Origin of the sequence: Acidovorax sp. ACV02 (assembly GCF_014851475.1) — a bacterium.
GTDB classification, from domain to species: domain Bacteria; phylum Pseudomonadota; class Gammaproteobacteria; order Burkholderiales; family Burkholderiaceae_C; genus Acidovorax; species Acidovorax delafieldii.
Genome location: NZ_JACUZU010000009.1, coordinates 56,190 through 166,531 on the forward strand (window position 1 = coordinate 56,190; position 110,342 = coordinate 166,531).

The 110,342-nt window shown below is 66.7% G+C and carries 112 protein-coding genes, 1 tRNA gene, 3 pseudogenes and 1 riboswitch (2 of these 117 cut by a window edge); of the genes and pseudogenes, 55 read left to right on the top strand and 61 right to left on the bottom strand.

What is annotated here, in order from left to right; translation table 11 throughout:
- The 6 genes from rpsM to IB236_RS20455 all read left to right on the top strand — a co-directional run.
- Positions 1-39: the 3' end of a 30S ribosomal protein S13 gene (gene rpsM, locus IB236_RS20430; RefSeq protein WP_008906516.1), read on the top strand. Its footprint begins 327 nt before the window's first position; 39 of the gene's 366 nt are visible here — the last part of the coding sequence; its start codon lies beyond the left edge, outside the window; its stop codon occupies positions 37-39.
- 16 nt (positions 40-55) lie between these two features.
- Positions 56-460, top strand: coding sequence for a 30S ribosomal protein S11 (gene rpsK / locus IB236_RS20435; RefSeq protein WP_005793662.1), 405 nt, complete (start codon positions 56-58; stop codon positions 458-460).
- Positions 461-550: 90 nt separating this feature from the next.
- Positions 551-1,174, top strand: a complete 624-nt coding sequence (gene rpsD / locus IB236_RS20440; protein WP_008906515.1) for a 30S ribosomal protein S4 — start codon at positions 551-553, stop codon at positions 1,172-1,174.
- Positions 1,175-1,287: 113 nt separating this feature from the next.
- The gene (gene rpoA, locus IB236_RS20445; RefSeq protein WP_005793666.1) at positions 1,288-2,280 is read left to right on the top strand and encodes a DNA-directed RNA polymerase subunit alpha; all 993 of its coding nucleotides are present in this window, start codon (positions 1,288-1,290) and stop codon (positions 2,278-2,280) included.
- Positions 2,281-2,434: 154 nt separating this feature from the next.
- Entirely contained in the window at positions 2,435-2,827 is a 393-nt protein-coding gene (gene rplQ, locus IB236_RS20450) for a 50S ribosomal protein L17 (RefSeq protein ID WP_008906513.1), read from the top strand.
- Positions 2,828-2,849: 22 nt separating this feature from the next.
- Positions 2,850-2,926 (top strand) — tRNA-Met (locus IB236_RS20455).
- Positions 2,927-3,083: 157 nt separating this feature from the next.
- On the opposite strand, the gene nhaR is transcribed toward IB236_RS20455, so the two are convergent.
- Positions 3,084-3,980 (bottom strand): transcriptional activator NhaR, encoded by an 897-nt coding sequence (gene nhaR, locus IB236_RS20460; RefSeq protein ID WP_192421978.1) that lies wholly within the window; start codon positions 3,978-3,980, stop codon positions 3,084-3,086.
- A 148-nt stretch (positions 3,981-4,128) separates the two neighbouring features.
- Between nhaR and IB236_RS20465 the strand changes: the two genes are divergently transcribed.
- A complete protein-coding gene (locus tag IB236_RS20465; protein WP_056065396.1) occupies positions 4,129-4,677 on the top strand; it encodes an Rrf2 family transcriptional regulator in 549 nt (182 codons plus the stop codon).
- Between the two features lie 83 nt (positions 4,678-4,760).
- On the opposite strand, the gene IB236_RS20470 is transcribed toward IB236_RS20465, so the two are convergent.
- The 5 genes from IB236_RS20470 to IB236_RS20490 all read right to left on the bottom strand — a co-directional run bounded on the left by IB236_RS20470 (position 4,761) and on the right by IB236_RS20490 (position 7,397).
- Positions 4,761-5,354, bottom strand: a complete 594-nt coding sequence (locus IB236_RS20470; protein WP_015016008.1) for a MarC family protein — start codon at positions 5,352-5,354, stop codon at positions 4,761-4,763.
- The gene (locus tag IB236_RS20475; protein ID WP_056065399.1) at positions 5,351-5,764 is read right to left on the bottom strand and encodes a VOC family protein; all 414 of its coding nucleotides are present in this window, start codon (positions 5,762-5,764) and stop codon (positions 5,351-5,353) included. Before IB236_RS20475 ends, IB236_RS20470 begins: the two co-directional genes overlap by 4 nt.
- 51 nt (positions 5,765-5,815) lie before the next feature.
- Positions 5,816-6,190 carry a hypothetical protein gene (locus IB236_RS20480; protein WP_056065403.1) on the bottom strand — a complete coding sequence of 125 codons (375 nt, stop codon included), beginning with the start codon at positions 6,188-6,190 and terminating at the stop codon, positions 5,816-5,818.
- Positions 6,191-6,254: 64 nt separating this feature from the next.
- The gene (locus tag IB236_RS20485; protein ID WP_056747886.1) at positions 6,255-6,626 is read right to left on the bottom strand and encodes a TraR/DksA family transcriptional regulator; all 372 of its coding nucleotides are present in this window, start codon (positions 6,624-6,626) and stop codon (positions 6,255-6,257) included.
- 123 nt (positions 6,627-6,749) lie between these two features.
- Positions 6,750-7,397 carry a glutathione S-transferase gene (locus IB236_RS20490; protein ID WP_192421979.1) on the bottom strand — a complete coding sequence of 216 codons (648 nt, stop codon included), beginning with the start codon at positions 7,395-7,397 and terminating at the stop codon, positions 6,750-6,752.
- 122 nt (positions 7,398-7,519) lie between these two features.
- Between IB236_RS20490 and IB236_RS20495 the strand changes: the two genes are divergently transcribed.
- The 6 genes from IB236_RS20495 (at position 7,520) to IB236_RS20520 (ending at position 13,813) form a co-directional block, all read left to right on the top strand.
- On the top strand, positions 7,520-7,891 hold the full coding sequence (locus IB236_RS20495) for a DUF2946 family protein (RefSeq protein WP_015016003.1): 372 nt from the start codon (positions 7,520-7,522) through the stop codon (positions 7,889-7,891).
- An 80-nt stretch (positions 7,892-7,971) separates the two neighbouring features.
- Positions 7,972-10,302, top strand: a complete 2,331-nt coding sequence (locus IB236_RS20500; RefSeq protein ID WP_192421980.1) for a TonB-dependent receptor — start codon at positions 7,972-7,974, stop codon at positions 10,300-10,302.
- 14 nt (positions 10,303-10,316) lie between these two features.
- Positions 10,317-10,877, top strand: coding sequence for a YcnI family protein (locus tag IB236_RS20505; protein WP_056065414.1), 561 nt, complete (start codon positions 10,317-10,319; stop codon positions 10,875-10,877).
- A gap of 62 nt (positions 10,878-10,939) precedes the next feature.
- Positions 10,940-11,425 carry a copper chaperone PCu(A)C gene (locus tag IB236_RS20510; protein ID WP_056065416.1) on the top strand — a complete coding sequence of 162 codons (486 nt, stop codon included), beginning with the start codon at positions 10,940-10,942 and terminating at the stop codon, positions 11,423-11,425.
- Between the two features lie 105 nt (positions 11,426-11,530).
- A complete protein-coding gene (locus tag IB236_RS20515) occupies positions 11,531-12,400 on the top strand; it encodes a PhaM family polyhydroxyalkanoate granule multifunctional regulatory protein (protein ID WP_192421981.1) in 870 nt (289 codons plus the stop codon).
- Between the two features lie 78 nt (positions 12,401-12,478).
- Positions 12,479-13,813 carry an FIST N-terminal domain-containing protein gene (locus IB236_RS20520; RefSeq protein WP_192421982.1) on the top strand — a complete coding sequence of 445 codons (1,335 nt, stop codon included), beginning with the start codon at positions 12,479-12,481 and terminating at the stop codon, positions 13,811-13,813.
- Positions 13,814-13,865: 52 nt separating this feature from the next.
- On the opposite strand, the gene IB236_RS20525 is transcribed toward IB236_RS20520, so the two are convergent.
- Positions 13,866-15,191 carry a hemolysin family protein gene (locus tag IB236_RS20525; RefSeq protein ID WP_056065422.1) on the bottom strand — a complete coding sequence of 442 codons (1,326 nt, stop codon included), beginning with the start codon at positions 15,189-15,191 and terminating at the stop codon, positions 13,866-13,868.
- Positions 15,192-15,271: 80 nt separating this feature from the next.
- Positions 15,272-16,447, bottom strand: coding sequence for a rhodanese-like domain-containing protein (locus tag IB236_RS20530; RefSeq protein ID WP_192421984.1), 1,176 nt, complete (start codon positions 16,445-16,447; stop codon positions 15,272-15,274).
- A 221-nt stretch (positions 16,448-16,668) separates the two neighbouring features.
- Here IB236_RS20530 and IB236_RS20535 point away from each other — a divergent pair, with 221 nt between their 5' ends.
- Both IB236_RS20535 and IB236_RS20540 read left to right on the top strand, forming a co-directional pair.
- Positions 16,669-17,883 carry a sulfite oxidase gene (locus IB236_RS20535; RefSeq protein ID WP_192421986.1) on the top strand — a complete coding sequence of 405 codons (1,215 nt, stop codon included), beginning with the start codon at positions 16,669-16,671 and terminating at the stop codon, positions 17,881-17,883.
- 1 nt (position 17,884) lies between these two features.
- Complete coding sequence (locus IB236_RS20540; protein WP_056065430.1) at positions 17,885-18,223, top strand: cytochrome c; 339 nt, start codon at positions 17,885-17,887, stop codon at positions 18,221-18,223.
- Positions 18,224-18,279: 56 nt separating this feature from the next.
- Here the strand turns inward: IB236_RS20540 and IB236_RS20545 are convergent, their stop codons facing one another.
- Positions 18,280-19,599 (bottom strand): D-amino acid dehydrogenase, encoded by a 1,320-nt coding sequence (locus IB236_RS20545; RefSeq protein ID WP_192421988.1) that lies wholly within the window; start codon positions 19,597-19,599, stop codon positions 18,280-18,282.
- Between the two features lie 95 nt (positions 19,600-19,694).
- A riboswitch (glycine riboswitch) is annotated at positions 19,695-19,806 on the bottom strand.
- 228 nt (positions 19,807-20,034) lie between these two features.
- Between IB236_RS20545 and IB236_RS20550 the strand changes: the two genes are divergently transcribed.
- Positions 20,035-20,817: a 2-keto-4-pentenoate hydratase gene (locus IB236_RS20550; RefSeq protein ID WP_192421994.1), complete on the top strand. Its 783-nt coding sequence runs from the start codon at positions 20,035-20,037 to the stop codon at positions 20,815-20,817.
- A 67-nt stretch (positions 20,818-20,884) separates the two neighbouring features.
- Here IB236_RS20550 and IB236_RS20555 read toward each other — a convergent pair whose 3' ends face one another.
- The 7 genes from IB236_RS20555 to IB236_RS20585 form a co-directional block, all read right to left on the bottom strand.
- Positions 20,885-21,340 carry a YXWGXW repeat-containing protein gene (locus tag IB236_RS20555; protein WP_056065438.1) on the bottom strand — a complete coding sequence of 152 codons (456 nt, stop codon included), beginning with the start codon at positions 21,338-21,340 and terminating at the stop codon, positions 20,885-20,887.
- A 156-nt stretch (positions 21,341-21,496) separates the two neighbouring features.
- A complete protein-coding gene (locus IB236_RS20560) occupies positions 21,497-21,949 on the bottom strand; it encodes a YXWGXW repeat-containing protein (RefSeq protein ID WP_056065441.1) in 453 nt (150 codons plus the stop codon).
- Between the two features lie 203 nt (positions 21,950-22,152).
- Complete coding sequence (locus tag IB236_RS20565) at positions 22,153-22,554, bottom strand: hypothetical protein (protein ID WP_192421996.1); 402 nt, start codon at positions 22,552-22,554, stop codon at positions 22,153-22,155.
- Entirely contained in the window at positions 22,551-23,882 is a 1,332-nt protein-coding gene (locus tag IB236_RS20570) for an AarF/ABC1/UbiB kinase family protein (RefSeq protein WP_192421997.1), read from the bottom strand. The genes IB236_RS20565 and IB236_RS20570 overlap by 4 nt, the downstream gene beginning before the upstream one ends.
- Positions 23,869-24,444, bottom strand: a complete 576-nt coding sequence (locus tag IB236_RS20575; RefSeq protein WP_192421999.1) for a DUF2867 domain-containing protein — start codon at positions 24,442-24,444, stop codon at positions 23,869-23,871. Before IB236_RS20575 ends, IB236_RS20570 begins: the two co-directional genes overlap by 14 nt.
- Positions 24,441-25,334 (bottom strand): TetR/AcrR family transcriptional regulator, encoded by an 894-nt coding sequence (locus IB236_RS20580; protein WP_192422001.1) that lies wholly within the window; start codon positions 25,332-25,334, stop codon positions 24,441-24,443. Before IB236_RS20580 ends, IB236_RS20575 begins: the two co-directional genes overlap by 4 nt.
- A 289-nt stretch (positions 25,335-25,623) precedes the next feature.
- On the bottom strand, positions 25,624-26,355 hold the full coding sequence (locus IB236_RS20585; protein WP_099729114.1) for a helix-turn-helix transcriptional regulator: 732 nt from the start codon (positions 26,353-26,355) through the stop codon (positions 25,624-25,626).
- Between the two features lie 133 nt (positions 26,356-26,488).
- On the opposite strand from IB236_RS20585, the gene IB236_RS20590 reads away from it, so the two are divergent.
- Both IB236_RS20590 and IB236_RS20595 read left to right on the top strand, forming a co-directional pair.
- Entirely contained in the window at positions 26,489-27,376 is an 888-nt protein-coding gene (locus IB236_RS20590; protein WP_225581282.1) for a hypothetical protein, read from the top strand.
- Positions 27,377-27,431: 55 nt separating this feature from the next.
- Positions 27,432-29,372 carry an MFS transporter gene (locus IB236_RS20595; RefSeq protein ID WP_192422003.1) on the top strand — a complete coding sequence of 647 codons (1,941 nt, stop codon included), beginning with the start codon at positions 27,432-27,434 and terminating at the stop codon, positions 29,370-29,372.
- A gap of 36 nt (positions 29,373-29,408) precedes the next feature.
- On the opposite strand, the gene IB236_RS20600 is transcribed toward IB236_RS20595, so the two are convergent.
- Entirely contained in the window at positions 29,409-30,407 is a 999-nt protein-coding gene (locus IB236_RS20600) for a tripartite tricarboxylate transporter substrate binding protein (RefSeq protein ID WP_192422004.1), read from the bottom strand.
- A 122-nt stretch (positions 30,408-30,529) separates the two neighbouring features.
- Positions 30,530-31,546: a 1-aminocyclopropane-1-carboxylate deaminase gene (locus IB236_RS20605; protein WP_056172646.1), complete on the bottom strand. Its 1,017-nt coding sequence runs from the start codon at positions 31,544-31,546 to the stop codon at positions 30,530-30,532.
- Between the two features lie 161 nt (positions 31,547-31,707).
- On the opposite strand from IB236_RS20605, the gene IB236_RS20610 reads away from it, so the two are divergent.
- Positions 31,708-32,223, top strand: a complete 516-nt coding sequence (locus IB236_RS20610; RefSeq protein WP_116748111.1) for an Lrp/AsnC family transcriptional regulator — start codon at positions 31,708-31,710, stop codon at positions 32,221-32,223.
- Positions 32,224-32,245: 22 nt separating this feature from the next.
- On the opposite strand, the gene IB236_RS20615 is transcribed toward IB236_RS20610, so the two are convergent.
- Entirely contained in the window at positions 32,246-33,160 is a 915-nt protein-coding gene (locus IB236_RS20615) for an EamA family transporter (RefSeq protein ID WP_056065464.1), read from the bottom strand.
- Between the two features lie 155 nt (positions 33,161-33,315).
- On the bottom strand, positions 33,316-34,227 hold the full coding sequence (locus IB236_RS20620) for a LysR family transcriptional regulator (protein ID WP_146872068.1): 912 nt from the start codon (positions 34,225-34,227) through the stop codon (positions 33,316-33,318).
- 268 nt (positions 34,228-34,495) lie between these two features.
- Here IB236_RS20620 and IB236_RS20625 point away from each other — a divergent pair, with 268 nt between their 5' ends.
- Genes IB236_RS20625 through IB236_RS20695 form a run of 15 tightly spaced genes read left to right on the top strand, consistent with a single transcriptional unit; the run spans position 34,496 to position 47,850 of the window.
- Positions 34,496-35,407, top strand: a complete 912-nt coding sequence (locus IB236_RS20625; protein ID WP_225581283.1) for a transporter — start codon at positions 34,496-34,498, stop codon at positions 35,405-35,407.
- Between the two features lie 24 nt (positions 35,408-35,431).
- The gene (locus tag IB236_RS20630) at positions 35,432-35,920 is read left to right on the top strand and encodes a hypothetical protein (RefSeq protein WP_192422010.1); all 489 of its coding nucleotides are present in this window, start codon (positions 35,432-35,434) and stop codon (positions 35,918-35,920) included.
- An 11-nt stretch (positions 35,921-35,931) separates the two neighbouring features.
- Positions 35,932-37,104 (top strand): S9 family peptidase, encoded by a 1,173-nt coding sequence (locus IB236_RS20635; protein ID WP_192422012.1) that lies wholly within the window; start codon positions 35,932-35,934, stop codon positions 37,102-37,104.
- 38 nt (positions 37,105-37,142) lie between these two features.
- Positions 37,143-38,084, top strand: coding sequence for a VOC family protein (locus IB236_RS20640; RefSeq protein WP_192422014.1), 942 nt, complete (start codon positions 37,143-37,145; stop codon positions 38,082-38,084).
- A 9-nt stretch (positions 38,085-38,093) separates the two neighbouring features.
- Positions 38,094-38,429, top strand: a complete 336-nt coding sequence (locus IB236_RS20645) for a Rieske (2Fe-2S) protein (RefSeq protein WP_192422016.1) — start codon at positions 38,094-38,096, stop codon at positions 38,427-38,429.
- Between the two features lie 16 nt (positions 38,430-38,445).
- On the top strand, positions 38,446-39,579 hold the full coding sequence (locus IB236_RS20650; RefSeq protein WP_192422018.1) for an FAD-dependent oxidoreductase: 1,134 nt from the start codon (positions 38,446-38,448) through the stop codon (positions 39,577-39,579).
- Between the two features lie 12 nt (positions 39,580-39,591).
- Positions 39,592-40,752 (top strand): MFS transporter, encoded by a 1,161-nt coding sequence (locus IB236_RS20655; protein ID WP_192422020.1) that lies wholly within the window; start codon positions 39,592-39,594, stop codon positions 40,750-40,752.
- A complete protein-coding gene (locus IB236_RS20660) occupies positions 40,749-41,768 on the top strand; it encodes a tripartite tricarboxylate transporter substrate binding protein (RefSeq protein ID WP_192422022.1) in 1,020 nt (339 codons plus the stop codon). Before IB236_RS20655 ends, IB236_RS20660 begins: the two co-directional genes overlap by 4 nt.
- A gap of 17 nt (positions 41,769-41,785) precedes the next feature.
- Positions 41,786-42,583 carry a cyclase family protein gene (locus IB236_RS20665; protein WP_192422024.1) on the top strand — a complete coding sequence of 266 codons (798 nt, stop codon included), beginning with the start codon at positions 41,786-41,788 and terminating at the stop codon, positions 42,581-42,583.
- 11 nt (positions 42,584-42,594) lie between these two features.
- Complete coding sequence (locus IB236_RS20670; protein ID WP_192422026.1) at positions 42,595-43,179, top strand: cupin domain-containing protein; 585 nt, start codon at positions 42,595-42,597, stop codon at positions 43,177-43,179.
- Positions 43,176-44,147, top strand: a complete 972-nt coding sequence (locus IB236_RS20675) for a tripartite tricarboxylate transporter substrate binding protein (protein ID WP_192422028.1) — start codon at positions 43,176-43,178, stop codon at positions 44,145-44,147. Before IB236_RS20670 ends, IB236_RS20675 begins: the two co-directional genes overlap by 4 nt.
- Complete coding sequence (locus tag IB236_RS20680) at positions 44,144-44,890, top strand: SDR family NAD(P)-dependent oxidoreductase (RefSeq protein WP_192422030.1); 747 nt, start codon at positions 44,144-44,146, stop codon at positions 44,888-44,890. Before IB236_RS20675 ends, IB236_RS20680 begins: the two co-directional genes overlap by 4 nt.
- Before the next feature lie 4 nt (positions 44,891-44,894).
- Positions 44,895-45,884, top strand: a complete 990-nt coding sequence (locus IB236_RS20685; protein WP_192422031.1) for a tripartite tricarboxylate transporter substrate binding protein — start codon at positions 44,895-44,897, stop codon at positions 45,882-45,884.
- Positions 45,885-45,895: 11 nt separating this feature from the next.
- Positions 45,896-46,891 carry a fumarylacetoacetate hydrolase family protein gene (locus tag IB236_RS20690; protein ID WP_192422033.1) on the top strand — a complete coding sequence of 332 codons (996 nt, stop codon included), beginning with the start codon at positions 45,896-45,898 and terminating at the stop codon, positions 46,889-46,891.
- On the top strand, positions 46,891-47,850 hold the full coding sequence (locus tag IB236_RS20695; RefSeq protein WP_192422035.1) for an NAD-dependent epimerase/dehydratase family protein: 960 nt from the start codon (positions 46,891-46,893) through the stop codon (positions 47,848-47,850). Before IB236_RS20690 ends, IB236_RS20695 begins: the two co-directional genes overlap by 1 nt.
- A gap of 431 nt (positions 47,851-48,281) precedes the next feature.
- Here the strand turns inward: IB236_RS20695 and IB236_RS20700 are convergent, their stop codons facing one another.
- Positions 48,282-49,463: a trans-acting enoyl reductase family protein gene (locus IB236_RS20700; RefSeq protein WP_192422036.1), complete on the bottom strand. Its 1,182-nt coding sequence runs from the start codon at positions 49,461-49,463 to the stop codon at positions 48,282-48,284.
- A 294-nt stretch (positions 49,464-49,757) separates the two neighbouring features.
- Between IB236_RS20700 and IB236_RS20705 the strand changes: the two genes are divergently transcribed.
- The 4 genes from IB236_RS20705 (at position 49,758) to IB236_RS20720 (ending at position 52,891) form a co-directional block, all read left to right on the top strand.
- On the top strand, positions 49,758-50,246 hold the full coding sequence (locus tag IB236_RS20705) for a YiaA/YiaB family inner membrane protein (RefSeq protein WP_056065512.1): 489 nt from the start codon (positions 49,758-49,760) through the stop codon (positions 50,244-50,246).
- Positions 50,247-50,367: 121 nt separating this feature from the next.
- On the top strand, positions 50,368-50,853 hold the full coding sequence (locus IB236_RS20710) for a hypothetical protein (protein ID WP_192422037.1): 486 nt from the start codon (positions 50,368-50,370) through the stop codon (positions 50,851-50,853).
- Between the two features lie 71 nt (positions 50,854-50,924).
- Positions 50,925-51,719, top strand: coding sequence for a DUF2145 domain-containing protein (locus IB236_RS20715; RefSeq protein WP_192422139.1), 795 nt, complete (start codon positions 50,925-50,927; stop codon positions 51,717-51,719).
- Between the two features lie 119 nt (positions 51,720-51,838).
- Complete coding sequence (locus IB236_RS20720) at positions 51,839-52,891, top strand: zinc ribbon domain-containing protein (RefSeq protein ID WP_192422038.1); 1,053 nt, start codon at positions 51,839-51,841, stop codon at positions 52,889-52,891.
- Between the two features lie 33 nt (positions 52,892-52,924).
- On the opposite strand, the gene IB236_RS20725 is transcribed toward IB236_RS20720, so the two are convergent.
- The 5 genes from IB236_RS20725 to tgt form a co-directional block, all read right to left on the bottom strand.
- A complete protein-coding gene (locus IB236_RS20725) occupies positions 52,925-54,334 on the bottom strand; it encodes a diguanylate cyclase (protein ID WP_192422041.1) in 1,410 nt (469 codons plus the stop codon).
- Positions 54,335-54,374: 40 nt separating this feature from the next.
- Entirely contained in the window at positions 54,375-54,944 is a 570-nt protein-coding gene (locus IB236_RS20730) for a PAS and helix-turn-helix domain-containing protein (RefSeq protein WP_192422043.1), read from the bottom strand.
- Positions 54,945-54,971: 27 nt separating this feature from the next.
- Positions 54,972-56,114 carry a diguanylate cyclase gene (locus IB236_RS20735; protein WP_192422045.1) on the bottom strand — a complete coding sequence of 381 codons (1,143 nt, stop codon included), beginning with the start codon at positions 56,112-56,114 and terminating at the stop codon, positions 54,972-54,974.
- Positions 56,115-56,255: 141 nt separating this feature from the next.
- Entirely contained in the window at positions 56,256-56,594 is a 339-nt protein-coding gene (locus tag IB236_RS20740) for a hypothetical protein (protein WP_233250604.1), read from the bottom strand.
- Positions 56,595-56,846: 252 nt separating this feature from the next.
- Positions 56,847-58,019, bottom strand: coding sequence for a tRNA guanosine(34) transglycosylase Tgt (gene tgt, locus IB236_RS20745; protein ID WP_192422047.1), 1,173 nt, complete (start codon positions 58,017-58,019; stop codon positions 56,847-56,849).
- 109 nt (positions 58,020-58,128) lie between these two features.
- Here tgt and IB236_RS20750 point away from each other — a divergent pair, with 109 nt between their 5' ends.
- Positions 58,129-58,608, top strand: coding sequence for a universal stress protein (locus tag IB236_RS20750; RefSeq protein ID WP_056065531.1), 480 nt, complete (start codon positions 58,129-58,131; stop codon positions 58,606-58,608).
- Positions 58,609-58,704: 96 nt separating this feature from the next.
- Here the strand turns inward: IB236_RS20750 and IB236_RS20755 are convergent, their stop codons facing one another.
- The 4 genes from IB236_RS20755 to IB236_RS20770 all read right to left on the bottom strand — a co-directional run bounded on the left by IB236_RS20755 (position 58,705) and on the right by IB236_RS20770 (position 63,329).
- Complete coding sequence (locus tag IB236_RS20755; protein WP_056065534.1) at positions 58,705-59,091, bottom strand: hypothetical protein; 387 nt, start codon at positions 59,089-59,091, stop codon at positions 58,705-58,707.
- Between the two features lie 376 nt (positions 59,092-59,467).
- Positions 59,468-60,700: a phospholipase A gene (locus IB236_RS20760; protein WP_192422049.1), complete on the bottom strand. Its 1,233-nt coding sequence runs from the start codon at positions 60,698-60,700 to the stop codon at positions 59,468-59,470.
- Positions 60,697-61,215 carry a hypothetical protein gene (locus tag IB236_RS20765; RefSeq protein WP_225581284.1) on the bottom strand — a complete coding sequence of 173 codons (519 nt, stop codon included), beginning with the start codon at positions 61,213-61,215 and terminating at the stop codon, positions 60,697-60,699. The genes IB236_RS20760 and IB236_RS20765 overlap by 4 nt, the downstream gene beginning before the upstream one ends.
- A gap of 14 nt (positions 61,216-61,229) precedes the next feature.
- Positions 61,230-63,329: an ATP-dependent helicase gene (locus tag IB236_RS20770; protein WP_056747936.1), complete on the bottom strand. Its 2,100-nt coding sequence runs from the start codon at positions 63,327-63,329 to the stop codon at positions 61,230-61,232.
- A gap of 329 nt (positions 63,330-63,658) precedes the next feature.
- Here IB236_RS20770 and IB236_RS20775 point away from each other — a divergent pair, with 329 nt between their 5' ends.
- Together IB236_RS20775 and IB236_RS20780 are read left to right on the top strand one after the other, a co-directional pair.
- A complete protein-coding gene (locus IB236_RS20775) occupies positions 63,659-64,948 on the top strand; it encodes an ABC transporter substrate-binding protein (RefSeq protein WP_192422050.1) in 1,290 nt (429 codons plus the stop codon).
- A gap of 111 nt (positions 64,949-65,059) precedes the next feature.
- On the top strand, positions 65,060-66,013 hold the full coding sequence (locus tag IB236_RS20780; RefSeq protein WP_192422052.1) for an AEC family transporter: 954 nt from the start codon (positions 65,060-65,062) through the stop codon (positions 66,011-66,013).
- 83 nt (positions 66,014-66,096) lie between these two features.
- On the opposite strand, the gene IB236_RS20785 is transcribed toward IB236_RS20780, so the two are convergent.
- Together IB236_RS20785 and IB236_RS20790 are read right to left on the bottom strand one after the other, a co-directional pair.
- Entirely contained in the window at positions 66,097-66,819 is a 723-nt protein-coding gene (locus IB236_RS20785; protein ID WP_192422054.1) for a hypothetical protein, read from the bottom strand.
- Between the two features lie 204 nt (positions 66,820-67,023).
- On the bottom strand, positions 67,024-67,302 hold the full coding sequence (locus tag IB236_RS20790) for a cupin domain-containing protein (RefSeq protein ID WP_192422056.1): 279 nt from the start codon (positions 67,300-67,302) through the stop codon (positions 67,024-67,026).
- Between the two features lie 11 nt (positions 67,303-67,313).
- On the opposite strand from IB236_RS20790, the gene IB236_RS20795 reads away from it, so the two are divergent.
- Positions 67,314-67,985 carry a midcut-by-XrtH protein gene (locus IB236_RS20795; RefSeq protein WP_370539936.1) on the top strand — a complete coding sequence of 224 codons (672 nt, stop codon included), beginning with the start codon at positions 67,314-67,316 and terminating at the stop codon, positions 67,983-67,985.
- 6 nt (positions 67,986-67,991) lie between these two features.
- Here the strand turns inward: IB236_RS20795 and priA are convergent, their stop codons facing one another.
- Positions 67,992-70,124, bottom strand: coding sequence for a primosomal protein N' (gene priA / locus IB236_RS20800; RefSeq protein WP_192422059.1), 2,133 nt, complete (start codon positions 70,122-70,124; stop codon positions 67,992-67,994).
- Positions 70,125-70,908: 784 nt separating this feature from the next.
- Between priA and IB236_RS20805 the strand changes: the two genes are divergently transcribed.
- On the top strand, positions 70,909-71,052 hold the full coding sequence (locus IB236_RS20805) for a hypothetical protein (RefSeq protein ID WP_200938975.1): 144 nt from the start codon (positions 70,909-70,911) through the stop codon (positions 71,050-71,052).
- A gap of 254 nt (positions 71,053-71,306) precedes the next feature.
- A pseudogene (locus tag IB236_RS20810) lies at positions 71,307-71,681 on the top strand (NADH-quinone oxidoreductase subunit B family protein); the annotation flags it as partial.
- A 26-nt stretch (positions 71,682-71,707) separates the two neighbouring features.
- Here the strand turns inward: IB236_RS20810 and IB236_RS20815 are convergent.
- The 3 genes from IB236_RS20815 to IB236_RS20825 form a co-directional block, all read right to left on the bottom strand.
- Positions 71,708-72,592, bottom strand: a complete 885-nt coding sequence (locus IB236_RS20815; protein ID WP_192422063.1) for a helix-turn-helix transcriptional regulator — start codon at positions 72,590-72,592, stop codon at positions 71,708-71,710.
- Positions 72,593-72,644: 52 nt separating this feature from the next.
- On the bottom strand, positions 72,645-73,757 hold the full coding sequence (hemE, locus tag IB236_RS20820; RefSeq protein ID WP_146872087.1) for a uroporphyrinogen decarboxylase: 1,113 nt from the start codon (positions 73,755-73,757) through the stop codon (positions 72,645-72,647).
- A 101-nt stretch (positions 73,758-73,858) separates the two neighbouring features.
- Positions 73,859-75,442: an MFS transporter gene (locus tag IB236_RS20825; protein WP_146872088.1), complete on the bottom strand. Its 1,584-nt coding sequence runs from the start codon at positions 75,440-75,442 to the stop codon at positions 73,859-73,861.
- A 307-nt stretch (positions 75,443-75,749) separates the two neighbouring features.
- On the opposite strand from IB236_RS20825, the gene IB236_RS20830 reads away from it, so the two are divergent.
- On the top strand, positions 75,750-76,337 hold the full coding sequence (locus IB236_RS20830) for a hypothetical protein (protein ID WP_056747955.1): 588 nt from the start codon (positions 75,750-75,752) through the stop codon (positions 76,335-76,337).
- Positions 76,338-76,378: 41 nt separating this feature from the next.
- Here the strand turns inward: IB236_RS20830 and IB236_RS20835 are convergent, their stop codons facing one another.
- Positions 76,379-76,954, bottom strand: coding sequence for a MarR family winged helix-turn-helix transcriptional regulator (locus IB236_RS20835; protein ID WP_192422065.1), 576 nt, complete (start codon positions 76,952-76,954; stop codon positions 76,379-76,381).
- Positions 76,955-77,072: 118 nt separating this feature from the next.
- Here IB236_RS20835 and IB236_RS20840 point away from each other — a divergent pair, with 118 nt between their 5' ends.
- The 4 genes from IB236_RS20840 (at position 77,073) to IB236_RS20855 (ending at position 81,470) form a co-directional block, all read left to right on the top strand.
- On the top strand, positions 77,073-78,026 hold the full coding sequence (locus IB236_RS20840; protein WP_056747959.1) for a Bug family tripartite tricarboxylate transporter substrate binding protein: 954 nt from the start codon (positions 77,073-77,075) through the stop codon (positions 78,024-78,026).
- Between the two features lie 145 nt (positions 78,027-78,171).
- Positions 78,172-79,506 carry a sulfatase gene (locus IB236_RS20845; RefSeq protein WP_192422067.1) on the top strand — a complete coding sequence of 445 codons (1,335 nt, stop codon included), beginning with the start codon at positions 78,172-78,174 and terminating at the stop codon, positions 79,504-79,506.
- A gap of 84 nt (positions 79,507-79,590) precedes the next feature.
- Positions 79,591-80,559 carry a helix-turn-helix domain-containing protein gene (locus tag IB236_RS20850; protein ID WP_192422069.1) on the top strand — a complete coding sequence of 323 codons (969 nt, stop codon included), beginning with the start codon at positions 79,591-79,593 and terminating at the stop codon, positions 80,557-80,559.
- Positions 80,560-80,741: 182 nt separating this feature from the next.
- Complete coding sequence (locus tag IB236_RS20855) at positions 80,742-81,470, top strand: alpha/beta fold hydrolase (protein ID WP_192422071.1); 729 nt, start codon at positions 80,742-80,744, stop codon at positions 81,468-81,470.
- Between the two features lie 78 nt (positions 81,471-81,548).
- Here IB236_RS20855 and IB236_RS20860 read toward each other — a convergent pair whose 3' ends face one another.
- Complete coding sequence (locus tag IB236_RS20860) at positions 81,549-82,451, bottom strand: LysR family transcriptional regulator (protein WP_192422072.1); 903 nt, start codon at positions 82,449-82,451, stop codon at positions 81,549-81,551.
- Positions 82,452-82,611: 160 nt separating this feature from the next.
- Between IB236_RS20860 and IB236_RS20865 the strand changes: the two genes are divergently transcribed.
- From IB236_RS20865 to IB236_RS20875, 3 genes are read left to right on the top strand one after another with little or no spacing between them, the layout of a single operon-like run.
- Positions 82,612-83,595 carry a TerC family protein gene (locus tag IB236_RS20865; protein ID WP_099729149.1) on the top strand — a complete coding sequence of 328 codons (984 nt, stop codon included), beginning with the start codon at positions 82,612-82,614 and terminating at the stop codon, positions 83,593-83,595.
- A gap of 27 nt (positions 83,596-83,622) precedes the next feature.
- Positions 83,623-83,781, top strand: coding sequence for a hypothetical protein (locus tag IB236_RS20870; RefSeq protein WP_165836520.1), 159 nt, complete (start codon positions 83,623-83,625; stop codon positions 83,779-83,781).
- Complete coding sequence (locus IB236_RS20875) at positions 83,778-84,341, top strand: DUF2062 domain-containing protein (RefSeq protein ID WP_192422074.1); 564 nt, start codon at positions 83,778-83,780, stop codon at positions 84,339-84,341. The genes IB236_RS20870 and IB236_RS20875 overlap by 4 nt, the downstream gene beginning before the upstream one ends.
- Positions 84,342-84,510: 169 nt before the next feature.
- On the opposite strand, the gene IB236_RS20880 is transcribed toward IB236_RS20875, so the two are convergent.
- The 4 genes from IB236_RS20880 to IB236_RS20895 form a co-directional block, all read right to left on the bottom strand.
- Entirely contained in the window at positions 84,511-85,479 is a 969-nt protein-coding gene (locus IB236_RS20880; protein WP_192422076.1) for a tripartite tricarboxylate transporter substrate binding protein, read from the bottom strand.
- Between the two features lie 92 nt (positions 85,480-85,571).
- Positions 85,572-85,829, bottom strand: coding sequence for a DUF2783 domain-containing protein (locus IB236_RS20885; RefSeq protein ID WP_192422079.1), 258 nt, complete (start codon positions 85,827-85,829; stop codon positions 85,572-85,574).
- A gap of 26 nt (positions 85,830-85,855) precedes the next feature.
- A complete protein-coding gene (locus IB236_RS20890) occupies positions 85,856-87,508 on the bottom strand; it encodes an FAD-dependent oxidoreductase (protein WP_192422081.1) in 1,653 nt (550 codons plus the stop codon).
- 26 nt (positions 87,509-87,534) lie between these two features.
- Positions 87,535-88,494, bottom strand: a complete 960-nt coding sequence (locus IB236_RS20895) for an MBL fold metallo-hydrolase (RefSeq protein WP_192422083.1) — start codon at positions 88,492-88,494, stop codon at positions 87,535-87,537.
- Positions 88,495-88,636: 142 nt separating this feature from the next.
- On the opposite strand from IB236_RS20895, the gene IB236_RS20900 reads away from it, so the two are divergent.
- A complete protein-coding gene (locus tag IB236_RS20900) occupies positions 88,637-89,446 on the top strand; it encodes an IclR family transcriptional regulator (RefSeq protein WP_192422084.1) in 810 nt (269 codons plus the stop codon).
- A 12-nt stretch (positions 89,447-89,458) separates the two neighbouring features.
- Here IB236_RS20900 and IB236_RS20905 read toward each other — a convergent pair whose 3' ends face one another.
- The 7 genes and pseudogenes from IB236_RS20905 to IB236_RS20935 all read right to left on the bottom strand — a co-directional run bounded on the left by IB236_RS20905 (position 89,459) and on the right by IB236_RS20935 (position 99,778).
- Positions 89,459-90,781, bottom strand: a complete 1,323-nt coding sequence (locus tag IB236_RS20905; protein ID WP_192422086.1) for an O-acetylhomoserine aminocarboxypropyltransferase/cysteine synthase family protein — start codon at positions 90,779-90,781, stop codon at positions 89,459-89,461.
- Positions 90,782-90,885: 104 nt separating this feature from the next.
- On the bottom strand, positions 90,886-91,401 hold the full coding sequence (locus tag IB236_RS20910) for a CoA-binding protein (RefSeq protein WP_192422088.1): 516 nt from the start codon (positions 91,399-91,401) through the stop codon (positions 90,886-90,888).
- A 52-nt stretch (positions 91,402-91,453) separates the two neighbouring features.
- A pseudogene (locus IB236_RS20915) lies at positions 91,454-91,882 on the bottom strand (thioredoxin family protein); the annotation flags it as partial.
- 271 nt (positions 91,883-92,153) lie between these two features.
- Positions 92,154-92,339, bottom strand: a pseudogene (locus IB236_RS20920) (peroxiredoxin family protein); the annotation flags it as partial.
- A 46-nt stretch (positions 92,340-92,385) separates the two neighbouring features.
- Positions 92,386-94,638, bottom strand: coding sequence for a protein-disulfide reductase DsbD (locus IB236_RS20925; RefSeq protein WP_192422090.1), 2,253 nt, complete (start codon positions 94,636-94,638; stop codon positions 92,386-92,388).
- Positions 94,639-94,880: 242 nt separating this feature from the next.
- Complete coding sequence (locus IB236_RS20930) at positions 94,881-98,717, bottom strand: DUF748 domain-containing protein (RefSeq protein ID WP_192422092.1); 3,837 nt, start codon at positions 98,715-98,717, stop codon at positions 94,881-94,883.
- A gap of 308 nt (positions 98,718-99,025) precedes the next feature.
- Positions 99,026-99,778, bottom strand: a complete 753-nt coding sequence (locus IB236_RS20935; RefSeq protein WP_192422094.1) for an alanyl-tRNA editing protein — start codon at positions 99,776-99,778, stop codon at positions 99,026-99,028.
- Between the two features lie 64 nt (positions 99,779-99,842).
- Here IB236_RS20935 and IB236_RS20940 point away from each other — a divergent pair, with 64 nt between their 5' ends.
- On the top strand, positions 99,843-100,694 hold the full coding sequence (locus IB236_RS20940) for a creatininase family protein (RefSeq protein ID WP_056747984.1): 852 nt from the start codon (positions 99,843-99,845) through the stop codon (positions 100,692-100,694).
- Between the two features lie 88 nt (positions 100,695-100,782).
- Here IB236_RS20940 and IB236_RS20945 read toward each other — a convergent pair whose 3' ends face one another.
- From IB236_RS20945 to IB236_RS21000, 12 genes are all read right to left on the bottom strand, one after another.
- Positions 100,783-101,454 (bottom strand): histidine phosphatase family protein, encoded by a 672-nt coding sequence (locus IB236_RS20945; RefSeq protein WP_056747986.1) that lies wholly within the window; start codon positions 101,452-101,454, stop codon positions 100,783-100,785.
- A gap of 96 nt (positions 101,455-101,550) precedes the next feature.
- On the bottom strand, positions 101,551-102,534 hold the full coding sequence (locus IB236_RS20950) for a threonine dehydratase (protein WP_056747988.1): 984 nt from the start codon (positions 102,532-102,534) through the stop codon (positions 101,551-101,553).
- On the bottom strand, positions 102,531-103,172 hold the full coding sequence (locus IB236_RS20955) for a LysE family translocator (protein WP_056747989.1): 642 nt from the start codon (positions 103,170-103,172) through the stop codon (positions 102,531-102,533). The genes IB236_RS20950 and IB236_RS20955 overlap by 4 nt, the downstream gene beginning before the upstream one ends.
- A gap of 6 nt (positions 103,173-103,178) precedes the next feature.
- On the bottom strand, positions 103,179-103,898 hold the full coding sequence (locus IB236_RS20960; RefSeq protein WP_056747990.1) for a VOC family protein: 720 nt from the start codon (positions 103,896-103,898) through the stop codon (positions 103,179-103,181).
- Positions 103,895-104,770 carry a PhzF family phenazine biosynthesis protein gene (locus tag IB236_RS20965; RefSeq protein ID WP_056748100.1) on the bottom strand — a complete coding sequence of 292 codons (876 nt, stop codon included), beginning with the start codon at positions 104,768-104,770 and terminating at the stop codon, positions 103,895-103,897. Before IB236_RS20965 ends, IB236_RS20960 begins: the two co-directional genes overlap by 4 nt.
- 170 nt (positions 104,771-104,940) lie before the next feature.
- Complete coding sequence (locus IB236_RS20970) at positions 104,941-105,804, bottom strand: PhzF family phenazine biosynthesis protein (protein WP_056747992.1); 864 nt, start codon at positions 105,802-105,804, stop codon at positions 104,941-104,943.
- A gap of 12 nt (positions 105,805-105,816) precedes the next feature.
- Complete coding sequence (locus IB236_RS20975) at positions 105,817-106,446, bottom strand: glutathione S-transferase (protein ID WP_108496887.1); 630 nt, start codon at positions 106,444-106,446, stop codon at positions 105,817-105,819.
- A 6-nt stretch (positions 106,447-106,452) separates the two neighbouring features.
- Positions 106,453-107,658, bottom strand: coding sequence for a PLP-dependent aminotransferase family protein (locus IB236_RS20980; RefSeq protein WP_192422095.1), 1,206 nt, complete (start codon positions 107,656-107,658; stop codon positions 106,453-106,455).
- 99 nt (positions 107,659-107,757) lie between these two features.
- Positions 107,758-108,087 carry a DHCW motif cupin fold protein gene (locus IB236_RS20985; protein ID WP_108496888.1) on the bottom strand — a complete coding sequence of 110 codons (330 nt, stop codon included), beginning with the start codon at positions 108,085-108,087 and terminating at the stop codon, positions 107,758-107,760.
- Between the two features lie 5 nt (positions 108,088-108,092).
- The gene (locus tag IB236_RS20990) at positions 108,093-108,563 is read right to left on the bottom strand and encodes a RidA family protein (RefSeq protein WP_146872113.1); all 471 of its coding nucleotides are present in this window, start codon (positions 108,561-108,563) and stop codon (positions 108,093-108,095) included.
- Positions 108,560-109,477, bottom strand: a complete 918-nt coding sequence (locus tag IB236_RS20995) for a DMT family transporter (protein ID WP_056065632.1) — start codon at positions 109,475-109,477, stop codon at positions 108,560-108,562. The genes IB236_RS20990 and IB236_RS20995 overlap by 4 nt, the downstream gene beginning before the upstream one ends.
- The gene (locus IB236_RS21000) at positions 109,474-110,088 is read right to left on the bottom strand and encodes a LysE family translocator (RefSeq protein WP_192422097.1); all 615 of its coding nucleotides are present in this window, start codon (positions 110,086-110,088) and stop codon (positions 109,474-109,476) included. The genes IB236_RS20995 and IB236_RS21000 overlap by 4 nt, the downstream gene beginning before the upstream one ends.
- A 163-nt stretch (positions 110,089-110,251) precedes the next feature.
- On the opposite strand from IB236_RS21000, the gene IB236_RS21005 reads away from it, so the two are divergent.
- Positions 110,252-110,342 carry the start of a PLP-dependent aminotransferase family protein gene (locus IB236_RS21005; RefSeq protein ID WP_192422099.1) on the top strand. Its footprint extends 1,406 nt past the window's final position, so only the first 91 of its 1,497 coding nucleotides appear in the window; its start codon is at positions 110,252-110,254; its stop codon lies off the right edge, out of view.

Here is a 110,342-nt window from a genome sequence, read left to right on the forward strand (position 1 = left end):
AAGGGTCCGCGCAAGGGTGCAGCTGCACTGAAGAAATAAAGATTGAAAGATCATCATGGCTAAGTCTCCTGCCAATAACGCAGCTCAGCGCGTCCGCAAGAAGGTCCGGAAGAATGTTTCGGACGGCATTGCACACGTGCACGCCTCGTTCAACAACACCATCATCACGATCACCGACCGTCAGGGCAACGCCCTGTCATGGGCTTCGTCCGGTGGCCAAGGTTTCAAGGGTTCGCGCAAGTCCACCCCATTCGCAGCCCAGGTGGCTTCGGAAGTGGCCGGTCGCGCTGCCATCGATCAAGGTATCAAGAACCTTGACGTTGAAATCAAGGGCCCAGGTCCTGGTCGTGAGTCTTCGGTGCGCGCATTGGGCGCACTGGGCATCCGTATCACATCGATCTCCGATGTGACACCGGTGCCACACAACGGCTGCCGCCCTCAAAAGCGCCGTCGTATCTAATCTCTCTAAGCCCACCGCCGCCTGTGAACGCGCAAGCGCCTCAGGCGGCTCCCGCAATGGTTTGCGGTAGATGACACAAAGGAAGCTCAAGTGGCACGTTACCTCGGCCCCAAGGCCAAACTCTCCCGCCGTGAAGGCACTGACCTGTTCCTGAAGAGCGCACGCCGCTCGATCGCTGACAAGTCCAAGTTCGACTCCAAGCCTGGTCAGCACGGCCGCACCTCGGGTGCCCGCACCTCTGACTACGGTCTGCAACTGCGTGAAAAGCAGAAGGTCAAGCGCATGTACGGCGTGCTGGAAAAGCAATTCCGCCGTTACTTCGAAGCCGCCGAAGGCAAGAAGGGCAACACTGGCGCCAATCTGCTGTTCCTGTTGGAATCCCGTCTCGACAACGTCGTGTACCGCATGGGTTTCGGCTCCACTCGCGCTGAAGCGCGCCAGCTGGTGTCGCACAAGGCGATCACCGTGAACGGCAAGTCCGTGAACATTGCTTCGTACCTCGTGAAGACGGGTGACGTGGTGGCTGTGCGTGAAAAGTCCAAGAAGCAAAATCGCGTGGTGGAAGCCCTGCAACTGGCAGCTCAAGTGGGCATGCCCGCATGGGTGGAAGTGAATGCCGAGAAGGCAGAAGGCATCTTCAAGAAGGTGCCAGACCGTGATGAGTTTGGCGCCGACATCAACGAATCGCTGATCGTTGAGTTGTACTCGCGCTAATCGGTCGAGTACGTAATTCAAGAAAACCGTCCCTGAACCGCGAGGCATCGCGGTTTAGGCGCTTCACCAGCCTTACCGGTGTAACGAGCTGGGGGTATTGAGAGGAAGTCTGAATGCAAACCAATTTGCTGAAACCCAAGGCGATCAATGTCGAGCAGCTTGGCCACAACCGTGCCAAGGTCGCACTGGAGCCGTTCGAGCGTGGGTACGGCCACACGCTGGGCAACGCCATTCGGCGCGTCCTGCTCTCGTCCATGGTGGGTTACGCAGCGACGGAAGTCACCATTGCAGGCGTTCTGCACGAGTATTCGTCTATTGACGGTGTTCAAGAGGATGTGGTCAATATCCTGCTGAACCTCAAGGGTGTGGTGTTCAAGCTCCATAACCGTGATGAAGTGACGTTGAGCCTGCGCAAAGATGGCGAAGGTGTGGTCACTGCCCGTGACATACAGACCCCTCACGACGTGGAAATCGTCAACCCTGATCACGTGATCGCCAACCTGTCTGCTGGCGGGAAGCTGGACATGCAGATCAAGGTAGAGAAGGGTCGCGGCTATGTGCCCGGCAATCTGCGCCGCTATGCCGACGAATCGACCAAGTCGATTGGCCGCATCGTGCTGGACGCGTCGTTCTCCCCCGTGAAGCGTGTGAGCTACACCGTGGAAAGCGCCCGTGTGGAGCAGCGTACCGACTTGGACAAGCTGGTGGTCGAGATCGAGACCAACGGCGCGATCACTGCCGAAGATGCCGTGCGGGCATCTGCCAAGATCCTGGTGGAACAGCTGGCGGTATTCGCGCAGCTGGAAGGCGGCGAGCTGGCTGCGTTCGACGCACCCGCAGGCCCACGTGGCAATGCGACGTTCGATCCGATCCTGCTGCGTCCTGTGGACGAGCTGGAACTGACCGTGCGTTCTGCCAACTGCCTGAAGGCCGAGAACATCTATTACATCGGTGATCTGATTCAGCGCACCGAGAATGAGCTGCTCAAGACGCCTAACCTCGGCCGCAAGTCGCTGAACGAAATCAAGGAAGTGCTGGCATCGCGTGGCCTCACCTTGGGCATGAAGCTTGAGAACTGGCCGCCAGCAGGTCTGGACAAGCGTTAAGCCAAAGCTATAATCGAAGGCTGCCCAAATTTTGGGCGCCCGGTTTGATGTCCCCCGCAAGGGGGACTTTTCGTTCCCTCCGGGGAACAGTGCCTCGGACAGTACCTGATACGGCTGCCTGATTTAATTACATAGACAGTAGAAAGAAAGCACCATGCGCCACGGACACGGCCTTCGCAAACTCAACCGCACCAGCTCGCACCGCCTCGCGATGCTGCAGAACATGATGAACTCGCTCATCGAGCACGAAGTCATCAAGACCACCGTCCCCAAGGCCAAGGAACTGCGCCGCGTGATCGAGCCCATGATCACCTTGGCCAAGGAAGATTCTGTCGCCAACCGCCGCCTGGCATTCAACCGTCTGCGTGACCGTGACAGCGTGACCAAGCTGTTCAACGACCTGGGCCCGCGTTTCAAGGTGCGTCCTGGCGGTTACACCCGCATTCTGAAGATGGGCTTCCGCGTGGGCGACAATGCGCCTATGGCCCTGGTCGAATTGGTCGATCGTGCTGCAGAAACCGAAAATAATTCGGCAGCAGCTGAATAATAGGGTATAATTTATTTCTTACCGCGCGATGGAGCAGTCTGGTAGCTCGTTGGGCTCATAACCCAAAGGTCGGAGGTTCAAATCCTTCTCGCGCAACCAAAACATAGCAAGCATTGCTAAAACAAAACGCCCACTCCACAGTGGGCGTTTTGTTTGTGCTCTCACTCGTTGCTTGTGCTCCTCCATGAGGGCGCGAGTTGGCGTGTTGATGACAACTTGTTCCTCCTGCGCAGAGCGCCATCGCGCTCCTGCCGGCTCAGTGAGCGAACAGATCTGCCTTGGCGGCCTTGGTGATGGCCACCACACAGGGGTGCGTAATGCGCCTTTCAATGGAGATCGCAAAGAATTCCTCCACCAAGTCTGAGGAGCGGCCGATAACCTCCACGCCATACTGAGCAGTGGTCTCCTCTTCCAGCACGGAGGGGGATGTGAAGATGCCCCGGCCTTCACGCCCAAACGCATTCATCAACGCGCTGTCGTCAAACTCGCCGACGAGACGGGGTTGCAGGTGGTGCTTGTTCAGCCAGTGGTCGAGTTGCTGGCGAACGGACGACATAGGGCCTTGGATGAGCATGGGCGCGCCATGCAGGCACTGGGGGAACGGCCCCTCCAACTGCGCACGCAGGGCGGGAGCGCACAGAAAACTCATGCTGCTGGTGCCCAGTGGGTGGTTGAAGGCTTTGACGCCGATCTTGTTGGAAACAGGCTCGTCTGCCAGCACCAGGTCCAGCCGGTGCAGGCTCAACTGCGCAATCAATTCGGGGAACTTGCCCTCATGGCAGGTCATGTGCACGCGCTGCGGCATGCCCAGTGCGGGCTCCAGCAGGTGGTAGGCCACCGACTTGGCTATCGAGTCGGCCACCCCAACGCGGAATTCCAGCGGCTTCTCTTGTCCACGCGCCAGCCGGATGGATTTTTCCAGCTCGTCGCCCAGCGCGAAGATCTGTTCGGCATACCCCAGGGCCACACGCCCCTCACTGGTCAGCTCCAGTCCCCGTCCCCTTTTCCGGAACAGGTCGTGGCCCAGCCATTCTTCCAGCTGCTTGATCTGGCCGGACAGTGTTTGCGGAGTGGTGTTGAGCTGCTCACCGGCCCGCATCACACCGCCAGCCTTGGCAACCGTCCAGAAATAGCGCAGGTGCTTGAAGTTCATACAATCAATACTTCGTATAAATCGAAGAATACAACTCAATAAAACGAATATACGCGAAGTATGAAATTCTCTACATTGACGTTTGGCAGCTTCCGTGGCGATCTGCGCTGCGGCCTGGAGCTGCCTGTGTTCACAAGGAGTAGCAACGATGCGTATCACGACCCGAGGACAGCTGGCGGTGTCCGCCATGACCGACCTGGCCCTGCGCCAGAAGATGCGGCCCGTGCCCTTGTCCACCATCAGCGCACGGCAGGGGATTTCTCTGTCTTACCTTGAACAGCTGTTTAGCGCACTGCGCCGCGCCGGCTTGGTAGACAGTACCCGAGGGCCCGGTGGCGGCTATACCCTGGCGCGGCAAGCGGAGCAGGTATCGGTGGCTGAAATCATCCTGGCGGTAGAAAACCTCAAGACCGACGAGCTGCAGAACCTGGGGCCCAGTCAGGCCGCCCAGGTCAAATCCATGACGGGAGAACTGTGGACCAGCTTCAACTCCCGGGTGATGGAGTACCTGCAGTCGGTGACGCTTCAGGACCTTGTCACCCAGGCGCTGGAGCAGGGCACAGTCGTGGAAGAAAAAGCCCCTGCTGCGCGGGCCAAGCTGCCGCTGGCACCCAAGCCCCGCCCTTTGATGGCGCGGGTCAACGTGCCCAACTCGGTGTTTGCTCTGGGGACCATGCCGATCCTGCAGCGTCGCTGAAGCGGCCGCCGTGTGGTGCTGCGGGGCGCTGTGAACGGCGCCACGCACACACGAGGGCCGTTGCCAGCGGCTCCTGGCGCGGGCTACAGCTGGTGCGCCAGCTGCTTGATTCCCCGGATCAGCATCTCCACCGAGATCGCGACCAGGATCAGGCCCATCAGGCGTTCAAACGCCATCACCACGCGTTCGCCCACCAGGCGCTGGATGCGCTCGGCCAGCAGCAACACCACGGCACACACGGCCATGGTGACGCACAGTGCGCCCACCCATTCCCATCGCCGCTCGGGGGCCTGGGCCACCAGCAGCATCACCGTGGCCAGCGCCGAAGGGCCTGCCAGCGCGGGGATGGCCAGCGGCACGATCAGCGGCTCGCCCGGTAGCTCCGCCTGTGGTCCGTCCGCCGACGGAAAGATCATGCGCAGTGCGATCAGAAACAACACCACGGCACCGGCAATCTGCAACGACAGGTCGCTCAAATTCATGACCCGCAGGAACTCCGCCCCGAAGAACAGGAACACCAGCAGCAGTGCAAACGCAATCAGCACCTCCCGCAGGATCACCCGCGCCCGGCGCTCGGGCGCCACGCCCCGCAGGGCATTGGCAAAGATGGGGATGTTGCCCAGCGGATCGGTGATCAGCAGGAGCAGGATGGTGGCCGACGCGAAGGTGTAGCTCACGTTGCGTACACCGCGTCCAGCGAGCGAAAGCCCTTGATCTCAATCGGGTTGCCGCTGGGGTCGTGGAAGAACATCGTCCACTGTTCGCCCGGCTGGCCTTCAAAACGCACCTGCGGCTCCAGCACGAAGGCGGTGTCGGCGGCCTTCAGCCGTGCGGCCAGCGCATGCCAGTCGGGCAACTCCAGGATGGCGCCGAAGTGCGGCATGGGCACCAGATGGTCTCCCACGTGCCCGGTGCGGGCGCTGGCAAACGGCGTGCCCAGATGCAACGAGATCTGGTGGCCGAAGAAGTCGAAGTCCACCCAGGTGTCGGTGCTTCGGCCCTCCAGGCAGCCCAGCACGCCGCCGTAAAAGCGCCGGGCGGCATCCAGGTCGGTGACGTGAAAGGCGAGGTGAAAAAGGCTGCGCATCCCGCAGAGGATAGCAGCCAGTGCCACGCCGTGGCGCGGCCGGGAGGTCGGTCAGGCGACCGACGGATCGGCGGCCATGTTGTCAAACTTCTTGAAGTACTGGCGCGCCATGGCCACCAGCTGGGCGTCCGTCGGATGGTCTGCGGCCACCGAGTCGACCACCACGCCGGCCACGGCCGCATGGTGTTTGGCGGCCCAGTCGCGGAACTGGTTGCGCACCAGGCCCGGGCCGGCCAGCAGCACCTCGCGGGTGTCGGTCAGTGTCTGGGCGATATCGGCAAAAAACGGCGCGAGGTCGTCGGCCTTGCCCTGGTGCTTGTGGTGGCTGCGGGACTTGATGCGCTGGGCTTCCGCGTGTTCGCGATCGAACATCACTACATGGGCTTCGGATTGGTCCATCCAGACAACGGCGTGAAAAGTGCTCATGAATCGGCTTTCTTGAAGGAGTGAAAAAAAACGGGAAAGAAGCAGCCTGAGTGCGTGCGTTCGCTCATGCCGCCCGCCGGTGTTGCTCGGCCTTTTCCTGGCAATGCACACAGCGTGCGGCCTCGGGCGTGGCGTGCAGGCGGGCGGCGGTGATGTGGGTGCCGCAATCCGTGCACTCGCCGTAGGTGCCGGCCTCGATGCGGGCCAGGGCGGCCTCGACAGCCGCCAGGTGTGCGGTTTCGCGTTCGTCCAGGGCAAATTCCAGCTCGCGTTCGGTGGCAACCTGGGCACGCGGGTCTTCCGGTTGTCCGAAGTGGTCGGCGGCGGCCTCGGCGCGGCCGATGACACCGCCGCGCTGCGCGGCCAGTTGGGCCAGCAACTCGGATTGCTGGGCCAGTAACTGCTGGCGGAAAGGTGCGGCTTGGGTCTTGTCCATGCGGGGTCTCCTCGGGGTGATCGGATACCTGCATGGTGCGCCTGTGCGCGGCGCGCTGGGTTGACCAAGGTCAAGGGATGGCGCGCGGTGTCCCCACCCTGGTGACACCGCTGCGTGGCGGGCTCAGCGCTTGGGCGGGCGCGCCAGCATCTCGGCGGTGTTGGTCTTGCGGTCCGCGTTCACGCGCTGCACATGGGGGCGTTCGGCCATGCGGGCGAGGTAGTCGCGCACAGGCAGGTCGGCCAGGTAGTCCTTGCCGTAGATGATCTTGGTGGCGGAGCTGACCAGCGGCAGGTGAACGATGGCCGCGCAGTCGGCCATCGTGAAGGTGTCGCCGCCCACGTAGGGGCTGAACTTTGCCAACTGGCCGAAGGCGGCGATGTTCTTCTGCAGTTGTGCGCCCACCTTTTCCTTGGCGGTGTCGCTCACGGTACCGCCAAAGAACGCTTGCGGATACAGGTTGCGTGCCACCAGCTCCAGGTGCAACTCCAGAAAGGTGATCAGCTCGCGCACCTTGGCGGCCTGGAAGGGGTCGGCCGGGATCAGTGGGTGATCGGGGTGGGCGGCTTCGATGTAGTCGGCGATCACCGCCGATTCACACAGCGCTCCCTGCGGCGTGCGCAGGTAGGGCACCTTGCCCAGCGGGCTGGCGCTGCGATCGGTCTCGCCCACCCAGGCCAGTTCTTCGGTGAACGGCAGGCCCTTTTCGAGCAGCGCAAGCTTGACCTTGTTGTAGTAGTTGCTGGCCGAAAAGCCGCAGAGTGTGAGCATGGTGTGTCTCCGATGTGTTGTAGGGGCAAGCGCACATCCTAGGCCCGCACCTGGTGCGGGGCGGTCACGCAGATGACCCGTGCGCTGGCTGGCGCGGACTGCGCACCTACAATGGCGCTTCCATGTCGTTGCCGTCCCTCCAAACCATCCGCAGCCTTCGCTGGCTCGCCCGCTGTGTGCTGGCGTGGTTTGTGTTGTCGATCGGCGTGGCCGTGGCGTCGCCGCTGGTGCACCCGCAGGCCATGGAGCTGATCTGCTCCGGCTCGGGAGCGATCAAGGTGCTGGTCAAGACCGACGACGGCGCCAAGGAGCTGCCCAGCCACACGCTGGACTGCCCGCTGTGCGCGCATGTGGGCGCTCCCCCTCCCGCATCGCAGGCCCAGCTGCCTGTGGTCCACCCGCTGGCGCATGCCCTGCGCCCCATCCCTGCCGCGCACATTGCAGCGCGCACCGCCGCGCCCCTGCCGCCGCGCGGGCCCCCATCGCTCTCCTGAAATCGCTATTGATTCGATAGCTGCTGGCGCATGATTCACTTGCGCTTGCGGCCTATTTGGTTTGATTTTCAGGAGTTTCCATGCGCAACAGCCGCATGGCGCTGGCCGTGGCCAGTGCCTTTCCCGTCGTCCTTGGCATCGCGTCCGCCGGGGCTTCATCCGCATTCGCCCAGACCGCTGACAGCACCAGCACCACCAGCCATGCCCCCGTCAAGGAACTGGGCGTGGTCACCATCACCGGCGGCCAGCCCACCTCGCTGCCCACGCAGATCCCCACCACCATCGAGGGCGTGACGCGTGAGCAGATCGAGCATGCGATCAACGCCACCGACAGCGAAGACGCCCTCAAGTACCTGCCCAGTCTGCTGGTGCGCAAGCGCTATATCGGCGACTACAACCACGCCGTGCTGTCCACCCGCGCCTCGGGCACAGGCAACCCGGCGCGGTCCATGGTGTTTGCCGATGGCATTTTGCTGAGCAACTACTTGGGCAACGGCCCCACCAACGCGCCACGCTGGATGCTGGTCACGCCAGAAGAAATTGAGCGCGTGGACGTGCTGTACGGCCCGTTTTCGGCCGCCTACGCAGGCAACTCGGTGGGTGCGGTGGTGGACTACGTCACGCGCATGCCGACAAAGTTCGAGGCGCACGGGCAGGTGAGCTATCAGCACCAGCCCTTTGACCTGTACAACACCAACGGCACCTATGGGGGCAAGCAGGTGAGCGCCTCAGTGGGCAACAAAAATGGCGACTGGTCGTGGTTCCTGAACTTCAACAAGACCGACAGCGAAGGCCAGCCGCTCACCTTCCCCACGCGCCTGGTGTCTGCGGGGACCGTGGGCAATGCGGGCACGCCAGTGACGGGCGCAGTGCTGGGCAACAACCGCAGCAACCAGCCCTGGTACCTGCTGGGCACGGCCACCCAGTACCACACGCAGCAAGACCACATCAAGGCCAAGATCGCCTACGACTTCTCGTCCACCGTGCGCGCCGCCTACACCTTCGGCTGGTGGCACAACGCATCCGAGGGGCGGCCCACCAGCTACCTGCGCGATGCCAATGGCAATGCGGTGTACGGCGGCACGGTCAACATCAATGGCCGCTCGTTTGCGCTCGCGCCCACGGACTTCAATGTGTCCAACGAAGACCTCACACATTTCATGCACGGCCTGTCGGTCAAGAGCCGCACGCAGGGCGTGTTTGATTGGGAGGTGGCAGCCAGCCTGTACGACTACCAGACCGACACCCTGCGCGCTGCTACCGTGGCGCTGCCTGCCGCGCTGAACGGTGGTGCAGGGCGCATCGTCAACAGCAAGGGCACGGGCTGGAACACGCTGGCCGCCAAGGGCACCTGGCGGCCCGATGGGCTGCAGGGAACGCACATCGTGGACTTTGGCTTGCAGCGCGACAGCTACCAACTGCGCACTATCGAAAACGCCACGACGAACTGGATCAGCGGTGATGCAGGCGCCCGCAACCAGGCCTTCAACGGCGACACGCAGCTCATTGGCCTGTGGGCGCAAGACACGTGGAAGATCGCGCCACGGTGGAAGGCCGTGCTGGGCGCCCGCGCCGAGCGCTGGAGCGCCAGCAACGGCCAGACCGGCAACGCCACCACCACGCTGAGCCACCCCGAGCGTAACGAAACCTATGTGTCGCCCAAGGCGGCCGTGGCCTACCAGGCCAGCGACCTGTGGGTGCTCAAGGCCTCCACCGGACGCGCCGTGCGCATGCCCACCGTGGCCGAGCTGTACCAGGGCGGCATCAACGGCAGCGGCACGCTCATCAACAACGACCCCAATCTGAAACCCGAGAAGAGCTGGACCACCGAGCTGACCGCCGAGCGGGACATGGGCAATGGCCTGCTGCGCCTGACAGCCTTTTTTGAGCGCACGAAGGACGCGCTGTACTCGCAAACCAATGTGCTCGTCACACCCAACGTGACCAACGTGCAGAACGTGGATGCCATCCGTACCAAGGGCATTGAGCTGTCGTACCAGGCCGCCAACGTCTTTGTGCGCGGGCTGGAGCTGGGCAGCAGCCTGACCTGGACGGATTCCAAGATCACGCGCAACGACAAGTTCCCGGCCAGCGTCGGCCAATGGCAGCCCCGCATCCCCGAGTGGCGCGCCACTGCGGTGGCCACCTACCGGCCCGATGACAAGTGGTCGTACACCCTGGGCGCGCGCTACAGCGGCAAGCAGTACAGCACGCTCGACAACAGTGACCCCAACGGTTTTGCCTACCAGGGCGCGAGCCGCTACTTCACCACCGATGTGCGCGTGCGCTACCAGATCACCAAAGCGGTCAGCGCCGCCGTGGGCATCGACAACCTCAACAACTACCAGTTCTGGAACTTCCATCCCTACCCGCAGCGCAGCTACATGGCCGAGCTGAAGGTAAGCCTCTGAAAGGAAAATATCCCATGTCTCTGAACACTATGAAAAAGATAGCTGCTGCCGCATGTTTGACTAGCGCTACCGCCCTGTTTGGCACTGCATCTGCCCATGTGGTGCTCGAATACCAGGTGGCCCCGGCCGGCGCCAGCTACAAGGCCGCGTTCAAGGTCGGCCACGGCTGCGGAGCGTCGCCCACGCGGCAGGTCGTGGTGGACATCCCCGCAGGCATGCGCGGTGCACGCCCCATGCCCAAGCCGGGCTGGACGCTGGAGGTGCAGCGCGACAAGCTGGCCCAGCCCTACACCAGCCACGGCCGCAGCATCACAGAAGACGTGGTGCGCATCACCTGGACGGCCAAGACGCCGGACGACATGTTGCAGAGCGCGCACTACGACGAGTTTGTGCTCGTGGCCCAGGCGCCGGAGCAGGCCGGCACCGTGTACTGGCCGGTGCGCCAGGTCTGCACCGAGGGCCGCAACGATTGGACCGAGGTGCCCAAGGCAGGCCAGCAGCTGTCGGACCTGAAGTCCCCTGCCGCAGCGCTGGAGATTCTGCCCACCGGTGGCGCCGCTGCCCACAATCATTGACAGTCGGGCCCAGAGCCTGTTGCCGCTTCCCTTCTTCTCTCGCAAACCGAAAGACATTCACCATGAAAAAACTGCTTCACACCGCTGCCGTCTTTGCCGCACTGCTGAGTGCCCCTGCATGGGCCCAGACCGCCGCCGTCAAGGTCGAAGGCGCCTGGGCGCGTGCCAGCGTGCAGGGCCAGAAGGCCACGGGCGCATTCATGCGCCTGACCGCCAAGGACGGTGCTCGCCTGGTACGTGCCGAGTCGCCTGCTGCCGGCCTTGCCGAGGTGCACGAGATGAAGATGGAAGGCGACATCATGAAGATGCGTGCGGTGCCTACGCTGGACCTGCCCGCAGGCAAGACGGTGGAACTCAAGCCCGGGGGCTACCACATCATGCTGCTGGACCTGAAGGCGCCCCTGGCCAAGGACAGCGCGGTGCCCATCACCCTGGTGTTCCAGGACGCCAAGGGCGTGGAAAGCAAGCTCAACCTCACGCTGCCCGTGGGCACGGCTGCACCCGGTGGCGCCACGGCGGGCAGCATGATGGATGGGCATAAACACTGAGGTGACAGCCGCCGCAGCGCCTTCGCGGGCGCAACGCATTGGAGTAAGCTGTGACTCCTCAGAACCTTCAGCAGGTTCTCACGACCCACCTCTTGCGGAGCGGCCATGAGCGACACATCCAACTTCGGTTTCGGCAAATTCGTCCCCGGTTTTGACTTTTTGCAAAGCCTTGCCAAGGGGGCGTCCAGCAGCATTCCGCAGTTGCCCAACCTCAGCAATTGGGTGGCGCCCACCATCAGCGTCGAAGAGCTGGAAAAGCGCATCGACGAGCTCAAGGCCGTGCAGTTCTGGCTGGAGCAGAACTCGCGCGCGCTGGCCGCCACCATCCAGGCGCTGGAGGTGCAGAAGATGACCCTGGCCACGCTCAAGGGCATGAACTTCAGCATGGGCGACGTGGCCAACGCCTTCAAGCTCAAGACCGCCGACACGGTGATGAGCGGCGTGCAAAAAGCCGCTGACACGGTGACCGGCGCCGCCGAGGCCGTGGCGGGTGCTGCCGCCCGCGTGACCGGCCGCGCCAGCGCTGCCGACGAGTCCGAGGAGGAGCCTGCTGACACCGAGCCCGCCCCTCAACCCGCCAAAGGCAAAGCCAAGGGAAAGACAGCGGCGGCCGCCGAGCCTGCCGTGGTGGACCCGATGCAGTGGTGGGGCGCGCTCACGAGCCAGTTCCAGCAGATTGCCACCAACGCCATGAAGGACGCGGCCAAGCAGACCGCCATCGACACCACCAAAAACATGGCCACCGGCCTGGCCAAGGAAGCCCTCAAGACGGCGACCGGCATGGCCAGCCAGTTTGCCGCCAAGGGCATGCAGACCATGCAGGGCGGCGCCAAGCGCGCCGCCGCGTCCTCAGCGGGCACTGCCAAGAAGGCCGCTGCCGCCAAGAAACCCGCAGCCCGCAAAACCACCACGAAACCCGCCGCCGCAAAGGCCGGCAGCACCCGCAGCCCTGCGGCACGCAAGCGAGCGGGCTGACGCCAAAGCGGGCCGGTGTGGCAGCCCGCAGATGGCGCGGCACTGCCCCACCCCCGCCCAGGCCTGGAGACCATCACCATGAAACTCTTCCCCACCGGCCATGCCACCCACCCGCAGTGGCGCATGGCCGCTGCGCTGGTACTGGCGCAGTTGCGCGCCCAGATGGCATTGCCTGACTACGCGTCGGCGCCCACCCTGGGCCTGCTGTACATCACCGACCACTATGCCAACGAGGCCCAGGCGCTGCTCGACTACCTGAGCAGCGAACTGCCCGAGGTGACCGACTGGAGCGGTACCGTGGGCGTGGGCGTGTCGGCCAACAATGCCGAATACTTTGACGAGCCGGCTCTGTCGGTCATGCTGTTCGATGTGCCGGCCGACCAGTACCGCGTGTTTTCTGGCGTGGCGCCGCTGCCCGCCCACGCGCCGCATGCCGACGCAGGTTTTGTGGCCCATACCGCGCTGGTGCATGCCGACGGCCACACGCCGGAATTGGCCGAACTGCTGACCGAGATGGCCGCGCGCACTGACACCGGCTACCTGTTTGGCGGCCTCAGCGCCAGCCGCACGGCCAGCGTGCAGTTTGCCGTGGGCGGCGACGGCAACATGGCCGGGCAGGGCGGTGCCAGCGGGGTGTTTGACGGGGGCCTCTCGGGCGTGGCGTTTGGCGCGGGTGTGTCGCTGGTGTCGCGCGTCACGCAGGGCTGCCAGCCCGTGGGCGCGCTGCACACCATCACGGCCGCTCAGGAGAACGTGGTGCTTGCGCTGGATGGCGAGCCGGCGCTGGATGTGCTGCTCGATACGCTGCAGGTGTCGCTCGACGGTGGCGACCCGCAGCCTGCCCTGCGCAAGGTGCGCGCCACGCTGGCCGGGCTGGTCAGTGCGGGTGAGCAGCCACAGGGCCAGCGCCGCACGGGCCACTTTGGCACCGACACGCGCGTGCGCCATATCCTGGGGTTGGACGGCTCCCGCCGGGGTGTGGCCCTGGCCGACCATGTGGAGCCCGGCATGCACCTGGCGTTCTGCCAGCGCAACGTGGCGGCCGCGCGGGCGGACCTCATGCGCATCTGCGCCGAGATCCGCGAGGAACTATCGCCGGAGGAGCTGGAGCCCGCGCCCATGGTGGCGTCCGGCGCGCCAGGGGAACTGGCCGCTGCGCCGGGCGTTGACGGACATGCTGGAGCGCAACCGCAGACGGGGCGGCGCATTTGCGGTGCGATCTATGTGAGCTGCTCGGGCCGGGGCGGGCCGCATTTTGGCGGGCCCAGCGCCGAGCTGCAGATCGTGCGCCATGCGCTGGGCGATGTGCCACTGGCCGGATTTTTTGCGGGCGGCGAGATCGCCCACCACCATCTGTACGGCTACACCGGCGTGTTGACCGTATTTGTGGACGGCGAGCCCTCGCCGTCCTGAGGTAGACGAGGGGACTGGCTGGCGCAGCAGCCCCCGCCATAGTCAACGCCGGTCAGCCCGCGCCGTTCTCGTCGGACTCGGCTTTTTCTTCGGGCGTCAGCCGCGTGGCCAGGATCTTGTCGATGGTCTTGCCATCCATGTCCACCACTTCCAGCTTCCAGTCCTCCCACTGCACCGTGTCGGTCACCTTGGGCAGGCGGCCGGTCAGCAGCATGATCATGCCGCTGAGTGTGTGGTAGCGGCCGCGCTCTTCCTCGGGCACGGCGTCCAGGTTCAGGCGGTCCTTCAGCTCGGGCACGGGGATGTGGCCGTCCAGCAGCCAGCTGCCGTCCTCGCGCTGCAGCGCCCACGAGGTCTCGGGGTCGCGCGGCTGGAACTCGCCGGTGATGGCCTCGATGAGGTCCTGCAGCGTCACGATGCCCTGCACCTCGCCGTATTCGTCGATGACAAACGCCATGTGCACGTCCGACAGGCGGAAGTTGTCCAGCAGCTCCATGCCCGTGATGGTCTCGGGCACATACAGCGCCGTTTGCAGCGGCTGGTCGGCCAGGCCACCACGCGCCTTGTCGCGCAGGGTGCGGGACAGCCACTGGCGCGCGTTGATCACCCCCAGGATGTTGTCCATGCCGCCGCGCACCACAGGGAAGCGCGCATGGTCGGACTCTTCAATGCATTGGAGGTTGTCTTCAAACGGAGCATCAATGTCCAGACACACCACATCCCCGCGCGGCACCATCAGCGAGCCGATCTGGCGGTCGTCCAGTCGGAACACGTTGCGCACCATGGTGTGCTCGTGCGACTCGATCACGCCGGCGGTGGTGCCTTCGACCAGCATGGCGTGGATCTCTTCTTCGGTCACCGGGCTGCCACTGGTTTCCTTCACACCCAACAGGCGCAGCAGCGTGCGTGTGGATGTGGACAGCAGCAGCACAAACGGCTTGGTGGCCAGCGCCAGAAAGTTGATGGGCCGTGCCACCAGGCGGGCAAAGGTCTCGGGGTACGACTGGCCGATGCGCTTGGGCACCAGTTCGCCCACCACGATGGAGAAGTACGTGATCAGCACCACCACCAGACCCGTGGCCGCGTAGCCGCCGTAGGGCAGTGGCACTCCCAGGCGCTCCAGCCACGAGGCCAGCGGCGCGGCCAGCGCGGCTTCGCCCACGATACCGTTGAGCACGCCGATCGACGTGATGCCGATCTGGATGGTGGAGAGGAAGCGCGTGGGGTCTTCGCCCAGCTTCACGGCCGCGGCGGCACCGCTATCGCCCTCATCAATCAGCTTTTGCAACCGGACTTTGCGGGCCGTGACCAGAGCGATCTCTGACATGGCAAACAGGCCGTTGAGACAGATGAGGGCGAACAGTATTGCTATTTCCATACAAAGGGCGCCTTGCGCGCCCTTGGGAGTTGAGAAGCGACCAATTGTAAGGACAGGGGCCAGAGGCCTTGCGCAGACTCCTAGCCACCTTCGGTTGGCAGGCCGGTTTCGTCCCATTCGGGCAACCCGCCGCGCAGCCAGTACACCGACTGGAAGCCCTTGGCGGAGGCTACCTTGGCTGCCTTGTAGGACTTCCAGCATTCGGCGCCATTGCACGCAAAAATCACCGGCTTGGCTCTGTCCAGGCCCTGAAGCTTGTCCAGCGCCTGAAAGTCATCCTGCGCGGCATTGAAGGCCACGTCCTTGAGGCTCTTTTCCACATACGCTGCGAATACGGCCCCGCGGATGCGCTTGGTCTTGAATTCCTTTTCGGTGCGGGTGTCCACCAGCGTGGCGCCCTGCGCCAGCAGGGTCTGGGCCTCGCGCGCGGTGACACGGTTGACCCCAGGCAGGCTGGTGGGCGTGAACAGCCCCAGCTCGGCCACGCGACGGTATTCCACCACCTCCGGGCGCACGGAGATTGGCGGCAGGCCGCTGGCGGAGGACGACGCGTTGAACCACTGGGCCAGCTTGTTGCGCGCATCCGCCGGCAGGTCTTTTTTCACCACGATGGAGAACCCGCCCGGAACGGGCTGCGACGTGGCCAGCACCCGCGCGGTGCCGGGGTGCGCCGCAGACCATTCGGCCCAGTCGTCCTCGCGCACCACGGTGGCATCGGCCGTGCCCAGGGTCAGGGCGGTGAGGCCCGCCTGGGGAAATTTTTCGTACTGCACGGCGCGCAGGTCCTGGAACGACAGTCCTGCCTCGTTCAGCATGCCGCGCGCCATGTAGGTATAGACCGAGTCCTGCTGGGGCAGGTAGAGTCTGCGGCCCTTCATCGCAGGCACTGCCGCCAACTGCTGCAGCCCGACCAGCAGGTATCTGTCTGATTTTTGCGTAGCGCCCACCAGTTCGTAGCCGCGTTGCAATGCAGACGCAGCCACCTGGGCAGGGCCAATGAAGATGTCATAGCCCGCGCTGCGGGTGGCGCGCATCACGTCGGCCATATCGTCGCTGGTCGTCAGTGCCACCGACTGGCCCGCGGCTTTCGACAGGCCTGATTCGGCAGCGGTGCGCAGGATGGAATGCGCCGCCTTGCGGGCGGTGGGTTCCACGGCCACGATGGCCGTCAGCTGGGCCTGTGCTGCGCTGCATCCCAGCCATAGGACAAGTAGCAGTCCCAGCGGGCCTCGGGTCGGTTTTCTGGTGGTGTTCATTGCGCTGCTCCTCTCCCCAAAACAAAGCGCGAATATGCCCACGCCCCCCGCACCTGCGTACGAATGTTTCCGATCTTTTGTTCTTGTTACTTCTGCTCACGACGCCGTGCGTGCGGCAGGAGGAGCGGCCGCACAGAATGCGGGCTGACCCGATCCCCCGTCCCCGCTCAATGGCGAGGGGCTACAAGGTTTTGTCCACCCCACTATTTGGAGACGTTTCCATGAAAGATTCGATGACCCTGCCGCGCCGCCACATGTTGGCCGGAAGTGCTGCCGCCCTGAGCGCGCTGGGCCTGGCCGGATGGACGGGCAGTGCGCGGGCCCAGCAGGCCGCAGCCTCTGCGGCCAAGCCGCTGCCCGCCTATGCGGGGTGGAAGTCGCCGGATGCGTTGATCGTGCACAGCAGCAGCACCCTGGAGACGCGCCGCTCCGCGTTCGGCACCAGCGTCATCACGCCGTCCAACCAGCTGTACGTGCGCAACAACCTGCCTGCGCCCGACGCGGCCATCCTGGACAACCGCGACGCGTGGACGGTGTCCGTCGAAGGGGTCAAGAGCCCGCGCAGCCTCACCCTGGCTGAGCTCAAGACGCTGGGCGTGGAGACCGTGGCCACCGTGCTGCAGTGCTCGGGCAATGGCCGGGGCTTTTTCCCCAGCAAGCCCAGCGGCACCCCCTGGTCGGTGGGCGCTGCCGGTTGTGTGGTCTGGAGCGGTGTGCCGCTGCGCAACGTGGTGGCCGCCCTGGGCGGGCTGGCCGATGGTGCCGCCTACCTGACCGGCACGGGGGGCGAGAAGCTGCCCGAAGGCGTGGACCCGCTGTCGGTACTGGTGGAGCGCTCCGTGCCTGTAAAGGCGATGGACGATGCCCTGCTGGCCTGGGAGATGAACGGCGAGCCGCTGTCGCTGGCGCATGGCGGGCCGCTGCGGCTGGTGGTGCCCGGCTACCAGGGCGTGAACAACATCAAGTACGTCAAGCGCGTGGCGTTTACCAGCGCACAGTCGCAGGCGCGCATCATGTCGCACGGCTACCGCATGTCGCCGCCCGGCAGCAAGGCCAGCCCCGACCAGCCTTCGGTGTGGGAGATGGGCGTGAAGTCGTGGATCAACGGCCCCTTGCCCGACAAGGAGGCACTCAAGCCCGGACAGGTGCAGGTGCATGGCGTGGCCTTTGGCGGCACGCGCGGCATCAAGGGCGTGGAGGTGTCGGCCGATGGCGGCAAGACCTGGTTGGCGGCCAAGCTCATCGGCCCCGACCTGGGCCCCTTTGCCTGGCGGCAGTTTGCGCTGCCCGTGCGCCTGGAGGCGGGCACCCATGTGCTGGCCAGCCGCGCCACCGACACGGCGGGCAATGTGCAGGCCGAGCAGCGCGAGGAAAACCTGGGCGGCTACAACAACGCCAGCTGGCGCGACCACGCCGTCACCGTGACCGTGGCCTGACATGGGTGGATTGAACCGAGCGCGCCGCCTTGCCGTGGCGGTGTGGTCGGCTGGCGCCTGTGCGTCGGCCTGGGCCGCCGACCCTGCCGAACTGGCGCGCGGCAAGGAGCTGTTCACCAAGATCCAGCCCGCCTGCGCCGTGTGCCACACGCTCCAGGCCGCCGGTGCCGAGGGCCAGGTAGGCCCGGTGCTGGATGAACTGAAACCCGACGCCGGCCGTGTACTGCGTGCGCTCAAGGCAGGCATCGGCGTGATGCCGTCCTATGCCGAGCGCATGAGCGAGAAGGACATGCTGGCCGTGGCGCAGTTTGTGGCACACGCCACAGGCGCGGCCAAGTAGGCGCAGCCTCTCGCGGCGGTTGCAGCGGCCTTGCCTCGCTGCAACCGCGCGCTGCTTCAGGCTGCCGTGCGCGACGGCACCAGCGCCGCCCCGGCTGCGCGCCCCTGCAAGCCCTGGAACGCAAAGTCCACCTCGGGCACCCGGCCGCTCACGATGTCGGCCAGGGCCTTGCCCGAGCCGCAGGCATGCGTCCAGCCCAGCGTGCCGTGGCCGGTATTGAGGAACAGGTTGCCCACCTTCGTCTTGCCAATCAGCGGCACGTTGCTGGGCGTGGCGGGGCGCAGACCGCTCCAGAACTGGGCCTGGCTCGCGTCGCCCGCGCCAGGGAAGAGCTGTTCCACGCGCCGCACGATGGCCTCGCAGCGCACCTGGTTCAGGTGGCGGTCATAGCCGTTCAGCTCGGCCGTGCCTGCAATGCGCAGACGGTCGCCGCCGCGTTCGCTGGTGTAGCGCGAGAACACGAGCTTGAACTCGTCGTCCGTCAGGCTCACCTGGTGCGCCTTGCTGGCGTCCTTGACCGGCATGGTCACCGAGTAGCCCTTGGCCGGGTAGATGGGCAGCTGGATGCCCAGCGGCTGCGCCAGCAGCGGGCTGAACGAGCCCATGGCCAGCACAAACGCGTCGCCGCGCACGCGCTCGAAGCGACCTTCGGCATTGGTCACTTCCACATGGTCGATGCGGCCGCCTGCCTCGCGCAGCGCGGTGATGTGGTGGCCCATGCGGAACTGCACGCCCGCCGTCTCGCACAGCTTGGCCAGCTCGCGCGTGAACTGGTTGGCGTCGCCGGATTCGTCCTCGGCCGTGAAGGTGGCGCCCGCCAGCTGCGGGCGGATGTGGGCCAGCGCAGGCTCGATGCGCACGGCCTCGTCGGCGCTGATGACCTGGCGCTCGCAGCCCAGCGCGCGCATCTGCTCGGCCGGGGCCAGCGCGCCGTCGAATTCCTTTTGGTTGGTATAGAAGTGGAGGATGCCCTGCGTGCGCTGGTCGTACTGGAGGCCGGTGGCCGCGCGCAGCTGCTGCAGCGTGTCGCGGCTGTAGGTGCCCAGGCGCACGATTTGCTCGATGTTGTGGCGCGTGCGCGCTGGCGTGCAGTTACGCAAAAAGGACAGGCCCCACAGCCACTGGCGCATGTCGGCGCGGATGCGGAACAGCAGGGGCGCATCCTCCTTGCCCAACCACTGCAGCACCTTGAGCGGCGCGCTGGGGTTGGCCCAGGGTTCGGCGTGGCTCACCGAGATCTGACCTCCGTTGGCAAAGCTGGTCTCGGCACCGGGCGCACCCTGGCGGTCGATGACGGTCACCTCGTGGCCGAGTTGCGAAAGGAAATAAGCCGAAGTCACGCCGAGCAAGCCGGCGCCCAAAACGATCACGCGCATGATTTTCAAAGCCTTTCTGGGCTCTGGCGCTAGAACAACATGCGCTGGCAGCTATGAATTCAATAGCGTGCAGCTGGCGCATGAATGCCCTAGCTGCCGCTCCCCCTGTCCTTGGTACCTGAGAGATTCACCGCCACCCACCCGGGCTGCGGCTTGCTCCTTCGGTGCGCTTCGCGTTGCGCGAGGCGGCTCTCCAGACGGCTTTGATGAATGGTGCAGTACGGGACCTGAGCGTGTATGGGAGTTTGCGCCTTCGGTGCAGCGGCGGCCTGTGGCTGCCGTGCTCTCCTGCGAGGCCGATTCTAGGGGCCAAGCCTGCGCGCAAGATCGACTCCGGCTGCTAATGGGGCGCAATCGTTGCTGATGCAGCGGCGCGGGGCCGCTGGTGAAGGTGCCGATAATCCGCCGACCCCTTATCCCACTGAGAGTTTTGCCATGCCCCCCGCCACTTTGGACCCTGTCGCCAGCGCCGCCATCATCACCCGGGCCCGGGAGGGGCGCACCCCCCGCCCGCTGGACTTTCCCGCAGGGCTTCGCCCACGCGATGCCGCCGAGGCCTACGCGGTGCAGGACGCCGTGGTGCGTGCGCGCGGTGACATCGCAGGCTGGAAGGTCGGCGCCGCGTCGCCCCAGGCGCAACCCGCGCGGGCCGCTCTCACGCGCGATTCGGTGTGGGCGGCCGCAGCGGGTGAGGCGGTTGCTCTGTCTGCAGCGGGTTTTGCCGTGATGGGCGTGGAGGCGGAGCTGGTGTACGAACTGGGGGCCGACCTGCCCGCCCGCGCCACCCCCTACAGCGCCGCCGAGGTGCTGGCGGCGGTGGTGTCGGTGCGCGCCGCCATTGAGGTATGCGACACGCGCTTTGCTGCATGGGCGCAACAGGGCGAGTGGAGCCGTCTGGCCGACCAGGCCTGCCACGGGGCGCTGATTGTGGGGACTGGCACCAACGATGTGGCCGCCGTGCAGCCCCTGGCGCAAGCGGTGACCTTGTGGGTGAACGGGGCAGTGGCCGTACAGCATGCCACCTGGGGCAATCCGGCGGGCGACCCGCTGCGGCTACTGGTGTGGCTGGCCAACGAAGGCGCGCGCAGCCTGGGCGGGCTGCGCGCGGGGCAGTGGGTCACCACGGGGTCGTGCACTGGCACCGTGCTGGTGGCGCCAGGTACCGAGGTGGTGGCGGACTTTCCGGGGCTCGGTCGGGCTGTGTTGTTGCTGCGGTAACAGTGTTCCGCCGCTGCCGCAGGGACGGGGCCTGCTCAGCGCCCTGGTCGCGGCGGGAGTTGCTCCCTCAATTGCGGCGCGGGTTGTCCGGCTGGCTGTCACGGCGGTTGGGCACACCGTCGCCATCGCGGTCCCGGTCGTTGCGGTTGGAGATGCCGTCACCGTCGCGGTCCCAGCCACCGCGTTGCATCTCCCACCGGCCTTCGCGTTCGATCCACTGGGGCTGGCGATATTGGTAGCCGTTGCGCGCCTGCACCCAGTGGCCGCGCACCCAGTGGTGGCGGTTGCCACGCCATTCCCAGTGGCCTTCTTCCCATACCTGGCCTCGGCGAGGGCGGGGCATCGCTTCGTTGCGCGGAGGTGGGGGCGCAGGAATCACCTGGTAGGTGGGCGCAGTCTGGTAGCCGCGCTCGGGTTGGCCGGACTGAATGATGACGGTGCCCTGGGTGGCGGCCTGCGCAGGAGCGAAGGCCAAAAACGCCATAAGCGCGAGGGATGCTGCGGTGAGCGGGTGGCGGGCCATGAGTGTCTCCTGTGGGTGGTTCGATGCGGAACCGGGTGTTTCGATGGTGCACGGGCACCCGGCGCCGCGCTGTAGGCGCGATGCCGCCCCTGGCGTAGGCGCAGGGGGGCGCTCTGGGGCTGGCCTGCGCGCTACCGCAGGCGGCCGCCCCTCGGCTTAACGGCGGTAGGGGTTGTCCGGGCGATGGTCGTAGCGGTTGGGCACGCCATCACCATCGCGGTCCCGGTCATGGCGGTTGGGCACACCGTCGCCATCACGGTCCCAGCCCCCGGGCTGCATGTTCCAGCGCCCGCCGTGTTCGACCCAGCGGGGCTCGCGGTAGTGGTAGCCAGGGCGGGCCTTCACCCAGTAGCCCTGCATCCACACGTGGCGGTGGCCGCGCCACTCCCAGTGGCCGGGCACCCACACCATGCCGCGGCGCGGGTGCGGTGCCACCTCGTAGCGGGGTGGGGGCGGTGCCTGGTACTGCACAAGTACCGGGGCGGGTTGCCGGTAGACGGGTGTACCAGCCTGGATGACAACGGTGGCGCTGGTCTGCGCCTGCGCCGCGCTCGCGGCGCCCAGCGACAGCAGGGCGATGGACACAGCGGCAAGTGCTTTGCGGGCCATAAGGTTCTCCTCAGATGTGATTCCTTGCGGAACCGGAGACTTCATGGTGCGCACGCTGCGTCAAGCCGGTGTAGTCTCATTGCGAAGCTTTGTGAAGTTGTGTTGCCGACTTCGGAGGCAAACGGTTGCAGCGTGATGTTTGTCACGCCTGCTCAGGCATCCGGCGTCGGCGTCCCCCATTCACCTGCCCGCGATGGCTTGCTTCAGCGCCACCACACCAGCGCCGCAATCACCAGCAACGCACACCATGCCGGGTGTCTGCCATGTGTGGCAAAGAACACCAGCACGCCACTGGCCAGGGTGGCAAGGCCCACCACATCGGCGGCCCAGGCGCCCAGGGCAGCGTCCCAAGGCGCGGTGCCCAGGCGCCAGAGCAGGGCGCTCAACGCCCAGCACAGCACCGAGGCCACATGCCAGGTGCCCCACAGGATGCGCAGGTGCGGGGTGTGCAGCACCTGCCGCGCAGTGCCGGGCTCCACGCGCCCCGCCGTTGGGTGCCCCTGCGTGCGCAGGCTACGAAACAGCAGAAGCTCTCCCAGCACCGAATGGGCCACACCCACCAGGGCCAGCCCGGCTGCCGCCAGGGTCAGCGCCGTGTTGGTCATGGGTGAATGGCCAGCGCCTCGGGCGCCCGGGTGTGCACCCGGGCACCCAGCTGCGTCAGCAGGTGCATCAGCCCCATCCACATGCGCTCGAATGCGGGCATCTCGCCAGGGACCTGGGCCAGGTGCAGGCCCAGCACGCGCTGGTGCTGGCCGGGGGTGATGGGCGGCGGTGTCTTGGTGCCAAAGTCAAACACCGGCTGGGTGAAGGGCTCCATCTGCCAGGCCTGCATCTCGGCCAGTGCGGGGGCGAGTTCGCTGGTGTAGGCCTGCACGGTCAGGTCCTTGCGCAAGAGCCCCAGCGCCTGGTAGGCCTGCAGTACCTGCGCATTGCGCGCGGGGTCGGCGGGAGCGCGCAGCAGGGCCGACCACGCATGCACCACCTGCGCCCGGAATGCGCTGGGCAGGGCACGCGTGCAGCCAAAGTCGAGCACGCCCACCGTGCCATCGGGCGCGAACAGAAAGTTGCCCGGATGCGGGTCGGCATGCACCCGCCCCAGCACAAAGATGCAGTGCATGAACCAGTCCCACAGGTGCTGCCCAGCCTGGTCACGCAGCGCCTGCGATGGCTGTGTGGCCAGCCAGGCCTGCAGCGGCTGGCCGGGCAGAAATTGCTGCGTGAGCACCTGGGCCCGCGTGTGCGAGAGCACGGGCTGCGCCATCACCACGCCCGGCCGGGCCGCGTGCTGGGCGAACCACTGCATTTGTTCAGCCTCCTGCAGGTAGTCCACCTCGCGCAGCAGCGTGGCCTCGATCTCGGTCATCACGCTGTCCAGTACGGCATCCGCAGGCAAAGGCATGTCGGTGTGGGCCAGCGCGCGCAGCGCGGCGCGCATCAGTTGCATGTCGCTCGCAATGGTCGCGGCAATGCCGGGGTACTGCACCTTGACAGCCACCGTGCCGTGGCCTGCCAGCTGCGCGCGGTGCACCTGGCCCAGGCTGGCGGCGGCAAACGCAGTGGGTTCAAAGTGGTCGAACAGCGCCTCTGGCTCCTGCCCGAAGGCCTGGCGGAACACGCGGCCCACCAGGGCTCGGTTGAGCGGCAGGGCCTGGTGGTGGGCGCGAGCCAGTTCGCTGCGCACGCCGTCGGGCAGCAGGCCCGGGTGCATGCTGAGCAGCTGTGACACCTTGAGCGCCGAGCCGCGCAGCTGCCCCAGCGCGCCAAACAGGATGCGGCCCAGCGCTGCCTCGTGCTCGGTCTGCGCCTGGGCCGAGCGCTTGCACGTGCGGTGCGAGAGCTCGGCCATACCGATGCGCGCTGCCGCGAGCCCCGTGATGGCACTGCGGGCCAGCTTGCCGGTGCGGGGTGCTTCCGCGTCAGTTTTGGCCATGGTCTGCCAGGCGCTGCGCCGTGCCGCGCGCTATGACGCGGTGGATGGGCGTGATCACCGCCATGTAGGCATGGCCGAGTGTGTTGTGGATGTGCACCACCGTGCTCAGCACCACGCGGGGCGTGGCGCCAGCGGCGGCGGGCTGTTTGCAGATGGACACCTGTACGTCCAGGTGTTTGTCGTCCTGGCCCATCACCACCTCGGTGTCGCTCAGATGCCGGATGCGGAAGATGCCGACGCGGTCGCCCACGCGGTAACTGCGCGCGTCGCGCAGAGGCCGGCCACTGGCGGGTGGATGGTCATCGTCCAACTGGCCCAGGTCCTTCAGGCCCACCAGGCGCACGGCCTTGTTGCGCACGAACATGAGGGCGCGGGTCCATGCCGGGGTGCGGGCCGCCACGTCCAGCCACGACTGCAGGGCAGAGCGTGTGGGGTGCCGGTCGGCCACCTCGTAGGCATCAAAAAAATCTGCGCCCGGCAGTGTGGCGTGGATGGCGGTGCCGGGCGGCACTTGTGTGGCGCGCGCGGTGGTGGGCGCGGCGAGGGCAGGGGTCGCATTCATGGAGCGCTCTTTTTCTTGCGGGGCGTGGCGTTGGGCTGGGCGGCCGGTGCCCCGGTGGGGGGCGTGGCAGCGCGGGGCTTGCGCGGTGCTCGGGGGGGCTGCGAAGGCGTGGTGGCCGGGCTTGCGGCGGCGGCTGCCATGGGAGCGGGTGCCCGGGCTGTGGGGGCGCTGGCCATGGCCTGCTGGGCCATGTGCAGCATGCCCATCAGGCCGCTGCCGTGTTGCACCATGCGGGCCATCTGGCTGCGCAGCACAAAGCCACCCAGTTGCAGCACGCGGTTGACCAGCCCGCCGCGCAGCGCCTGCACCAGCACGCCCAGTGACAGGTCCACCAGCTGCGTGGTGTCGGCAAATTCGTCGGAGGTGTCGGCCAGCCAGTAGCTCACCACACCCGCAAGGTAGTCGGTGTAGAGGCTGCCCGCCAGGCCCTTGAAGTCGCAGGGCTCGATCTCGCCGCTGGCCTCGGCGGCTTCCAGAAAGCTCGCCACCGCATCGCGCAGGTTTTGGCGCGCTGCCAGCGGCTCGGCCAGCATCGACAGCGGCGAGCGCCGGGCCAGGCCGCGCACCTGGGCCACGAACTCGCGGTCGGCCAGCAGGCGCTCCAGCACGGCATCGGTCAGGCGCTGCAGCTTTTCTTGCAGGCCGTAGCCCGCAAAGCCCGGCGTCTGCAGCGTGTCGGCCAGCGCCTGGTGGGCCACGTCGTCCAGGTAGCCCAGCACGATGCGGTCCTTGGTCGGAAAGTATTTGTAGATCGTGGCGTCGCCGATACCGGCGGCACGCGCGATGTCTTTCATCGTCGTGCCGTCAAAACCCTGGCGGGTCATGAGATCCACCGCGCTGGCCACGATCTGGCGGCGCGTGGCGTCTTGCTGCTGGCGGGTGGTTTTCATTTGACTATTCTTAAGTTGATTGAATTTGCAATTTAAAGAATAGTTATTTCTGTTTGTGGCGTCAAGCCATCTCTTGCCGGGCGCAAGGAGGGTTTTTGAGGCATTTTTGAGCCCATGCGCAGGTATTTCATGCGCTGATAGCTATCAAAAAGATAGTGATTGGAGGCTGGTTCATGGCACTGCGGCCAGTCCCCGCACCTGTGAGGCGCCCGCTGCGCTCAACCAAGGGCAGAAGTTGGCGGGCAGCGACGGCTGCCGCTTGCAGGGGCCCGCGAGATCGACAGGACGCTTACCGCCGCATGCTGGCAAACGCCTCAAACTCCCAGCTGCGCATCGCCAGCAGCAGGGTGTAGCCCTCGCGCTCGCGGTCGGGCAGCTTCTGGTCGGCCAGGTGCTGCTGGGCAAAGTCCTGCGCCACGCGCTGCATGCGCTCCATGAAGGCGGGCGCCAGGCTGCGGCTGATGTTGCCGTGCACCAGCAGCACGCCTTCGCCCAGTCCGTCAAAGCCGCCCGCAAAGTAGTCCAGCAGCGCATGGTCGCGGAAGTAGTTCATCACCGGGCCATGTGGGCGCCAGCGGAAGGTCTTGGCCAGCTTGAGGCGGTAGCGGTTGAGCGGCCGCAGCTCGATGATGCCGATGCGGTCCAGCTGCGCCAGGTACTTGATGCCTTCGGCCTCCGTCAGGCGGTAGTAGCCGGTCACCTGCTCCAGCGTCCACTGGCTCAGCACACAAATTGCCATCAGCAGCAGCTTCTTGTCCGCCACCACGGCTTTTTCCTGCTCGTGGGTCAGCTCTTTCAGCAAGGGCTGCTCGTCGGCCACGCGCCGCGCCAGGTCGGCAAAGTCCAGCGCCAGCGCGCGGCAGATGGCATCGATGCGCGACAGCGGCATGTCGCCCTTGGCCAGCATGCGCTTGACGCTGGACTCGGCCATGCCCAGCGCCTGCGCCAGGTCGGCGTAGGTCATCTGCGCGGTCTTGAGTTCTTTTTTGAGGGCGGTGACAAGGTCGGCGGTCGTGCTCATGGGTTGGGGACTCCTGGGTATCGATTATCAATACCCGAAGGTGCGTGGGTAGCCCCTTGCGCGACTTTTTGAGGCGGCCGATGCGGCCGCTGCCCACACTGCGCGGCATCGTTCACTTTCTACGGTGTGTGTGATGCGTATTGCTTCTGTGACTCCCCTTCGTTTGCGCGGCCTGGCAACGCTGCCGCGCCTGTCCTGTGCCGAAACCGGCCTGCTGCTGGGCGTGGCCGCGCTGCTCGCGCTGGCGCTGTTTGGCCCGGGGCTGCCCGCCAGTCAGCACCAGCATGACTTTGCCGACCAGCGCACGTTGTGGGGCATTCCCTGTGCGCTCGATGTGTTGAGCAACCTGGCCTTTGCGTTGGCGGGTGCATGGGGTTGGTGGGTGCTGCGCCGTGTGCCGTCGGGCGCTCTGGACGCCACCCCCCGTGCGCTGGCCGCCCTGTTCTTTGGCGGGCTGCTGTGCACCGCCGCAGGCTCGGCGCTGTACCACTGGCAACCGCAGGACGCGGGCCTGCTGTGGGACCGTTTGGGCATGGTGCTGCCCTTTGCGGGGCTGCTGGGCCTGGCGGCGGCCAGCCGGGTGAGCGCGCGGGCGGGCGTGGTCGCTGCAGGCTCCGTGCTGCTGGCCGGGCCACTGGCCGTGTGGGTCTGGGTGCACACCGGCAACCTGTTGCCCTGGGCCGTGGTGCAACTGGGTGGTCTGCTCGTGGTGCTGGTGCTGGCATGCCTTCCACGCCGGGTCGATGGTCTGGCTCTGCACCTGGGCGTGGTGGTGCTGTTGTACGCCCTGGCCAAGCTGCTGGAGACGGCAGACCACTCGGTGTTCGAGGCCACGGGCGGATGGGTGTCAGGCCACAGCCTCAAGCATGTGCTGGCGGCGGGCGCGGCCTGGCCGGTGCTGACGGCACTGGGGGCGCTGGTGGCTTTGCGCCACAGTGACGCGGCGGCGATGTCGCTGGTCATGCCGTCCGGGCAGAATGGCGCCCACGCCGTGGGTGTCGCCCGCAGATCCGGCGCATGAAGCGCAGGTTCGGAAAATTCCAACAAGCCAACCCATCGGAAACGAGGAGAAACGCATGAGCCCCGACACCGCCTCCACCAGCGTGGCCCCAGCGCCCACGCACGAGGACCCGAACCAGTTTGCCTTGCTGCGCCAGCGGCGGTTTGCGCCATTCTTCTGGACCCAGTTCTCTGGGGCGGCCAATGACAACCTCTTCAAGTTCGCCTTCACGGTGATGGTGACGTACCAGCTCAGCGTGGACTGGCTGCCGCCGGCCATGGCGGGGCTTGTGATCGGCGCCCTGTTCATCCTGCCGTTCTTGCTGTTCTCGGCCACTTCGGGCCAGCTGACCGACAAGTACGACAAGACGAAGATGATCCGCTTCGTGAAGAACCTGGAGATCGCCATCATGCTGGTGGCGGCCGTTGGTTTCATCGCGGGCAATATCCCCATCCTGCTGCTGTGCACCTTCTTGATGGGCGTGCACTCCACGCTGTTTGGCCCGGTCAAGTTTGCCTATATGCCCCAGGTGCTCAACGAGCGTGAGCTGACGGGCGGCAACGGCATGGTCGAGATGGGCACGTTTGTGGCCATCCTGCTAGGCAATGTGGCGGGTGGATTGCTGGTGGCCATCCCGGGCATCGGCCACACCACGGTGGCCGTGGCCTGTGTGGTGGCGGCCCTGGCGGGACGCGCGGTGGCGCAGTTCATTCCGTCCGTGCCGGCCACCGACCCGGGTCTCACCATCAACTGGAATCCCTTCACCGAAACCTGGCGCAACCTCAAGCTGGCGCACGAGAACATTGTGGTGTTCCGCTCGCTGCTGGGCATCAGCTGGATGTGGTTCTTCGGCGCGGTGTTCCTGAGCCAGTTCCCCAGCTTGGCCAAGAACGTGCTGCATGGCAACGAGCAGGTGGCGTCGCTGCTGCTGGTGGTGTTCTCCATCGGCATTGGTGTGGGCTCGCTGCTGTGCGAGGTGCTCTCGCGCCGACACGTCGAGATCGGCCTGGTGCCGCTGGGCGCCATCGGCATGAGCGTGTTCTCCATCGACCTGTACTTCGCGTCGCGCAGCCTGCCGGCGTCCGAGATCATGGGCCTGGCCGCCTTCATGGCCCAGGGCGCGCACTGGCGCGTGATGCTCGACCTGGCGCTGCTCAGCCTGTTTGCGGGCCTGTACAGCGTGCCCATGTACGCGCTGATCCAGATGCGCAGCCAGCCCACGCACCGTGCGCGCATCATCGCGGCCAACAACATCCTGAACGCGCTGTTCATGATCGGCAGCTCGCTCATCGCAGGCTCTTTGCTGGGCGCGGGTTTCACGGTGCCGCAGATTTTCCTGTTCACCGGCCTGGCCAACGCCGTGGTGGCGTTCTATATCTTCATGCTGGTGCCCGAGTACCTGCTGCGCTTCGTCGCCTGGGTGTCTTCGCGGTTCGTGTACCGCTTCAAGGTGCAAGGCGACGAGAACCTGCCGTCCACCGGCGCGGCCATCCTGGCGTGCAACCACGTGAGCTTTGTGGATGCGGTGCTGCTCATGGCGGCCAGCCCGCGCCCCATCTACTTCGTGATGGACCACCGCATCTTCCGCGTGCCCGTGCTGGGCTGGCTGTTCCGCCTGGCCAAGGCGATCCCGATTGCGCCGTACAAGGAAGACCCGAAGACCTACGAAGCGGCCTTTGACCGCGCGGCCCAGGTGTTGCGCGAAGGCGATCTGCTGGCCATCTTCCCTGAGGGTGGCATCACCAAGGACGGGCAGCTGCAGGAGTTCAAGGGCGGCATCATGAAGATCATCGAGCGTGCGCGTGCTGAGGGCGTGGAGGCCCCGGTGATTCCCATGGCGCTGACCAACCTGTGGGGCTCGTACTTCAGCCGCATTGAAAAGGGCGGCGCCATGGTGCGGCCGTTCCGCAGGGGGTTCTACAGCCGCGTGGGGCTGAATGTGGGCTCTGCCGTGGCATCGACCGAGGTGCAGCCCACACTGCTGCGCGAGCGGGTGCAGAAGCTGCTGGCGGCCTGACGGCCAAGAGTGCAAGCCGCCCGTGGCTGGGCGGGTTCAGTCCGCCCGAATTTGCGCGCGCTGGGCAATGGCGCGCATGCGTGGCAACTCGTCTTCGATCTGCGCCAGCACGGCATCGCCCGTCGCGTAAGACGGCTCCAGCCCTGCGGCGATGAGCTTGCTGCGGATTTCGGCGTCCGCCAGGGTCTCGGCCAGGGCCTTGTGCAATTTGGCCTTCGCCTCGGCGGGCAGGCCGCGCGGCGCGACCACGGCCAGCCAGGAATCGGCCGAGAACCCCGGGAAGCCACTTTCTGCCACCGTGGGCACGTCGGGCAGCTGCGTGGCCCGCGTGGCGCCCGTGACGGCGATGGCCTTGATCTTGCCAGCCTTGAGCTGTGGCAGTGCTGCCGCCACGGTGTCGATGGTGAAGGGGATCTGCCCGCCCATCAGGTCGGCCATGGCGGGGGCGCTGCCCCGGTAAGGTACGTGCATCAGCTTGATGCCCGCGGCCGACCAGGTCAGCTCGGCTGCGAAATGCCCCGTGGTTCCGTTGCCAAACGAGCCGTAGGAGAACTTGTCGGGCGTGCGCTGAACGGCAGCGATCAGCTGCCGGAGGTTGTTGACGGGTACATCGCGGTGGGCCAGCAGAATCAGGGGCACACGGGCGACGAGGCCGACGGGCTCGTAGCTTTTGACGGGGTCGTAGGGCAGCTTGGCGTTCAGCGCGGGGTTTACGGTGAAGGTGGAGCCAGAACTGATCAGCAGCGTGTAGCCATCGGCGGGCGCATTGGCCACATACGCTGCACCCACCACCGTACCTGCGCCCGCCTTGTTCTCCACCACGATGGGCTGGCCCAGCCGGTCGCCCAGCTTCTTGCTGATGGTGCGGCCCACGATGTCCACGGCGCCCCCTGGCGGAAAGGGCACGACCAACTGCACCGGCTTGGCGGGATAACTGTCGGCATAGGCGAGCCGCCACGTGCCGAGTCCCAGCCCCGCCGCGGCTGCCGCCACGAGGATCACGCTACGCCGACTGACAAGCTGCAAGCACTTCATGGGGACTCCTTGGGACGGGGAAGCGGGTGGGCCCGGCCTTGCGGCCAGGGCACTTTCGAACAGGCGCTCAGATCAATGACAGCCCGGCCAGCTGCGCCAGCCGTTGCTGCTCCGTGGACGCATCAGCCGTTGCGAAAAAGAAAGCTGTAGGCGTTCAACGCCGGCACCCCTCCCAGGTGCGCATAGAGCACGCGGGAGCCTTCGGGGAATTCGCCCTTGCGCACCATGTCGATCATTCCGTGCATGGACTTGCCCTCGTACACCGGGTCGGTCAGCATGCCCTCCTGGCGCGCACACAGGCGAATCGCTTCGAGCGTGCCCTCGTTGGGCAGGCCGTACTCGGGGCCGCCGTAGCGGGTGTCCAGGACCACGTCCTCGGCCGTGATCTCCTGGCCCAGCTCCACCAGCTTGGCGGTGTTCTGCGCGATGCGCAGCACCTGGGCATGGGTCTTTTCGGGCTTGGCGGAGGCATCGATACCGATCACCTTGCGCGCACGGCCATCGGCGGCAAAACCCACCACCATGCCCGCCTGCGTACTGCCCGTGACCGAGCACACGACGATGTAGTCGAACTGAAAGCCCAGCTCTTTTTCTTGCTGGCGCACCTCCTCGGCAAAGCCCACAAAGCCCAGGCCACCGTACGGGTGCTCGGAGCAGCCTGCGGGGATGGGGAAGGGCTTGCCGCCAGCCTTCTTCACGTCCTCCATGGCCTGTTCCCAGCTGGGGCGGATGCCGATGTCAAAGCCTGCGGCGTCCAGGCGCACGTCGGCGCCCATGATGCGGCTCATCTCGATGTTGCCTACGCGGTCGTACACCGCGTCGGAGTAGTTGACCCAGTTCTCTTGCACCAGCACGCACTTCATGCCCAGGTGTGCAGCCACGGCGGCCACCTGGCGCGTCTGGTTGGACTGGATACCGCCGATGGAGACCAGCGTGTCGTAGCCGCCTGCGATGGCCTCGGGGATCAGGTATTCGAGCTTGCGCGTCTTGTTGCCGCCGAAGGCGAGGCCCGAGTTGCAGTCCTCGCGCTTGGCGTACAGGTGCACCTTGCCGCCGAGGTGGGCCGACAGGCGCGGCAGCGCCGTGATGGGAGAGGGGCCGAAGGTGAGCGGGTGGCGGGCAAATTTCTGCAGGTTCATGGCGGTGTTCCGGTCGATGAAGAGGAGGCGCAAGCGGGGGGCTTGCAGTGCCTTCATCGTAGAAAAACACGCGCGTCAAGTGGTTGCAAAATTTTCCAAAATTTCAGTGTTTAAGGTTAATGTATAAGAATATGAGCGGTAAATATTTCTCTGGGTGACCTATGAGCGCAACAAAAGTTCGTCCCAAGAATGCGCCGCTGGCTGATGTCTCGGCCGAGCTGGACCGCACCGACAAAGCCATCCTGCGTCAGCTGCAGCGTGATGCGTCGCTCTCCAACGTGGCACTGGCCGAGAAGGTGCATCTGAGCCCTCCCGCCTGCCTGCGCCGGGTGGAGCGCCTCAGGCGTCTGGGACTCATCGATAAGGTGGTGGCGCTGCTCAACCCCCAGGCGGTGGGTGCGGGCATGCTGGTGATGATTGGGGTGGTGCTGGACCGCTCCACGCCCGAGTCGTTTGCCGAGTTTGAAAAGGCGGCTGCCAAGGTATCCGGCTGCATGGAATGCCATGTGGTCACCGGCGAGTTCGACTACTTCATGCTGGTGCGCACGCGCGACAACGACAGTTTCAACCGCCTGCATGCCGAGCAGCTGCTTTACCTGCCGGGGGTGCGGCAGGTCCGCTCGTTCATGGTGCTGCGCAACGTGCTCTCGACCACCGAATTGCCGCTGGCGATGTAGCGGCCTGCGTCCGACCGACCGTTTACTGGGCGCCGCGCAGCCGTCCCATCATGGCCGCCCAGGCCGGGCCGCCAAACACGTTGACCACCAAGCCCGCCATCAAGAGCCCGGCGCCTGCAAAGTGCACGGGCAGCAACTGCTCGCCAAACGCCACCCAGCCCGTGGTCAGGCCCACCACGGGCACCAGCAGCGTGAACGGCGCCACGCGGTTCACGGGGTAGCGCGACATGAGGTAGGTCCACAGCCCGAAGCCCAGCAGCGTCGAAATCCACGCGATATAGGCCACGGCGGCCATCGATTGGAAGGACAGGTGCTGCACGGCCGCCCACACCGTGGCGGGCCCGTCCAGCCACAGCGACAGCGCCACAAAAGGCAGCGGCGCCACTACGCTGGACCAGACGATGAAGGCAAACTGGTTCATCGGCCCATACCGCCCCACAGCGCGGGTGACGATATTGCCGCAGCCCCACATGGCGGCTGCCGCCACGGTCAGCGCAAAGCCTGCCAGGGGCATGGAGGCGCCATGCGCGCTGCCGATCAGCACCAGCCCGCAGCCCGCCAGCGCGAGGCCTGCCACCTGGTTGCCATGCCATTTTTCGCGCAGCCACCACGCGGCCAGCAGCAGGGTGAAGAACGACTGCGACTGCAGCACCAGCGAGGCCAGGCCCGAGGGCATGCCGATGTGGATGGCGGTGAACAGCAGCGCAAACTGGCCCACGGCCATGGTCATGCCGTACAGCAGGTACAGCCGCAGGGGCACCTTGGGAGGCTTGACGAACAGCAGTGCGGGGAAGGCTGCGAGCAGGTAGCGCAGCGCGCCCAGCAGCAGGGGCGGCACTCCGGCCACGCCCACCTTGATGACAGCAAAGTTGAGGCCCCAGACCACGATGACGAGCAGGGCCAGGGCGAGGTCGCGGGGGCGCAGGGAAGAGGGCATGGTGTTGCGGAAGTGGCCGTCGAAGGGTTCCGATTGTGGCTTGCGCACCTCGGCAATAGCGGCGGTGTTCGGCCAGGTTTCCGATCAAAACGGGACATTTTGCGCACCCCACCCCACCCCACCGCACCGCACTGCAGCGCAGCGGCATGCGTGGGCTAGATGCGCGCGGCCACGGCGATGGCCCGCTCGCGCAGCCACTCCAGCCCCGGGTCCTTGTCGCGGTGCCGGTGCCACTGCAGCTTCTGGCGCATGGGCGGAATCTCCAGGGGCGGCTCCCAGATGCGCACGGGCAGGCCGAGCTGAACGGCACGCAGGGCGATGCGTTTGTGCACCGTGGCCACACGGTGGGTGCCAATCACCAGGCTGGGCAGGGCGGCCATGGTGGGCGCCGAGATCTCGATGCGGCGCTTCACGCCAAAGCGTTCGAGAAACCAGCCGTCGAACGCCGGGATGTGCCGCGCGCCCGAATAGTCGGCCACCACATGGCCGGCGGCCAGGTAGTCGTCAAAGCTCAGCGCTTCGGAGATGTGTGGGTTTCCCTCCCAGGTGATGCACAGGTAGGTTTCCTCGAACAGCGTGACGCTCGGGTGCCTGGGCGAGGCGTATTGCTCGGGAATGATGAGGACGTCGGCCCCGTATTCCTCCAACTGCTCGACAGGCCGATTGTTCTGCGCACGCAGGTGCAGTTGCACCCCGGGCGCTTCCTGAAACAGCTGCTCGATCAGCGGTTGCATGAGCACCGTGGTCGTGAAATCGGACACCAGCAGGGTGAAGCTGCGGGTGGAGGTGGCGGGGTCGAACCTGGGCTTTTCTGCGATGGTGCTGTCGATGCGCATCAGGACCTCGCGCACGGGGTCCAGCAGCCCCTCGGCACGCGGCGTCAGCACCATGGTGCGGCCTTGCTGCACCAGCAGCTCATCGTCGAAATAGGTGCGCAGGCGCGCCAGCGCGTTGCTGGTGGCGGGCTGGCTCAGGTGCAGGCGCTCCCCGGCGCGGCTGATGCTGCGTTCGGTGAGCAGGGCGTCCAGTGCCACGAGCAGGTTCAGGTCCAGTTTGTTAAAGCGCATGGGCAGCAGGCATTGATGAAGGTATGTGGTCTCTTCCGCGCTCCCAGCCAGATGCAACAGGGGCCCGCAGAGATCCTTGATCCATTCATGGAATCAATACTGCGAATGGAATCAATCCATTTGATCTAAGTTAAGGCCGATCTTAATCTCGCTCCCGTCCTGCCACCTGGCAGACCCGATGAGGGGCCCACCCGTGCTACCGAGGCCCTGTCGAGCAAAGCGAAAACACGCCCAGCCTGGCTGGATGCGTAGAAAAAAGGAGACAACGATGAAGACGGTACTTTCCCGCGCCGGGCAGGCGACGGGCTGCATGTTGCTGAGCCTGCTGTGCGCCCCCCAGGCCCAGGCTTTCGAAGGGGGCGTGTCGCCCTTCCCGGTCGGATCGACCGGCGAATACGTGGCCGGCCTGCCGCCCATTCCCGGGTTGTTTGTGCTGGAGCAGGTGCACCACACCACCTCCAGCGGTCTGTATGACAACCACGGCGACAAGCGACCCATCCCGTTCAAGCTGAGCGCAACCTCGGCCACCACGCGGCTGCTGGCGTCCTACGACATGACGGTGCTGGGCGCACGGCTGTATTCGCAGCTGGTGATTCCTGTCGTCTCCTTACGCACTGACGTCGCCGGCCACAGCGAGCGGCACAGCGGGGTGGCCAACATCACCGTCTCGCCCGCCGTGCTGCGCTGGAGCCTGACAGACAAAACCTATGCCGTGGCGGGCCTGGACATCGCGCTGCCCAATGGCTCCTACGACCCGCACCGGCCCAGCGTGTCCACCGGCTACGCCTCGGTCCAGCCGGTGCTCGGGATTCGCCACACCGATCCGAGCGGCCTGGATATTGGCCTCATCAACCGCCTGATGGTGAACCGTGAAAACAGCACCACCCGTTACCGCTCGGGCAGCGGATATGTGGGCGAATTCACCGCTGGCTGGAACGTCGGCCCCTGGAAGATGGGCATGGTGGGTTCGTACCTTCACCAGTTCACGGACGACAAGCAAGGCGGTGCCACCATCCAGGACAACCGCGCACGCAGCTTTGCGCTGGGGCCTTCGCTCAACTACAACGCCGGCCCCTTCAGCGTGAGCCTGAGCTACCAGCGGGGCATCTACGCTGCCAATACCACCAAGAACAACGTGCTGGGCATCGGGATCGCCATTCCGCTGTGGATCAAGCACTGACCTCGCACATTCGCATTGCACACCATGACCCACAAATCTCTGATGGCGTTGCCCCTGCTTGCTGCCTGCGCGCTGGCCCGTGCCGCCGCGCCTGCTGAGCCGCAGGCGGTTTTCGACCGCTATGTGCAGGCCGTGCACGCGGCAGACATGGGTGCGGTGCGTGCGCTGATCGCCCCGGACGTCGAGCGATCGGACTACCCGGCTTGCACTGCGCCGATGGACAACCCGACCTGCCTGGCGCTCTACATCGACCAGACCGTGGTGCAGCCGCGCGCACGGCTCACCGTGCTTTCGGTGGAGGTGCGCGCCAGTGAGTTGACCGCCCGGCTGGAGGTGCGCAGCCCGCTGTACGAGAAGGCGGGCGTGGAGCGCATCGTCGGCAGCGATGTGCTGCGCATCGAGAGCGGCCAGATCCGGGCCTTCCGCTTTGTGCCGGACTTCGCAGACCCCGCCACGGCCCGCTTCTTCGCCAGCATCGGCATCACGCCGCGCCCCCGCAGTTCCCAACCCTGAGTCTGAAATAGATGTTCAAGTATTTCCCCACCAACTACGTCTGGAACCTGTCCGTCGATCTCGCCATTGAAATGGGCGCGCGCATCGGCGAGATCGAGGGGATGTGCGCCCCCCTGCAAGAGGCCGCCAAGGTCCCGGATGCTGCTGGCACGCAGGCCTTTCGCGAGACCTGGGTGCGCATGGCCGACAAGCTCTGCGGACTGGCCGAAGAAGACGAAGCCCGGGGTCGCATGCTTTCGGCCGGTGAGAAGTACCGGCGCGCTGCGAGCTACCTGATCACCGCTGAGCGGCTGCAGGCGCACAACGCACCGGGCCGCCTGGCCATCTACCGCAGCGAACTGGAGCTGTTCCTCAAAGGCTCGGCCCTGCTGGGCGATCCGGTGGAGCGCGTGGAAATTCCGTACGAGGGAACCCACCTCTCTGCCCTCTATTACCCGGCCAAGGGGCTCCGGCCGGGCCAGCGGGCGCCGATTCTGGTGCAGCTCAACGGGCTGGACTCGACCAAGGAAATGAAGCACCTGGTCGGACTGCCTGCGTGGCTGGCCCACCGTGGCGTATCCTCCCTGGTGGTGGATCAGCCAGGGACCGGCGAAGCCCTGCGCCTGCACGGACTGACCGCGCGGTACGACACCGAGCACTGGGCCAGCCGCGTGGTGGACTGGCTGGAGCAACACCCCGCCGTGGACCCGAAACGCATCGGCTGCGAAGGCGTGTCCCTGGGGGGTTACTACTGCCCGCGCAGTGTGGCGATGGAGCCGCGCTTTGCCTGCGGCGTGGCCTGGGGCGCGAACCACGACTGGCGCGATGTGCAAGAGCGCCGCTTGCAGAAAGAAGGCGACTTCCCGGTGCCGCACTACTGGGCCCACGTGTGCTGGGTATGGGGTGCCAAGGACATCGACGACTTCATGCGGATCGCGCAGAACGTGCACCTGGACGGCGTGGTCGAGAAGATCCGCGTGCCCTTCCTGGTCACGCACGGCGAGCGTGATTCGCAAATCCCGCTGAAGTGGGCGCACCGCACCTACGAGCAGCTGGTCAATAGCCCCCGGCGAGAACTCAAGGTGTTCACCGACCGCGAAGGCGGCTCGCAGCACGCGAGCTTTGACAACAGCATCAATGCGGGCCACTACATCGCGGATTGGGTGGCCGAAGTCCTGGGCGGACACACCGCCTGCAGGGCTTGAAGCCCCTCCGCACCACCGACACCACAAAGGATCAAGAGATGAACATCATTGGACCCGACGCGCTGGTTTTTGGCTTGGACGATATCGCCGCCTGCGCGCAGTACCTGACGGACTACGGGCTGACCCCGGTCGGGGTGACAGCACAGGGCGGGCGCTTCGAGGCACTGGACGGGACGGCCGTGGAGATACGCGCTCAGGACGACCCGGCGTTGCCGCCTTCGCTGGGCACAGCCAGCCTGCTGCGCGAAACCGTCTACGGCGTAGCCGACACGGCCACGCTCGATGCCATCGAGGCCGAACTGACCCGCGACCGCGTGGTGGTGCGCCGGGGCGGCGTGCTGCGCACCACGGACGACCTGGGCTTTGCCCTCGCGTTCCAGGTCACCGTGCGCAAGCCTCTGTCGTTGCCTGCCGAATCCGTCAACGCCCCCGGGGCCGCGCCGCAGCGGGCTCCCAACGCGCTGGGTCTGCCGCCAGACCTGGTGGCGCGACCCCGCTCGCTGTCGCATGTCGTGTACTTCGTTCCGGACGCGGCCAAGGCCGAGGCGTTTTATGCCCGCCTGGGTTTTGTCTGCACAGACCGGTTCACAGGCGTCGGCCCCTTCCTGCGCCCTGCGGGCACGCAAGACCACCACACGCTGTTCATGATCCAGACGCCCCCGTTCATGAAAGGTTGCGAGCACTTCACCTTCCACATGGGCGGCCCCACTGAGTTGCTGCTGGCCGGCACCCGCTTTGTGGAGAAGGGCTACCAGAGCTTCTGGGGTCCCGGGCGCCACCGGTTCGGCAGCAACTGGTTCTGGTACTTCAACTCGCCCCTGGGCTGCCATGTCGAATACGACGCAGACATGGACCAGCACGACAACACCTGGGCGCCGCGGGAGGTGCCGATGAGCGCCGATGCCTCGCAGCTGTTCCTGTTCCAGCACCGCGAGAAGTGGGCGCCCTCGGGCCCGCCGCCAGCGCAGGCGCACCATTGAGCCGGCACCATGAGGCTGTGCCACTGGAGCGACCTGCCCGACGGCGCATCGCGGGGCTTTGACCCCGCAGGCCACGGCCAGGACACGGTCATCGTCGTGCGGCAGGGCCTGCGTTTGCATGCCTATGCCAACGTCTGCCCCCACGATGGCGTCCCGATGGCATGGCGCAAGGACCGGTATCTGAACGCGGCTGGTGACCGCATCGTCTGCGCGGCCCACGGCGCACTGTTTGACATCGCCACCGGGGTGTGCACTCTGGGGCCGTGCCTGGGCGATGCGCTCACCCCCGTACCCCTGGTCCTGCAAGCCAATGGCGACGTCCATCTGGCGAATCCAAAAAAATGAACAAGGAGACAAACCCATGAGCCTATCTTCCCAACGCATCCTGGTTATTGGCGGCGGATTTTCCGGCATGGCAGCGGCCATTGAGCTGCGCAAGCAGGGCGCCCAGGTGGATCTGGTCGAGATCGACCCCGGCTGGCGCAGCTATGGCGCCGGCATCAGCCTGGGTGGCGCCACGCTGCGGGCGTTTCGACGCCTGGGCGTTCTGGAGGCCTTTCTGGCCCAGGGCAACGCCTCGGACGGCGTGAACCTGCACCTGCCCCATGGCCCCCTGGTGGCCACACTGCCCACGCCCCGCATCGCGGGCGACGATGTGCCGGGCGGCGGTGCCATCCTGCGCCCGGTGCTGGCCCGCATCCTGGCCGAGGCCACCCGCGCAGCGGGTGCCCATGTGCGCCTGGGGTGCACCTTCGCTGCCATCGACCAGCAGGCCGACGGGGTGCTGGTGACTTTCACCGACGGCCAGCGCCAGCGCTATGACCTGGTGATCGGCGCGGACGGGCTCTACTCCAAGGTGCGCGAAGCCGTGTTTGAAAACGCCCCACGGCCGCGCTACAGCGGCCAGGCGGTGTGGCGCGCCGTGCTGCCCCGGCCGCCAGAGATCGAGACGGCCACCATGTGGATGGGGCCCCAGATCAAGCCCGGCGTGAACCCGGTCTCCAAGACCGAGATGTACCTCTTCGTCACCGAGCCGCGCCCCACCAACGACCATGTCGATCCAGCGACGTTTGTGGACGCCCTGCGCGCGCTGCTGGAGGGCTTTACTGCCCCCACGCTGCAGGCTATCCGCAGCCAGATCGGCCCGGAATCGCAGATCGTGTACCGCCCGCTGGAAGGGCTGCTCATGCCCCGCCCCTGGTCCCGTGGGCGCGTGGTGCTGATCGGCGACACGGTGCACGCCACCACGCCCCACCTTGCATCGGGCGCCTGCATCGGCATCGAGGACGCGCTGGTGCTGGCCGATGAACTGGCGCAGTCAGCGGGCGACATGCCGGCTGCGTTGGCGGCCTTTGAAAGCCGCCGCTGGGAGCGCTGCCGCATGGTGGTGGAGAACTCGGCACGCCTGGGCGAGATCGAGATCGACGGTGGCGACAAGGAAGAGCACTCACGCATCATGCGGGAGTCCCTCATGGCGTTGGCCCAGCCCATCTGAAGCGAGGTCGCCATGATCACAACCAATTCGCTGCGGGGCCGCGTGGCCCTGATGGTGGGCCATTGCGCGGGCATGGTCGATCTGGTCGCGTTGCCGGTGTGGGTGGGCACGCTGATCTCGGTGTACCGCTTTGACCCGCAGCAGGCGGGCCTGCTGGCTACCTTGTTTCTGGCCGGAGCGGTTGCGGCCAGCCTGGTGCTGGCGCCGTTCTTCCAGTTGCTGCGCGGGCGCAGCGTGGCGGCAGTGGGGTTTGCCTGCGCCGCCATAGCTTTTGCTGCGGCTTCCACCACTCACCAGTTTGCCTTGCTGGCGCTGTTGCACGCCCTTGCCGGGGTGGCGGCGGGGGCGGCACTGAGCGTGACGCACGGCACCATCGCCCGCAGCCAGAACCCCCACCGCATGTTCGCCTTGGTGGGCATAGCGCTGGGCGTATTTGCCATTGTTTTCCTCGGCGGCACGCCGGTGCTGGTGGCGCAGCAGGGCGGGCCGGTGCTGTTCCAGGTGTTTGCCGGTGTCATGGCGGTGGGGGCGGTGACTGCTGCAGTGGCGTTTCCCGCACCTGACATAGCGGGTGGTGCGGAGCGTTCACGGACGCCTGCCACGCCTTTGCCTGCCGCCGTCTGGTGGGGTGTGGCAGGCATCGCGGCCCTGGGATTGGTGCAGTCCATGACCTTCAGCTTTCTGGAGCGCGTGGGCAGCGACCGTGGTTATGGCCTGCAGGCGGTCACCGGGGTGCTCATTGCCCTGGGGGTGGTCAACCTCTTCCCTGCGGCACTGGCTGCGGTGCTGGAAAAGCGCTGGGCAGCTCGCAACGTGCTGCTGGCGGGACCTGCGCTGCAGGCTTTTCTGGTGGTGGTGATCATGAACTCGCCCGTGTTTGCACCCTATGCGGCGGCGGCTGCCGTGTTTGCGGCCGTAATGATCTTCACGCACACCTTTGCCTTTGGTGTGCTGGCGCGGCTGGACCCTAGTGGCCGTGCGCTGGCCGCGACTCCTGCCATGCTGATGTTTGGTGCGGCCATTGGGCCCATCCTCGGTGGCACCCTGGTCAAGGCCTGGGGCTATGGCAGCTTGGGGGTGGCCGCCTTGGTGATCGATGCAGTGGCGGTCTATGCATTTGCACGCATTCATCGTGCTCCGGGTACTGCAGTCGCAGTGAAAGGCATGGCATGAGCACGCCTTTTTCCTCAGTGCAGGCCCAGCAGACTCGGCTCAGTCGCCGCGCCTGTCTGGTGGCAGCGGCAGCAGGCATGGCTGCGCCGTGGGTCCGAGCGCAGTCGGGCCGACACATCACGTTCATCGTGCCCCAGCCTGCGGGCAATCCCAGCGACGTGTTCGCCCGAAAGCTCCAGACAGTGATGCAGCGCGAACTGGGCCAGACCATCGTCATCGAGAACCTGCCGGGCGCTGGGGGCTCCATCGGTGTGCAGCGCATGCTGAACGCGCCAGCCGATGGTGCAACGCTGGTCGTGGCATCGCAGACCGAGCCCATCCTCACCCCCTTGTCACTGGCCAGCGCGCGCTATAAGCCCGAGCAGATGCGCGCCATCGGCACACTGGGGCGAACCAGCTACGTGCTGGCAGGCCGGGCCGACATGCCCGCCACCACCCATGCACAGCTGCTGGACATTGCGCGGCAAGCGGCGGCCGCTGGCAAGCCGCTGACCTTCGGGCACATCGGTCAAGGCTCGATGATCCACCTGATGGGGACGCAGTGGGCGCGCCTGTGTGGCGTGCCGCTGGTGCATGTGCCGTACCGGGGTGTGCCACCGGTCGTGCAAGACCTCATGGGCAATCAGATCGATCTGTCCTTTGTGCCGCTGGGCGGCGCAGCGCTGAACATGCTGGAGACGGGCAAGCTGCGCGCCGTCGGCAGCACCGCCGCCAATGCGCCTGCGCTTCTGCCGCACGTCGCGCCCTTGAGCCAGCAGTCTGCAGCACTCAAAGGCTTTGAATACACCGCCTGGGGCGCGCTGCTGGTGGCGCGTCATACCCCTGATGCGGCGGTGCATCGCCTGCACCAGGCCTTTGGTGTGGCCCTGCGCGACACCGAGGTCCAGAGCTTTCTGCGCGCCAATGGGACCGAGCCCCAGGAACCGCTGTCGCTGGCCGCCCTGGACCACTTCTACCAATCCGAAATCCAGATCCACCAGGCCCTCGCCCGCACCGTGGGCGTGGTGCCTGAGTGAGCTTTGTACCCCCTGCCATGACCAAACCCCAACGCCGCTTTGTGGACCTTTCCATCTACCTTGAAAACGATGTCCTCTCCGACCCGCCCCCCCTGGCGCCCAAGATCACGTACCAGAAGCACGCCGACACGCTGCCCGAGTTCATGGCCATGATCCCGGGCACCCAGCCTGAGGACTACCCCGATGGCGAAGCAGCAGCGGCCGAGTGGGTGACGCTCACCACGCACAACGGCACCCACCTGGATGCGCCGTGGCACTTCCACTCCACGCAGGACGCGAAGAACGGCGGAGCCCGCCCCTCCATCACGATTGACGAAGTGCCACTGGAATGGTGCTTTCAGCCGGGTGTGAAGCTGGACTTCCGCCACCTGCCCGATGGCTATGTGGCCACTGCTGCCGATGTAGAGGCCGAGCTGGCCCGCATCGGCCACACACTGCAGCCGCTCGACATCGTGGTGGCCAACACCCGCGCGGGCTCGCGCTACGGGCACAAGGACTACCTGGGCGCTGGTTGCGGCATGGGCTACGAGGCCACCATGTACCTGCTGGAACGCGGTGTGCGCCTCACGGGCACCGACGCCTGGAGCTGGGACGCACCGTTTTCATACACCGCCCAGCGCGTGGCAGAAACCGGCAACAAGGCCCTGATCTGGGAGGGCCACAAGGCGGGCCGCGACATCGGCTACTGCCACCTGGAAAAGCTGCACAACCTGGAGGCGTTGCCGCCCACGGGTTTCACGATCAGCTGCTTCCCCCACAAGATCCGTGGCGCCTCGGCAGGCTGGACGCGCGCGGTCGCCATTTTTGAAGATTGAGGAGTTGGTTCATGGCTTTCCCATCCATCCATCGCGTGGTCACTGGCCACAACGCCGAAGGCCGTGCCGTGGTTACCAGCGCGGGGCCGCTGCCCACCGTGGTCGAGATTGCGGCCATTCCTGGCACGGTGTTCCACGAGGTCTGGAGCACTGCGCAGTCGCCCGCTGTTGTGGACAACGGCCCGGACCCGACGCTTGGCCCGCTGGTGCTGCCGCCCCCGCAGGGGGGCACCCGCATCCGGTTCGTGGATATTCCGCCCGATACGCCCGAGTTCCTGGCCCGGGGTGCCGAGCGCATGCACGACGCCTTCAGCCAGATTGGCGATGCGGCGGCCTCCACGGTGAAGACGGACTCCCCCCATCCGCTGATGCACCGCACCGAATCGGTGGACTACGGCGTGGTAATCGAAGGCACGCTGACGCTGGTGCTGGATGAGGGCGAAGTGCCACTGCGCCCCGGCAGCGTGGTGGTGCAGCGGGGCACCAACCACGCCTGGGCCAACCGTTCGGGCGCGCCGTGTCGCATGCTGTTTGTGCTGGTCGATGGGCGTTTTGATGCCTCTCTGGCCGCTCCTGCGAAGGAGCAACAACCATGAGCACGCGCCGTCAATGGCTGGGCGCTGCAGCGGCCGCAGCGCTGACGCCCTGTGCATGGGCACAGGCCCCGTATCCCGCGCGCCCGTTGAGCTGGGTGGTGCCCTACCCGGCCGGGGGCTTTGGCGACGCGATGTCGCGCCTGCTGGTGCAAAAGCTGGGAGAGCGCATGCAACAAGCCGTGGTGGTGGAAAACAAGCCCGGCGGTGCGGCGCAACTGGCGGCGCAGTACGTCAAGCAGCAGCCTGCGGATGGTCGCACCCTGCTGTACGCAGACATCGGTCCGCTGGCCATGTACCCAGCGCTGTACGCCAAACTGAGCTTCAGCCCCCTCAAGGACTTTGCGCCCCTCACGCGCCTGTTCAAATCGCCGCTGGTGGTGGTTGTGCCTGCCAGCAGCCCATTCCAGACGCTGGCCGACCTGTTGCGTGCGGCCGCTGCGGGGGATGGCCTCAACTATGGCTCTTACGGGCAGGGCAGCCAGCCCCATGTGTGGACCGAGCAGCTGCGCATCAAGACACGCTCGCGCATGACCCATGTGCCCTACCAGGGCGCAGCGCCCGCGCTGCAGGACCTGATGGCCGGGCGCCTGGACTTCATGTGCGATGTGGTGGCATCCAGCCTGCCGCTGGTACGCGAAGGCAAGCTGCGCGCGCTGGTCAGCGTGGGCAGCGAGCAGCGCCTGCAGGTGCTGCCCCAGGTGCCCACGCTGACCGAAGCCGGGCATGCGGACCTCGACACTCCGGGCTGGAACGGTGTGATGGTGCGCGCGGGCACGCCTGCGCCGGTGGTCGAAGTGCTGCACAAGGCGGTGGTGGCGGCGCTGGAGTCGCCCGAGGTGCTGGGCCGCCACCGGCCGCTGGGCCTGGAGCCTGCACCGCTGGCGCCCGCTGCATTTGGCGAGTTCATCCAGAGCGAATCGCAGCGATGGGGCTTGGCCATTCGCCAAGCCGGGATCAAGGTCGAATGAGTCTCTTTGATCTGCAGGGTCGCACCGCCCTGGTTACGGGGGCCACCCAGGGCCTGGGTCTGGCGATTGCGCGCACCCTGGCCGAGCAGGGCGCCCGGGTGGTGGTCTCTGACCGCGATGCGCTGGCCTGTGAGCAGGTCGCTGCGTCGTTGCCCAACGCCATCGGTATCGCTGCCGACATGGCGGTGCCTGCGGCCATCGCTGCGCTGGTGGAGCGCGCCGGGCCGCTGGACATCCTTGTCTGCAATGCCGGTATCCAGGGGCCTGCGGGGCCGTTGGCCAATGCCAGCGATGCAGACTGGCAGCAGGTGTTTGACATCAACCTGTGCGCCGCAGCGCGGCTGTGTGCCTTGGTGCTGCCTGGCATGGCGGCGCGGGGCGGCGGCAGCGCGGTGCTCATCTCCAGCATCGCGGGCCTGCGCGGCAACCGGTCGATGGGCCTGTACGGGCTGACCAAGGCGGCGCTGGCCCAGTTGGCGCGCAACCTGGCTGTGGAATGGGGGCCTGCGGGCGTACGGGTCAACGCCGTATCGCCCGGCCTCATCCGCACGCCGCTGGCTGAGCGGCTCATGGCCGACGACGCCTTCATGGCGCGGCGCATCCAGGCCACGCCGCTGCGGCGCGCCGGAGAACCCGACGAAGTGGCTGGCGTGGTCGCCATGCTGGCCAGCCCCGCCGGGGCCTTTGTGACCGGACACAACCTGGTGGTCGACGGCGGCACCACCATCAGCGATGGGAGTTGAAACCATGCACGGCATGCTGAACCGAAGAACCCTGCTGGCCAGTGCCTTGGCGCTGCCCATGAGCACCTGGGCAGCCACCTGGCCCTCACGGCCGTTGCGCATCGTCCTGCCGTTCGCGGCCGGAGGCAGTTCGGACCTGGTGGCCCGCCTGCTGGCCGACAAGCTGGGCCTGGCCCTGGGCAGCCCGGTGGTGGTGGAGTCGCGCGCGGGTGCCAACGGCATCATTGCCTCGGAGTCCGTAGCCCGCAGCACCGACGGGCATTCGCTGCTGTGGGTCAGCGCCGCTCACGCCATCAACCCCAGCCTTTACCCCCGGCTGCCGTATGACACCCAGCGCGACTTTGCCCCCGTAGCCCTGGTTGCCAGCCCCGGGCCTATGGTGATTGCCGTGCCTGCAGCCCTGCCGGTGCGCAGTCTGTCCGACCTGACGGACCTTGCCCGGCGAAAGCCTGGGCAGGTCAGCTACGCATCGGCCGGGGTCGGCAATGTGCTGCACCTGGCGGGCGAGATGCTGGCGCAGCAGGCCGGAGTGCAGTTGCTGCATGTGCCCTACAAAGGCGCTGCGCCCGCCCTCAATGATCTGGCGGCCGGGCAGGTGAACCTCATGTTCAACAGCGCCCTGGCCGTGGCCCCCATGGTCAAGGACGGGCGCATTCGCCTGCTGGCGCAGACCGGCGCGCAGCGCTCGCCTGCCTTGCCCTCCGATCTGCCCACCGTGGCCGAAACACCGGGACTGGCAGGCTTTCAGGTCACCGGCTGGTTTGGCCTGCTGGCTCATGCTGCCCTGCCCACCGAGGCCATCGCGCGGCTCAATGCCGAATGCGTTCGCATCCTGGCCCAGCCCGAGCTGCGCGAAAAGCTGGCCCTGCTGGGCAGTGCCGACGCCCCCACCCGGAGTGCGCGTGAGTTTGGCGCATTTCTGACTGCAGAGACCGACCGCTATGCCCGCGTGATCCGGGCGGCGGGGCTGCGACTGGAAACACCTTCTTCCTGATAGGACTGGCGATGCGATTTGCAACTCTGAAAGACGGCAGCCTGGACGGCCGCCTGGTACTGGTTTCTTCCACCGGCTTGCAGGCCGTCGATGCCGCTCCGATAGCTGCGAGCCTGCTGGAGGCCTTGCAGAACTGGGACGCTGTGGCACCCGCTTTGCGTGAGCGCACGGCAGCGCTGGAGGCGGGCACGGCAACCGGCATCTTCGCGTTCGACCCGGCGGTCTGCAGTGCTCCCTTGCCGCGCAGCCCGCAGTGGCTCGATGCATCGGCGTTCCTCAACCATGGCCGCTTGATGGAGCGGGCGTTCAACACGCCGCCTATTCCGCATTTCGACACCATCCCAGTCATGTATCAGGGCGCCAGCGACGACTTTTTGGGCCCTTGCGATGACGTGCCTCTGCCCAGCGAGGCCGATGGCATCGATTTCGAAGGCGAGTTCGGCGTCGTCTGTGGCCCGGTGCCCATGGGCGTGACGCCTGAAGCAGCATTGAATTGCGTCCGCCTGGTGGTGCAGATCAACGACTGGAGCCTGCGCGCGCTGGGCCCGCACGAAATGAAGACGGGCTTTGGATTCTTGCAGGCCAAGCCTTCCACCAGCTTTGCCCCGCTGGCCGTGACGCCGGATGAACTGGGCGATGCCTGGCAGGACGGGCGGGTGCATCTGCGGCTGCATGTGGACTCCAACGGCCAATGGGTTGGCCACCCGCATGGCGGCGAAATGAACTTCAGCTTTGGCCAGCTCATTGCCCATGCCGCCCGCACACGGCGGCTCACGGCAGGCACCATCATCGGTTCGGGAACCGTGTCCAACCAGGCCCGCGATGCAGGCTCAGCCTGCCTGGCCGAGCGGCGTGTGATCGAGATCCTGGACGAGGGCGCCGCCAAGACGCCTTTCATGCGCTACGGCGACACCGTGCGCATGCAGGCGCGCTGGCCCGATGGCCGTGAGGGGCCTTTTGGGGTGGCGCACCAGCGCGTGGTGGCTGCAGGCACGGGGGCACGCTGATGCATGTGGTCGTCACCGGTGCCGGCGGGTTCATTGGTTCCGCCCTGGCCGAGCGGTTGCAGTCCGCCCCGCTTGTGCCCGGCACGCCCTTGCGCCTGACGCTGGTGGACCGCGTCGGGCCTGCTGCGCCTTGCGCGCCGGGCGTGCAATGGCACATCGGTAGCTTTGCCGATCGCGCTTTGTTCGATGCCCTGGAAGACGATCCGCCCGACTGCGTATTCCACCTGGCCAGTGTCCCGGGATCGCTGGCCGAGCGTGAACCTGCGCTGGGTGTGCAGGCCAATTTGCTGGATACCGTGGCCTTGTGTGAAGGCCTGGCGCGCGCGGTGCGTGCAGGCCGGGCGCCCGTCCCGCGGCTGGTGTTTGCCAGCTCGGTGGCGGTTTATGGTGCGCTGGGCAGCCAAGCCGTCGATGAGTGCCAGTGGCCGCAGCCCACGCTCAGCTACGGGATGCACAAGTGGATGGTGGAATTGCTGGTGGCGGACTACAGCCGGCGTGGCGATATCGATGGCCGCAGCCTGCGGCTGCCCGGCATCGTGGCGCGGCCCCCGGCAGAAACGGGCCATGGCTCCGCATTCATGAGCCAGATCTTCCATGCCCTGCGGGCGCGGCAGGAGTACACCTGCCCCGTGTCGGCGCAAGCCACGGCATGGTGGATGTCGCTGGGGTGCTGCCTGGATAACCTGGTGCATGCCGCACGCTTGCCCGCAGAGGGCATGCCGGCCGAACGGTGCTGGCAACCCCCGGTGCTGCGCGCGTCGGTGGAAGAGGTCGTGCAGACCATTGCCCGCGCGGTGCATGCCGATCCGGCCGAGTGGATTCGGTATGCGCCCGATACCCACATCGAGACGCTGTTCGGCCGCCTGCCCGCCTTGCACACCCCCCGTGCGGAGGCTGCTGGTTTTCAGAGCGACGGCTCGCTGCAGTCCCTGGTCACACGCGTGTTGGGCGGGCTGTAGGGCGACGGTGGAGTGAAGTAGGGGGCGGCAAAAAGAGCGCGCCACGGGACGCGCTGCGGGGCTGGCGCCGGACTGGTGGGCGGCGCCGTGTGCTGCAGCGCTCCCGTTACGCGCCGCGCCCTCAGAGCCTGTTCACGGTCCCGCAGGGGCCGCGTTGGAGCGCAATCGGGATGAGTGGATGCTTCGGATGCGCCGCATGGGCTCGTGCCCATGCAAGCAGCCGGGGCGTCCAATCGCCCGATTTCACTCCAACCCTTCGGGCAAGTGCCTTGCCGGGCGGTCTGCGGCGTTGCGGCGCTTGCCGATCGCACGGGCTATCGGCTGCGCACCGCGCCTTGCACACCATCCCGCAAAGACCGCTGCGCGACCCCTGGGAGATCGTGAACAGGCTCTGAGCCCTCAGCCGATGCGGGCGTCGGCCTGGGGTGCGTTCAATGCGTCTCGACCGCGAAGTCCAGGCCCGCATTCGCTTGCAGCCGCGCGATGAGCCGGTCGCCCATCGCCGGGGCGGTGGTCCAGATGCCGCCTGGGGTTTCCGTGGCTTCCTGCAGCAGGCACACCGCCGCTTCGGTGATCATCTTGGAGGTGGACCCATAGCCCGGGTCGCGGTCGCCCTTCACGCCCACGCGCAGGGTGTTGCCAGCAGCGTCGGTGCCCAGGAACAGCACGTCGTAAAAGCCGTTCTCGCGTTCCTCGCGCGAAGGGCCTTCGCCCGGCTTGGGGCCCTTGTCCGAACCCAGCGACTTGTCGCCTGCCACCGCGTTGGCGATGGCCTCGCCCTTTTCGCCGGGGCCGGTGATGAGCATTTCGTCGTAGACAAAGTCGGTGCCGTAGGCGTGCTGCAGCAGGAAGTTGGAGCGGTGCACGTTGCGCGTGTTGATGGCGGCCATCACGAACGGGGCCACCCAGACGCCATCGCCCAAAGCCTCGTCCACCATGGGCTTGTTGCCCGAAGGCTGGCGCGGGCCTTCAAACCCGGGGGTGAGCGAGAAGGGGTTTTTCAGCAGGTCCAGCACACCGGGCTGGGTGGCAGCGGCCGCCATGGTGGCCTTGAGGCTGGCGGCGGTGCCGCCCGAGAAGGTGCCCTTCATCTTGCGCACCCGGCCGCGCACGCGCGGGGCCGGGTGGCCGAAGCGGTGGCGGAATTCCTTTTGCAGCAGGAACACGCCCAGGTCGAACGGAATGGAGTCGAACCCGCACGAGAACACGATGCGCGCGCCGCTGGCTTTGGCGGCGGCTTCATGCGCGTCGATCATCTGGCGCATCCAGGCGGGCTCGCCACACAGGTCCACATAGTCCACCCCGGCCTTGGCGCAGGCGGCCACGAGTTCGTTGCCATACAGCTGGTAGGGGCCTACGGTGGTCAGCACCAGGCGCGTGGCGTCCATCAGCGCCTGCAGGCTGGCGGGGTCGCTGGTGTCGGTCACGACCAGTGGGGTGTCGGCCGGGGCGCCCACTTCGTCGCGCACGGCGGCGAGTTTGTCGGCATTGCGGCCCCCCATGGCCCAGCGCAGGCCGCTGCCGGCGGGGTAGCGTTGCAGCAGATATTCGACCACCAGGCGGCCGGTGAAGCCGGTGGCGCCGTGGACGACGAGGTCAAAAGGTTTGGTCATGGTGGGGGCTCCGTCCGTCAGAAGTACAAGGTCCGGGGGCAGGCAGAAGTTGCCTTGGCCGGAGAGGCCGCCATTCTCTGTGGCCGTGCCTGCTGCCTCTGTCGCGCAGGTGCGTGGCGAGGGCCGCGTAGGGCCTGAACAACGGCTTGCACCGAATTTTTTGAGAAAAAGTACCGTAAAACGATACTGGATGGCCTGCGGGTGGCCACTGTTACGGTTCAATGCAGACACGCAAGTTACGTCTGGGCACCATTCGTTCCGTGTTCAACCAACGCCCTTCAGGGCACCACAGCAATGTCTTCTTCTCCCATCGTTGTTCAGCGTGACACCAAGGCCTGGCAGCTGCAGGTGTGGGTCTCGTTCGGCATCGCGGTTTTTCTGTGCGCCGTGGGTCTGGCGTGGCTGCCAGGCGAGCAGCTGGAGCAGGCGTTCATGGTGATGGGCTATGTGTTCTGCCTCTCGGCCGCGTTTGTGCTGGCCAAGTTTGTGCGGGACAACGAAAGCGCTTCGCGCCGTGGCGGTGGTGACACCCCCATGTGGAAGCTGGTGGTGTGGGGTGGCTTTGCGGTGGCCATGGGCCTCACGGGCTGGGGCCTGTTGAGCATGGACATCAACGTGACCTACAAGGCGTTCCTGGGCGTGAGCTGGCTGTACCTGATCACCACCGCCTTCACGCTGGCCAAGATGCTGCGCGACCGCCATGAGGCCGACCTGCTCGACGCTCGCCTGCAAGGCCGCCGCGAAGCCGCCCAGGCCGCCGCCCAGAACAGCAGCGTGAACTGATCGCACCCGGTGTGCACAGGCGGCAACCCGCCGCCCTTCTGGATGAATTTCTGTCTGGTCTTTCGACCCGGTCTGTCCCGCACCTGGATGTGTGGGCGGGCCGTACCCTGAGGAGTGAATGATGATGAATGCCATGTTTTCTTCGTGGGGCTCTGCCGCTCGCCTGCCCCGCGCTCTGCTGGCCGCTGGGGTGGTGTGTGCGGCCCTGGTAGCGGCTGCGCCGGCCCGGGCCCAGAGCGAGGCTTCTGCCGCGCTGTCGCTCTTGCCCGTGGCCTCCGTGGTGGGCACGGCGTCGGTGGCCTCGGCGGCTGCCGGTGCGGTGGTGACGGTGCCGGCGGCGTTGTCGGTGGGCGGCGCGGTGCTGACGGTGCGGGCGGTGGAGGCCTCGGCCGTGGGCACGGTGTACCTGCTGGAGCGTGCCTCGGATGGTGCCCAGGTGAGTGTGGAGGTGGTCGGCCGTGGTGTGACGGGCTCGGCCTATGCCGTGGGCACCGTGGTCACCTGCAGCGTGATCGGCACGGGCGTGATCCTGTCGGCGGCGGGCGAGGCCATTGCCTTTGTGCCCAATGCCATCGGTCGCGCTTTGTTGCACAACGAACGTCTTTGAGGAGCGGCACGATGGTGAAAACCTTGACCTTTGGCCGCAGTCCCGCGCAGCGCATCCCTGCCGTGGTGGGCATGGTGTTCCTCGCAGGGGTCGCGCTGCTGGCCGCCACGCCGGCCCACGCTGGCCGCTCGTGCGAGTCGCGCAAGCCCGTGCCCCCGCAGGTGATCGAGCGCGGCATGAAGCTGGCCGAGCAGACCTCGGTAGCGCTGGATGCCGAGCACGCCAAGTCGGGCGTGCAGGTGGTGGCGCTGGCCCGTGCGGGGCAGGACCTCTCCAAGTACGGCCTGCGCTATTCGCACTTCGGCTGGGCCTACAAGACAGCCGAAGGCCCGTGGCACGTGGCGCACAAGCTCAACGAATGTGGCACGGCGGTGGGCCACCTGTACCGCCAGGGCCTGGGCGAATTCTTTCTGGACGACCTGTGGCGCTACGAGGCCGTGTACGCCGTGCCCACGCCCGAGGTGCAGCAGCGCCTGCTGGCCGTGTTGCAGGACAAGGGCCGCACCAAGGCGCTGCAGCACCCGCCCTACAGCATGGTCAGCTACGCGTGGGGCCGCAAATACCAGCAGTCCAACCAGTGGGCGCTGGAGACCCTGGCGATGGCCATGGAGCCCGCCACCGTGCGCTCGCGCGACCAGGCGCAGGCCTGGCTGCAGTTCAAGGGCTACGAGCCCACCACGCTCAGGCTGGGCCCGCTCACGCGCATGGGCGGGCGGGTGGGCTCGGCCAACATTGCGTTTGACGACCATCCGAACGAAAAACGGTTCTCGGACCGCATCGAGACCGTGACCGTCGATTCAGTCCTGGCCTGGATGCAGCGTACGCAGCTGGCAGCCGCCCCCGTGGTGCTGGCGATCAAAAATTGAATCAAAATGCCAGCAGGCGCAATCAATACATGCACTGGTAGCTATAAAAAGAAGAGCATTTTCCGGTGCGCTGCAGGGTGCACCCAACCCCGGCGCCCGGCGCCACCGAGGAGAAGAACATGAGCAAGTCCCTGAGACTGTCCGAGAAATGGTTCCGCCGTGGCCTGTGGCTGGTGGCGCTGGTGTTTGCCAGTTTCCTCATCGGGCTGGGTGGCACCATCGTGGGCGATCTGCCCAAGGTCGAGACCCCGCTGCGGGTGGACGACTTTCTGGACAAAGCCGCAGCCGACAGGCTGCGTTCCGAGGTCAAAACGGCGCGCCAGGCCGAACAGGACGCGCAGACCGCGCTGGAGCAGGCCCAGCTGCAGCGCAGCAAGGTGCGCAGCGAGGTGCAGGCCGAGCGAGAGAGCTTCAACAACTGGCTGTCCACGCGCAGCGCCACGCAGCGGGCCGACCAGGACCCCGAGGTGATCGCTCGCACCCAGGCGCTCGACGCCCTCAAGCTGGTGGAGCGCAAGGCCCAGCAGGCGGTGGAGACGCAGCAGCAGGCCGCCCTTGATGCCCGCCAGGCGGCAGCTGCCCGGCAGGAGCAGCTCAACCAGATGGAGTCCGACGGCTACGTGAAGCTCGGGGCCGAGCGCCGCAAGGTCGAGCTGCGCGTGTTCCTGTACCGCCTGGCCCTCACGCTGCCGCTGCTGGCCGCAGCCGGCTGGCTGTTCGTCAAGAAGCGCAAGAGTACCTACTGGCCGTTCGTGTGGGGCTTTATCTTCTTTGCGCTGTTTGCCTTCTTTGTGGAGCTGGTGCCCTATCTGCCGAGCTACGGCGGCTACGTGCGCTACGTGGTGGGCATTGCCGTGACGGCCGTGGTGGGGCGCTATGCGATCCAGGCGCTCAACCGCTATCTGGAGCGCCAGAAGCTGGCCGAGGCCTTGCCCGACCAGGAGCGCCGCAAGGAACTGAGCTACGACGTGGCCCTGGCCCGCCTGGCCAAGAGCGTGTGCCCCGGCTGCGAGCGGCCCGTGGACCTGAAAAACGAGAAGATCGATTTTTGTCCGCACTGCGGCATCGGCCTGTTCGACCACTGCGGCCACTGCAGCACCCGCAAGAGCGCGTTTGCACGGTTCTGCCATGCCTGCGGCACCGGGGCGGGCGTGAAACTGGCGCAGGAGTGAGGCGGGCCGCAGAGCGGCGCCGACAACGCTGACCTAGCCCACCATCACCCGATTGCGCCCCTCGGCCTTTGCGCGGTACAGAGCCGTGTCGGCGGCCAGCAGCAAGGTGTCCATGTCGGCATCCGCGCCCAGGGTGGCGCTGTGCACCAGACCAATGCTGACGGTGGCCTGCTGGGGGCCGCCCTGCGTCGCGTCCAGCGCCTGCCGTTCCACGGCGCTGCGCACCCGTTCGGCAATGGCCTGGGCCTCGGTGGGGGACACGCCGGGCAGCACGGCGGCGAACTCTTCACCCCCCATGCGGCCCAGCACGTCGTCGGCGCGCAGCGCGCGCAGCATGGTCTGGGCAATGCTGACCAGCAGCCGGTCGCCCGCGCCGTGTCCGTGCTGGTCGTTCACCTGCTTGAAGTGGTCCACGTCCACCATCATCACCGCCAGCCCGGTGGATTCGCGCTGGTAGCGCTCCAGCAGACGATCGCCCTGTTTGAGCAGCGCGCGGCGTGCCAGCACGCCCGTCAGGTCGTCGTGGCGCACGGCATGGTGCAGGCGGCGCAGGGCCTCGGCGCGTGCCGCGCTGGCGCAGGCCACGGCCAGAGGCCCCAGGGCCAGGAGCGTGACGCCCACGCGCAGAGAGAACACATCGCCCGCATGGGCCGGCGTGAAGTTGAGCACACCGGTGGCCACGCCCGCCATGGTCCACAGGCACACCACCAGCGACAGCAGGCTGGAGGTGAAGGCGCTGTAGCTCAGCGCACACCACAGCAGCCCTGGCACCACAAAAGCCAGCATGCCGGGCCCGCCGATGAGCGTGCGGATGCCCTCGGCCAGCACCAGCGAACTGACGGGCGCAACGCGCCAGAACAGCGGCGTGTCCGGGGTGTGCGAGGGCGGGTCTGCCGCGCGCGGAGCGGCCAGCACCACGGGCACGATGAGCATGTAGTTCATCAGCTCCGTGCTGAACCACAGGGACAGCAGGTCCGTCCACGGGGAGTCGAAATACACCGGTGCCGCGCCGCAGCCTGCCAGCGCACCCACTGCGCTGGCAACCAGCGCTGCCAGCAGCAGGTACAGCGCCGCCGCCGTGCGCTGCAGCCGCAGGATGGGCTCGTCCAGCCCCCGCAGCACCAGCCAGCCGGCGGTGGCGCCCAGCAGGTTGGCGGCGTTGAGCCACAGGGCCATGCCCCAGGCACTGCCGGTAGCCAGGTCGGCCGCTACATAGCCCACTGCGGCCGCCACCCAGGCGGGTGGCCGTGCCAGGTGGGGGTAGCGCACCAGCAGCCCCAGCAGCAGTGCATTGGCAGGCCAGAACGCCGACAAAAAGCCGATGGGACGCGCAAAGATGCCCACCAGGCAGGCGGTGAAGATCAGCAGCGCCAGGGCGGCCCAGGCCACGGGCGGGGGAACGGTCCGGGCGGGGGCAAAGAGGCGGGGCAGGGTGGGCGGCATGTCGGCAGCGAAGGCGTGCGGGCCCCGATTGTCCCCGGTGTCAGGGCATGCCCAACAGCAGGGCCACCAATTCGCCCGTGCTGGTGGCCCCCAGCTTGCGCATGATCCGCCCCCGGTGGGCTTCCACCGTGCGGTGGCTGATGTGGAGGTGGCGGGCAATCTGCTTGCTGGTGGCACCGGTGACGATGTGCTGCGCCACCTCGCGCTCACGCACCGTGAGCGGGGTGCTGACCACCCGGCGGTGCGAGATGTCTTCAAACATCCACACCGCGCGCGCAAACGGTTGGGCGCGGTCCAGCGCGCGGCCCACCACATGGCACCAGAATAGCGTGCCGTCCCGGCGGCGCATCACTCGCTCGTCGCTGTAGCTGCCGGTGTCCATCATGGCGGGCAGGCCCAGGTTGCCGGTGTGGGTGAATTCGTCCAGCGACGGATACAGCGGCGCCAGCGGCTGGTCCAGCAGCTCGGCCTGTTCGTAGCCAAACATGCGGGCAAAGGCGTCGTTGCAGATCTCGATGCAGCGCTCGCGCGTCACGCACATGCCGACGGGGGCCAGGTTGAAGGCCAGTTCCAGCGCTTCATTCAAAGGGGCTTGGAGGGCGGTAGGCATGGGGCGGGATTGTGCGGCAGGCCGGGATCAGGCCCGGCGCCCTGCGGCCACCACCACGCGGTTGCGGCCTGCGTGTTTGGCGTCGTACAGCGCCTGGTCGGCGGCGCCCAGCCATTCGGCCCAGTTGCCGCCGCCAGAAGTCACGCAGACCATGCCGATGCTCACGGTCACGGGGATGCCCTCCCCCGCTTCTGTGAGACGGATGTTCTGCACCGCGCTGCACAGGCGCTGGGCCACGGCCGCCGCATGCGCTGCCGTTGCGTCGGGCAGGTACACCAGAAACTCTTCCCCGCCCCAGCGGGCCAGCAGGTCCGACCCCCGCAACTCGCCGCCCAGGGCCTCGGCCGCTGCCCGCAGCACGCGGTCGCCCGCCGCATGGCCAAAGCGATCGTTGATGTGCTTGAAGTGGTCCAGGTCTAGCTGCGCGATGGCGCTACCCACTGGCAGCTGCGCCGGCAGCATGGACATGAGCCAGCGGCGGTTGCCGATGCCGGTGAGCGTGTCCGTCTGGGCCACCTTTTGCAGCCGCACCTCGGCCCGCTCGTTGGACAGGGACGACACCATGAGCGCTACGCCGAAATGGCAGAACATCTGCGCGTAGAACGCACGGGCAAACCCCAGCGGGCTGGTGGCGTGCGTCGCGATGAGAAACAGCTGCAGTGCAAACAGGCCGGCACTGATTAGCAAAAGCCCGGCCAGCAACCCGCGCGAGGGCAGGGGCTCGGTGTGGCGGTCGCGCCAGACCTCGTGGGCCGCCGCCGCCAGCGCCAGCGCGGCCGTCAGGTGGAAGGCGCCCGCGCGCAGCAGGTTGTCGAGCGGAAACTGCGTGGCGATGCCCAGCGCCAGCCAGCCGCCCGGCACTGCCGCCAGCAGAGGCAACGAAACCCGCCGGCGCCCGCTCAGGGTCCGCACGCTGGCCCAGACCAGCATGTAGCCCAGCGTGCCCAGCAGCAGGCTGGTGTGCGTCCACAGCCACTGGGGCAGCACCTGGTACTCGCCCTGGCCCGCCAGCTCGGCGCCGACGGCCAGAAGCAGGTAGGCCGCCGACAGCGGCCGGAGCCCTTGCGGACGGCAGGAATGCCGGCTGACATGGAAGATGCTCAGCGCGCCGGCGACCAGAGCGGTCTTGTAGAGCAGGAGGACGGTGGGGAGGTCAAGCTGTAAACCCATGGCGCTGCGTGGCGGTCGTGTGATGGCAGTTGTTGGAGCGGATCAGATCGGGTGGTCTCCGTCCCCCCGTATGGTGGCCGAAAGAAGTGACAGGTGACAGATGCCAGCGCGGCGCAGGGTGGATTCCGGGGGGGGGGCTCCTCAGCGCTGGCGCCACCGCTTCTTCCACTGCCGCTGGATCACCCGCGCCACGCGCCAGGCCCACGAGGCGCGGGCACGTTCCAGCACGGCATGCTTGAGCTGCATCCAGTGCGCGTGGGTCCAGGCAAACCAGCGCAATTGCATGAGCGCAGGCTGCGTGAGGGTGAACAGCCGCGCCACCACCGCCGTGCCCACCACCTTGGCCAGCACGATGACGAGCATGCCCAGCACCACATGCCCGCGCCCGATGGCCCAGAGCGCCAGCAGCTTGATCGGCAGCAGCAAGGCCGTAGGCAACGCAAACAAGGCCACCGCAGCCCAGGGCGGCAGGGAGCGCACCCAGCCTTCGATCCAGCGCAGCCCCGGCCAGCGGCCGATGCGCGCCAGCAGGCGCTGCAGAGGCTCCCAGCCCCATTCCTCGAACAGGATCAGCAGTGCCAGCAGGCCGCTGCCCAGGCCCGTGAGGGCCCGCAGAGGCCAGTGCAGCAGGTGACGCAGGAGTTTTGGAATGATTTGGGCCCGATGCGCTAGTGAATCATGCCTGAGGTGCTATGTAAAACATAGCATTCTGGCGGGAGGCATATCCGCAGCTCACACGCCGCGCGCCCGGTCGGCCTTGAACTGTGCGCGGAACTGGGCGAAGGTGCCGGCCTCCAGCGACTCGCGCACCTCGCGCATCAGGTTCAGGTAGTAGTGCAGGTTGTGTACGGTGGTGAGCATGGGGCCCAGCATTTCGCCGCAGCGGTCCAGGTGGTGCAGGTAGGCACGTGAGAAGCCTTCACGTCCGCCGTCGTCCCACGACACGCCCGAGCTGCCTGCGCAGGCGTAGCAGGTGCAGCTGGTGTCCACGGGCTTGTGGTCGGCCTTGTGGCGTGCGTTGCGGATCTTCAGGTCGCCAAAGCGCGTGAACATCGTGCCGTTGCGCGCGTTGCGCGTGGGCATCACGCAGTCGAACATGTCCACACCGTCGGCCACGCCCTGCACCAGGTCTTCGGGCGTGCCCACGCCCATCAGGTAGCGGGGCTTGTGCGCGGGCAGGCGGTGGGGCGTGTGGGCCATGATGTCCAGCATCTCGTCCTTGGGCTCGCCCACGCTCACACCACCCACGGCGTAGCCGGGGAAGTCCATCTCGACCAGGCGCTCCAGAGACTCCTGGCGCAGGTTCTTGAACATGCCACCCTGCACGATGCCAAAGAGCGCGTTCGGATTGTTCAGGCGGTGGAATTCGTCCTGGCTGCGTCTTGCCCAGCGCAGGCTCATTTCCATGCTCTTGCGCGCTTCGGCCTCGGTGGTCTTGTGGCCCTTGGTCTCGTACGGCGTGCACTCGTCGAGCTGCATCACGATGTCGGAGTTGAGCGTGGTCTGGATCTGCATGCTCACCTCGGGCGACATGAAGAGCTTGTCGCCATTCACGGGGCTGGCAAAGGTCACGCCCTCTTCGGTGATCTTGCGCATGGCGCCCAGGCTCCAGACCTGGAAACCGCCGGAGTCGGTGAGGATGGGCTTGTCCCACTTCTCAAAACCGTGCAGGCCGCCAAAGCTTTGCATCACGTCGAGGCCCGGGCGCATCCACAAGTGGAAGGTGTTGCCCAGGATGATCTGCGCGCCCATGTCGTGCAGGCTGCGCGGCATGACGCCCTTGACGGTGCCATAGGTGCCCACGGGCATGAAGATGGGGGTTTGCACCACGCCGTGGTTGAGCGTGAGCTGGCCACGGCGTGCGTGGCTGGAGGGGTCGGTTTTGAGGAGTTCGAACTGCAGCATGATGGGGCGCATTGTCCCAGACGGGCCGGGCTGACCTGCCGCAAGGGATTGGACTGGCGCTGGCCGATGGCGTCGCTACACTGGTCTGTACTCACTCAAGGAGAACCCCATGCTCAAGATCCTCATCGCCGTGGACGGCTCCGAACTCTCCCTGGATGGCGTGCACCACGCGCTGGCGCTGGTGCGCCAGGGGCTCCAGGCCACGATGGTGCTGGCCAACGTGCAGGAGCCCGCCACGCTGTACGAACTGGTGACCACCCGCGACCCCGACCTGATCGCCGCCGCCAGCCTGGAGGCGGGCCAGCATTTGATGGCGCCAGCGCGCGCGCTGCTCGACGCCGCCGGGGTGGCCTACGAAACCGATGTGGGGGTGGGCGATGTGGCGCACACGCTGGTGGACATGATCGAGCGCTCGGGCTGCGACATGGTCATCATCGGTGCCAAGGGGCAGGGCGCCATCACCAGCGCGCTGCTCGGGTCGGTGTCGCAGGAGGTGGCCCATGCCAGTCCGGTGCCGGTGACCATCGTCAAGCATGCCGAGGTGCAGGAGGGGGTGGACAGCGACGCGGTCGAGGACGCCGAAGCCTGACCCCTTTGGCGCCCGCCCTGATAGAAAAAGACAGGACAAAGGAAAAGGGCCGCTGTGCGCGGCCCCGATCGGAATGTGTGGGAGAGGTTGCCCGGATCAGGCCGCCTTGCGAAACGGCTCCGAGGGCCGCTGCAGCTTGCCATGGGGCAGGGTGGCCAGGCGCGAGAACATGCGGCGCACATAGCCGCGCACCCACAGGCATTTGTTGAGCTCGTCCACGGGCAGCGGGCCTGACACCACCACGATGTCGTTGGCCACGTCCTGTGCACCGGCAGCGCGCAGGCGGCGGCGCGTGTTGTTGGCCCAGGACTGGATGCGCGTGGGGCTGCCGTGCTGGTGCACCTCGCCCGTGTGCACATCGAACGCAATGGCCACCGTGTCGGTCTTGAGCTTGAAGCGGCGTTCACCCGTGACGGCGCTGGGCGCCTCGCGCATGTCATACAGGTAATAGCTGCCTGCCTTGAGCTGGTATTGCATGTCCATGGGTGTGTTCCTCTTTGTCGGCATTGTCGAGGGGCACGCGGCAGGCAATGGCAGGTAAAACGGTGGGAAAGGGGCTCTTATTGAGCGCCTCTCACAGGGGGCCACGCCGGTTTCTGTGCGCGTGCCATTGTGGCCGCGCGTCGGCGTCATCCGGAGAAACTTGAGGACGATGTCGTAACGAGTTGTGAGGGCCTTCGCCCCGCCTTGGGCTACTGCTGGCTGGTGCTTCGTCCAAGGCGTATGCAACTGGCGCGGCCCCAGGCGCGGGCAGCCAAGCAAGGGCCGCCCCGCAGCGAGGGCTGCGTCCCCCTGCCCACATCGCGTAGCGATGTGAGAGCGGGGGGAAGGCGCGCAGCGCCTCAGGGGGGTGTCTCTGCTAGAAATCCACCAGACTCAACCCCACACTGAACACAGTGCGCTTGCGGTTGTAGTCGATCATGCTGTCGCCGTAGCCGCTGAACAGCGAGGTGTGCAGTCGCAGGTTGCTCTTGCTGCCGAACAGGCCGGTGCCCAGGGCCTGCAGCCATTCCACACGCACCGAGCCCCGGTCACTGCTGGCCAGCGTGTGGCGCACCGTGGCGCCCAGGGTGTTGTCCTTGTTCACGTTCCACAGCAGCGACAGTTCGCCCCGGCCGATGTAGTCGCTGATGCCCGGGTTGTCGTCGCTGCCTGCGCTTTCGGGGATGCGCTTCCAGATGCGGGCGTTCACGCTAAAGCGGTTGTCCAGTTCGATGCCGGTCATCAGGTAGGCGCGGTTCCAGCTGCGCGACAGCGGCTTGCTCTGGCCGTTGGACTGGTGCACCAGGCCGATGCCGCTGTAGCGCCACTTCCAGCCAAACGGCAGTTGTGCCGTGGTGGGGTACACGTACATCAGCTCGGGCTCGTGGTCGGTGGCGCGGAAGGGGCGCGAGATCTCGGGGGTGAACAGCTGCCAGTACGACTGCTGCGTGTAGCCAAACCAGAGCGAGTCCTTGAGCGTGGGGTGGCCCTGGGTCAGCAGGCCCTGCGCAATCTTCGTGCGCACGGACAGCTGGATGCGGTTTTCGGTTCGGCGGTACGGGGTCGAGTCGGTGGCCGAGTTGCCGTCGGCATCCGACGCGGGCTGGCGGTTCACGCTGCTCGACGCCACCACCGACACCGTGATCGGGCGGTAGCCCCGGAAGCTGAACGTGCCGCAGTCCGTGCCCGTTTCCAGCTCCCAGAAGCGGGAGAGATCGCTGTACTGCGGGTCGCGGCAGCCTTCGGTGCGCGCCACATCGATGATGCGGGTGGCAGGCAGCGTGGCGTCTACCGGCGGGGGCACGGCCGACGAAGAGCTTGCGCCGCTGGCACTGGCCGACGCCGAAGCAGCAGGGGCTTGCCAGGACTGCGCTCTTGCAGGAGCGGCCTGGGCCTGTTCGGCCGCCCAGGCGTCAAAGCAGGCCAGGCGCGCCTGGTTGTCGCTGGACAGGGCGGTGCAGCGGCGCAGGGCAGCGTCGGTCCCTGTCGCGGCGCCGGTGGCTGCGGCTGATTGCGCCAGCGCCGCGCCGGCCGGGGCCAGGGCTGCGAGCAGCAAGGCCAGCGGGCGGTGCAGACGGGACGCGGGGGTGCCCCGCGCAATGGCGCTCATTGCCAAGCCGCCTGTTTGCGCAGCACAAACGGTGCTGACGGCGTGGTGGGGGTGGGGTGGGCGTTGTTCCATGTTCCGCGTATTTCCTTGCCGCAACTTCCATCGACCACCTGGCCTGTCCAGGTGGCACTGATGTTGGTGCCGTTGATCGATTCTTCCAGGGTCAGGTCGCCGCCGTCGACGTCACCACTGACCTGGACCGTGGTGCCGCTGCGCACCACGGTGCCACGCACGCTCTGTGCCAGCTCCGGGTGCGGGCCCAGTTGCAGCGTGGCCGTGGTGGGCTTGTCTCCGGGCGCAGGGGCCTGCAGCTCGGCGCGCCACTGGCCCTGCAGGTGGTGGTGGTCCATCTCTGCCGCCGCTGGGCATGCCGCTGTGGATTGTGGGCCTTTTTGGCTGATGGCGCTTGTAGGACAAGCGCTGATAGCTATCAAAAGCGCAGCAATGCGCCAGGCGCTGCGGCCACGGGGCAGGGTGGGGCGTAGGGTGATATCGGTGGCGGGGTGTTGTGCCATGCGCGTACGCCCTCTCAAGCAGTGGGCGCCGGGTTGGCGGCCGCAGCCGCGTTGGCCGCAGTGGTGGCCTGGGCCTTGGCAGCAAATTCGGCGCGCAGGGCCTTGAGCTTTTCACGCGGGTCTTCGCGGGCGGTGGTCTTGTCCAGGCCCATTTCGGCGATGAAGCGGCTCGGTTGTGCGGCCACCATTTCGCGCCCTTTTTTGCGGCGCTTGGTCCAGCTCACGGCCAGGGTGCGCTGGGCGCGGGTGATGCCCACGTACATCAGGCGGCGCTCTTCCTGCAGGCGCTGCAGCACATCGTCGGTCACCTTCTGCTGGCGGCCTTCGTCGTCATCGAGCTTGAAGGGCAGCATGCCTTCGGTCACGCCCACCAGCACCACGTGGGGCCACTCCAGCCCCTTGCTGGCGTGCAGGGTGGAGAGCGTGACCATGTCCTGCTCCTGCTCGCGCTCGCTGATGGTGGACAGCAGCGCAATGGTCTGCGACACCTCCAGCAGGCTCTTGGTCTCCTTGGCCACCACGGCGCCAGCGGTGTCGTCGATCTGCCCGCCCGCGCGCTGGGCCATCCAGTCGCAGAACTCCATCACGTTGCTCCAGCGGGCGGCCGCCACTTTTTCGCTGTCTTCGTTGTCGTACAGGTGCTGCTCGTAGCCAATTTCCTTGAGCCATTCGTTCAAAAAGGCGCGGGCCTCCTCGGCACCATGGGTGCGGCGGGCGCTGTACTCCAGGTAATTGATGTAGCGGCCAAACTCGTGCAGGCCGTCCATGGCGCGCTTGGGCACAGCGGCAGGCAGCATGCCGTTGAACAGCGCGCCGAACATGCTCTGCTTGTGCTGGGTGGCAAAGGCCCCCAGCGATGCCAGCGTGGTGTGGCCGATGCCACGCTTGGGCGTGGTGATGGCGCGCAAAAACGCCGGGTCGTCGTCGTTGTTGATCCACAGCCGGAACCAGGCGCACAGGTCCTTGATTTCGGCGCGGTCAAAGAAGCTCGTGCCGCCCGAGACCTTGTAGGGAATGTTGGCCTTGCGCAGTGCCTTCTCGAACGGCTTGGCCTGGTGGTTGGCGCGGTACAGGATGGCGAAGCTCTTCCAGTCCGGCGGCGGGTTGCTGGCCGCGCGCAGGCTCTGGATGCGGGCCACGGCGCGCTCGGCTTCGTGCTCCTCGTTGTCGGCATCGACCACACGCACCGGCTCGCCCTCGCCCAGTTCGCTGAACAGGGTTTTCGGGAACAGCTTGGGGTTGGGCCCGATCACGTTGTTGGCCGCACGCAGGATGGCGCTGGTGGAGCGGTAGTTCTGCTCCAGCTTGATGACCTTGAGGTGGGGGTAGTCCACCGGCAACTTCTTGAGGTTGTCCAGCGTGGCGCCGCGCCAGCCGTAGATGGACTGGTCGTCGTCGCCCACAGCGGTGAAATGTCCCTTTTCGCCCACCAGCAGCTTGAGCAGCTCGTACTGCGTGGCGTTGGTGTCCTGGTACTCGTCCACCAGCACATGGCCCAGGGCCGCCTGCCACTTGGCACGCACCTCCGGGAAGTCGCGCAGCAGCCGCAGCGGCATGCCGATCAGGTCGTCAAAGTCCACGCTCTGGTAGGCCGCCAGGCGCTCTTCATACCGGGCCATCAGCGTGGCGATGATGCGTTCGTTGTCGTCCGCCGCCTGGGCCAGGGCCTGTTCGGAGGTCAGGCCCATGTTCTTCCACTTGCTGATCACCCACTGCCACTGGCGCGCCGTGGCCATGTCGGTGGTGCCACCCGAGGCTTCTTTCAGGATACCCGTCACGTCATCAGCGTCGAGGATGCTGAACTGGGGTTTGAGGCCCAGCACATGGCCGTCCTCGCGCACCATGCGCACGCCCAGCGCGTGGAAGGTGCACACCAGCACATCCTTGGCGCGCCGGCCGATCAGACCCTTGGCGCGCTCGCGCATTTCGGCGGCGGCCTTGTTGGTGAAGGTGATGGCCGCGATGCGTTTTGGGTCCATGCCCTTTTCGATCATGTGAGCGATCTTCATCGTGATCACCCGTGTCTTGCCCGAGCCCGCGCCTGCCAGCACGAGACAGGCCCCGTCGGTGTAGTGGACAGCCTGGAGCTGGGCGAGATTGAGACCGGCAGACATGGAGAGGGTGAGGGCAGGAAGAGGCGGAGGGCGGAAACCGGGCAGGGCGCGGTGCGGTGGGCGCCACGGGCGCGGGGTGCAAACCGAGGGGTGTGCCGCGCAAGGGCGCAATGATACCGGCGCGCCCCTGGCAGATGCGGTGCGAGGGTATCGGCGGCCGCGCCATGCGCGACCAGCGCCTGACGGGCTGCTGACGGGGCCGCTGCAGGACCCGCGCGCGGGCCCTGTGCTCCGGGAAACCCCGCTAGGGGCTTTGTTTTCACAATTTGATACTGGTTGGCGAGTCCTTCCCTTTGTCGGGAGGGGAGTGTTGTGAACCGAGCACCGCCATGAACCCTGCCACCCCGCCTTCCATCGCTCTGACTGCCGCCGCACCCCGGGCGGGCCGCCGTCGGTTGCCACTGCCTGCATGGACCGCCTGGTCCGCCCTGGCGGCTGCCGGTGTGCTGGCGGGTGCGGCGTTGCTGCCACGGGTGGCTCATGCGCAGGTGGGGGGCAACGCCCCCGCGCGCATCGGCGTGGTGGGGCCGTTCACGGGGCCGTCGGCCGACTTTGGCGTGCCCATGCTCAATGGCATCAAGCTGGCGGTGGACGAGATCAATGCCGTGGGCGGCTACCTGGGCCGCCCGCTGGAGCTGGTCATCAAGGACGACAGGGCCGATCCCGACCAGGGCCGCAAGGTGTCGCAGGAGCTGCTGGCCGAGAAGGTCGTCGCCACCATTGGCTTTTGCAACACCGGCGTGGCGCTCAAGGCCATCGACCTGTTCCAGGACGCCAAAAGCCCGCTCATCGTGCCCTGCGCCACGGGCACGGCCGTGACGGCCAAATATCCCGCGCCCGACAGCTACATCTTCCGCGTGCAGGCGCGCGACGCGATCCAGGCGCCCTTCCTGGTGGACGACATCGTCAAACGCGGCTGGGACAAGGTCGCCATCTTTGCCGACAAGACCGGCTATGGCGAAGGCGGCTACAACGACGTGGTGGCCGCGCTGGCGGCCAAGAACCTCAAGCCCGTGCACGTGGCGCGTTTTGACCTGGGGGTGAAGGACCTGACGGCCGAGCTGACTGCGGCGCGCAACGCGGGCGCCAACGTGGTCTACAGCTACACCGTGGGGCCGGAGAACGCCACCATTGCCAACGGCAAGAAGGCGCTGGGCTGGAAGGTGCCGCAGGTGGGGCCGTGGCCGCTGTCCTTCCCGTTTTTCCTCGAAGGCGCCAAGGACGCGGCCGAGGGTGCGCTCATGGTGCAGACCTTCATCGCCGAGCCCAGCAACGAGCGCCGGGCATCGTTCCTGTCGAGCTACACCCGCAAGTACCAAGGCAAGGTGGCTGTGCCCATGGCGGCAGCCAACGCCTACGACGCCACCTATCTGCTGATGTATTCATTCCTCGGCATCCGCGACGGCAACCTGAACGGCAAGGCCATCAAAGAATCGCTGGAGGGCAAGATGAAGACCTACTACGGCGTGGTCACCACCTACGACAAGCCCTTCAGCGCGCAGGACAAGGACGCGATCACGCGCAACATGCTGGTCATGGGCATGGTCAAGAACGGCGCCATCACCTTTGCCTACCCGGAGGATGCCAAGCGCAACCTCATCATTCAGCGCAAGCAATAACAAAAAGCGGATGTCTGCGCTCGCCACCCGCGAGCCCACCCACCTGACTTTGCGCTGACCACCCCGGGCGCCGCAGACCCTGGCTGCTGGCGCAACAAGGACAATCGGGCTGTGCTGTCCGTCCTGCTCGTCACCTTCCCCTTCTTTGCGCTCGTGCTCTGTGGCTACCTCGCCGCACGGCGCGGCGTGCTGCCGCAACCTGCCATCCCGGGGCTCAACGCCTTCGTGCTGTACTTTGCTCTGCCATGCATGTTGTACCGTTTTGGCGCCAGCACACCCATCCACCAACTGCTGGACCCGGCCGTGGCAGGCGTGTATGTGCTGTGTGCGCTGGTCATGGTGGGCGCCACGGTGGCGCTTACGCGCAACGCGCGCATCGGCTGGAACGACGCGGCCTTTGGTGCGCTGGTGGCCGCCTTCCCGAACACGGGCTTCATGGGTGTGCCGCTGCTGGTGGCCCTGTTGGGTGCCCAGAGCGCGGGCCCTGCCATCGTCACCATTGTGGTGGACATGGTCATCACCAGTTCACTGTGTATTGCGCTCTCGCGCCTGGACGGGGCGGGCACCCACGGCGTGGGCGTGGCGCTGAAAAGCGCTTTCAGGGGCATGGCCACCAACCCCATGCCCTGGTCGATTGCGCTGGGTGCGCTGGCGTCGGCGCTGCAGTTCAAGTTGCCGGTCCCGGTGGACAAGACCATCGCCATGCTGGCCGACGCGGCCTCGCCCGTCGCGCTGTTCACCATCGGCGCAGTGCTGGCGCGCTCGCAGATGAACCAGCACGAGCAGGTCCCTGCACGGGACTACGTGCCGGTGGCGCTGGCCAAGCTGCTGGTGCACCCGCTGCTGGTGTGGAGCGCAGGCACGGCGGCCATGGCGCTGGGGGTACCGCTCACGCCCTTTGCGCTCACGGTGATGGTGCTGCTGGCGGCGCTGCCCAGCGCCAGCAATGTGTCGCTGCTGGCCGAGAAATTCGGCGCCAACAACGGGCGGGTGGCCCGCATCATTTTGGTGTCCACTGCGCTGGCGTTCCTGAGCTTCTCCGCCGCAGTGGCGCTGCTGACCTGACAGCATAAGGGGAGTGGCTCGCAACGTATGGGGCTGACTTGTGGAGTCTCCAGCCGGGTTTTTGCCTCAAATCAGTAGGGAGTCTACTTGCGGGCCATGTGGCTGCGGTACCGCCACATGGCGGTAGCGAACAAAGCGAGTGCGAGAGTCATCAAAGCCCAGGAGGCGTTGACAGGGACTGCCGTCACCTCCTCAAGCACAAGGTCATCGTGGTAGCCAGCTGCGTCGAGGGTGAAAAAGCTGCCAGTCTTCAGTGCAATGGTTACTTGGTTAGACGAGGCTGTGAAAGTGCCACTAAAAGGTTCCCACTGAAACTGAAAGACGCCATTGAGCGCAAGATTTGATACCTCGCGACGGGCTATCAACACATCCGTGGGACCGGGAGCTGCGTCGATGGTCGCCGCCCCCACAGCACCGTTGTAAGCCACAACTTCCCACCAGCTGGCGTTGCCAGCCGCGTTACCGGTCACGCCCCCAGACCACACCCCCCGAAGTCTGTACACACGACCAGGGGTAACAGCGAGAGTTTGGAAAAGGCCCCCGTGTGCATTGCCAGCACCGCTACCCTTCTTCTGGGAATGGGACATACCGCCACTACCGAAAGGACACACGGTTGGGACCCAGATATCGCAGTCGTTGCTGTGTATCCAGGCCCCGTCCCAGAAGCCGGGCGGCGCCGTCCATGTATTCCAGCCTGCCAGCCCCGATTCAAAATTGCCATTGGCAAGGAGGTTCTGGGCGCTTGCAGAGACGCCCACCGCCATAAGAGACAACACAATGAGTGCACGAACAATTGTTGCTGTCATGGCTTGGGCTTTCTCAATAAGGAGCGACGCAAGGCGAGAAGCAACCTCCTTGCTACAACGGAAGGCCCTCGGGTTTGCACTCGGGCGCCAACGAGTGCCGTTTGAAGGCCGCAGTATTGAGGCTAGGCCCGTTGAACGCAAGTTTTTAGCGGTAGCGCGCTCGGTGCAGGCGTCTGAGGGGCCAGCCCCACTGTGGCAAAGCGCTCAGATGCCGACCTTACGGCCCGCCAGATAGCACACGCCGGTCGGTCCGTAGAACTCCGAGTGAGGTTCATGGGCCTTCAGATGAAACACGTCGCCCTTGCGGAAGGTGTGCTCTGACCCGTTCGCGGTGCAGATGCGGATTTCCCCCGAAAGAATGAGTGCCTTGGCCTCGAAAGGATGGGAGTGCTCGTCCCAGGATCCATTGGCTTCACGCTCGACAAGGACGGGCTTAGCGAAACCTTCCTGGGCGAGAAGTTCGGTGAAGTGATCAGGGGTCATCGTTGTCTCCTGTGGACGAAAGCAATGCGCAAATGATGGCTTGCGCGAATGGCAATAACTTGCTTGCTGAGCCAATAAACCCTTGTAACAATTGTGGATTTACATTGAGGGAATTCAGAATGACGCGAGTTTTGTTGGGTGCAAGGTCTGTTGCTGCGATGGTCCTGGGATTGCTGGTGGCGCAGGGGGCAGCAGCCCAATCCATGGGGAGTGTCTCCTATGCACCCTTTGCGGCCTCGAATGTGCCAACGATGTCCGAGTGGGCCCTGATCGGCATGGCGGTTGTATTGGCTGCCGTGGCCTTTTACGCGATGCGCGCGCAGAACCGGCGGGTGCTGAAGATGTGGGCTTTGGGTCTTGTAGCTTGTGGAGCCTTGTCTGCGGCCTTCTGGAATCGTCCTGCGGTTGCAGAGCCGGCGCCCGTAGAGATCGCTCTGGATCAGCCGCCAGGCGGTGTTGCCAACATTCCTCACAGCACGGAGCTGTTCTTCGGGGATTTTTTCCACATCTACACCGCTCAGAATCTGACAGATCGCCCGCAGCGGGTGACGGGAGTCAGTGTGATCACCGGGTTGACATTGCTTCCACCTACAGGCTTTACGCCGGAATGTACCGTGGGTCTCGTGCTTCAGCCCAACGGTATCTGCTATATCAAGGTGTACAACGACGGTTTGCCAGGCTGACGTAGGTCAGATCGCCAGCGGGTCCACATCCACCAGCCACCGGATCAGCCCCTTGTGCTCCGGCTGGCTGCGCGTGGCTTGCAATATCGGCTGCCATGCGGCCAGAAAGCGCTGCAGGGTGGCGCGGCTGCTGCTTTCCATCAGCATCTGGGCGCGCTCCACATTGGCGACGCGCTGGATCGTGAGCGGCACAGGCGGGAACAGGATCACCGTGCCATCGGGCAAACCCGGCAACTGCGCGGCGTGGGCGGCAGCGGTGGCCGCAGTCAGAAAGCCCTGCGCCACCTCCTGCGTGCGCGCATCGGCTCGCACCAGCGCCTGGTACGAGAACGGGGGCATGGCGGCCTCTTCGCGCTCCTTGAGCTGTTGGGCGGCAAAAGCTTCGTAGTCGTGCTTGCGCAGTGCCTCGAATACGGCGTGCTGGGGGTGAAAGCTCTGCACCCACATCTCGGGCTGCGTGCCATGCACCGCTTGTGCGGCCATGTAGGCGGCGTCGCGCCCGGCGCGGCCCGCTGCCTGCATCAGCAGTGCAAACAGCCGCTCGGCGGCGCGGAAGTCGCTGCTGAACAGTGCGCCGTCGGGCTGCACCGCAGCCACCAGCGTGATGCGCCGAAAGTCGTGCCCCTTGGCAATCATCTGCGTTCCCACCAGCACATCGACCTCGCCAGAATGCACCTGCGCCAGCTGGGCCTCCAGCGCGCCCTTGGCCTTGGTGGTGTCGGCGTCGATGCGTGCAATGCGGGCGGGCGTGCGGTCGGGCCGCAGCACCTCCCGCAGCAGCGTGCCGAGCTGCTCCTCCAGCTGCTCGGTGCCCTTGCCCATGGGGTGGATGTCGGGGCTGCCGCAGGCCGGGCAATGAAACGGCACGCGCACCGTGTAGCCGCAGTGGTGGCAGCGCAGGGTACGGTCGGTCTTGTGGAACACCTGGTGCGCGCTGCAGTGCGGGCAGTCGCTCTTCCAGCCGCAGTCCACGCAGTGCAGCACGGGCGCGTAGCCCCGGCGGTTCAGCAAGATCATGCTCTGCTCGCCACGCGCCACGCGTTCGGTAATGGCCTGCAGCAGCGGCGCGCTGAACACGGTGCGGCGGGGCTGCTGGTTCATGTCCACCCGGCGCACACGGGCCAGGGCACCGGCGCCAATGCGGCTGGGCATGTGCAGCCGCACGTAGCGGCCACCTTCTGGGTCTTCGGCCGTGGCCGGACGGCTGGCGTACCAGCTCTCCAGCGACGGCGTGGCGGAGCCCAGGATCACCTTCGCGCCCTGCTCGCGTCCGCGCCAGATGGCCAGGTCGCGCGCGGAGTAGCGCGCGCCCTCCTGCTGCTTGTAGCTGGGGTCGTGCTCTTCATCCACCACGATGAGCTTTAGGCCGGGCAGGCTGGCGAACACCGCCATGCGCGTGCCCAGCACGATGCGTGCGCTGCCGCTGTGCGCGGCCAGCCAGCTGGCCAGGCGTTGCGGGTTGGTCATGCCGCTGTGCAGCGACGCCACGGCACCGGGGCCGAAGCGCGGAGCGAAGCGGCCTGCAAAGCGCTCTTCCAGCTGGGGCGTGAGGTTGATCTCGGGCACCATCACCAGCGCCTGGGCGGTGGGGTCGGCTTCCAGCATCTCTTGCACGCAACGCAGGTACACCTCGGTCTTGCCACTGCCGGTGCTGCCAAACAGCAGGAAAGGCCCTTTTTCTGAGGAAATTCGGGCCCTGGCGCTTTCTTGTTCTGCGCTGAGTGCTATGTTTTCAATAGTACGTGAGGTATCTCCTGCGCCCTTGGCCGGGCGCCGCAGCCGCCGTGCCAACTGCTCGGGGCGCAGGTCGCGCAGTTGAGGGGGCAGGGCCGCCAGGGCCACCTCGCCCAAGGCGCGCTGGTAGTAGCGTGCTGCAAACCCCACCAGACGGCGCCAGGACGCATCCAGGGGCGCCACGCCATCCAGCACACCTGCAATGGGACGCAGCGTGGCGCCATCGGGCAGCTCACCGGGGGCTTCGTCGGCGTCCCACACCACGCCCAGCACCTCGCGCGTGCCCAAGGGCACCCGCACCAGCGTACCCGGTGAGAGCGGGCGCTCACTCGCGTAGCTCAGAAGGTCGCCGACTCCGCTGTGCGATGGCGTCTGCAGGGCAACGTGGACGAGGGAGAGGGACATAGACACGAGCTATGGAGGAGAAATAGGCTTAGTGCGCGTTGTGGATGTGATCTGGAGCTTTGGCGGCTAAGTGCTTGATTTGCCGTGGGTGTGTGAGTAATCCCGGATTTCTGTGGATAACTTTGTTGACATCCTGTCCCGACCCCCGCCCAAGCCGCATGAATGCTGGCTGCGAACAGATTGCCCGGAAATACAGCACTCCAAAAAAAACGTTATGAATCAATCATCTGAAGAAATTTGCCCCGGATTTTTGTGCTAAGCCGATTCAGCGTCTCCATGTTGCGCTGCATCACGTTTTGTGTGCATAAGTCGGACAGCAGGACTTCGTCAAGAGGACAGGTTGCCCCCTTTTTGTGCTAGCGGCGTGAGTCCATGTTCATGCGTTTCTTCGATATGGCCTGCAAGTGCTTGATTTGACAGGGGATTTGTAAGAAATTCAGAATTTCTGTGGATAACTTTGTTGATATCCCTTGGGTTTGCTCTGCAAGTCCTTGTCAATTCGTGCTTTGGCTGGATTGCCTGTCAAAAAAGCAGGGGATTTAACGCCATATAAATCAAGCACTTAGCGTCGTGATGAGGTTTGTTTGCAAGTTGCCGTACGAAGTCGCGCCGGGTACGAGGATGCTCCAACTTTGTGCATAAGTGCGCTGGCGGGGACGCCGGATCTGCTGCGAAATGCCCGGGGATTGTCGCAGGGCCCGGAGTGTCTGGCGTTCTCGGTGTCACAGCGGTCCATGTCGCTTTGCTTCAAGACGGCGCGGCGACTTGTGGCGACGATGCCGCCATGGCTACTTACTCTTCTTCCCCCATGGCAGATGCGCCCACCATGGAGCGCGACGGTTTTGTGCTGGCCCGGCTGGATGAGGTGGTGCAGGCGGCACGCACCGACAGCCTGTGGTTCATGACCTTCGGGCTTAGGGCCTGCTAACCCCTTTTTTGCCAGTGCGAAGGCCTCCCCCGCCACGCCAATCGAGGCGCGCGACGACGCCAAGGCCGGGGCCTTGACTAGGAGTGCAACGACGAGTGGCGTGGCGGGGGAGGCCTTCCCTTCGGGTTGCGAGGCAAACGGGCCACCCGCTGTGTTGCCAAGCCTCGCTGGGGCAGCACCCCAGCTTCGTTTGGCGCCTTGCGTCTGGCCCGCTTGCTTCGCAACGCATCTGGCAAAAATGGGGTTAGCAGGCCCTAACGTGCTGCGCGGTCGAGATGATGCATGCCGCCATGGCGCACTACGACCTGGACCGGTTTGGCATCATCCCGCGCTCCAGCCCCCGCCATAGCGACCTGATGATCGTCGCCGGCACCCTGACCAACAAGATGGCGCCCGCCATCCGTAAGGTCTACGACCAGATGCCGGAGCCGCGCTACGTGATCTCCATGGGCTCATGCGCCAACGGCGGTGGCTACTACCACTACAGCTATTCGGTGGTGCGGGGTTGTGACCGCATCGTGCCCGTGGATGTGTATGTGCCCGGCTGCCCGCCCACGGCCGAGGCGCTGCTCTACGGCATCCTGCAGCTGCAGGCCAAGATCAAGCGGCCCCAGGTGATCCAGCGGTAATCGGCAGTCCCCAGCGGGCGGCGGCTTCAACTGCGCCGCAGCAGCCAGTCCGCATCGTCGCCCGGCTGCTGGGTGTGGGCCTTCAGCGCTGCGGGGGGCTTTTCGAACAGGGCGCGCACCTCGCGGCTGAAATGCGCCTGGTCGGCGTAGCCATGGCGCAGCGCGGCATCGAGGGCACCGGCGTTGCCGTCTCGCATGGCCAGCAGGGCATGTTCGGCGCGCAGCATGCGTTCGATCTCGCCAGGCCGCAGGCCCGCCAGCTGCCGGGTGCGGCGCTGCAGGTGCCGGGGCGTCCAGTCCAGCGCAGAGGCCAGGGCCTGGCGTGCGCCGCGCTGCCAAGCCTGGTGCAACACCTGCAACCAGGCAGCATGCCGGTCGGCCACGGCCGCCCAGCGTGGGGTGAGGAAGTCCACGCACAGCGCCTGGCGCACCCCATGGTCGGGCGCCGCGTGGACGGCCGCGAGGAAAGGGTGCCAGGCTGTGGGCAGCCAGGTCGTTGCGTCCGTGACCCGGTCGGTCAGCGGCGCAAGGTCCTGCCCGGTGAGCAGCCCCAGCGCGCCGGGCTGGAACGCCAGGCAGAACGAATCACCATCACGGGAGGAGACCGAGTGGTACGGATGTCGGTGGGCGCCCGACAGCGTGATGGCCGGCATGGCCGCTGTGGCGGTCGCACCCGCACATTCCACGAGTTGGGCGGTGCCCCGCGTGAGCCAGATGATGCCGGGGTAGGGGCTGGGCGGCACGCGCGTGTCCGTCGGGGTGTGGGGCGGCTGGCGGCCCAGGTCGCGCCAGAAAAAGGCGCGCACGCAGTCTGCGAGCGCGCCGGGTGGGGATTGCAGGGCCGAGGCGGGCAGTGCCTGCGGGCCAGTGGGGGACTCCGCTGGCGGCGGTACGGGGTGTTCCGTTGCCATCACCTGGTCCCTGCGCGGTGTGCCGGGCGGTCTGGATGCCTCGCCCGGGGTGTCAGCCCTGGCGCTGCGCGCGCGAGTGGCTGTGCACAGCCTCCACCAATGCCGCCACATGCTCGGGCGGGGTGAACTGGCTGATGCCGTGGCCCAGGTTGAAGATGTGCGTGGGGCCGGTGGTGTTGCGGTCGGTGTGGGGCTTGCCAAAGCTGTCGAGCACGGCATGCACCTGGGTGACGATCTGCGCAGGCGGCGCAAACAGCACGTTGGGGTCGATGTTGCCCTGCAGCGCCTTGCCGGGGCCGCCCACCTGGCCGCCGACGATGGCGCGCGCCTTGCCCAAGTTGGCCGTCCAGTCCAGGCCCAGCACCTCGCAGTCGATGTCTTTCATGTCCTCCAGCCAGATGCCACCGCCCTTGGTGAAGACAATGCGCGGCACATCGGTGCCATCCACGCCGGTGCGCTTGAGCTGTGCCAGCACGCGCTTGGTGTAAGCCAGGCTGAACTCCTGGAAGGCACCGTCGGCCAGCACGCCGCCCCAGCTGTCAAAAATCATTACGGCCTGTGCGCCCGCGTCGATCTGGGCGTTGAGGTATGCGGCCACGCTGTCGGCATTGATGGCCAGGATGCGGTGCATCAGGTCGGGGCGCGCGTACATCAGGCTCTTGACCAGGCGGTAGTCGTCCGATCCCTTGCCCTCGACCATGTAGCAGGCCAGTGTCCAGGGGCTGCCCGAGAAGCCAATCAAAGGAACACGCCCATTGAGGGCCTTGCGGATGCTGGTGACGGCGTCGAACACGTAGCGCAGCTTGTCCATATCGGGCACGGCCAGTTCGGCCACGGCCGCTTCGTCGCGCACAACTTTGGCAAAGCGCGGGCCTTCGCCCTCGGCAAAGGACAGGCCCAGGCCCATGGCGTCGGGCACGGTCAGGATGTCACTGAACAGGATGGCGGCGTCGAGTGGGAAACGCTCCAGCGGCTGCAAGGTCACTTCGGTGGCGTACTGGACATTGGTAGCCAGGCCCATGAAGCTGCCCGCCTGGGCGCGCGTGGCCTTGTACTCCGGCAGATAGCGCCCCGCCTGGCGCATGAGCCACAGGGGCGTGTAGTCGGTGGCCTGGCGGCGGCAGGCACGCAGGAAGGTGTCGTTGGCAAGGGGGGCGAAGGTCATGGTGCGATTGTCGCAGGCAGACCGCCGGCCTCGGCACCCGATCCGGCTGCGAAAATTGACGCGCATCAAGCCGAAACCACGACGGGTCGGCTCAAGGGCGTCTATCGCTCTGCAATGTAGTGCGACATCCGCACGACTTCGCCCGGCGCCAAAAACGCACGCACTTCGGTCTCCAGGGCTTGGTCGGCCATGGTGGCGCGGGCGCGCTGGTGCAAGTAGTCGGCCCAGGACTCGACGATGAAGCGCTCCACATAGCGCGATGGCTCGCCCAGGTCCTTGTAGATGCGCCAGAAGGTGGCGCCGTCGCGGCGGCGCGGGGCCTTCATGCGGCTGATGGTGTCGAGGAAGGCAGCGTCGGTGCCGGGGGCAATGCGGTAGCCCACTTCCACGGCCACGGGGCCCGCCTCGGGTAGGGGCTCGGCCTCGATGAAAAGTTCGTCCCAGGGCGTGGCCTGGGTCACCTCGTGCAGCGCGCCCATGCGCAGCGGCATGGGGCGGGCCAGCAGCAGGCCCGCGCCCATCAGCGCTGCGGCCACACACAGGGTGGGCATGAGTCCGATCAGGTCCGAGGAGGCGCCCCAGAAGGCCGAGCCCATCGCAAACGCGCCCAGCGCCGCCACCATGTGCATGGCCACGGCGCGCGAGCGCACCCACTGCGGGGCGCTGGCCTGCGTGGCGGTGTTGAAGGTGGACATGGCCGACATCCAGGCAGCGCCCGCGAACAGCATGGCGATGTAGACCACCCAGGCAATGTGGGTCAGCGCCGCCACCAGCATGGCCACCGCAAACACCACACCACCGGCGCCGACGATGGCCTCCAGTCCAAAGCGCGCGCGCAGCCGCCCCAGCACCAGGCCGACCGCCACGGCGCCCGTGCCCAGGCAGCCCATGAGCAGACCAAAACCCTGTGCACCTGTGCCGAGCTGGCGCTGCGCAATCACCGGCAGCAGCGCCCACAGGGCCGAGCCCGCTGCGCTGAAGGCCATCACGCGCACGAGTTGCGCGAGGATCATGCGCGAGTGCCAGGCAAAGCGCAGGCCGCTCAGGGTGCCGCCCCACAGGCGTTCGGCGGGCAGCTTGGAGGGCGGGTGCGCCTTGGGCGGCCAGCGGCGGATGGACTCCCACATCACCAGCGTGGTGGTCACCGTGACGGCAAAGACCCAGCCCGCGCCCAGCTGCGCAAACACCAGGCCCGCCATCGTGGGCCCCACAGCGCGCGCGGCGTTGTAGGCAATGCTCACGGCGGTGATGGCCTGGGGCCATTCGTCGCGCGGCACGGGGTCGATGACCGACGAGTTCCACGCGGGTGTGAGCACTGCCGTGCAGCACCCGCAGATGAACACCAGAAACAGCACCGACGCCGGGCCACTCCAGCCCCCCAGCGTCAGCAGCGTGAGCAAGGCGCACGCCCCGGCCTGCGCCAGCAGTGCGCCCGATATCAACCGGCGCCGGTCGGTCGTGTCCGCCAGCACGCCGGCAGGGAGGGCCAGCAAAAACATGGGCATGAACACCGCCGTCTGCACCAGAGCAGCCAGGAACGACGAACCCGTGAGTTCCACCATGAGCCAGGCCGCCGCCATGCTCTGCATGCCGCTGCCCACAAAAAAGATGCCGCCGCAAATCCACAGGCCCCTGAACGCGGGTTGGCGCAAGGGGCTCCACAACGATGTCGAGGGAGATGGCATGGGCTTTGGAGGTATTGACGTACTTCAAGGAGGCGCAATCAGGAGTGCCTCAATCCGGAGCATTGTGAAGGACGTCGCGCAGACTGTCTCAATGTGCTTTTCGCAGGCTAAGGCGCTGATGAGGCGCTGGACAACCCCACACAAGGCCGCAGGACGCAAGGCGAAATACACAGATTTGGGTAGACATTTGTATCTGTTCTGTTATTTTTCGCTGCATACGTAACGCCATGTACGGCTTCGTCCTCGAGTGGATGTGAAGAACGGTACGCACAATGGCACACCAGTTTTTTAAAGGAGAGGAGAGGGTATGTTGAAAAAATGCTTGATTGTTGGCAGTTTTTTGCTGGCTGCTGGCGTCGCACAAGCTGATTTGAAGAACATCAGCTCTGGTGGCGTGCACTCCGCAACCAACTTGGATGCTGTTGCTTGCACCATCGTTGGCACTGACGGTGTGCTGTATCGGGGAACAAAGATTCTTTACGTATTTGCGGAGTCGATTGGCAATGGTCGCGATCCGATGTTGAAAGTCAGCTCGCTCAAATACAACCTCGTGGTGCAAAACGATGACTGGGAGGAGTCTTATTACGTCAATGGCTCAGAAAAAGCCCCGGTGCCGGCTTCGTTGTACGCCAGCTACCTGCGTACGCCCAAGCGTGCCACAGATGCAGCAGTGATTTATTTCGCAGACCCTGGTGAACCCGTTTGCGCGTCCACCAAGGAATACGCGAATAACAGCAACCTTTACCAAGTCCAGATATCCATCACCGATGTGACCTCGGGTGTGATTGCCTCGGGCGTGCGGTCTTCGCCCAAGGACGCCGCAATTGACCCCAATGGAATGCTACGGTCCGATTTGGATCGTCTACTTGAGGTGTACTCGACCACCGAAAAGTGAGGGGTGGCCATGAGGCACGAGCCTGGTGTTGGGCGGCGAGTTCACTTGGATTCTTGACCGCCACGCGAAAGTTGCTGTCGGCCGCCTCTGAGCCGGTAAGTTCTCGGGAGATCGGTGCGCGTTGCGACCAGAGCCCCCGCTTGCTGTTGCATGGCGGCCAGTGCCTGATCCAGCGCTCGTACCGCTCCGGGTGTCAGCTGAGACAGTAGATCCTGGTTCAGTGCCCTGATTTGCGGGAAAAGTTCGTCGTGGAGCGACAGTCCTGCAGGTGTCAGAAACAACATGGCGTGGCGCCGGTCCCCAGGCACGGTGCTGCGAGTGATAAGTTGTTTGTTCAGCAATGAGGTGATGGCGCGCGATGTTCGAGCGCGGTCCAGTCCCAAGTGTTCGGCGAGTGCTGCGGGCGGCAGACCTGGCTGTTGCGCGAGCACCATGAGCAACCCCCATTCCCGACGGGTGATGCCGTAACCCCCCTCGCACAGCCTTACTACCAGGCTGCCGGCCACGGCGAGCAGGCGGTGGAGGCGATACATCAGCAGGTCATGGGCTGTCGTTGGATGGATCAGGCCGTCGCCGGTGAGGGTTGAGCGAACGGGGACCGGATCTATATCGGGCATCAGGGTATTTCCGGGCGAGAATTGTTTAGATCAATTGATTGTGTGCCTCCTACAGTGGATCCACTCATCTGATCGTGCCCATCGAGGCATTTTTTGAATCTCGCACCGGAGCCCTTCCATGTGGAAACTCGTTGAATCCTTAGTCGCCACCACGCTGGCACTTGCTGCCTCTTTGTGTCAGGCCCAGGACACCCCGCTGCGCATCGTGGTGGGCTACGCCCCCGGCGGCGCCACCGACCGCGTGGCCCGCATCGTGGCCGACAAGCTGGGCAGCAAGCTCGGTACGCCCGTGATCGTGGAGAACAAGACCGGCGCGGGCGGCCGCCTGTCGGCCCAGGCTGTCAAAGCCGCGCCCGCCAACCAGCCCACGCTGCTGCTGGCCAACCCCGCCGTGATGCTGGTAGCACCCCTGGTGTTCCCCGATGCGGGCTACGACCCGGAGCGCGACTTCCGCCCCGTGAGCCATGTCAACAGCTACGAATTTGGCGTGGCCGTGGGCAGTGCCGTGCCGGTCAAGGAACTGCCTCACCTCATGGCGTGGCTGCGCGCCAACCCCGACAAAGCCAACTTCGGCGTGCCTGCCACGGGCAGCCTGCCGCACTTTTTTGGCCTGATGGTGGGCGACGCCGCCAAGGTGCGCGCCGAGGTGGTGGGCTATCGGGGCTCCGCGCCGCTGCTCAACGACCTGCTGGGGGGCCAGGTGCCCGTGGCGTTCGACACGTTTGACAGCCTGCTGCCCCAGCACGAGGCCGGCAAGATCCGCATCCTGGCCGTGTCGAGCGCCAAGCGCAGCCCGCTCGATGCAAAGATTCCCACCTTCAAGGAAAGCGGCATGGACCTGGCCGCCACCGGCTGGAACACCTTCTTTGCCCCGATGAGCATGCCCAAGGCCCAGGCCGAACGTTTGTCCGGTTTGATCGTGGAGGTGATGAAGGACCCGGACACGCAGCGCAAGTTCGAGACTGCCAAGATGGAGCCCGTGGTGGCGACCATGGCGCAAACCGAGGCCATGCTCAAGGCCTACCGCGCGCAATGGGCGCCGGTCGTGCAGCGCTCGGGCTTCAAACCATAGCAAGGAAGCCCCCCTGAGCGGCTGCGCCGCTTCCCCCGGAGGGGGACGGCGGCCTCGCTGCGGCGCTGCCCTTGCTTGCCGCCCCCGCCTCGGCCGCGCCTGTCGCGAAGACTGCGCGCCATGTTGAGTGAAACTGGATTTCGAGATGACCCTACCACCCCGCCCCAACATCATCTTCATCGTCGCCGACGACCTCGGCTATGCCGACCTGGGCTGCTACGGTGGGCGCGACGCGGCGTTTGGCCCCGTGTCGCCGGTGCTTGACCAGCTGGCGGCCAACGGCCTCAAGCTCACACAGGGTTATTCCAATTCCCCCGTCTGTTCGCCCACGCGCTTTGCGCTGATGACGGCGCGCTACCAGTACCGCCTGCGCGGCGCGGCCGAGGAACCCATCAACAGCAAGAGCCGGGGCAGCACCACCCTGGGCCTGCCGCCCGAGCACCCCACGCTGCCCTCGCTGCTGCGCGCAGCAGGCTACCGCACGGCGCTGATGGGCAAGTGGCACCTGGGCTACCCGCCCGCGTTCGGGCCGCTGCGCTCGGGCTACGAGGAGTTCTTCGGCCCCATGTCGGGCGGGGTGGACTACTTCACCCACTGCAGCTCCAACGGCACGCACGACCTGTACCTGGGCGAGGAGGAAAAGCAGCAGGACGGCTACCTCACCGACCTCATCACCGACCACGCACTCGACTACGTGCAGCGCATGGCGCCGGGCGCGCAGGCGGGCACGCCGTTCTTCTTGAGCCTGCACTACACCGCGCCCCACTGGCCGTGGGAGACGCGTGATGACGAGGCGCTGGCGCAGGAGGTCAAGGGCAACCTGTTTCATCTGCACGGCGGCAACATCGAGACCTACCGCCGCATGATCCACCACATGGACGAGGGCATCGGCCGCATCATGGCGCTGCTGGAGGCAAAGGGCCTTGCGCGCGACACGCTGGTGGTGTTCACCAGCGACAACGGTGGCGAGCGCTTCTCGGACAACTGGCCGCTGGTCGGCGGCAAGATGGACCTGACCGAAGGCGGCATCCGCGTGCCCTGGATTGCCCACTGGCCTGCGGTGATCGCCCCTGGCGGCGTGAGCGCGCAGACCTGCATGACCATGGACTGGTCGGCCACCATGCTCGACGCCGCAGGGGCCGGCGCGCATGTGGACTACCCACTGGACGGCCGCTCGCTGATGTCGCTGCTGCGCGATGCCAACGTGATCGACGAGCCCCCGCTGTTCTGGCGCATGAACCACCGGGGCCAGCGCGCCATGCGCCAGGGCGTGTGGAAGTACCTGCGCGTGGATGGCAACGACTACCTGTTCAACCTGGCCGACGATGAACGCGAGCGTGCCAACCGCGCGCCCGTGGAGCCCGAGCGCCTGCAGGCCATGCGCGCCGCGTGGGAGGCCTGGAATGTGTCCATGCCCGCTATTCCTGACGATGCCACGGTGAGCCTGGGGTACTCGGTGAAGGACATGCCGCAGCGCTGAGCCTGGCGGGCAGGCCGTCAGGGGAGTGGTTGGGCGGGCTTGCCCTGTTGCCTGCCCGGCCCGCTTGCCGGTAGATTGGGCCCCATGCCCGCCGCTCCCGCGCCTTCGTCCCCCGCTGCTCTGCGCCAGTGGACCACCGACGTGGTGGCGCCGCCCGCGCGCCTGGACTACTGGGTGGGCGCGATCTGCGAGGCGTTTCTGGAGATGGACTGCAGCTCCCGTGAGGCGCCGCTGTTTGGCGGGGAACTGCAAAGCCTGCCGGTGGAGACGCTGTCCATCAACCGCGTGCGGGCCTCCACCCAGGATGTGTTTCGCACACCCGCCGGCATTGCGCGCAGCCGCCAGCTGCCCTTCTACCTGATCGGCCAGGCCGAGACCGCCTGGCATGTGCGCCAGGATGGCCATGTGGCCCACCTGCGCCCGGGCGATGTGGTGCTGCTGGATTCGGCCCGGCCTTACGAACTGCACTTTCCCGAAGGTGTGCACTGCGTGTCGCTGCAGCTGCCGCGCGCCTGGGTGGGCCAGTGGCTGCAGCAGGCCGAGGCGCCCGGCCCGCGCGTGGCCTGGCGCGACCAGGGCTGGGGCCAGAGCCTGGGGGCGCTGGCCGTGCAACTGGCACGTGACCCGGCCCCGGCGCAGGCCCTGCCGCCAGCATTGCTGTCCGACCACCTGGGGGCGCTGTTGTGCGCTGCGCTGGAGCCGCCCCAGCCACCGGCACCCACGGCGGCGCGCAGCCTGCACGCCCATCTGTGTGCGCTGCTGCGTGCGCGCATTGACCAGCCGGGCCTCTCGGCCCCGGCGCTGGCGCAGGAGGCGGGTGTGTCGCTGCGCACCCTGCACCGGGCGTTTGCGGCACAGGGCCACACCTTTGCGGGCACGTTGCGCCAACTGCGCCTGGCGCGTGCAGGCGAGCTGCTGCGCCGCCCCCAGCTGGCCCATGTGGCCGTGGGCGAGATCGGGCGGCGCTGCGGCTTTGCGGACCCTTCGCATTTCGCACGCGCCTTTCAGCGCGCCATGGGCGTGTCGCCCGCGCAGTGGCGGCGCGGCGGCTGATTCCGTCTCCCAATCATCCGCGTCGTTGTTGCTTCGCCCTGCCGCGCTACACGGCGGTGAAGCTTTTGGCACACCCTGCACAGCCGGCTGGCACGCGCAGGCCATTCCGTGCCACCGGGTGTTTCTAAGGTAGCGGCAGGGCGGATTGCCCGGTCCTGCAACACAACCCGAAGGAGACACACATGCCGGATACCTATGTCCTGGTCCATGGCGCCTGGCACACCGGTGCCGAGATGGAAGCCACCGCCACCCACCTGCGCGCGCGCGGCCACACGGTGCATTGCCCCACGCTCGCGGGCAACCGCCCCGGCGACGACCGCGCTGCCACGGGTCTCGCCGACGCGGTGGATTCGCTGGCGGCCTTCATGGACAGCCAGGGCCTGACCGACGTGCGGCTGGTGGGCCACAGCTACGGCGGCATGGTCATCAGCCACATGCCCGCGCGCTTGCCCGGGCGCATCCGCCGCCTGGTGTACTGGAACGCCTTTGTGCCGCAGCCTGGCGAATGCCTGAATGACCTGGTGCCGCCCCACTACCGCGCGCTGTTCGACCAGGTGGCAGCCAGCAACGGCAATGCCGTGATGCTGCCGTACCCCATCTGGCGCGAGGCCTTCATCAACGATGCCGACGAGGCCCTGGCGCAAAGCACCTATGCGCTGCTCAATCCCCACCCCTATCGCACCTTCACCGAACCGGCGCAGCTGCCCGTGCCGCTGGCCGCGCTGGAGGTGGGCAAGAGCTACCTCAACGCGCAGCAGGACACCGCGCTACCCCACAGCCTGCCGTGGCACCCGCGCCTGTCGGAGCGGCTGGGCTTGTACCGCCTGGTGGAGTGCCCGGGCAGCCACGAACTGTGCTTTTCCGACCCGGCATCGGCGGCGCAACACATCGAGCGGGCAGGGCGCGACTGACGGGGCCTGCGAGGGCATTGCGCCAGCTTTTTGCGTCTTTTGGGCCCCAAGCGCTAGATCGGTATGTGCTGGTAGCTATTAATTCAATAGCATTCCGCCCTGGCCCGCCTCCAGCAGCCGCGTGAGCAGCGGGTGCATCACCTTGCGGGCGCTGTAGATCAGGTGGAACTGCTCCTGCACGTCGGGTGCGGTACCCACCTGCACCAGCCCGTGGGTCTGGGCCAGGTGCTCGCCCAGCGAGACCGGCGCGGGCATCACGCCCATGCCGGTGGCGGCAAAGGTGCTCAAGAGGGCGCTGTCTTCAAACTCCCCGGCAATGCGCGGGCGGATGCGCTCGCGCTCCAGCCAGTGGTCGATGCGTGCGCGCATCGCGGCGTGGTCGGTGGGCAGCAGCACGGGCACTACAGCCAGGCTGTGCGGGAAGTTGTTGGCCGCCGCCTCGGCCCACAGCGGGGGCGCATACCAGGCAATGGCGCTCGTGCCCAGCAGCTGGCTGGTGGTGCGCAGGGCCGGGTTGGGCGGCGCGGCGCGGTCGGCCAGCACGGCATCGAGCTTGTGCAGCGCCAGCTCGCCCAGCAGGGGCTGGAACTCGCCCTCATGGCACAGCAGGCGCAGGTGCGGCTCGTCCAGCACGGGCGTCAGCAGCCGGTGCACGGCCAGCTTGGCAATGCCGTCGGAGATGCCCAGGTTCAGCCGCAGCGTCTGGCCGCTGGCGGCTTCGCGCACGCGCACGGGCAGCTGCTCGCCCAGCGCAAAGATGTGGTCGGCCTCATGCAGCGCGGCCACACCCGCATCGGTCAGCACCAGGTTGCGGCCCTCGGTGCGCAGCAGGCTCACGCCCAGCGACTTTTCCAGCTCGCGCACCTGGGCGCTGATGGTCTGCACGGCCATGTCCAGCCGCTCGGCGGCGCGGGCGATGCCGCCCTCCTTGGCCACCACCCAGAAGTAGAAAAGATGGCGGTAGTTGAAGCTCTGGCTCATGATCTCTTTGCGGTGGGGCCGTTAAAAAAGTGTTTGGTTCGTAAAAACCGAACCAATACTACTGTGATCACAGGTTTTAAAGAAGTACCCCAGCCCCTACAGTCCGGGGCTTGGGCGTCCGGCGTGGCTGGGCGTGTGAGGGCATCTTTGGAGAAACTCGATGGAAACAATCGGAACGTGGTGGATGTGGGCGGGATTTGCCGTCTTCGTGGTCATCGCCATAGGCGTGGACCTGCTGGTCATGGAGCGCCAGGGCGCGCACAAGGTCACCATGGGCGAGGCCGCGCGCTGGAGCCTGTTGTGGTTCTCGCTCGCCTTTGTGTTCGTAGCCATTCTGTGGTGGTACCTGGACAGCAGCCAGGGTCGCGAGATCGCCAACACGGTGTCCATGCAGTTCATCACCGGCTACCTGGTGGAGAAGAGCCTGTCGGTGGACAACATCTTCGTCTTCCTGATGCTGTTCAGCTACTTTGCCGTGCCGCCGCAGTACCAAAAGCGCGCGCTCATCATCGGCATCATCGGCGCCATCGTGCTGCGCACGCTGCTAATCCTGGCAGGTGCCTGGCTGCTGGCCACCTTCCACTGGCTGCTGTATGTGTTCGGTGCGTTCCTGGTCGTCACGGGCGTGAAGATGTGGTTTGCCGCCGGGCAGGAGCCTGACATTGCCACCAACCCGGTGCTCAAGTTCCTGAAAAAGCGCATCCGCATCACCGACCAGTTCGACGGCGAAAAGCTCTCGACCATGATCAACGGCGTCAAGCACTACACCCCGCTGTTCGTGGTGCTGATCCTGATCGGCACGACCGACATCATCTTTGCGGTGGACAGCATCCCGGCGATCTTCGCGATCACCAGCGACCCGTTCATCGTGCTCACGGCCAACATCTTTGCCATCCTGGGTCTGCGTGCGCTGTACTTCCTGCTGGCAGACCTGGCCGACCGTTTCCACCTGCTGGCCTACGGCCTGGCACTGGTCCTGGTCTTCATCGGCGGCAAGATGTTGCTCATCGACTTCGTGAAGATCCCGATTGGCTATGCGTTGCTGGTCACGGCCACGCTGATCGCCGGGTCGATCTTCCTGTCGCTGCGCAATTCGGGCGAGGCCGCCAAGGGTGCCCCACCCGCACTGCCCCCCAAGGCCTGATCGCTGCCGAACCCGGAGACTTGAGCCATGGATCTGATCGAATCGGTGATGCTGTGCATGTTGTTGGGCCTGGTAGGGGCCACTGCCATGGCCTACCACGCTGAGAACGAGCCGCGCGACGTGAACCTGCTGGTGGGCCTCACCGCCTTGTGGGGCGCCGGCACTGCGGTAGCCTTCGTCGCATGATGCAGCCGCTGTGTCGCTTGCGCCGCTGGCTGCGCGCGCTGGAACCCCGGGCCCGCCAGCTGCTGGACCGCAGCTGGCTCGCGCAGTTCCAGCCCTGGCTGGAGCGGCGCGCGCTGTTCCGCTTCCAGCGCCAGCCGCTGGCGCGCGGGGTGGCGGCGGGCATGTTCTGCGGCCTGATCCCCGGGCCGCTGCAGATCCCGGGCACGCTGCTGGTGTGCGCCTGGCTGCGCGGCAACGTGGTGGCTGGGGGCGTGGCCACCTTCTATACCAACCCGCTCACCACGGTGCCGCTGTATGTCATGGCCTTCTACCTCGGGGCGCTGGTGATGCCCGGCGCGCAGACGCTGCCCGCCTGGAGCAGCGTGGCGCCTGGGGGTGAGTTCACGGTGCAGGCCCTGGGCACCTGGATGCAGGCGCTGGGCACTCCACTGCTGATCGGCCTGCCCACCCTGGGACTGCTGCTCGCAGCACTGGGCTACGCCACCGTGCAGCTGCTGTGGCTGGCCCCCGCCCTGCACCGCAAACGGCGGCTGGCGCGCTGCCGATCAGCCGCTGCGTAACGCGCGAATCGGCGCTGCCTACTTTTCGAAGCGCGAGGCTCGGCAGAGCCTAGAGTCCACAGGCGGCGAAACTGGCGCGCGGCCATCGCCAGTGCCACCGTGGAACTGGCTTCGCCAGGCCACTGGTGGCGTCCCCCTGAGGGGGAAGCGGCGCAGCCGCTCAGGGGGATCAATCCAGCTTGACGCCCACCTTGGTGATGACGCGGCCCCACTTCTCGCGCTCCGCCCGCGCAAAGCTGCCCATCTGCGCCGCAGTGCCGGGCATGGGCTCCACACCCAGGGCCTGCAGGCGCGCCTTGGTGCGCGTGTCGGCCAGGGCGGTCTGCAGTGCCTTGCTGAAGTTCGCCACTACATCGGCCGGCGCGCCGGTGGGTACCACCAGGCCTTGCCACGCAAAACCTTCAAACCCTTGCAGGCCCTGCTCGGAAATCGTGGGCACATCGGGCATGGTGGTCACGCGCTGCGGGCTGGCCACACCAATGGCGCGCACCTTGTTGCCCGCGAGGAACGGGTACACCGTGGCGCTGTCGATCCACATCGCGGGCACCTGACCGCCAATCACATCCTGGATGGCCGGCGCTGCGCCGCGATAAGGCACATGCGTGAGCTTGAGACCGCTTTGCTCGCGGAACAGTTCGCCCACCAGATGGTGCGGGCTGCCCGGCCCGGCGGATGCCCAGTTCACGCCATCGGCCTGGCCCTTGGCCCAGGCCATGAACTCCTTGAGGTTCTTGGCGGGCACGTTGTTGGACACCACCAGGAACATCGGGAACCGAACCAGCAGGCCCACAGGCTGGAAGTCCTTCTCGGCGTTGTAGCTCAGTTTGCTGAACAAGAACGGATTGGCCGCCAGTGTGGCGAAGTCGGCCGAGAACATCAGGTTGCCGTAGTCCTTGTGGCGGGCGCTGTACTCGGCGGCAATGTTGGTGCCCGCGCCGGGTTTGTTGTTGATGATGATGGTGCGGCCCAGCGTGGCCGACATCGACTCGGCAATCGTGCGCGCCACGATGTCCGAGCCGCCGCCCGCCGCGTAGCCCACCACCCATTCGAGTGGCTTGGAATCCTGGGCGTGGGCCAGGGGCAGGGTGTTGGCCAGTGCCAGGCCCGCAAGGGTGGCGAGGAAATGTTTGCGCTGCATGGTGGTGTTGTCTCCGTAGTGGTCAAAGTTCAAGGCGGGTCGGACCCCGCACCGTCTGCGCGGTGCTGAAGTGCCAGGTGAAAAGGTGCGGGCTAGGCCGCCACCGCGTGGGTGGGCACCACGGGCGTGATGGCCGGGGTGGTGCGCCGGTCGGCCGTGGGCACGGTACTGCCGCGCGCCAGTTGCAGCGCGTGCTGCAGCGTGGCCTGCTCGCCGATGTGGTTGGCCAGCAGCAGCACCAGGCGTGCGTTCATGGCGTGGCTCTCGGGCGTGGACAGGCCCTGGTGCGCTGCAATCAGCGCTTCATAGAAGTCGTCGCAGGCCTGCAGGTTCGGTTGGGTGTTCAGCATGGGCATGTTCCTTGTCGTCTTCCTGGTCAGACGGCTGCGGCCGTGGCACGCGCCAGGGCGCTGCGCACCGCTGCTTCGGTGGGCGTGCGCCAGCGCGCGCACACGTGCTGGTCGGGCCGCACCAGGTACACGGTGCGCGGCAGCGCATCCAGCCGCTGGGCGGCCAGCGCTTGGTGGTCGATCACGTCGATGCCGATCTGCAGCACCTTCACGCCGGGCAGGTCATGGGCCCATGCCGGGGCCGGGCCAAACACCAGCAGCGTGAAGTCCGGACCCAGCTCGCGCAGCAGCCAGGTGGGCTGGCCCTGTTTCGTCAACGGTGCATCCAGCAGCACGGCACCGGGCACCTGGGTGCCTGCGAAGTGATCGGTATCCGGCGTGTTCAGTGGCGACTGGTGCAACGTGGCCGGCACCGACAGGCGCCCGCTGTTGACGATACGCCTTGCAAACGCATGCTCGCGCGCCAGGTGCAGCGCCGCGTCGCGGAACAGGCGGCTCACCTCGCTCTTGGGCGTGATGAAGTCGGTGGCGCGGGTGGAGTTGCACAGGTTCTCATCGGCCGCGTATTCACGCTCGGGGCCATAGGTGCTCACCAGCGCTGGGCTGGCGCGGCCCTGGAGCACCCAATCGAGCTTCCAGGCCAGGTTCTCCGCGTCCTGCACGCCGCTGTTGGCGCCCCGTGCGCCAAAGGGCGAAACGCCGTGGGCGCTGTCGCCCGCGAAGACGACGCGGCCGTGCACGAACTGGTCCATGCGCAGGCAGGCAAAGGTGTAGACGCTGGCCCAGTCCAGCTCAAACTGTGCATCCGCACCCAGCAGCGCCTTCACGCGCGGGATGATGTTTTCGGGCTTCTTTTCTTCTTCGGGGTCGGCGTCCCAGCCCAGCTGGAAGTCGATGCGCCAGACGTTGTCGGGCTGGCGGTGCAGCAGCACGCTCTGGTTGGGATGAAAGGGTGGGTCGAACCAGAACCAGCGCTCGGTCGGGAAGTTCGCCTTATCCGCCAGCTTCACGTCGGCGATCAGGAAGCGGTCCTGAAAAATGCGCCCCTTGCTCTCCAGTCCCAGCATCTGCCGCGTGGGCGAGCGTGCGCCGTCGCAGGCCACCAGCCATTGCGCATCCATCTGGTAAGCGCCCTCGGGCGTGTCGATGCTCAGCAGCGCGCCGTCCGCGCGGCTTTGCACGGCAGTGACCTTGTTGTGCCAGCGGATGTCGATGCCCGGCAGCTGCAGCGCACGCTCCACCAGGTAGGCCTCGGCGTAGTACTGCTGCAGGTTGATGAAGGCGGGGCGCTCGTGGCCTTCTTCGGGCAGCAGATTGAATTCATACAGCTGCTCGTCTTTGAGGAACACCTTGCCCAGGTTCCACGACACGCCCTTGTCCACCATGCGCTGGCCCACGCCCAGGCGGTCCCAGATCTCCAGCGTGCGCTTGGCAAAGCAGATGGCGCGCGAGCCGATGGAGAGCTTGTGGTCGTTGTCCAGCACCACCACACGCTGCCCGCGCTGGGCCAGGTCAATGGCGAGCGACAGGCCCACAGGGCCTGCGCCGATGACCACGATGGGGTGCTGTGCGGGCGTGGCGCGGTCCTGGTCGGGCGAGCGCACGTAGCCGAAGTCGATGGCCTGCACCTCGGCGCCACTGGCGTGGAAGGCCTCGCGGGGAATGTCTCTGGGGTTCATTTTTTGTCTCCTCCAGCCTCGGCGGTTCAGCCTTCCAGGGCTTTCCACATTTGAATGTCGCGTTCAGCGGTCCAGATGCGTGGGTCGGGGTATTGCGTGGCCTCGTCGTACGCACGGGTCACGTCAAACGGCATGCAGTGGTTGAAGATGACCCAGTGGCCGTACTTGGGCTGCAGTTGGGCAAACGTGGCCTCGTAGACCTTGCGCAGGTCTTCGCCCTTGGCCGCACTGGCCTTCACGCTCTCGTACAGGTCGCTGATGAAGGCGCGCGTGCCCGCCAGGCCCGCCTGCACCTGATCGGGCGTCTGCAGCGCGGCGCCCCGGCCGGGCACCAGCTTCTCGGGCTTCAGCGCCGCGATGTTGTCCAGGGTCTGCGGCCAGTCCTGGAAATACGCGTCGCCCGCATACGGCGTGGCGTCGAACTCCACCAGGTCGCCGCTGAACAGGATCTTTTCCTGCGGCAGCCAGGCCACCGTGTCGCCCTTGGTGTGGCCCCGGCCCAGTTGCAGGATCTGCACCTCCAGCTTGCCCAGCCACAGGGTCATCTTCTTGTTGAAGGTCATGGTCGGCCAGGTCAGGCCGTCCGGCACGCTCTCCACGTTCTGGAACAGGCGCGGAAAGCGGCCGATCTCGCTGTCCTTGTCGAACTGGCCGCGCTCCACGATCAGGTCGCGCGTGTCCTCGCTGGCAATGATGTGCTCGGCGCCGTAGGCGCTGGCCCCCAGCACGCGCACCGCGTGGTAGTGGGAGAGCAGCACGTATTGGATGGGCTTGTCCGTCACCTCGCGGATGCGGCGGATCACGTCCTGCGCCATCACGGGCGTGGCCTGGGTGTCGATGACCATCACTGCGTCGTCGCCAATGATGATGCCGGTGTTGGGGTCGCCCTCGGCCGTGTAGGCATAGGCGTGGTCGGAGAGCTTGTCGAAGCTCACCTTCTTCACTTCGAGGTCGGCGGCGGAGGCAAAGGTTTTGACGGTGCTCATGGTGGTGATTTGTTAATAGTGAATGCGTTTATCTAAACGGAATGCGTTGATGTTAGGCAAGAAATTCGTTCATGTCTAACGCATTTGTTTAGGTGTAAACCCGAAGGGCGTGTGGATGCTGTGCTGCGTGGACAATCGCCCCATGCCCATGACGACCCCCGACCTGCCCCCCGCCGACGACGAAGACACGCCCCGCAGCCCGCGCGGCATCCAGAGCGTGGAGGTGGGCGGCCAGCTGCTGAAGGTGCTGGCGCGCACCGGCCGGCGCATGGCGCTCAAGGACCTGGCCCGCGCGGCGGACATGACGGCCGCCAAGGCCCACCCCTACCTGGTGAGCTTTGGCAAGCTGGGCCTGATCGAGCAGGACGCCGTGAGCGGCCACTACGGCCTGGGCCCCTTGGCCATGCAGCTGGGCCTGATCAGCCTGCAGCAGGTGGACCCGGTGCGCCTGGCCATTGCCGAGCTGCCCGCGCTGGCCCAGCGCATCGGCTACACCGTGTCGGCCTCGGTCTGGGGCGACAACGGCCCCACCATCATTCGTGTGGAAGAGGGTCCCACCGCCGTGTATGTGGCCATGCGCCACGGCACCACGGCCTCGGTGCGGCACACGGCCACGGGCAAGGTGTTTGCGGCCTTCGGCCCGCGAGAGCGGGCAGCGGCTGCGCTGGCGGCCGAAGGGTTTGCGGGCGCTTTGGACGAGACCGCCTTTGCGGCCGAACTGGAGGCTGTGCGCCAGCACCAGATCAGCGAGGTGACCGACCAGCTCCTGCCCGGCATCAGCGCGCTGGCCACGCCGGTGTTTGATGGCTTCGGGCAGCTGGTGCTGTGCATCGCCGTGATCGGTCCCAGCGCCACGCTGCAGACCGGGCCCGCCAGCCCGGCGGCGCAGCATCTGCGCGAGGCGGCCCGGAGTTTGTCGCAGCGGTTGGGCGCGCCGGTCAGCCCCGTGTAGTCCGCAGGGCGATCAGCCCGCTGCGCGCCCCAGCGCCTGGTCGATGTCCCACAGGATGTCGTCCAGGTCTTCAATCCCCACCGACAGCCGCACCATGTCCGCGCTCACGCCCGCGCGGGCCAGTTCCTCTTCGTTCAGCTGGCGATGCGTGGTCGATGCGGGGTGGATCACCAGTGTCTTCGCGTCGCCGATGTTGGCGAGGTGACTCAGGAACTCGCAGGCGTCGATGAACTTCTCGCCGGCGGCTGCGCCGCCCTTCACGCCAAACGTGAGGATGCCTGAGGCGCCCGGCGCGCCATCCACCGCGCGGAACTGCTTTTGCGCCAGATCGAAATACGGCGAATCCGCCAGACCGGGGTAGTTGACCCACGCCACCTGCGGGTGGCTCTGCAGAAACTTCGCCACGGCCAGCGCATTGCGGCAGTGCTCGCGCATGCGCAGGTGCAGGGTTTCGGCGCCCTGCAGCAGCTGCCACGCGTTCATGGGCGAGAGCACGCCGCCAAAGGTGCGGTTGACTTCCATGCGCGCCTTCATGGTGTAGCCAAAGTCGCCAAAGGTCTCGTAGAACTTCACGCCGTGGTACGCGCGGCTGGGCTCCACCATCTCGGGGAATTTGCCGTTGTCCCAAGGAAACTTGCCCCCCTCCACCACCACACCACCCATGGTCGTGCCGTGGCCGCCGATGTACTTGGTGGCGCTGTGCACCACGATGTCGGCGCCCAGCTGCAAGGGGTTGCACAGGTAGGGGCTGGCCACCGTGTTGTCGATGATGAGCGGCACGCCATGCGCATGCGCCACCTCGGCCACGGCGGCGATGTCGAGCACGTTGACCAGCGGGTTGCCGATGGTCTCGCCATAGAACGCACGGGTGTTGGGCCGCACCGCACGCGCAAAGTTCTCGGGGTCGGCCGGGTCCACGAATGTGGTCTCAATACCCAGACGCGAAAAGCCCACACCCAGCTGCCCCACCGTGCCGCCATACAGCGTGCTGGCCGCCACGATGTGGTCGCCGGTTTTGAGGATGGCCAGCAGCGCCGCCATCTGCGCGGCCATGCCGCTGGCGCAGGCCAGGGCCGCGCGGCCGTTTTCGAGGCTGGCGATGCGCTCCTCCAACACCGCCACCGTGGGGTTGCTGATGCGGCTGTAGACGTTGCCAAAGGTCTGCAGGTTGAACAGGCTGCTCGCGTGTTCGGCGTTGTCGAACACAAAGCTGGTCGTCTGGTGGATGGGCGTGGCGCGCGCGCCGGTCACCGGGTCGGGCTGGGCACCGGCGTGGATGGCGCGGGTGCCAAAGCCGAAGTGGCGGTCGGCACCGTTGGATGTGGGCTCGGTCATGGCGGTGGCGCAGCCTGCAGTGCTGCGCAGGGGGTTGGGTGAAGGAATTTGAAAGAAATCGGCCGCAAGCGATAGTGCAATATGCGCTGGCAGCTATCAATTTGCTAGTAAGGCAGCTGCCGCAAGCGCTTGGCGCTGATCACGCGCGTGTTCACGCCCATCCAGCCCAGGCCGCCAAACAGACGCGCGTGTTCGATCTTCACGCAGCGGTTTTGAATGACCTGCAGGCCCGCCGCCTCCGCGCGCAGGCCGGCGGCCTCGTTGAACACGCCCAGCTGCAGCCACAGGCACTTTGCGCCGATGGCGACGGCTTCGTCGGCCAGTGGCGGGATGTCCTCACTCTTGCGAAAGCAGTCCACCATGTCGATCTTCTGGCCTTGCGCTGCCAGCGCGGCGGCCGCCTCGGTCACGCTGGCGTAGGCCGCCTCGCCCAAAATCTGCCCGCCCTCACGCGCCACCAGCGGGTTGACCGGCACGATGCGGTAGCCATGCGCCTGCATGTACTTGGCGGCAAAGTAGCTTGGGCGGTGCCACTGCGGCGAAAGGCCCACCACCGCAATGGTGCGGCAGGCGGTGAGCAGGTGGCGCAGGGTGCTGATGGTGTCGGGGGTGTGGAGCATGCAAACAGTGTACGCATGCCCCGGGACCGTGGACCAGCGTCACCGCAGCCGGTCAGGCCGGCGACTTGTACTTGATGCTGCACCCATACGGCGCCGTCGTCGCCGCCGAGATCGGCTTGCCCGCCAGCGCCTCGGCCAGCCCCACCTTCACATAGTTGGTGGCCCTTTCGATGTCGGCCGGGCGGGCCGAGGGGATGCTGTCAATGCCGCCCGCGTAGATCAATTGGCCCTGCGGGTTGACGATGTACAGGTGCGGCGTGGTGCGGGCGCCGTAGCTCTTGCCCACGGTGCCTTCCTCGTCCATCAGCACGGCGGTGGGGGCGGCCTTGCGCTCCTGCTTCCAGGCCATCAGCTTGGCGGGCTCTAGGTAGTCGCTGCTGGCTCTTTCGGTGGAGTTGATGGACAGCCACACCACGCCTTGGCTGGTGGCGTCCTTCTGTGTGGCGGGCATGTTGCCGCTGTCGTAGTGTTTGCGGACCAAGAGCCTGTTTCAAGTCTTTTGGGAGATCGCATTGGAGTGCAATCGGGATGAGTGGATGCTCCGGGTGCGCCGCATGGGCTCGTGCCCATGCAAGCAGCCGGGGCGTCCAATCGCCCGATTTCACTCCAACCCTTCGGGCAAGTGCCTTGCCGGGCGGTCTGCGGCGTTGCGGCGCTTGCCAATAGCCGAGCTATTGGCCGCGCACCGCGCCTTGCACCCCATCCCGGCAAGGCGCTTGTGCGACTCCAAAAAGACTTGAAACAGGCTCTAGGGGGCAGCCGGGGTTGGTCCACTCCAGCACCACGTGTTTGCCCTTGAAGTCCGACAGGCGCACGGTTTTTCCGTTGGTGTCCTTGAGCATGAAGTCGGGCGCGGGCAGGCCCACGGTGGCGGCGGCCTGGGCGCCCAGGGCAACCAGGGCGGCGGTGGCGATCAACGTACGGCGAAGCAGCTTCATGGCGGGGTCTCCTGAAGGGTTGGCGGGTGGTCGAAAGCGGGGAGGGCTACAGCTGGGCGATGGTGGCGCGCACCTCGTCCACGCTGAGCACCTCGGTCAGCACCACCGGCGGCTTGCCGGGGCGGTAGAACACGTACACCGGCACGCCGCTGCGGCCCAGCGACGCCAGGGCGGCGGTGATGGCAGGGTCGCGGCGCGTCCAGTCGGCGCGCAGCAGGGCCACGTTCTTGGTTTGCAGGTCGGCGACCACGTTGGTATCCGCCAACGTGGTCTTCTTGTTGTATTGGCAAGTCACGCACCAGGCGGCGGTGAAGTCCACAAACACGGGGCGGCCACCGGCCACGATCTGCTCGGCCGCGCCGGGTGCCCAGGGCTGCCAGCCGGTGGCGGAGACCTGCGGGGACGACGTGGCCGCCTGCGCGGCAGGCATGTTGGTGACGTGCGGCGCAAAGGCCCAGACCAGCAAGGCCATGGCCGCGATGGACACTGTGGCCATCCACACCCGCGCCCGCCCGGCCAGCGACAGGGCCCACACCACCAGCGACAGGCCCACCAGCAGGATCAGCAGCGCACCCGCGCCGTCGATGCCGCTTTGCTGGCCCAGCACCCACACCAGCCAGACCACGGTGGCCAGCATGGGGAAGGCCATGAGCTTGCGGAAGGTGTCCATCCACGCGCCGGGGCGCGGCAGGGCGCGCGCCACGGCGGGCACAAAGCTGGCCGCCAGGTACGGCAGCGCCAGCCCCAGGCCCAGTGCTGCGAACACGGCCAGCGCCTGCGGTGCGGGCAGCGTGGCGGTCAGGCCCAGGGACGCGCCCATGAACGGCGCCGTGCACGGCGAGGCCACGGCCACGGCCAGCACGCCAGTGAGAAAACTGTCGGCCACCGGGTGGCGTGCCTGCAGGCTGGCCACCGAGGAGGGCAGGAAATGCCCGAACTCGAACACGCCCGCCAGGTTCAGCGCGATCAGCGTGAACAGTGCCGCCAGCGATGCCACCACGGCGGGCGACTGCAGCTGAAAGCCCCAACCCACCGCCTCGCCCGCCGCGCGCAGGCCCAGCATGAGCGCGCCCAGGGCGATGAACGACAGCACCACGCCCGCTGTGTAGGCGATGCCGCTGACGCGGTGCGCACGCCGGTCTTGCGCGTGCTGGGTAAAGCCCACCACCTTGATCGCCAGCACCGGGAACACGCAGGGCATGAGGTTGAGGATGAGGCCCCCGAGCAAGGCGCCCAGCAGCGCGGCCGTGAGGGTAAGGGACGAGGCGCCGGAGGCTGCGGCGGGCGTTGCTGCGCCGCCTGCCTGCGCCGCATTGGCTTTGAGCGCGGCCTCCAGCGCGGGCGACACGCTGGCCACCGATGCGCCCTGCGGCCAGGTGCCCAGCACCTTCAGTTCGGCGCGGTAGCCGGTGCGGGTGTCGGGGCCGGTGCCGTGGCCCGGGGCCGCCTGCTCGGCCAGCACCACGGGCATCAGGCTGGGGCTGGCGCTGCGCTGGGCCGACAGGGGGATCTGCGCGGTCCAGACGCTGCCGTTCCAGCTCTGCTTCCAGCTGGCGGCGTTGTCGATGACCTCGGCGGTTTCGGGGAACAGGTCCAGCGTCTTGCCACGCAGCGCCACGGGCAGGCCCTGCACGCTGACGTTCAGCAGGTTGCCGTCCGCAATCTGCGCCTGGCTGTCGGGCACGATGCCGTTGGTGCCTGCCACCACGGCGCGGGGATGGGCCTTGGCGGCCGCCTCAAAGGCAGCACTGCTCAGTGCCGTGGTGCTCTGGATGGGCAGCTGCAGCGTGAATTCACCTTCTTCGGGAATGCACTCCTTGCGGCACACCAGCCACGAGGCGCGCAGCTTGATGGTCGCGTCCTTGGCCAGCGGGCTGGGGGCATAGGTGCTGGCCACGGTGACGGGCACGGGCAGCAGCACCGTGCCTTCATAGCCATAGTTGGCCAACGTGCCGATGGGGATCTTCTTGGGCAGGGGCCAGGCAATCTCGCCCGCATCCAGACCGGCGGGCAGCGTCCACGCAAGGTCGGTGGGCAGGCCGGAGTCGCCAGGGTTCTTCCAGTAGGTGTGCCACTCGGGCTGGTGGGTGATCGAGAGGCCCAGCCACAGCGGCTGGCCGGGCGCCACGCCTTGGGGCGCATGGGCCAGCAGCTCGGCCCGCACATAGGGCGTGGTGACCACGCTGGTGCCCTGTCCGCTGGTTTTGGTGCCCAATTGGGCGCTAGCGCCAGTCCATAAAGCGCTGGCAGCTATAAGAAAGAGAGTGGCTGCAAGGCGGTGGAACAGGCGTGAAGGCATGGTGCAGTATGGGAGCGGGCGGGGCGGGATTGGTTCCGGCGCTGCCGCCGTTTCGATTCTCGATCCACCATTGTGCTTGGAGCCGTCCATGTCCGTGGAAACGGGCGCGGCCAGTACCAGGGCCCCCGCGCAAGGGCCGCCCCGCCGCGAAAGCGGCGTATCCAGCCTTTTGCGCTGGGGGCGTCCCCCTCCCGCGTAGCGAGAGAGGGGGAAGGCGCCGTAGGCGACTCAGGGGCTGTTGCTCACTGTGTCGCCAGGCTCAATTCCGCACGCGGTGTCCACTTTTCTGCTTGTTTACCCGCTTTGGGTGCCGCGACAAACAGCCGCTCCACCGGCAGCTTTTGCGACACCAGGTACGCGCGGATCGCCTGGCCGCGCTGCGTGGCCAGGTCGGCGGCCATGGCCTCGGTGGCGGGCTGGTTGGCCAGCAGCAGGGCTTCCATCTCGGGCACGGTGAGGTCCTTGGCCAGGCCGACCAGGTTGCGCGGCTTGGGCATGTCGGCGCGGCGGTACACCTCCTTGAGCAGGGCGGGGTATTCGGCGGCCGATACGGGGGCGGTATCGCCGGGGCTGGCGCGGCGCTTTTCGGCCAGCACCAGTTGCCGCAGGTGCTCGCGCTGCAGGCCTTCGCGCTCATCCTGCAGGCTGGCCATGCCGGTCACGGTGATCTTGAGCGCGGGGCGGTCGGTCAGGGCCTTGACCACCTTGCCCAGGTTCTGCTCGGCCTCGGGCGTGAGCGTGGCGCTGCCCGGGGCAAAGGGCACGTGGCTCATCTCGTCGCCACCGCCAAACGCGCTGGCCAGCAGGCTGAAGGGCGAGGTCAGCGCCTTGCCGATGAGGTTGACGATGATCTTGAAGATCACGGGGCCGATGCGGAACTGCGGGTCGTTCAGCGAGCCGCTGATGGGCAGGTCCAGGTCGATCACGCCCTGGCGGTCGGCCAGCAGGGCCACGGCCAGCTTCACGGGCAGGCTGTTGGGGGCGCCCTCCACGGGCTCGCCAAAGGTCAGCTGGTTGAGCACCAGCCGGTTGCTGGCGGTGAGCTGGCCGTTCGGCAGCACCTTGTAGTTCACATCCACGCTGAGCTTGCCGCGCTCGATGCCGTGGCCCGCGTATTTGACGGAAAAGGGCGTGAGCGGGGGGAGCTCCAGGTCGCGCACCTTACCTACGATGTCGAGGGCCAGCGGTTTGGCCAGCGGATTGAGCTTGCCGGTGACTTCGAGCGATGCCGAGCCCTCGGCGCGGCCGCGCAGCTCCAGGTCGGCCAGCACGGGCTCGCCGCCCGAGGCTTCGGACGAGAACGCGCTGAGCTTGCCAGTCAGCTCCGACAGGTCGGCCGAGTAGTTGGGCTTGATGAAAAAGTCCGAGAACAGCACCTTGCCGTTGACCAGGCTCACGGGGCCAAAGACCACCACAGGGGCCAGCGGGTCGGCCTGGGCCACCGCCGCAGGGGCAGGGGCGGTGGGCGTTGCCGAGGCGGCTGAGGCGGGGGCTGATGCCGTGGGGGCGGCCGTGCTGGCCGCAGCGCTGGCCGCATTGGCCGCCCGTGCCTCGGCCGGGGTCTTGGCAATGTCGCTCAGGTTGATGCGGCCGGCCTCGTTGATGGTGACCCGGGCAAAAAAGTCCACCAGGCTGGTCTCCTTGACCTCCACGCGCGGCGCGGTGCCGGGGGCGGTGGCCACGGCCAGGCCGCGCAGGTTCAGGCTCTTCCAGGCCAGCAGTTCCTCACCCACCTGGGCCTCGGTCTTGGGGGTGAAGGCGGCCGTGCTGTTGGCCTGCAGGTCTTCCACCACGGCATCACCGCTCAGACGCAGGCTGACTCCTTTGTCGGTCTGCGCCAGGGCCACCTGGCCCCGGTAGCCCACGTCGGCGCGCAGCAGCTCTACCGACAGCTGGCTGGCCAGGTAGCCGTCCAGTGCGTGCAGCGGCAGGCGGGTGGCGTCGAGCTTGCCCTGGGTGGTCAGCGGCTGCAGGGCCAGCGTGCCCTGGTAGTCAAGCTTGCCCGGCGCGGCCTTGCTGCCCTTGCCCGGTGCGGCGGCGCGGGCGGTGAGCGTGAAGGCTTCGGGCTTGCTGCCGTCGCTGGCCAGGTTGCGGGCGGTGATGCCCAGGGCCGTCACGTCCAGCGCCACGGGGCGCGGCTGGGCGTTGTCGGCCAGCGAGACGGTGCCGCCCTGCAGCGAGAAGTCGGCCACGCGCAGCTTCCAGGGTGTGCTGGTGCTGGCGGGGGCTGCGTCAGCCGTTGCCGCCGGGGCCGTGGTGCTGCCGGGCGCTGCCTTCAGCCAGCGCTCGAACATCCAGCGCCCGTCGGCGCCCCGTTCCACCGCCAGGTGCGGCTGGCTGATGGCCAGGCGCTCCAGCGTGGCAGTGCGCGCATCCAGGGGCACCTCGGCGCCCGCAATGTCGAGCTTGCCCAGGCTGGCCAAGGTGGTCTTGCCCTGCTTGACGGCCAGTTGCTCCAGCGCCAGGGGGCCTGCCTTGACCGTGACACCCGTGGCACCGGCCTGCGCGGCCTGTGGCGTGGGCGCTTGCCAGGCCACACCCACATCGCCGCTGAGCTGGCCGGTCACCGTGGGCTCCAGCGTCTGGGCCAGGTAGGGCGCGGCCAATTGCAGGGCCAGGGCGTTCAGGGTGGCGTTGACCTGGGCCTTCTGGTCCGTGGCTTCGCCGTTGAAGCTGAGCGTGCTGCCTTGCAGGTTGAGCCCGCCTTTGACGCTGAAGGGCTTGGCGTTGTCCTTGGCAAAGGGCAGGGCGACGTCGGCCGCATCCAGCGTGATGTCGGTGGCCTGCAGGGCGGCAGCGGGGCGCGTGGTGGCGTCGGCCCAGCGCAGGGTGCCCCCACGCACGGCGGCGGTGGCGACTTCCACCGCCCAGGCGGGGGCGGCTGTCTTGGCCTTGGCTTTGCCTGTGGAGGCGGGGGACGCTGGGGCGGATGCCGCGCTGGCCGGTGGCGAAGCGGCAGTGTCCGCTGAGGCGGATGCCGCAGGTGTGGCGGGCTTGCCCTTGGCGGGCGTGGAAGGCTGCGCTGGCGGGGCGGGCGTTGCCAGTTGCGCCAGGTTGATCTGACCGCTGGCGTCGCGGGTGGCAGTCACCACGGGCGCCGTCAGCTCCACATGCTGCAGGCGCACCACCTGGTCCAGCGGGCGCACATCGGCCATGTCGATCTTCAGGCGCTCGTAGCTCAGCAGGTCGGCGCCCTGGCGGTCGGCCATGCGCACACCGCTGGCCTGCACGGTGCCGGTCAGCTTCACGGCCATGCGCGGGTGCTGTTCAAAGGCCACCTTCACATCCGCATCCAGCGTGGCACCCAACACCTTGACGGGCAGGTTGGCCGGCAGGTAGCCCAGGTAGGGTGCGAGGTTCAGGCCATCCAGCCGGATCTGCGCGTCGGCTTTGCCGGTCTGTGCAAACGGCGTGCCCTCGGCGGAGGAGTCAAACCGGCTGCCGTCCAGTGTGAACGCCAGGTGGGGCTCCACCTTCACCTCGCGCTGCGAGGGCAGGGTGCTGATGAACGGCACTTTCAGCGCCAGCGCACGCACCTCGTGGGTCTCGCTGACGGTGTTGTCGATGAAGTCGATGCTGCCGTCGGTGAGCGCCAGGTTGTACAGCGCCAGGCGCGCGGGGCCGGTGTCTGGCTCGGGCTCGCTCTTGGGCGCGGTGACCTTGGCAATGATGTCGTCCACGTCGTAGCGGCCGTCGCCCAGGTGGGTGATGCGCAGGACCGGGTTTTCGATGGTGAAGGCATCGACCACGGGCGCCAGGCGCAGCAGGGATTGCAGCTCGCCATCGGCATAGATGCGGCCAATGGTCAGCTGTGGGGGCGCACCGTTGGCGCCCGCCACGGTCACGTCACGCAGCGCGAATTCCAGGCTCCAGGGCTCAAAGTCGATGCCGCCCACCGTCACGGTGCGCCCCAGTTGCTCGGACGCGATGCGCTCCAGCGGGCCCTTGACCAGCGGCGGAATGGCGAGCCAGGTGACCAGCCACAGGGCGATCAAACCCGCCAGCGCGCGGACGGCGGGGCGGAACCAGCGGTGCTGGCGCAAAGAGGCAAAAGAGACGGAGCGCAGGGAGATCGGCATGGCGGCAGGCAAGGGTAGGCGCCGCAGCCCCGGAACGTTGAGCCGGTCACCGCCGCCCGAGGGCCGGGCGGGTGCTGCGCGCGGGCGCTATTGTCCCCGTTGTCAGCCTGCCTGCGTAAGCCAATGCAACGGGCGGCTGTGGTGGCTCAACATTGTTGACAGTGAGTGTGGTCGCCCGTGGCTGCACTCACTGGGCAAAGCCCAGCACCACCCGGCGGGTGGTGGCTCAGGACCGTGTCTTTTGGTGCGCGCTCACTTGCGCTGCGCACAAGTGAGTGCACCCCAAAGAAAAGCGCTCCTCGCTGCGCTCACTGGGCGAAGCCCAGCACCACCCTGCGGGTGGTGGCGCTTTTCTTTTCAATCTTGGTCACCACGATGGTGCCGATTTCCGACGTGTTGGCCACATGCGTGCCGCCACAGGGCTGCAGGTCGATCGGTGGCGCGTCGGCTCCGCCGCCGATGCGGATGGTGCGGATGCGCCCGGTGCCGCGCGGGGGCTGCACGCTCATGCTTTTGACCAGCGCGGGGTTCGCGTCCAGTTCTTCATCGCTGATCGAGGCCACGGTGAGTGGGTGCGCGGCAGCCACCAGGGTGGCGATGGCGGCGGTCAGCTGCTCCTTGTCCAGCGGGTCGGTCATCGCAAAGTCCAGCCGCGCGTAGTCGGGTGTGATGGAGCAGCCGTTGACCAGCTGCGGCACCACATGGCACAGCAGGTGGCTGGTGGTGTGCAGGCGCATCATGCGGTGGCGGCGCTCCCAGTCGATGCGGGCCGTGACGGTGGTGCCGGGCGTGAGCTGCGCCACGCGGTCTTCCTGCCCGGGGGCGGGGATGTGAACGATGTCGCTGGTGGGGTTGCCGTCGGCGTCCTTGCCCTTGCGGGTGTCGGCAATGGTGATCTGTGTGCCGTCTGCCAGCACCAGCACGCCGCTGTCACCGGCCTGGCCGCCGCCCAGGGGGTAGAACACGGTCTGGTCCAGCACGATGCCGGCATCGGTGACGGCGGTGATGTGGGCGCTGCATTCGCGCAGGTAGGCGTCTTGGCGGAAGAGGTCTTGGGTCATGGTGGCATGTTAGCGGTGCCAGTGGCCGTTTCCCAGAGGCCGGCAGCGCCGCTACCATGCACGCATGACTTCTGCTGCCTTGACCCCCTTGCCCTCCCGCTTCTGGGCCGACTTGTCCACCCGTGATTTCGCGGCGCTAAAGGCCAGCGGGCGGGCTGAACAGGTGGTGGCCGTGCTGCCTGTGGCGGCTGTCGAGCAGCATGGGCCGCACTTGCCCCTGTCGGTCGATGCGACGCTGCTACAGGGTGTGATCGATGCCGCGCTGCCGCACCTGCCCGCCGAGTTGCCCGTGCTGTTCCTGCCGCCACAGAACGTGGGCCTGAGCCCGGAGCACATCCGCTTTCCCGGCACGCTCACGCTGTCGCCCGCCACGGTGATTGCGCTGTGGACCGAGATCGGCGAGTGCGTGGCCCGCGCGGGCATCCAAAAGCTGCTGCTGTTCAACGGCCACGGCGGACAGGTGAGCGTGATGGACATCGTGGCGCGCGAGCTGCGCACGCGCTGCGACCTCATCGTCTACAGCGCCAGCTGGTTCAGCCTGCCGCTGCCCGATGCGGTGGCGGGCCAGTTCAGCGCCCAGGAGCACCGCTTTGGCATCCATGCGGGCGAGATTGAGACATCGATGATGCTGCACCTCGCGCCCGCCACCGTGCAGATGGCGCACGCGCAAAACTTCCGCTCCACCTCGCAGGACCGGTCGGAGCGCTACGCCATCCTGGGCAACGGCAAAAGCGCCAAACTGGGCTGGCAGATGCAGGACTACCACCCGGCGGGGGCCGTGGGTAACGCGGCCGCAGCCACGGCCGACAAGGGACAAGCGGTGGTGGACGCTGCAGCGCAACAACTGGTGGCGCTGCTGCAGGAGCTGCAGGCGCTGCCGCTGTCTACCCTGGCGGATGGCCCCCACTTGCAGTGAACCGGTTTGCTATATTTTTAATAGCTTCCGACGCATGATCTATTAGCGCAAGCGGCCTGAAAGACTCAGAAAACCGAGATATCGGTGCTCAGGCGTGCGTCACCCACTGCGCGTGCTCCAGCTCGTTCAGGTGCGGCAGCGTGTTGAAGGTCTGCAACATCAACCGCTTGGGCGAGATGGAGAACTCCGTCACCGCGCTGTTGCGGATGCGCATGTTCAGCGCAATGGTCACCTCGGGCGCCGTGCCCAGCACCTCGCCCACGGCGGTCGAGATGGGGCCGCCGCTGCTCACCAGCAGCACGTTCTGGCCCGCATGGTGGTGGCGCACATGGTCCAGCGCGCTGCGCACACCGGCCGAAAACTCGTTCCAGCTGGGCATGCCCTGGGGGCTGATGACGCCTGCCATCCACTGCGCCAGCGCGTCGCACAGGATGCGAAAGTGCGCGCGGTAGCGCTCTGGCGTGTCGGCCGGGCCCAGGGGCTGGGGGTGGATGGCGGCGATGAGCGCATGGCTGTCGTATTCATTGAGGCCTGGCAACTGCAGCACCTCGGGGGTGGTCTGCAGGCCCTCGGCGATGCCTTCCAGCGTTTGCGTGTGGCGGCGCAGCGTGCCGGTGATGACGGCATCAAACCCCAAGCTGCGTGCGCGCCAGTGTTCGCCCAGGCGCACCGCCTGCTGGCGGCCCAGAGCGCTGAGCTGGTCGTAATCTTCCGCGCCAAACGAGGCCTGGCCGTGGCGCACGAGGTAGAGGGTTCCCATGCGGCGGATTGTGATCAGAACCCGTCGCAGGCGTTTGTCGCAAAAGCGACCGATGCTATTAAATGTGTAGCTTTTTCGGTTGAAGCTGCAAGGGATTCAGCCCGCCAGAACGCTGCCGAACATGGGCGCATCCACGTTGCCGCCCGTCAACGCCAGGCCCACGTGCAAACCCTGTAGCTGGTCGCGCTCCTGCAGCGCCGCCGCCAGCGCCGCCGCTCCTGCGCCTTCGGCCACGTTGTGGGTGTCGGTGAACAGGGCACGCATGGCGGCGGCCACCTCGGCGTCGCTCACCTGCACGATGTGGTCGATGTGTGGCGCCATCACGGCCAAGGCCTCGGCGTCGGCCACGCGGCAGGCCATGCCGTCGGCGAGCTGGGTGGTCACCGGTGCCTCCACCACGCGGCCTGCGGCCAGCGAATCGGCATAGGTGGTGGCGTGGCTGCTGACCACGCCGACCACGCGCACCGGGTGCTGCAGCGCCAGCTTGGCCGCAATGGCCGAGCATGCGCCCGAGCCCTGGCCGATGGGCACGTACACCACATCGAGCTGCGGCACGGCGCGCAAAAATTCCCACCAGTAGGTGCTAACGCCCCGCAGCAGGTCGGGGTGGAAGCTGGGCACCATGTGGGCCCCGCGCTGGGCCGCGAGCTGGATGGCGTGTTCGCGCGCTTCCTGAAAGTCGTCGCCGTGTTCGATGAGCGTGACGCCCAGCGCGCGCATGGCGGCGTTCTTCTCCAACGAGTTGCCACGCGGCACGACGATGGTGCAGGCCACGCCGTGGCGGCGTGCGGCCCAGCCCATGCTCTGGCCGTGGTTGCCGCGTGTGGCGCTGATGACCTCAGAAGGCAGCGCGCCGCGCTGGGCGAGCTGGTCAAAGTAGGTCAGGCCGCCCCGGATCTTGAACGCGCCCACGGGCGTGTGGTTCTCGTGCTTGAGCCAGCAGTCGGTGCCCAGGCGCTGGCTGAGCAGGCCCCAGTGGTACTGGGGCGTGGCGGCGAAGTCGCGGTACACCACCTCGGCAGCGGCTTCGATGTCGGCCAAGGTGGGCAGCAGGGCGGTGGGGTCGAGGCGGGTGTTCATGCGGCGGCTTTCTTTTCAGTCAACAGTTTGAGGGCCAGCAGACCCAAGACGGTGCCCATGAAATAGCGCTGGGCGCGCATCCATGCAGCATTGCGGTTGAGGAACAGCGCCACGCGGGCGGCGCCCAGCACCAGCAGGGCGTTGACGGCGGCGCTGGTGCTGATCTGCACCGCGCCCAGCGTGAGGCTTTGCTGCAGCAATTGGCCGCGCTCGGGGTGCAGAAACTGGGGGAAGAACGACAGGTAGAACATGGCCACCTTGGGGTTCAAGAGGTTGGTCATGAACCCCATGAGGAACAGTGTGCGCGGGCTGTCGTGCGGCAGGTTGCGCGCTTCAAACGGCGCGGCGCCACCGGGTTTGACGGCCTGCCAGGCCATCCACAGCAGGTAGGCGGCGCCGGCGTAGCGGATGGCGTCAAACGCCAGCGGCACGGCCGCCAGCAGCGCGGTGAGGCCCAGCGCCGCCGCCAGCAGGTGCACGACAAAACCCAGCACCACACCGGTCAGCGAGATGAGCCCGGCGCGTGGCCCCTGGGTGAGGCTGCGCGAGACGCAGTACACCATGTTGGGGCCCGGCGTGAGCACCAGCACGAGCGCGGCGAGCGCGAAGAACAGCAATTCCTGCAACGAAAACAGCATGGCGGTTTACTCCTGAGAGGTGACTGAGGTGAGGGTGACGGGGCCCCGTGGCGTGCGGAGCTGGGCAGAGAGGCGCGGCGCGGTGCCCGGCGTGACGAGGACGGAGGCGGCGACACCCACGGCGGTGCACGCGGCCTGCAATGTGGCGGCTTGCGGGTGCTGCAGTGCAAGCTGCTCCAGCTGCACGCCGCTGGCGGGCAGGCTGTCGCAGGGGTGCGCCGCGCCCCACTGGATGAGCGTGGGCAGGCAGCCGTCCATCAGGCGCAATCCGTCATCGCGCACAGTGATCTGCCACTGCAGCAGGCCATGGGGCGTGGGGCGGCTGGCGGTGATGATGGCGCCGCGATCCATGTCCAGCGCCGACAACGCGGTGCACGCGGCCTCCACGTCGGGCACGCTCGCCACCCAGTGAATGAGCTGGGGGCCGTGTTGCGCCACCTGGCCCTGCAAATTGGCGTCATCCATGTCAAACCAGCGCCTTGCGCTAGTGGATATTGCCTTGGATGCTCCTGGGTTGATAGCAATGATCTCCAGGTAAGCGCGCGGATGCGTGGGGCTTGCGACGTTGAAGATGCGGTTGTGCGTGCCCATCAGCGGGTGTTCGCCGCCCGCCGTGGGAGTGACGCCCAGCGTGCGTTCGCACCAGGCCACACCGCTGGCCAGGTCGGCCGCCAGCACGACCAGGTGGTCCACGCAGGCGGGTTGCTGGGTGGAGGTGGCGGTCACAGCAGCACCTCACCGGCCATGCAGGTGACCGAGCTGCCGCCGACCCAGATGGTGTCGCCGTCCTGTTGCACGTACACCCGCCCGGCGCGCCCCAGGCAGGTGCCTTGGGCGGCCACATATTGGGCGGGGGCCAGCCCGGCGCCGATGAGCCATTGCGCCAGCGCTGCGTTGAGGCTGCCGGTCACGGGGTCTTCGGCCAGGCCGTTGTTGCCGGGGAAGAAGGCGCGCACTTCAAAGGCGATGCCCTCGGCGTCGGTGCTGCCAATGACACCCACCTTGCCACGCGGGCCGACCACGCCCACGTCCAGCTGGCCAAGGATGCTGGCGTCAGGCTTCAGCGCCAGCACCTGCTCGCTGCTGCGCAGCATCACGCCGCGCCAGTTGGGGCCGTTGTCGCACCAGGCGTGGTGCAGGATGTCGCTGCGCGCCACGCCCAGGCCCCGGGCAATCAGCGCCACGTCATCTTCGGCCAGCGGGCCGCTTTGGATGAGGGGCGGCGCGGCAAAGGCCAGGCGCTCGCCATCCTGGCGCAGCGTGACCAGGCCCACGCCACATTCCTGCACCACCTGGCCCGCGACCTGGGGCCGTCCGCCGGCTTGGAGCCAAGCGTGGCAGCTGCCCAGGGTGGGGTGGCCTGCAAAAGGCAGTTCGCGCCCAGGGCAGAAGATGCGCACGCGGTAGTCGGCCCCGGCGGCGCGGCCTTCCGGGGTGGGGGGCAGCAGGAAGGTGGCTTCGGACAGGTTGGTCCAGTTGGTGAAGTCCTGCATGGCTTCGGTGCTGAGGCCGGAGCCGTCCAGCACCACGGCCAGAGGGTTGCCACGGTAGGGCGTGGCGGTGAATACATCGACTTGCTGGAACGGGCGTTGGTGCATGGTGGTCAGGTCCTTGGTCAATCAAACGGGCAGTGAAGCGGGGTGGGCCGGGCACGCCGGGGGGCTCACCGGGGTGTGGCCCGGTGTGCAAGCAGGTGGTTGTGGCTCGGCGCCCTGGCGAGGCCGAGGGGGCAATCAGCCGCTGGGGCGTGGGGCAGGGCGGCGCGGGTTCATAGCAGCACCGTGCCTTCGATGCAGGTGACGGCTCGGCCGCCCACCCACAGCTGGTGGTCATCGTCCTGGCGGATGTGCACGCGGCCCGCGCGGCCCAGGCATTCGCCCTGGGCCACCAGGTAGCTGCGGGGGGCCAGGCCATCGGCAATCAGCCATTCGGCCAGGCTCGCGTTGAGAGTGCCCGTCACCGGGTCTTCAGGGTTGCCCATGGGGGCGGCAAAGGCGCGCACCACCACGCCGGGCTGGGCGGTGTTGCTGGCGGAAGGGCCCACATGGATCACGCCCACGTCCTGGCCCAGGTCTTTCAGGCGGGCGTGGTCCGGGTGCAGGCCCAGCACCGTGTCGGCGCTGTCGAGCAGCAGGCCCAGCCACACGGGGCCGTTGTCCAGCATCTGCGCACCCAGAATCTGCTGCGGGCGCAGGCCCAGGGCGCTCGCAATCAGCGGCACCAGCGCGGGGCTGGGGGCGCTGCGCTTGAGCGGGGGGGCGGCAAACGCCAGGGTGTCGCCGCTCAGTGCGATGCGGACCAGGCCCAGCGCACATTCCTGGATCACCATGCCGTCCTGCTGCGGGCGGTGGCCTGCCTGCAGCCAGGCGTGGCAGGTGCCCAGCGTGGGGTGGCCCGCAAAAGGCAGCTCGCCATTGGGGCTGAAGATGCGCAGGCGGTAGTCGGCGCCGGCCGCGCGCCCGGCGTCGGTGGGCGGCATCAGAAAGGTGGTTTCCGACAGGTTGGTCCAGGCCGCAAAGCGGCGCATGTCGCTGTCGCTCAGGCCGTCGGCATCCAGCACCACGGCCACAGGGTTGCCGTAGCCGGGGCGGTCGCTGAAGACGTCGATCTGCTTGAAGGGGCGCTGGTGCATGGTGAGGCGCGGTCAGGAAAGGGGTTGGTCCAGTACCCCGCGGGCGCCGGGGCGGGTGCTGACCGTGTTGTACCACCGCTCCAGGTGGGGACGTGCGGCGCGTTCTTGCGGCAAGCCCCACCAGCGGTGGATCTCACAACCCACCGGGATGTCGGCCATCGTGAACCGCTCACCCGCCATGAAGGGCTGGCGGGCCAGGTGGGCGTCCAGCAGGGCCAGCAGGGGCTCCGTGGCCGCCACCGACGCGGCGATCAGCGCATCGTTGCGCTGGGCCGCAGGCGTGCGGATCCACTGGATGAAGGCGTCGCGCCCGGCCGGGTTCAGCGTGGTCTGCTGCCAGTCCATCCACTGCTCGGCCACAAAACGCGAGGGAAGGTCTTCGGGGTACAGGTTGCCCAGCGAATGCCGGGCGCACAGGTAGCGCACGATGGCGTTGGACTCCCACAGCACCACGCCCGTGTCCTCGTCCTCAATCAGCGGCACCAGGCCATTGGGGTTGAGGCCCAGGTAGCGCGCCTCGCGCACGATGCCGTACTGGCCGCCCGCGTCGGTGCGCTGCACTGAGGGCAGGCCCAGCTCCTGCACGGCCCACACGACCTTGCGCACGTTGATGGACGACAGGCGACCCCAGAGCCTCAGCATGGTGAATCAGCCCTTGCTCTCGCGGATGGCTGCCGCCAGCGCCGCGATGCCGGTGGCGATCTGCTCGACGGTGGAGGTCACGAACGACAGCCGCAGGGTGCGGTGGTCGGCGTTGTCGGCATAGAAGGCCGCCCCGGGCACAAAGGCCACATTGCGCTCCACGGCCTTGGGCAGCAGTTCGATGGCGCTCATGCTTTCGGGCAGGCGCACCCACAGGAACATGCCGCCGTCGGGGCGGTTCCAGTGCACGCCCAGGCCCTGCATTTCCTTGTCGAGTGCGGCCAGCATGGCCTCGCACTGCTGCTTGTAGAGCGCGCGGATGGTGGGCACGTGGCGGTCCAGGAAGCCGTCCTTCATCACTTCGGCCACCAGTCGCTGGTTGTAGCCGGGCGTGTGCAGGTCGGCCGCCTGCTTGGCCTGCAGCAGCTTGGGGTACACGGCCTTGGGCGCCACGATGTAGCCCAGGCGCAGGCCGGGGGCCAGCACCTTGGAGAACGAACCCATGTAGATGCAGCCGTCGGGGTTGCGGGCCGTGAGCGGGGCCGGCGGCGGTGCGTCGAACCACAGGTCGCCGTAGGGGTTGTCTTCCACCAGGGGCAGGTTCAGCTCGGCGGCGGCGGCCACCAGCTCGGCGCGGCGCGCGTCGCTCATGGTGCGGCCCGTGGGGTTCTGGAAGTTGGGCAGCACGTACAGGAAACGCGCCTTGTTAGCGCCGGTGCCCACCTTGGCGCGCAGGTCGTCGATCAGCACGCCCTGGTCGTCGCTGGCCACGGACACCACGTTGGGCTCCATGGGCGTGAAGGCCTGCAGCGCACCCAGGTAGGTGGGCGTTTCCACCAGCACGCGGCTGTCGGTGTCGATGAGGATCTTGGCGATCAGGTCCAGCGCCTGTTGCGAGCCGGTGGTGATGAGGATCTGGTCAGCGTCCACGTCCCAGGGCAGGAAGTCGGCAATCGCCTGGCGCAGCGGGCCATAGCCTTCGCTGGCGGCGTACTGCAGGGCGCCGGGGCCGTCGTTGGCCAGCACGGCGGCAGAAGCGGCGGCAAACGCGGAGACCGGGAAGGTCTTGGGCGATGGCAGGCCGCCTGCCAGGCTGATGATGCCGGGCTTCTCGGTGACCTTCAGGATTTCGCGGATGACCGAGGGGTTCATGCGCTCGGCACGGCGTGCCAGGGTCCACGTGCTGTTGGTGGGAAGGTCGTTCAGTTTCACTCTCGTCTCCTGCGGGTGGCCGCCTGGGCCGCTACGGTTGCAAAGTTGGTGTCAAAAAAATGGGTGTGCAGCAGCCCTGGCGGGTGCGTTCACACCTTCTCAGTCCACGATGAACAGGGTGGCGCCCTGTGGGGAGGTGGACCGGTGAGGTTCTGCATTGTCCGCCACCTGGTAACTCATGCCGGGTGTCAAGGTGTACTGGCGGCCGTCGGCCAGCTCTGTGTGCAGCTCGCCGCTCAGGCACAAGAGCACATGGCCCTTAGTGCACCAGTGGTCGGACACATAGCCTGGCGTGTACTCCACCATGCGCACGCGCACCTCGCCAAATGTCTGGGTGCGCCAGAAGGCCTGGCCCGCTGCGGCGCTTTTTTCTTCGCGCGGAATGCTGGCCCAGTCGGTGGTGGCAAAGGGAATGTTCTGCAAATGCATGGTTTTCAGTCCTTGATCGACACCACGGCCTCGATCTCCACCGCAAAGCCACGTGGCAAGGAGCCGACACCGACGGCCGAGCGTGCGTGCCGTCCGGCATCACCAAACACTTCCACCAGCAGGTCGGAGCAGCCGTTGATGACCTCGGTGTGCTGCATGAAGTCGGGTACCGCATTCACCATGCCCAGCAGCTTGACCACACGGCGCACGCGCGAGAGGTCTCCGAGTGCTGCCTGCATGGTGGCGATCAGCTGCAGGCCCACTTCGCGGGCGTGCTGACGTGCCTCGTCGGCACTGATCTCGCGGCCTACCTTGGGGACCACCACCGTGTCGTTGCGCAGTGGCGAGCCCTTGCCCGACAGGTACAGCGTGTTGCCGTCCAGCACATAGGCGTCAAAGTTGCCGCGCGGGGCGGACACGGTGGGCAGCACCAGGCCCAGCTGTTGCAGTCGCTGTTCTGGGGTCATGGCACTCATGCGGGGGCTCCTTGTTGTTGAACGGGCATCCGTTTGCCCACGAAGACGGTGGCGATCACGGCCACTGCAAACACCAGGGTGACGGCATCCAGGTGTTCGCCCAGCAGGGGCACTGCAAACAGCAGGCTCAAAAAGGGCTGGATAAGCTGGATCTGGCTGACCCGCACGGCACCCAGCGCCAGGGCGCGGTACCACGCGAAGAAGCCGATCCACATCGAGAACAGGGCCACATACAGGAAGCCCGCCCAGCTCATCGCGCCAATGCTGGAGGGCACGGCGGGAGCGAACCACCAGGCCACGGGCAGGGTGAGTGGCAGGCAACACACCAGCACCCAGCAGATGACCTGCTCGGCCCCCAGGCGGGGCGTTAGGCGGGCGCCGCCGATGTAGCCCAGGGCGCCTGTGGTCATGGCGATCAGCAGGTAGATGTTGGCTGCGCCCAGGTACAGGCCGCCCGCACGCCACACCATGAAGCCCAGCACCAGCCCGCTGCCCAGCACTGCACAGGCCCAGAAGCCTGCAGAGGGCCGCTGCCGGTACCACAGTGCACCCAGCAGGGCGGTGGACAGCGGCAGCAGGGCTGTGACCACCGCACCATGGGTGCTGGGCACATGGCGCAGTGCCAGCGCCAGGAACAGCGGGAAGCCGACAATCACGCCAAACGCCGTGATGCCCAGCAGCGGCCACTCGGCACGCACCGGCAGGTTCAGGCGCCCTTGCGTGCGCTGCCACAGCAGGTAGCCAATCGACAGCAAGCCCGCCACGGCGGCACGCCCGAACGTGACGAACCAGGGAGACAGCTGGGGTGCATCGGTAGAGCCCACTGCCAGCCGCGTCATGGGCAGCGTGGCCGCAAACAGCGTGACGCCGACCAGGCCCCAGAGCAGGGCTTCTTTTTCCTGTGCGCGGTTCATAGGGTGAGCATCCAGTACGCAGTGAGCACCAGCACGAGTGCCAGCGCGCGGTTGAACCACAGCAGCCGCGCGCCCTGCGCCAGCCACTGGCGCAGCAGCGAGCCCACCAGCGCATAGACAAAGTTGCTGGTGAAGGCGAACACCATCATCACGCCGCAAATGATGGCCAGGCGCTCACCCGGGTTGGCGGCGGGCTGCCCTGCGGCATTGACCACCCAGCCTGCGCTGAGCGTGAGGGCCAGCATCCAGGCCTTGATGTTGACAAACTGCAGGCCTACGCCTTGCCAGAACGTCACGTTCAGGCGCGACGTGTCGATGGCGGTCATCTGGCCTGCGCGGCTGAGCTTGAAAGCCAGCCAGAGCATGTAGGCCACGCCCATCAGCGTCACCGCCCAGCGCAGGGCGGGCACGCCGGTGATGAGGGCACCCAGGCCCAGCCCGCTGCCCAGCATGAGCAGCGTCCAGCCCGCAGGCACCGCAAAGCAAAAGCGCAGCGCGCGCTTGAGCCCGAGGTTGGCGGCCAGCGCGGTGGACAAGGTGGTGTTGGGCCCCGGCGAAAAGCTCATGGCGGTGCAAAACAGCAGCAGGGCGGTGAGTTCAGCGACGCTCATGGTGGGTGCGGGAAGGGGTGGGGGACTTGTCGGGGATCTGCCTTCAATGTAATCTTGCTACCAATACACAACCAGTACAGACAGTCGGCGCAGTTGCAAATCTGTATTGCCCGGCAAAACAATACACACCGGCGCCTGGCGGCGCAGCGAGCGGAATGCCACCATGCTGATGAAATCGTCGACCCAGTCGCTGACCGAACAACTGTCCGCCCGGTTTGCCGAGCGCATCCGCAACCGCCTGATGGCGCCGGGTG

Coding starts and splice junctions, on each gene's coding strand:
- rpsK (WP_005793662.1), top strand. CDS start 56: ATGGCTAAGTCTCCTGCCAATAACGCAGCTCAGCGCGTCCGCAAGAAG.
- rpoA (WP_005793666.1), top strand. CDS start 1,288: ATGCAAACCAATTTGCTGAAACCCAAGGCGATCAATGTCGAGCAGCTT.
- rplQ (WP_008906513.1), top strand. CDS start 2,435: ATGCGCCACGGACACGGCCTTCGCAAACTCAACCGCACCAGCTCGCAC.
- nhaR (WP_192421978.1), bottom strand. CDS start 3,980: ATGAACTTCAAGCACCTGCGCTATTTCTGGACGGTTGCCAAGGCTGGC.
- IB236_RS20465 (WP_056065396.1), top strand. CDS start 4,129: ATGCGTATCACGACCCGAGGACAGCTGGCGGTGTCCGCCATGACCGAC.
- IB236_RS20475 (WP_056065399.1), bottom strand. CDS start 5,764: ATGCGCAGCCTTTTTCACCTCGCCTTTCACGTCACCGACCTGGATGCC.
- IB236_RS20480 (WP_056065403.1), bottom strand. CDS start 6,190: ATGAGCACTTTTCACGCCGTTGTCTGGATGGACCAATCCGAAGCCCAT.
- IB236_RS20485 (WP_056747886.1), bottom strand. CDS start 6,626: ATGGACAAGACCCAAGCCGCACCTTTCCGCCAGCAGTTACTGGCCCAG.
- IB236_RS20490 (WP_192421979.1), bottom strand. CDS start 7,397: ATGCTCACACTCTGCGGCTTTTCGGCCAGCAACTACTACAACAAGGTC.
- IB236_RS20495 (WP_015016003.1), top strand. CDS start 7,520: ATGTCGTTGCCGTCCCTCCAAACCATCCGCAGCCTTCGCTGGCTCGCC.
- IB236_RS20500 (WP_192421980.1), top strand. CDS start 7,972: ATGCGCAACAGCCGCATGGCGCTGGCCGTGGCCAGTGCCTTTCCCGTC.
- IB236_RS20505 (WP_056065414.1), top strand. CDS start 10,317: ATGTCTCTGAACACTATGAAAAAGATAGCTGCTGCCGCATGTTTGACT.
- IB236_RS20510 (WP_056065416.1), top strand. CDS start 10,940: ATGAAAAAACTGCTTCACACCGCTGCCGTCTTTGCCGCACTGCTGAGT.
- IB236_RS20515 (WP_192421981.1), top strand. CDS start 11,531: ATGAGCGACACATCCAACTTCGGTTTCGGCAAATTCGTCCCCGGTTTT.
- IB236_RS20520 (WP_192421982.1), top strand. CDS start 12,479: ATGAAACTCTTCCCCACCGGCCATGCCACCCACCCGCAGTGGCGCATG.
- IB236_RS20525 (WP_056065422.1), bottom strand. CDS start 15,191: ATGGAAATAGCAATACTGTTCGCCCTCATCTGTCTCAACGGCCTGTTT.
- IB236_RS20530 (WP_192421984.1), bottom strand. CDS start 16,447: ATGAACACCACCAGAAAACCGACCCGAGGCCCGCTGGGACTGCTACTT.
- IB236_RS20535 (WP_192421986.1), top strand. CDS start 16,669: ATGAAAGATTCGATGACCCTGCCGCGCCGCCACATGTTGGCCGGAAGT.
- IB236_RS20540 (WP_056065430.1), top strand. CDS start 17,885: ATGGGTGGATTGAACCGAGCGCGCCGCCTTGCCGTGGCGGTGTGGTCG.
- IB236_RS20545 (WP_192421988.1), bottom strand. CDS start 19,599: ATGCGCGTGATCGTTTTGGGCGCCGGCTTGCTCGGCGTGACTTCGGCT.
- IB236_RS20550 (WP_192421994.1), top strand. CDS start 20,035: ATGCCCCCCGCCACTTTGGACCCTGTCGCCAGCGCCGCCATCATCACC.
- IB236_RS20555 (WP_056065438.1), bottom strand. CDS start 21,340: ATGGCCCGCCACCCGCTCACCGCAGCATCCCTCGCGCTTATGGCGTTT.
- IB236_RS20560 (WP_056065441.1), bottom strand. CDS start 21,949: ATGGCCCGCAAAGCACTTGCCGCTGTGTCCATCGCCCTGCTGTCGCTG.
- IB236_RS20565 (WP_192421996.1), bottom strand. CDS start 22,554: ATGACCAACACGGCGCTGACCCTGGCGGCAGCCGGGCTGGCCCTGGTG.
- IB236_RS20570 (WP_192421997.1), bottom strand. CDS start 23,882: ATGGCCAAAACTGACGCGGAAGCACCCCGCACCGGCAAGCTGGCCCGC.
- IB236_RS20575 (WP_192421999.1), bottom strand. CDS start 24,444: ATGAATGCGACCCCTGCCCTCGCCGCGCCCACCACCGCGCGCGCCACA.
- IB236_RS20580 (WP_192422001.1), bottom strand. CDS start 25,334: ATGAAAACCACCCGCCAGCAGCAAGACGCCACGCGCCGCCAGATCGTG.
- IB236_RS20585 (WP_099729114.1), bottom strand. CDS start 26,355: ATGAGCACGACCGCCGACCTTGTCACCGCCCTCAAAAAAGAACTCAAG.
- IB236_RS20590 (WP_225581282.1), top strand. CDS start 26,489: ATGCGTATTGCTTCTGTGACTCCCCTTCGTTTGCGCGGCCTGGCAACG.
- IB236_RS20595 (WP_192422003.1), top strand. CDS start 27,432: ATGAGCCCCGACACCGCCTCCACCAGCGTGGCCCCAGCGCCCACGCAC.
- IB236_RS20600 (WP_192422004.1), bottom strand. CDS start 30,407: ATGAAGTGCTTGCAGCTTGTCAGTCGGCGTAGCGTGATCCTCGTGGCG.
- IB236_RS20605 (WP_056172646.1), bottom strand. CDS start 31,546: ATGAACCTGCAGAAATTTGCCCGCCACCCGCTCACCTTCGGCCCCTCT.
- IB236_RS20610 (WP_116748111.1), top strand. CDS start 31,708: ATGAGCGCAACAAAAGTTCGTCCCAAGAATGCGCCGCTGGCTGATGTC.
- IB236_RS20615 (WP_056065464.1), bottom strand. CDS start 33,160: ATGCCCTCTTCCCTGCGCCCCCGCGACCTCGCCCTGGCCCTGCTCGTC.
- IB236_RS20620 (WP_146872068.1), bottom strand. CDS start 34,227: ATGCGCTTTAACAAACTGGACCTGAACCTGCTCGTGGCACTGGACGCC.
- IB236_RS20625 (WP_225581283.1), top strand. CDS start 34,496: ATGAAGACGGTACTTTCCCGCGCCGGGCAGGCGACGGGCTGCATGTTG.
- IB236_RS20630 (WP_192422010.1), top strand. CDS start 35,432: ATGACCCACAAATCTCTGATGGCGTTGCCCCTGCTTGCTGCCTGCGCG.
- IB236_RS20635 (WP_192422012.1), top strand. CDS start 35,932: ATGTTCAAGTATTTCCCCACCAACTACGTCTGGAACCTGTCCGTCGAT.
- IB236_RS20640 (WP_192422014.1), top strand. CDS start 37,143: ATGAACATCATTGGACCCGACGCGCTGGTTTTTGGCTTGGACGATATC.
- IB236_RS20645 (WP_192422016.1), top strand. CDS start 38,094: ATGAGGCTGTGCCACTGGAGCGACCTGCCCGACGGCGCATCGCGGGGC.
- IB236_RS20650 (WP_192422018.1), top strand. CDS start 38,446: ATGAGCCTATCTTCCCAACGCATCCTGGTTATTGGCGGCGGATTTTCC.
- IB236_RS20655 (WP_192422020.1), top strand. CDS start 39,592: ATGATCACAACCAATTCGCTGCGGGGCCGCGTGGCCCTGATGGTGGGC.
- IB236_RS20660 (WP_192422022.1), top strand. CDS start 40,749: ATGAGCACGCCTTTTTCCTCAGTGCAGGCCCAGCAGACTCGGCTCAGT.
- IB236_RS20665 (WP_192422024.1), top strand. CDS start 41,786: ATGACCAAACCCCAACGCCGCTTTGTGGACCTTTCCATCTACCTTGAA.
- IB236_RS20670 (WP_192422026.1), top strand. CDS start 42,595: ATGGCTTTCCCATCCATCCATCGCGTGGTCACTGGCCACAACGCCGAA.
- IB236_RS20675 (WP_192422028.1), top strand. CDS start 43,176: ATGAGCACGCGCCGTCAATGGCTGGGCGCTGCAGCGGCCGCAGCGCTG.
- IB236_RS20680 (WP_192422030.1), top strand. CDS start 44,144: ATGAGTCTCTTTGATCTGCAGGGTCGCACCGCCCTGGTTACGGGGGCC.
- IB236_RS20685 (WP_192422031.1), top strand. CDS start 44,895: ATGCACGGCATGCTGAACCGAAGAACCCTGCTGGCCAGTGCCTTGGCG.
- IB236_RS20690 (WP_192422033.1), top strand. CDS start 45,896: ATGCGATTTGCAACTCTGAAAGACGGCAGCCTGGACGGCCGCCTGGTA.
- IB236_RS20695 (WP_192422035.1), top strand. CDS start 46,891: ATGCATGTGGTCGTCACCGGTGCCGGCGGGTTCATTGGTTCCGCCCTG.
- IB236_RS20700 (WP_192422036.1), bottom strand. CDS start 49,463: ATGACCAAACCTTTTGACCTCGTCGTCCACGGCGCCACCGGCTTCACC.
- IB236_RS20705 (WP_056065512.1), top strand. CDS start 49,758: ATGTCTTCTTCTCCCATCGTTGTTCAGCGTGACACCAAGGCCTGGCAG.
- IB236_RS20710 (WP_192422037.1), top strand. CDS start 50,368: ATGATGAATGCCATGTTTTCTTCGTGGGGCTCTGCCGCTCGCCTGCCC.
- IB236_RS20715 (WP_192422139.1), top strand. CDS start 50,925: ATGGTGTTCCTCGCAGGGGTCGCGCTGCTGGCCGCCACGCCGGCCCAC.
- IB236_RS20720 (WP_192422038.1), top strand. CDS start 51,839: ATGAGCAAGTCCCTGAGACTGTCCGAGAAATGGTTCCGCCGTGGCCTG.
- IB236_RS20725 (WP_192422041.1), bottom strand. CDS start 54,334: ATGCCGCCCACCCTGCCCCGCCTCTTTGCCCCCGCCCGGACCGTTCCC.
- IB236_RS20730 (WP_192422043.1), bottom strand. CDS start 54,944: ATGCCTACCGCCCTCCAAGCCCCTTTGAATGAAGCGCTGGAACTGGCC.
- IB236_RS20735 (WP_192422045.1), bottom strand. CDS start 56,114: ATGGGTTTACAGCTTGACCTCCCCACCGTCCTCCTGCTCTACAAGACC.
- tgt (WP_192422047.1), bottom strand. CDS start 58,019: ATGCTGCAGTTCGAACTCCTCAAAACCGACCCCTCCAGCCACGCACGC.
- IB236_RS20750 (WP_056065531.1), top strand. CDS start 58,129: ATGCTCAAGATCCTCATCGCCGTGGACGGCTCCGAACTCTCCCTGGAT.
- IB236_RS20755 (WP_056065534.1), bottom strand. CDS start 59,091: ATGGACATGCAATACCAGCTCAAGGCAGGCAGCTATTACCTGTATGAC.
- IB236_RS20760 (WP_192422049.1), bottom strand. CDS start 60,700: ATGAGCGCCATTGCGCGGGGCACCCCCGCGTCCCGTCTGCACCGCCCG.
- IB236_RS20765 (WP_225581284.1), bottom strand. CDS start 61,215: ATGGCACAACACCCCGCCACCGATATCACCCTACGCCCCACCCTGCCC.
- IB236_RS20770 (WP_056747936.1), bottom strand. CDS start 63,329: ATGTCTGCCGGTCTCAATCTCGCCCAGCTCCAGGCTGTCCACTACACC.
- IB236_RS20775 (WP_192422050.1), top strand. CDS start 63,659: ATGAACCCTGCCACCCCGCCTTCCATCGCTCTGACTGCCGCCGCACCC.
- IB236_RS20785 (WP_192422054.1), bottom strand. CDS start 66,819: ATGACAGCAACAATTGTTCGTGCACTCATTGTGTTGTCTCTTATGGCG.
- IB236_RS20790 (WP_192422056.1), bottom strand. CDS start 67,302: ATGACCCCTGATCACTTCACCGAACTTCTCGCCCAGGAAGGTTTCGCT.
- priA (WP_192422059.1), bottom strand. CDS start 70,124: ATGTCCCTCTCCCTCGTCCACGTTGCCCTGCAGACGCCATCGCACAGC.
- IB236_RS20805 (WP_200938975.1), top strand. CDS start 70,909: ATGGCTACTTACTCTTCTTCCCCCATGGCAGATGCGCCCACCATGGAG.
- IB236_RS20815 (WP_192422063.1), bottom strand. CDS start 72,592: ATGGCAACGGAACACCCCGTACCGCCGCCAGCGGAGTCCCCCACTGGC.
- hemE (WP_146872087.1), bottom strand. CDS start 73,757: ATGACCTTCGCCCCCCTTGCCAACGACACCTTCCTGCGTGCCTGCCGC.
- IB236_RS20825 (WP_146872088.1), bottom strand. CDS start 75,442: ATGCCATCTCCCTCGACATCGTTGTGGAGCCCCTTGCGCCAACCCGCG.
- IB236_RS20830 (WP_056747955.1), top strand. CDS start 75,750: ATGTTGAAAAAATGCTTGATTGTTGGCAGTTTTTTGCTGGCTGCTGGC.
- IB236_RS20835 (WP_192422065.1), bottom strand. CDS start 76,954: ATGCCCGATATAGATCCGGTCCCCGTTCGCTCAACCCTCACCGGCGAC.
- IB236_RS20840 (WP_056747959.1), top strand. CDS start 77,073: ATGTGGAAACTCGTTGAATCCTTAGTCGCCACCACGCTGGCACTTGCT.
- IB236_RS20845 (WP_192422067.1), top strand. CDS start 78,172: ATGACCCTACCACCCCGCCCCAACATCATCTTCATCGTCGCCGACGAC.
- IB236_RS20850 (WP_192422069.1), top strand. CDS start 79,591: ATGCCCGCCGCTCCCGCGCCTTCGTCCCCCGCTGCTCTGCGCCAGTGG.
- IB236_RS20855 (WP_192422071.1), top strand. CDS start 80,742: ATGCCGGATACCTATGTCCTGGTCCATGGCGCCTGGCACACCGGTGCC.
- IB236_RS20860 (WP_192422072.1), bottom strand. CDS start 82,451: ATGAGCCAGAGCTTCAACTACCGCCATCTTTTCTACTTCTGGGTGGTG.
- IB236_RS20865 (WP_099729149.1), top strand. CDS start 82,612: ATGGAAACAATCGGAACGTGGTGGATGTGGGCGGGATTTGCCGTCTTC.
- IB236_RS20870 (WP_165836520.1), top strand. CDS start 83,623: ATGGATCTGATCGAATCGGTGATGCTGTGCATGTTGTTGGGCCTGGTA.
- IB236_RS20875 (WP_192422074.1), top strand. CDS start 83,778: ATGATGCAGCCGCTGTGTCGCTTGCGCCGCTGGCTGCGCGCGCTGGAA.
- IB236_RS20880 (WP_192422076.1), bottom strand. CDS start 85,479: ATGCAGCGCAAACATTTCCTCGCCACCCTTGCGGGCCTGGCACTGGCC.
- IB236_RS20885 (WP_192422079.1), bottom strand. CDS start 85,829: ATGCTGAACACCCAACCGAACCTGCAGGCCTGCGACGACTTCTATGAA.
- IB236_RS20890 (WP_192422081.1), bottom strand. CDS start 87,508: ATGAACCCCAGAGACATTCCCCGCGAGGCCTTCCACGCCAGTGGCGCC.
- IB236_RS20895 (WP_192422083.1), bottom strand. CDS start 88,494: ATGAGCACCGTCAAAACCTTTGCCTCCGCCGCCGACCTCGAAGTGAAG.
- IB236_RS20900 (WP_192422084.1), top strand. CDS start 88,637: ATGCCCATGACGACCCCCGACCTGCCCCCCGCCGACGACGAAGACACG.
- IB236_RS20905 (WP_192422086.1), bottom strand. CDS start 90,781: ATGACCGAGCCCACATCCAACGGTGCCGACCGCCACTTCGGCTTTGGC.
- IB236_RS20910 (WP_192422088.1), bottom strand. CDS start 91,401: ATGCTCCACACCCCCGACACCATCAGCACCCTGCGCCACCTGCTCACC.
- IB236_RS20925 (WP_192422090.1), bottom strand. CDS start 94,638: ATGCCTTCACGCCTGTTCCACCGCCTTGCAGCCACTCTCTTTCTTATA.
- IB236_RS20930 (WP_192422092.1), bottom strand. CDS start 98,717: ATGCCGATCTCCCTGCGCTCCGTCTCTTTTGCCTCTTTGCGCCAGCAC.
- IB236_RS20935 (WP_192422094.1), bottom strand. CDS start 99,778: ATGACCCAAGACCTCTTCCGCCAAGACGCCTACCTGCGCGAATGCAGC.
- IB236_RS20940 (WP_056747984.1), top strand. CDS start 99,843: ATGACTTCTGCTGCCTTGACCCCCTTGCCCTCCCGCTTCTGGGCCGAC.
- IB236_RS20945 (WP_056747986.1), bottom strand. CDS start 101,454: ATGGGAACCCTCTACCTCGTGCGCCACGGCCAGGCCTCGTTTGGCGCG.
- IB236_RS20950 (WP_056747988.1), bottom strand. CDS start 102,534: ATGAACACCCGCCTCGACCCCACCGCCCTGCTGCCCACCTTGGCCGAC.
- IB236_RS20955 (WP_056747989.1), bottom strand. CDS start 103,172: ATGCTGTTTTCGTTGCAGGAATTGCTGTTCTTCGCGCTCGCCGCGCTC.
- IB236_RS20965 (WP_056748100.1), bottom strand. CDS start 104,770: ATGCACCAACGCCCGTTCCAGCAAGTCGATGTATTCACCGCCACGCCC.
- IB236_RS20970 (WP_056747992.1), bottom strand. CDS start 105,804: ATGCACCAGCGCCCCTTCAAGCAGATCGACGTCTTCAGCGACCGCCCC.
- IB236_RS20975 (WP_108496887.1), bottom strand. CDS start 106,446: ATGCTGAGGCTCTGGGGTCGCCTGTCGTCCATCAACGTGCGCAAGGTC.
- IB236_RS20985 (WP_108496888.1), bottom strand. CDS start 108,087: ATGCATTTGCAGAACATTCCCTTTGCCACCACCGACTGGGCCAGCATT.
- IB236_RS20990 (WP_146872113.1), bottom strand. CDS start 108,563: ATGAGTGCCATGACCCCAGAACAGCGACTGCAACAGCTGGGCCTGGTG.
- IB236_RS20995 (WP_056065632.1), bottom strand. CDS start 109,477: ATGAACCGCGCACAGGAAAAAGAAGCCCTGCTCTGGGGCCTGGTCGGC.
- IB236_RS21000 (WP_192422097.1), bottom strand. CDS start 110,088: ATGAGCGTCGCTGAACTCACCGCCCTGCTGCTGTTTTGCACCGCCATG.